Origin of the sequence: Chryseobacterium fluminis, from assembly GCF_026314945.1 — a bacterium.
GTDB classification, from domain to species: domain Bacteria; phylum Bacteroidota; class Bacteroidia; order Flavobacteriales; family Weeksellaceae; genus Chryseobacterium; species Chryseobacterium fluminis.
This window is the reverse complement of sequence record NZ_CP111121.1, coordinates 4,902,082-5,017,424: the sequence shown is the minus strand read 5'-3', so window position 1 is coordinate 5,017,424 and position 115,343 is coordinate 4,902,082. Positions and strand designations below refer to the sequence as shown.

Here is a 115,343-nt window from a genome sequence, read left to right as displayed (position 1 = left end):
TTCATCAGGCTCTCCTTCTTTACGTGAAGTGACGACATCATATGCACCGGAATTGATCTGGTTTTAGGATTAGATTTAAATTCTTCCATCACTTGCCACCCATCCTTTACAGGAAGCTGAATATCAAGTAAAATAGCATTTGGATGGTATTCCATTGCGGCTGACAGTGCCTGATCACCTCTTACTACCACTACGCCTTTATAGTTTTGCATTCTGGCAAATTTTAATAATGCCCTGGCAAAATTCGTATCATCCTCAACGATAAGAATTACTTTGTCATCTTTTGAAATACTGTTTCTGTCATCTTCCACATCTTCCGGTATTTCCAAATGATTGAAAAACGATGTCACATTACTTTCATCATAATTAATAGTATTTTTGATCTCTTCTACATTTTCTACAATAACATCGATTAGATCCTGATCCGAGTTCATGAGTAAACCGGTCTGACTTTCTTTTACACTTTCACTGATGGGAATGGTCAGGCTAAACTCACTTCCTTCATCGACTTTGCTTGTCAGATCTAAACGTCCTCCTAATAATTTGGCAATTTCGCGGCTGATCGACAATCCCAAACCAGTTCCGCCAAACTTGCGCTGCGTTGAACCGTCGGCCTGTTGGAATGCCTCAAAGATAATTTTCTGTTTGTCTTCCGGAATTCCGATTCCCGTGTCTTTTACAGAGAAAACAATAAAATCTTTATTTGCAGTATCTCTTCTAATGGCTAATGCAACGCTTCCTTGTTTTGTGAATTTTAAGGCATTGGACAGAAGATTCCTTAAGACCTGGTCCAAACGTAAACGGTCTGTTTCAAGATTTTTTTCCAGTGCATCCTCGATGCTGACATTGAATTTAATCCCTTTATTGTTAACCAACGGATCCATTAAATTTTTCAGATCTTTGACAACCTCACTGATCTGCACTGCTTCATATTCCAGAGACATCTTTCCTGATTCAATTTTAGCCAGATCTAAGATCTCGTCGATCAAGGTCAGTAAACTGCTTCCTGCACTCTGAATTACCTTTGCCGACTCGATCTGATCATCATTGAGGTTTTCTTCGGGATTTTCAGCCATCAGACGGGACAACAATAGGATTGAATTTAATGGTGTGCGCAATTCATGGGACATATTGGCCAGAAACTCGGATTTGTACTGTGTGCTCAGGGCCAGTTCCTCGGCCTTTCTCTGGATTTCAATATTACGCTCGGCAATAAGCTGATTTTTCTCTTCCAGTAATTTAGAACGCTCCTCCAATTCCGTATTGGTCTGCATTAGCTCTTCTTGCTGTACCCGCAATTCTTCCTCCGAAGCCTGAAGTTTTTGGGTCTGTGCCTCAAGTTCTGTATTGAGGTTCTCAAGCTCAGAGTGCTGAACCTGAAGTTCCTCTGATTGCGCCTGGGTCTCCTCCAAGAGGCGCTGCTCTTTTGCACGCCCTCTTGCCGCGCGCAAAGCGATGGCGATATTTCTTGAACATTCAACAAAATAATCAATCTTATCCTGATCAAAATGTTTGTTCGCACTGACCTCTATTACGCCAAAGGTGAGCCTATCCATTATGATTGGGATCAGTAGAATGGCGTGGACCTTTATTGTACTGCTCGCAAAGGTGGCTACAAAATCTTTGTGATCAAGATGGTTATAGGCTTTGGCTTGCTTCTGGACAAATGCCTGTCCGACCATTCCTTCCCCGGGATCGAAGGTCTGCTTCATATTTTTTTCAAGACCGGAATAGCTGCTTAGTCTTAATTTTCCGTCATCCATTAGATAGATCGCACCGTTGATGCAGTTGGCATAATCGATGAGTTGATTTAGCGAATCTGAGCTGAGCTCTTTTACAGATTTATTGCCCACCAGAGACTCATTTAACTTAACCAGGCCTGTTTGTATCCAATCACTTTTATTGATCTTATCAAAAGCAGCTTTAAGAGAATCGGTCATATGGTTTAAAGAATCAACAAGATCTCCAAGGTCTCCGTCGTATTCATCTGCAATTTTTTGACTATAGTCCCCATTGGAAACCCGACCTGCCACCTGCTGAATAACATTGACTCGTCTTGAAATCTCAAGATCTTTCGCTTTTAATTCTTTCTCTAATTTATCTCTACGGATCAGGTCATTACGCAGTTTGAAATAGAAAAACAGCGTAACGATGATGGCTGCCAAAGATGAAAAGACAATGAACAGGATGGTGGTAAGAGACGAGCTGTCAAGATCCTTGTTTCTTTTCTCAAGTCGTTTTTCTTCATATTGAACAAAATCTCTGACTATAGTTCTACAGTTGTCCATGTAGTTTTTACCCAACAACATTTCATTTTGGGTGATCAAAATGCCTTTGCGTCTCTTTTCAACAAAGATTTTTATGGTATTTATATCTTTATCAGCATTTTTTTGCAGTAAGTCTAATCTGTCATGTTGTTTATTATCATTTAAATTCACAGATTTTGCACGTACCAATGCTTTTGGATATTCTTGTAAGCTTCGATTGTAGGGCTCAAGGAAATTCTCTTTTCCTGTAAGCTGATACCCTCGATTACCTGTCTCTGCATCGATGAGCGCAATAAGAATATCTTTTACAGCGATCATTGATATGCGGCTCTTGGTCACACTTTCCCGATGCTCCATCTGGTTGCGGATGCTCAAATATGATGCGACTGAACTTGCAATTAATACAAGCAGGGAAAATCCAATTCCGAATTGAAGATTTCTTTTAGTTTTTTTCGGCATACAATTAATTTAACGGTAAGGTAAAATGTTGATTCTTCGTTTTCTTTACTCGCAACACCGATGGTTCCTTTATGTTGCTTAATGAGTTCCGAACAGATATATAGACCGATTCCTCCCTGTAACTCTCAGAAGACTCTTCAACACGATAAAATTTACGAAAAACATCAGTCTGTTTAAATTCAGGAATTCCAATTCCAAAATCGGTGACCCTTACTTTTACTTCGTTGTTTTCTATCCTCGTTCTAACAATCACCTGGTTGCTTTTAGGAGAATACTTCATGGCATTTGTCAATAAATTGATCAGTATTTGCTCTATACGTAAGGGATCAAAATAAATTAAGTGAGTGATATTGATAAAGTCGCAATTGATTCTGACGTTTGAATTATCGTAGGTCTGCATAATGGTATTAATCGTGCTGTTAATCAGTTCTTCCAGATCTTCCAGCTTTTTATTGATCTTAAGTTTTCCATTTTCGATTTTGGAAATATCCAAAAGGTCTGTGATTAAACTATTTAGTTTTTCGATCTGATCCAAAGCTTTTCCGACGAAATCTTTCTCACTATTGTGCGGATTTCCCCCTAGTTTACGAAAGACCAACTGCATATAGGCTTTGATTCTTGTCAGAGGCGTTTTCAGTTCGTGGCTGGCAATGCTCAGAAATTCATCTTTCTCCCGCTCTACCTTTTTCTGGTCATCAATGTCAGTGAAGGTCCCTACGCAGTTTTTTAAGGCACCGTTTTGATAGACTGGTGAAATCCTTAACAGATGATATCTGTAATCCTCTGTAATCCTATTTTTTATACGAACTTCCAGCTCTAGTGATTCTCCCTCTGCTTTGCATCGCTGAAATTCTTTATCAATATTCAGATCAGCTGTATGGGTCTTAGGAAACTTCTGAGCGGAATCAGAATATTCAAACCATTTGCTATTGACGAAATTGATCATATTATTCTCATCTAAAATAAATGCTATTTGTAACAGGGCTTTCAGCATCAGATGAAAATGATCGATCTCCGATTTCATCAAGAGTTGCGTTTCTTTTCTTCTTTTGACCTCTAATTCCAGATTTTGTTGTGTTATCTTCATCGCAAGGCTGGTTTTCTGAAGAAGGTAGAATATCTCAATCTTCAACATGAGGATCTCCGGATCGATAGGCTTTGTGACATAATCGATTCCCCCTGACCTGTATCCTTTGGTAATAAATCTTTTGTCTGCACTGACTGTTGACAAAAATAATATCGGAATTTCCTTGGTCTGGCTGTATCCCTCTAAAGTCTCCGCAATTTCAAATCCACTCATTCCCGGCATCTGAACATCCAAGATAATTAGTGAATAGTCGTTTTTTAGTGCTTTTTCCAAAGCAACTTCACCATTATTTGCAGTATCTATCTGGACACCTTTGGACTCCAGCAATTTCTTGAGAAAATAGATATTGTTTTCATTATCATCAACAATTAAGATCATAGAATACTCTTGACTTGTTAAAAGTTTAAATTTATATTAAGCTAGCAAAAATACTCACAAATTTTCAGAAGAAAATCATTTATTCAATCTGTTTCTTCCCAACACAGATATTTAACTGTATTACTCATTATGTTCTCATCAGTGGATTATCGACCAACCCTTTTTATTTGTCTGTTAGTATCAAACAGACGACCAGGCGGTCAGGTGATTCTTGAAAATCTCTACTTTTAAATGATCCTGGTTTTGGGAATAGGTCAATTATCAAATAAAAAAATCCCCTTAAATTAAGAAGATTTTCAAAATCGAATATTTATTATGAGGACGATATTCGCATTAAAACAATATTTCGTGATATGGTTATTTAATCTTTGCAATAATTATACCAAATACAAAGAGATTTATTTAATGTTTGAACAGTTCATAATGTGAAATTTTACTTACTTCATTTGAGCAATAAAAGTAGAATTATTTCCAATACAAAAAACTACCAAGTAGAATTCATCTAGATTTCAAAATATTAAGGGATAAAATAAGTTAATATTCTATCATAATTTTACTTATTATTGGCATTTTGATCCTTGAATTCCTGCAAAAACCTATTAGGGGTACAATTTTCAGATAAGTAATCCGAATAGTATACATAAATTGGTGATTTTTGCATATTGCTTTCTTTCGGCAGATAGATTTCGTAGTTATTATTTCTTAAAGTCATAATTATATAAGATTTACCCTTATAAGTTATTTCATAATCTGCTTTACCATTATAACTTTCAACTTTGGCTTTAAATATCTTCCCCGCCCAAGAATGATCGATATCATAAACAGCGATCAGTGCTTCATTGTTTTTTTCGGGGCCATATCGGGCCGTTGTTACAATAATACCTTCTTCGCCTTTAAATGTTTTGCACACTCTTCCCATTTCGACTTGAGCTTTTGCATTAAAACTTATTAAAAGCATAAGAAAAATAATGTTGATACTAAGTAAATTTTTCATGATTTTTTGTTTTAGTGGATTATCAGATGCAATATACTAATTATATTTAAAGAGTCAAGAACCATGGAAAACTTAAAGATAAATCTTCAACTTACATTCAACAGTGCAGGATTCATATTATTTGTTTTAAAATAAAAAATACTTAACTAGCTTACATTCCTATATTCTCCAGGATCATAAGAATATATTACAATACCAGCAGAAAAAAAATAATTCTCACATATTACCATAGTTTATAATACGTTTAATTTTTTTAAATAATGTCCTGATACAAGTCTGACTATTAAAACACCATTTGTTTATAGATTCAAATAAATCATTTCTTAAGTCTATAACTATAAAAGTAATATTCTTCAAATTCATCACTAATTTTTCAATAATTGCTAATCATTGTACCGTTCGATTAAATGTAATAATTTATTTTATTAAAATTTTTAGTTTTAAATATAGATTTAAATATGATCCAGATAAGACAGCCTGCAAGAATACCTACAAGCGCGCCACCAAGGATATCAAATGGATAATGCACACCATTGTAGATTCTACTGTAAGAAACTAGCAAAGCCCAAAAAAGTAAAATAATTTTGAGCCAATTATACCTTGCGGGTAGTAAGAAGAAAAGAAATGTTAAAAGTCCAAATGCATTGGCACTATGAGATGATACAAAACCATAATTTCCACCTGGACCAGCATCGCTTAAGTGGATAAATGGAACCAAGGCAGGTTCATGAGAAGGCCGCAACCGCTTAATCAAATTTTTCAGAAGCCCCGAGGCTGTTTGGTCACACAAAGTTATGGTAGCCGCAATTGCCAGCAGAATATAAATTGTAAATTTTTTATATAGTCTAATTAAAAAGATTAATAATATCGCATAAAAGGGAAACCAAAACAATTTATCACTCGCCCAAAACATTATGGTATCAAAGAAAGCATTATGTTTTCCATTGATCACTAAAAATAATTCTGTATCAATGCGATTCAAGTATTCAAGAGTTGATTTCATATGATGAAAGTTTTTATGCAATTTCTGAAATTGATTTCATTCTATGATAATTATATTTAATAGTATAATACCGGCTGTTTCTATTTAAATCCTGATAATATATTTATAGAATTTTAAAACTTTTTTTACCTTCCTTTTAAAAAGCATTTTATTTGATGCATCACTTATTTTCTTTAGACAGTATTCTGCTGACGCTCCTGATAACAATGCATATTCCTTGCTTATTATATTCATAATTTCATTATCAAGTGTGAACCTTGCGAAATTTTTAAGTCTTTTATTTATTTCAATATGATCATAAAAATTCATTCTGTTTAAATCAACAATGTAAAAACGATAGACTCCTTCCTCTTTTCTTATTAAAAAGTTTCCTGCAGAATTATCGATAAATTCAATACCGTTTTCATGTAAAGTATACATGAGTGCTGCATATCCTTTAATAATTTCTTCTCTGTCAGGAAAATCCTTATTGGTAAGAATTTCGTTCAACATCAAGGAATTTTCAAGTTGCTCACTCATATAGTAACTTGACGTCAGACCGATAATATCATGATTTTCGATGTAGGCTATCGGGGTTGGAGTATAAAATTTTTTATCTAACAGAAATAATGCGTACTCAAAAGACCTTCTTGCCTTAGATTTTCTATAAAATTTATAAACATGTCTGTTGATTATATTATGCTGTTTGAAGGATTTAAAGTTAATTAAACGGTCACCAATTTTAAAAACTTTAATTACATTCCTATGACCATCACCTATCATCGTTCCGCCATTCTTAAATTTTCTTATTGTAAGAATAATTTCTTCATAATACCGAGAAAATTCATTTGCAAAAAATACCTTCATCTTTAATTTATTAATCTTAATTATCTCTTTTCTAGAATCATGTGAATTAACTGCATCATTTTATCAGTATCAGTATGATTGGTATTTACGGAACAACTCTTTGCATTATATGGTGCGTACTCTTCTTCAGCACTCACAGAAAATAACCCAATTGTAGGAATTCCGGTTGCACTTGCTAAGTGCATCACCCCATTATCGGCTGCGATGAAAAGAGTGACATTTTTAAGAAAACCGCTCATTTCACGAATATCCCGGCTGTAAAAATGAGGAATTGTAAAATTAAGTTTTGATATATTTTCCACAGGTAAGAGCTCAATAATATTATATTCAGAAAAATTCTTTTTTAACTTATCATAAAACTCTTCCCACCATTCTTGAGAATAGCACTTTTCACCTGTAGCATTAGTAAAAAGACAAATTGTATCTTTGCTGTTTTGGACCAAATTCTTTAATTTATCCTTTCCAGCCGAGATCTCACTTTGATCCAAATTTAAATATAAGTCAGGAATCGTTGTTGTAATTTCGTCAAACCCCAGTTTTGATAAATAATCTCTCAGATTATATATCGAATTTTTGGCTAAATGCCTGTAGTCAGAATATTTCACATTTAATGCTTCATTAAAATCACCAAAAACTTTATGTTGGGAGCGCGCAAACAATGTTGATAATCTTCCTGACGAAGATCCTGTTGCTGAGTTAATAACAAGATCATATTTTCTGGTTTTTAATAAAGCCCAGCCCTTTAAATATTGAAATAAGTTACTGAAAGGTTTTTTAGGAAGCTGGATAATCCTATCGATATAAGTGTAGTTTTTAAAAATCGAAGGTGCTATATTACCTTTTACAAAAAGATCAATTTTACTATCCGGAAAAAGAGAATGAACCTCACAAATTAAAGGTGTGATAATTAATAGATTTCCTAAGCGGTGGTTAGGTCTGGTAATCAATACTTTTCTTACAATCAAATCTTTTTTATTGCCTGTTACCGGCTGTGATTTCCCGACATTTTTTGTAAGACGTTTCATTACAGACCTTCTAACGGCATTAATATCTTTTTTAGAAATTTTCATGTATATAAATTAATTTACCCAATTTAAAGAATAAATATAGGCTTTTAATCCAAATTAATTTGTTTTTTTGGATTACAAACATTATAATACATAACATTCTTTAATATCCCTCATTGATTTTTAACTAGGGAACTATTTTCATTAATATATACTTAATAAATTTCTCTACGCCAACTGGCTCGTTTTGAAATTTTAATTGCTGTTGCATAAGGCCCTGACTAAATGTCAATTCTAGCAAATTGTTTTTTAACACTAAGCGATATAAACCGTTGTTGTTTAAAATTTAGTAATTCTGTAGGCGAGCCAAAGTATAAAACTTTTTATTAAATAAAAAATTGCTTAATATTTAATGGAATCTTTGATTCCGCACAGAATTACATTGTTATCAGTATTTTTTATTTTCTTACCGAATCCATATTCCATTTCGCATTTAATTCCATCGCCATTTAAATGGAATCAAATATTATTCTTTTTTCGATTAACATATTTTTCTTGTAGAATTTTAGTTCAATCCTGATAATCAAAAAATTCCTTTTTTTTCATTAAAATCAAATTTAGTTTTCCAATATTTTTCTATTAGAACATATTATAAGTGTAGGTATTTTTCTTTTTATATAAGGATTAAATGTAGTTTCGCCACTACAATTTATATAGAACTAGTATATGATAAACAAATATTTCACCAGTATTCCATTTTTTAACATCTTATATTTAATATGGTCCTGATTATTTTTTTCTCCTGTGTAATTTCTATTCAATCCCTGATTATTTAGACCATTGAACGCAATTCTATTTTTATAGTAAATACTTTTTCTTGAGATTTTTATTGTAAAAGTATTTGCTGGAAGTGATAAAAAATATTCTATTATGCCGATATACCGAGTGAAACTTAAAAAGCCGCGTTTAGCAAATCAACAATCCAAATCTATTTTTTGATCATTCTTTGAAACTTGTTTCAATATATTACTACCTGAAGATATCACATATTCAGACCATGTGAATTTTTCACTTCGGCCATAACAAATGTACTGTGTGTACTTCCAATAGCATCTACACAACCTAATGTATTGAATACAAAGTCCTGATAGTGTTTCATATCTTTAGCCTGCACTTTTAAAAAGAAGTCATAATCACCCGAAATATTGTAGCATTCTACTATTTCATCAATTTTCAAAATTTGCTTTACAAAATCATTTCCAACAGATTTATCATGAATTTTTAATTTGATTTGACAAAGAACCGTAAAACCACGGTTAAGCTTCTCAGCATTGAGAATAGCAGCATATTTCTTTATATATCCTTCATTTTCCAGCCTTTTTACTCTCTCAAAAGCAGGAGATAAGGAAAGACTGATTTCTCTCGCGAGCTCTTTAACTGTTAATTTAGCATTGTTCTGTAACAGCTTAAGCAGCTTAAGATCTTTGTCATCAATATTTTCCACAGTATATTTTTCTTTAAAAAGTAAAACCCATCCAAATATACAGTAATTATTTCTGTATAGTGACAATATATAAAGTATTTTTTTTCTATTTAGTTAAACACTACCCTATTTTTATTCTTTATATTTATTTTTGTCCCAAAATATAATCTAAGTAACAACAGCAATGTTATCGATTATTTTAAGTTGTTAGTTCTTTATATACTTCATCAAACGGTAAAAGGTTTTACTTAAGGTAAATTAATAGGGAATCGTGTGGAAATCACGAGCTGTCGCGCAACTGTAAGTAACACACCAGAAGTTTCTGTCTTTATATATCCACTGCCAAAGCGGGAAGGATCACAGAAATTGTTACAAGTCAGGAGACCTGCCTTTACTAAATTGACAATGCTTTCGCGATCTGAAGTTTTTGGTCAGACAGATGATATATTTTTATAGTACAATTCTATGATCGGAGTTGTGCAATTTACATATGTCATTATTTTTCCGGAAATTTAATATTCGCAGGCAATACGAAGCATTCAAAGAGCTTTAAAATTAAGTTTAATTTAAAAAGCAAAAAATGCAAACACACATTCTGGGCTACCCGCGAATTGGCAGCAAAAGAGAACTCAAAAAAGCCTGTGAACAGTATTGGTCAGGCAAAATTCTTCTAGAGGAACTTCTTCAAACCGGAAGCAACCTCCGTAATCAAAACTGGAATATCCAAAAAGAAGCTGGAATTGATTTGATCCCATGTAACGATTTTTCTTATTATGATCATGTTCTGGATATGACTTTGACGGTTGGGGCTATTCCTATACGTTATCACGAAGTTATCATGAAGGAGAATAGTACGGAATTGGACCTTTACTTTGCAATGGCAAGAGGTTACCAAAAAGAAGGACTGGATATCACCGCCATGGAAATGACAAAGTGGTTTGATACGAATTACCATTATATTGTTCCGGAATTCATTAAAAATCAAAAATTCAGACTAAATTCAAATAAGATATTCAATGAATTTGCTGATGCAAAACAGGCAGGAATCATCGCTAAGCCAGTGATTATAGGGCCAATTTCCTATCTTCTTTTAGGTAAAGAAAAAGAGCCGGGATTTGATAAACTGGATCTGGCAGAAAATCTTCTACCTGTTTATATAGAAATTTTGGAAAAACTTCAGGAGCAGGAAGCTAAATGTATTCAGTTTGACGAACCGTTTTTAGTTTTGGATTTAACTGAAAAAACAAAAGAAAAATACAAATGGGTTTATGGTGAAATCAGAAAGAAATTCCCGAAGTTGAAATTCATTATTGCAACTTATTTTGACGGATTGAAAGATAATCTTTCTCTTGCTGTTTCACTTCCTGTAAATGTTCTGCACGTAGATTTAGTTAGAAACCCGAAGCAGTTGGATGAAATATTAAACACAATTCCTGAAACATTAGACCTTTCACTGGGAATTGTCGATGGAAGAAACATATGGAAAAGCGATTATGAAAAGTCACTGTATTACATCAAAAAGTGTATTGAAAAATTAGGTTCCGAAAGAGTTTTTATAGCGCCATCATGCTCTTTACTTCACTCCCCTTGTGATTTGGACTTTGAAACCAATCTAAATCCCGAAATTAAAAATTGGTTGGCTTTTGCTAAACAAAAAGTGGACGAAGTGGTAAAATTAAAGGAATTGGCAAATGAAAATCCCACCAATAAATCACTGATGGAATTTGCAGAAAATAAAGAATCCCTTTCCAGCAGAAAAATGTCTCCCTTAATTCATAATGAAGTAGTAAAGCAAAGGGTAAATGCAGTAACAGAGACAGATGCAAAAAGAAAAAATTCATTCAGACTCCGTAAAGCAGCACAGCAGAAAGTTTTACAACTACCATTATTTCCTACCACCACTATAGGTTCATTTCCGCAGACAACAGAGGTAAGAGCTTGGAGAGCCAAATTCAAAAAAGGAGAACTTACCGCACAACAATATGATGCCCTATTGAAAAAGGAAACCCAAAGAACGATCCGCTGGCAGGAGGAAATAGGAATTGACGTATTGGTTCATGGAGAATTTGAACGCAATGATATGGTTGAATATTTTGGAGAACAAATGGATGGATTTTTATTTAGCAAAAATGGGTGGGTACAAAGCTATGGAAGCCGCTGTGTAAAACCTCCTATTATTTTTGGAGATATATCACGCCCGAATCCAATGACAGTTTATTGGTCACACTATGCGCAGTCCCAGACAGAAAAGTGGGTCAAAGGAATGTTGACAGGTCCAGTAACTATTCTACAATGGTCTTTTGTCCGTAATGACCAACCTCGTTCTGAAACCTGTAAACAGATTGCTTTGGCTATTCGTGATGAAGTTGCAGACCTGGAAAAAGCAGGAATAAAAATCATTCAAATTGATGAACCAGCAATTCGTGAAGGTTTACCACTAAGAAAAAATGACTGGGAAAACTATTTGAAATGGGCGGTGGAGGCCTTCAAAATTTCATCGAGCGGAGTTGAAGATACCACCCAGATCCATACTCATATGTGCTATTCAGAATTTAACGATATTATTAAAAATATTGCTGATATGGATGCCGATGTAATTACTATAGAATGTTCCCGGTCACAAATGGAGCTACTCAATGCCTTTGCAGATTTCAAGTATCCGAATGAGATTGGTCCTGGGGTTTATGATATTCATTCACCAAGGATTCCATCAAAAGAAGAAATGATTGAACTCTTACAAAAGGCCAAAAGTGTAATTCCTGCTGATCAATTGTGGGTAAATCCTGATTGTGGATTAAAAACCAGGCATTGGGATGAAACAAAAAAAGCTTTAATTTCAATGGTGGCCGCAGCGAAAGAGTCAGCTGTTGTTTTTGAAAATAACTGATTAATTTATTACAAACCATTGATACGGGCGTTATGATATAACGCCTGTATCTGTCTTTATATGTCATTATAAGGAATATGCTCTAGTTCTCGTTTTATCAGATTTTTTTTAAAATCCAGATTTCTGTTTTCAACTAATATTTTTCAGATATCACACATAAGATTTTAAGGTAAAGTGCTTCCTGCAACAATTAAAGTGATATTGGAGGCCGTCATAAATCTATATGATGCCCACCGAATCCGGATAATACGTCAATTGCCAGCAATTCAGCCTGAATAGCTCCTGTAGAATTTATACAAATGTGTTTAATATTGGCTTTTAATTCGCAAAAAGCAAGATTATAACGGCAGCTTCCCCAATTCGGATTGCTGGAGGCTATATTTGCAGATCCTGTAACAGGAGTAATAGCTGCCCCCTAATCTACTGTGACATCACTTTAGCGAAGCCGGTAACAGCAATTACTGTCAATTCGGTATTGTCATAAATATTGCCTTTTATTCTTTTTCAATCCGGAATCATATCTACGGACGTCTGTCAGAACCATGACAACGGAGGATAAACATAAAATTATTGATCACTGAGTTCTGTACTTCCAAAAATTTTAGACAACAACTATAACCTCTTTGTAGAATGCACCCACTTCCCTGCATTACGAAACACTTATTATCTACTTGCTAATGGTATCAGCTCATCTACCCCTAAACCGCTGCCTTCACAAAAACTCCTTCAACAGTCTGGAATAAATCTGTACAAAAGATCAAAAATAAAAGTTAATGACCAGGTATCCTTTCCGAGATTTTTTCACTTAACTGTTATATAATTCAGAAACAGATTTCACAGAAAGATTGGATTTAATCACTTGATTCTTCTGGTAAAATATCAAATAATATAAAAAATAATTAAATATTACGTTTTCTTCAATATTTCCTTATATTTGATGTATATCACAATTAAATTGTTACGTTAACTACTCCCAGGAGATTACTATCATTAAACTAATTTTCAATGCCGAAAAAAACTATAAAAGATCTTCAGATGGGAGTAGTCCTTTCTTTAGTACTACTAATTGCGGGTTCTATAGCATCCTATATCAGCTTACAGAAACAGATGGATAATAGGGAAAGCCTTCTGAACAGCAAAGAATCTATAAGTTTAATAAAAGATGTTTTTAACACTTTGTTAGATGCTGAAACCGCAAGCCGGGGATTTCAGCTTACAGGTCAGGAAAGTTTTCTCGAGCCGTTCAATAAAAGTACAAAAAGATATCCCAGGTTTATTTCTAATATAAATTCGTTGAATCTTAAAGATAAAAATCAAATCAAGCTTCTAAACGAACTTATGCATACTTCTCAAATGATGATGGACCGAGATGTCTTGCTCATTGAGAAGCGTAGAAAGGGCATATTAATGACCCCAAAAGAACTTGAACATAATAAAGCCGATATGGACAAATGTCGTATGCTGGTTCAGGAATTTGTAAAATATGGGGAAATTCAGCTTGCTGTAAAAAATCAGGATCTAGACAGATCTTCTATGTGGACCGTTCTGTTTATTATTTTCTCTTTCATTGCAGCCATTGCCGTGATCGTTTTCTTTTATATAAAATTGAAATCAGATCTTATTCGGATACATAGATTAGAAAAAGATCTTGTATATACTAAAGAAATGCTGGAGCAGACAAATTCCGTAGCACAGGTTGGAGGCTGGGAAGCAAACATGAAGACTGGCAACCTCTTCTGGTCCCAGACTACCAGAGACATCCATAAAATAAAAAATAATTTCCAGCCTGATTTTGAAAATACAGTCGATTTCTATAAAAAAGAAAGCGGTGACAGAATGAAACATCTCTTCAATAGAGCCGTAACTGAAGGGATTTCTTTTGATGAAGAACTCCGGCTTGTGCGTGCTGACGGCGTTACGATCTGGGTAAGGGTGAAAGGGTTTCCTGAATTTGAAGATGGGGTCTGCACAAGGGTTTTCGGTATCATCCAAGATATTGATGCCTTCAAAAAAATGTTTCTGGAAGTTACCAGGAAGGAAGCCATGATGCAGTCCTTTGTAACCGACGTGCCTATTCCACTGGCCATGTTTGACAGAGATCTCGAGTATGTTTCTGTAAGCACCAAATGGAAAAAGGAATTCAATATGAATGATGTGGATCTTATTGGAAATAATCTGTTCATCATATCTCCTGATATTCCTGAAGAAAGAAAAGAGATTTATAATAATGCTCTTCTGGGAAAAACATATATAAATGAAGACTTTGCTTTGAAAGTGAGAGGTAAAGAAGAAATTCAACATTACGACCTTAGAGTTGGACCATGGTACCTCACAGAAGATGAAATAGGAGGTGTAATTATTTCTGCACAGAATATTACAAATGCCGTACATGTAAATGAGGAATTGAAAAATGCTAAGGAAACAGCAGATATGGCAAGCAAGGCAAAATCAGAGTTTCTGGCCAATATGAGCCATGAAATTCGAACTCCTTTGAATGGAGTCATAGGGTTTTCGGATCTACTCCTTAGGACTCCGCTGGATGAAATACAGATGCAATATCTGAAATATATCAATGAATCTGGGGAGAACCTGCTCAACATCATTAGCGATATATTGGATTTTTCTAAAATAGAATCCGGAAAAATGGAGCTTCTGATTGAAAAAAGCGACCTTTATGATATGCTGAACCAGGTTATTAATGCAATTCTCTATCAGTCACAGAAAAAAGATATTGAGCTTCTTCTGAATATTGAGCCGGGGCTTCCAAAAACGATTCTTATTGATGAATCAAGATTAAAACAAATCCTGATCAACCTTCTGGGTAATGCTGTGAAATTTACAGAAAAGGGGGAGATCGAACTGAAAGTGGAAAAGCTACATATGGATGAGAAAAATATTTCCCTGCGTTTCTCTGTAAGAGATACGGGAATAGGTATTCCTGTTGAAAAACAGAAGGATATTTTTAATGCTTTTACTCAGGAAAACAGTTCAATCAGTAAAAGATATGGCGGAACAGGTCTTGGCCTAACCATCTCAAACAATATCCTCATTTATATGGGAAGCCATCTATCTCTGACAAGCGCACCGGAAAAAGGTTCCGTATTTTTCTTTGATATTGAGATTCCTTACGAAATTTCTGAATTGAGGGATGATGATCTTATGACTGCCAAGAAAGCTCTGGTAGTTGATGATAATGAAAACAACAGGATTATTCTCCAGCATATGCTTGCCTATAAGAATATAGAATGCACACTGGCTGCCAATGGAATGGAAGCTCTGGAGATTCTGTTTAAAGGAGAGCTGTTTGATGTGATCCTGATGGATTATCACATGCCGGTAATGTCCGGATTGGAAACAATCAATAAAATCAGGGAGCTGTTTGACCAGCGAAAAGTCAATCCTCCTACTATGATACTGTCTTCTTCTTCGGAAGATTTAGATGTCATTGCGTCAATTCGTGAAAAAGAAAATGCACATTTGCTGTTAAAACCTATCAAATCCGATGATTTGTATAAGATTCTGAGAAGATTAGCTCAAAATACTGAATTAAAATTAAATCGTCATCGGTCTGAAAAGGATTCTTACTCATTTGCTCAGGAAATTCAGGTCCTTTTAGTGGATGATAATCCGGTAAATATGGTTCTCAATAATAAAATGATGAAATCCCTTGCTTCCGATGCACAATTAACAGAAGCTGTCAATGGCTTGGAAGCTTTGGGAGCGTGCCGTGAAAAACAATTTTCTATTATTCTTATGGATGTTCAGATGCCGGTAATGAACGGTATAGAAGCAACACAACAGATCCGTATGCTGCCTGGATACGAACTTACCCCCATCATAGGCGTTACTGCCGGAAATGTATTGGGCGAAAAAGAAAAATGCCTGGAATCCGGCATGACTGATTTCCTACCAAAACCTCTCAGGCAGACAGATCTTACGGAAATGCTTAAAAAACATATTGGCGTTAATGTTTAATAACAAAAATGTCGATACCGGTTATGCTCACGAGCAAGCAGAAATAAAGTTGGAAAATACATCGATATGGAATATGCTGCACGAACAGATTGGGAGTGATGACGATTTCTAAGAAGTATTTCTCAATCTGCTTATCCAGAAACTTGTGAAGGCAAAAAATATAGAAAAAGCTACTGAAAAAAAAATATTGTATAAATGAAAATCATTCCTCACAAACTAAAAGGTACAGCAGGGAGTGAAAAACTTTTTAAACTTTCGCAGTGTGCTCTGAAATTGGACAAAATGACGGAAAATGAAATGGACTTTGATTCGATAGATAATGAAATATACCCGGGAATAAAAATAGGATTAGAAATAGTTAAAATTTGAAGAAGCGTAATTATAAATTAATTACTTTATCTAAATACCTGATAAAGTAAACCGCGATAATTTTATATAGAGAGTTTGTTTAAAATTTTTACAGAAAGAGTGTTCATAAAATCCCTCTGAGAGCAGTCCAAAATAAAGACAAGGAAGCTACTTATGAGAAAAATCTACAGTTAAAAAACTTCTTCCTAATAGAGAGTTTAACTAATAAAAAATTATCCTATGGAAATTAAGTATTTAGGAGCTGTAATAGGAAAAGAATTGTTTATATTCGTTAACTGTTTGAAAAAACGGAAGTCTTCAATGCTATTATTACTATTTTTAAGAAAATGAATTTCAATATGATTGACGAATACTTAAAAGAGATACACATCGGCAGTCTCATAAAGCAGGCAGCGCTTGAGAAAGAGATAGATTTAGATAGAATATGTAATTTCATTAATTGTACCGAGACGGAAATTTATCAAGTGTATGAATCGGAAGATCTTTCTGCAAAAGTTCTACTAAAATGGAGCAAACTTTTGGAGTATGATTTCTTTCGCTTGTACACCCAACACCTTTTACTTTATTCTTCATTTCCCAGAAATAATGGACAGAGTGGAACAAGTAAATCAAAACTTCCTCAGTTTCGTAAAAATATGTATAGTAATGAAATCGTAATGTTTATACTTGAATTAATTCAAAATAAAGAAATGACGATTCCAGAAATCACTGAAAAATACAACATTTCCAGAACAACCATTTATAAGTGGATCGCAAAAAACAAGAAATTATAAATAGATATGGATTTAAAGAAGTTAATTACAAAGAGTTATATACAGATCTGATAAATAAGAAGTTTCCTGAAAAAATGGTATTATGCCAAAATATTTTAAAGAAAGAAAAATTATCAATTTTGGATGCCATTGAACTCCATAACTTATTATTTCCAAAACAATCACCGCAGGAAGAGCGCTTAAACCAAAAACGTAAGTCCTACATGAAAAATGATATACTGAAAATCCTGAAATATCAAAAATTACATAATTTGACCAACGTTCAAACAGCATTGAAATTTAAGCTTAGTCGCAACACTGTGACAAAATGGAAAAGGGCTTTTCCACTTTTTAAGTGATCAAGCAGGAATTATATATTTCTTAGGCAATATTGTTGATATTTTTATAAATCAATCTTAGCAATACCAGATTTAAGAATAAATATTTTATCTCAGCTGGTAATTAGAATAGGAATCAAGTTGAACTACCAAACACTGATGGCATGATTCAAGACTCTTAACAATATTTCTTTGCTATTTTATCTATCAAATTTTCAGAATCAATAATCAAGTACGAAATTCATCTCAGTCCTGCAATCAACTCTGATAAGATATTGCTGAACATTATTGGTACCAACTCACAAATATTCTTTAGAAACATTTCCGGTATTTTTAAAAAGACTTCAAAAAAATCAGCAAAATGTAATACTATGTAATTGATCAATAATCCAATAAGTTTCGCTGATATTAATATCATCTTTAAATAAAATATTACAAGAAATTTCATCTTTACAGAAATATGCATCAAATCATAAAAAAAAACATCTATTTGATTTATCTTCACCAAAATTCGTTATGATAAATTTTAATATAAAAGAAAAAAATCTTATTAGCGATGCATTAAAATATGCAAAAAAATCTCTCATGGAAAGTGATTCGGGACATGTGGAATTTTTGAACGATATTGAAGAAGAAATGCTTAAAATAAATATTTTACTTTCAAGAACACAGATTGATACCATAGTTTATTATCTGAATTATTTACCGCAGACAGAAATTTATAACAAAAATGACGTTTCAAATTTACAGTATAGATTAAATAGGCTGTCAGACTTGCCATAGGAATTATTAATTTCTTAATATCATAAGAAGAGAGAGTGTCAAAAATCCAGTACTTCTCCCTTGTAGATAAAACTGTTTACCATATGCTTCTGCATCCTTGTTAAGTAATTATAATGTGTTTCATCATGTTGAGAACTGTCTAATACATTATCATATTGAGCAACAACTCTTAAAATTAATCTACCATCTTCTAAAGCCTTCTGTAATAACTTGACCAGCTATCCTGTGAAAGCTAACTTACTCTGTCCAACCAAAACTTTGAACGCGTTGAGTGAGCAGCGTCAAGAAGTATTGTAGGACTATAGAAATTAAGTACTATATTTGCCAAACTATCTTTCGCCTAACTAATTTTCTTTCCGTCCCATTAGATATACTTATAAATAGAGGCTAACTTTTTCTTAAAAAGTTTTGTATTTGTTCTCATTTTCGATTTCCGGCATTTTTAATTTATCTTCTGCAAGTGTCACACTGAATTGGTTGTATTTTACAGCACTTTGATTTAATTTTATTCTAAGTATTTGGGCTTTTAGGACTACATTCGCGCTATTAGCCTTAGAGATGGTTGGTTATCACTGGTTTATCAGTAATCGACAATGTATTATTTGATTGAAAGTTCTGATTCATACACATTCCTAAAAGCATTGAGCAGATGCTGGAAGCTTCTGAATATCCGAAATATTCTGATCTTCTTTTGAAACTTCTCTCTAATTTTTATTTATTCCATGATTTCGATCTTTCACGAATGGTGATCCTCAATATTTACTGATTGCTGATAGATAGGTACAAATAATGAAAAGCATTTGCAACGGTATTCTAAACCATAAATAAGACAATCCACTGCCATCGAATGTGGCTTTTTGATAATCAACTTGCTTTATTGAAGCATTTATATTGGCAGGAAGTATTAATAATAGAAAGATGATGAGTAACCAAGCTGTTAATACCCTATAACTTGGCAAGTCCGATAGCAAAAATAATTTCTGCAACTCCTGTTAAATAAACAGTTTCTGTTTTAAATGGTATAAACTCAGGAAGCATCAATGACATTCCATTGGTAAATACAAAATGACCAGTTGCAGAAAATATCAACATTGCAGACATTGCTATTCGACCTGACAAGGCAAGCTCGTAGGTGCCACGAAATATTTTCACAACCAATACACAAACAGTAAATACAGTAAGCAAAACAATTAAGGGTTTCATCTTTTTTTCTACAAAGATCGTTCGATCATCAAAGCAAAACAATGAACCTAGGTTAAAAAATACGTCTGCGAATTCTGCTTAGTGCCTGTGGAGTAATGCCAATGTAAGAAGAAATATATTTCAACGGTATTTTTTTTATTAATTCAGGCTGTTCCGTCAACAGATTGAGATAGCGCTCTTCTGCCGTTTCATTCAGTAAAGAAAGCTCTCTTTTTGATTTTTTTAAAAACAGTTCTTCGCTTGCCTTTCGTCCTATGGCGTTGCCGATCTCAGTCTCTGTATAAATCTCTTGCAGATCTGCATAAGTTAGTTGCCAAAGTGTTGTTTTTGTTAAAGTTTCTATGCAGTAGGTTGATGGCCTTCTGGTCAAAAATGAAGTGTATCCACTTACAAAGTTGTTGTTGAAAGAAAAGGAAAAGGTAAGGTCATTGTCTGCTTTAGGAATGTAAAAACGTACAATCCCAACTTCAATAAATGAAAGGTAATTTTCGACCTGGCCTGTTCTTAGCATAATATGCCTTTTAGGAAAATCCTGTTTTGTAAGCTTTGAAGAAAAAATATGCCAATCCTGTTCAGTCAACTTAAATGTCTTGTCAAAATATTTTCGGATCTGTTCCATTTGTTCATTTTACAAACTATTGTATACCTGTTGCGAAGATAAAAAAATATCCTTTTCATTCTGCTTTTTAACGCCAATATATCCTGCTGATTATGCATTTAATACTTAAATATGATAATTTTAAAGGCAGTATAAATTTAAAGCATTGCATGGTAGCTAAAGTGATAAATATCAGTTGATTCACAATATGAGCTTATAGCGTTTTATCCATTTTTCATAAAAGCTCAAACACGTATCATCTTATTAAACGTCACTAATCATTGACAATCGCATTCTTTTTTTACTAAACCTAATGTGGCAAAAAGTCTATGGTTGTTTAACTTTTCCCAAAAGCATCTTAAAGTCGCTCAGAATTCTTTGTTGTTCGTTTTTTAAAGAGTTATGTTTATCCGAAGAAGAAGAACCTGTACTTCGCGTTTGAAGAAATAACTGTCCGTTTTCAAAATAGCTTCGGCTTTCAGTCACCTTGGATTTTTCGAAATCAAACGCCTCTGTGTCATTATTTTCCTTCATGGCTGCTATATCATAGTACATTGGTCGATTATATTGAAATGACTTTTCATAAACAAAACAAAGTTGTTTCTTCAATAAGAAGTATTCAGTAATCAACTGGAAAGTCTCACCATAATTTCGTGTTGTAATTTTCTCAAGATTTCCTTTTTGATAGTAAAATGAGGCTTCACCGCCCTCGGTCGTTTCCAGCAATTCTTCAACCTTAATTCCTGACCAATTTGTAATTGAGTTGATACGTCTGTAATTCTCCCTGATCACTTTTAATCGGGCTATATCCAAATCTGTTGCCTTAAACTCAGATCTTTGCCGTTTAGAACGGGCTTTTTGAGTATCTGTATACGGTGAATTCAGTCCACTTTCCTTCGAACTATTATTTTTTTCATTCTTCCCACAACTTAAGCCGGAAACCGAAAAAAAGAATACTAGTGTGTATCTTAATATGGTTCTCAAAATATTATGATTTAAACTTCAAATTATTAATACTTCCTTTATTTCCCTAGTAACTATCTAGCAAAATACTCGCCCATCTCACTTGCTGATGTAAAACTCTAAAGAATTTTAGAGGCTTCATTAAAAAAAATTGTCCCAGATATGCAGTATATCTAAAAAATAATCAGAATCATCAGGCTAAATTATAAAGATTGAATTCTAATAGTGGAATTTTTTGCCAATTATTTATTTTCTCGTTATCATTATACAAAAACGCTTATTATTAGCTGTAAATAATTTATTGCAGTTGTTTGGTGTATTCAAATCACAATCCCTGTTTGTCTTTTATTAAAATTTTGCCGGCCTTGGGATTTACTTTCAGTTTCCATAGCAAGCAATTTTATTAAAAGTAATTCCATTATCTCAATCGTATATAATATTATAATAATCGTTAAGTGAAGACGAAAGCTTGGGATAAAAAGCAAGATTAGGTCAATAGTTTTTTTGGCAATTCCAATGCAAATCTTTTATATATACCGTAAACCCCTGCTTTTAATTTACGGGCGAACAGAACTAATACGGATTATTGTGAAAAAGTTTAATAAATTCATCCGGCAGATAGTAAATCACAAAATCCTTGACCAAAGTCAAGGATTAAAAACTAATAACCATGAAAACTCAGATTAAAAATGAGTTGTAAATATATACGAGATAATATTAATAATAGTTTTAATTAAAATAAAAATATACTGATTTGTATCTTGAAAAGTACCAGGATGATAAGTCTATGATAATAAAATTTTCAGATATTCATTTTTTATTTTTGAATTTTATTTATCATTACGCTGTCAAACCTAGCTACTACCGCCATCAAATTCTGCGCATCATGAATCAATTTTCTGGTCCGTATCCTATAATCTTCTACAATATACCAGACTGAAATTGATTTGTAACAATACATTTATAAAACTTTAATAATCACTGTTTTATGAATTAAATAGTTCGGAAGGTTATTTTGACGTTCATACTCAGGAATTTAAATATTTACTAATTTTTTTAATGTGGTAAAGTTTAATTATGACGGTATTTATTTACGTTCTATGGCATAATAAGTCATATTTTTTTACATACTTTTGAAAAAAATATCTGTTAAAATTGCTATAATGAAAAAATATTTACTGGCTGCCGTTCTCCTTTCAGCACAATTTGTCAGCGCCCAAGTGGGGATAAATACAACTGCTCCAAGAGCTACTCTTGATGTAGCACCAAGAAATACAGACGGAACTACTGCTGAAGGAGTGATCGCTCCAAGACTTAGCGGAAACCAGCTTTCAGCCGCTGATTCGAAGTACACTTCTGCGCATGCAGGGGTTATTATATATGCCACCTCAGCGCCATCACCTCTTACAAATAAAACCTTGAATATTACTGCCCCTGGTTATTATTATTTTGATGGTAATATCTGGCATGGAATGGGTGCACAGAATACTACCACCACACTTAGCATAAGCTCTGTAATTGATCCAAATATTCTTGGGTATGTACCAAGCAATACTGCCACGGCCGGTAGTGATGCTCCAGCGACTCTTACGGTGAATGGAATTACAGCGATGCGCACAGGCGTTCTTACTTTTAATGGCCATAGTTATGCTGCTTACTCTGCTTCTGCAGCCGGTATTACGTGGTATAATGCTTACAACGCTGCCAAAAATATGGGCGGCTACCTTGCTACTTTTACTACAGATGCAGAATGGCAGCAAGTTGAAACCGCTCTTCTCAGTGCCTCTGCATATGATACACAGCAGGCATGGATAGGTTTTGCAAAGTTTTCCTGGTTTGCCGGAGTTGCGCTCACTCCTGACCCGGAAGAAAAATGGATTACAGGAGAACAGCCCTTGCATGATTACAGTGCCGGCGGTACCAGTGCCGTAAGGAAATCAAATTGGTTCAATACCGGGGAGCCCAATAATTCCGGTGGAACAGAAGGATTTGTCATTACCCTGCCCAAAAACAGTGGAACCCAGACCTACGGCGGATACACTTCTACTCATGCTTGGAACGACGTAGTAGCAAATACAGCAAGCACAACAGGATTTATCGTAGAATTCCAACAGTAACCAACTGACATGAAAAAACGTTTATTGCTACTGTCACATATAGCATGCAGCTTACCTGCGTACTCACAAATGGGTATTTCTACCATGAATGTTATTTCTACACTTGAAGTAGACGCCATTAAAACCGACGGAACAACAGCGGAAGGTATCGCGATGCCAAGACTAACCGGGGATCAGCTCAAGAATGCCGGATCAAAATATACTGTAGCACAGACCGGTACAATTGTGTACATTACTTTGATTCCTACTACTGCTGACACAAAAACAGCCAACATCACTTCTGCAGGATGTTACTATTTTGACGGCAGCATTTGGCGAAGTTTGGGTAAAGTAACCAATACGACTGTAATCAGCTATTCAACCTCGGTAGATTCCAATATTCTGGGTTATATTCCGGACAAGATAACAACAGCGTATTCAGCTCCTGCGACCATTACGGTAGGAAGCAACACTTATACAAAAGAGGGAGCCGTTAATTATGTCATAAATGGACATACATATGCTGCTTATTCCGGAACTGGAACTCTGAGTTGGTTTGATGCTTATACTGCCGCAAAAAACATAGGTGGTTATTTGGCTACATATACTACGGACGCTGAATGGCAATATATAGAAGAGAATTTGCTTACGAATCATGTGGTTTTCGATACCCAGAGGACGTGGATGGGATTTGTGAAATTTTCATGGCAAGCAGGCGTTGCTCTTACTCCAGATCCGGAAGAAAAATGGATTACCGGTGAACAGCCCTTACATGATTACAGTGCCGCAGGCCTCTCAGCTGTGAGGAAAATCAATTGGTTTTATACCAATGAACCTAATAATACGAATTCCGGTGAAGGATTTGTACATGCTTATGGAAAAAATGATAATGTTACTGTCACTAAAAATGGTTATACCTCTACACATCCCTGGAATGACCTACCTGCCAATAATGGTGGTGTAACCGGTTTTGTCGTTGAATTTCAGCAGTAGATATACAATACCTATTATCAAACGGAAAAAATAGAGGAGCTCTCACAATCCAATGATATATTTTGATAATTCTTACTTGAAGAGTATATTTGAAAGGATGCAGAAAAATAATAAAATGTCCGTTTCTACCAGTTGGAAACGGACTTTATTGTATTAAATGTAGCTTTAATCGATCTTAAAAATTAAGTTTTTAATCGAATGAATATAAAGTTAAATCCTAGATATTACAATAAAAATATATATTGAATTGATCTTGACTTATTAAAAAAATAGATTAGTTGTTTGCTATAAAAAAAGGGATTAGGAAATTAGTGCCGCTAAACAAAAAAAATCCTATCCCTTGTACCAAGTACTCAGCAAAGATACAATAGAATTAGAAATTGCACCTTATATTCCAATTGGAAAAAGAGGTTTCAAATCAAAAGCACCTATTTGTGAGATTGACCTACCCCCAATATATGGAACAGTCTAAAGTAGAGAAAGTTGTTTTTTCTGACTGTTATTGATGAATTCATTTGGCGTTAAATACCCTAGCGAACTATGAGGTCTGTAGCTGTTGTAATCCTCTCTCCAGGCATCCAATTTTTGCTGCGCATCTTCTAAGGAGAGAAACCAATTAACATTAAGACACTCATCCCGTAATGATCCGTTAAAACTCTCAATAAATGCATTGTCAGTATGTTTTCCCGGTCTGGAGAACTCCAGCTCTATTTTCTTTTCATAAGCCCATCGGTCTAATGCTTTACTAATAAACTCAGGGCCATTGTCAATCTTAATCCGCTTAGGAGAAGCCTCTTGTTCAAAGGTAACACTTTTTAATATCTCTGCAACATTTTCACCCTTGATGGAAATTCCACAGCGGATTTCTAAAGATCTTCGACTATAATTATCCACTAAAGTTAAAACCCTGAACTTCTTCCCGTCAAAAAGGGCATCACTCATAAAGTCCATGCTCCAGCATTCATGTAAAGTAGAGGCTTTACCATCGGTAGGCACTCGGGATCTTGATGATTTTATTCTTTTGTTTAGTTTTCGCCTCAGATTTAACCCTTCTTCACAATAAATTCTGTAAACACGTTTTTGATTATCTTTCCAGCCCTCACGTCTGAGTAAAACATGTAGACGCTCAATACCATAGCGAACACGAATGTTTGATAATTCTATCAGTCGCATTCGAAGCGCTGTATCATCCCTTCGGTGTGGGTGATAATAATAAACGCTGGAGTGTAAAAATATCAAGCGACAGCTTCGTCTCTGAGAAATTCTGTAATCATTTTGTATAACTCTCGCCAGTTCACGCTTCTTAAGCTGGCTTTAGAACTTTTTTTTCAGAACATCCTGAAGAATCTGCTTATCCAAACTTAAATCTGCTACCAACTTCTTGAGTTGACTATTTTCTTCCTCTAATTGGCGTAATCGGCGAAGTTCTGTAACACCTAAACCTCCGAATTTCTTTTTCCAATTGTAAAAAGTTGCCTCACTTATGCCCATTTTACGACAAACTTCTTCAACTTTTACTCCCGTTTCAGACTGTTTCAATGCAAAAATGATCTGACTTTCTGTAAATCTGCTTTTTTTCATTAGATTTTTCTTTATTTAAAATTAATTATTTCTCGAAAAATCTCCACTTTTAAGTGATCCTGTTTTTTGGGAATAGGTCAAACGCTATACTTGCTTGATGGTTTAAAATACTAAATCTTTACTTAGAATATATATCAATGGGCAGACCTTCTCAATAACAAACTAGATACACCATCGTTCAAACACATGACCATGGTGTTAAAATGCTGTTGTTGAATATCTTAATCACGGGCAATTCTCCAGGATAAATTAATATTAATTTTTATTTCTTATTTCAGATGTTTAGCGCTTGATCCGGATTTTGAAAACTTCTTCATAATCATGATTATAAACTTTATGGTATCCGCAATTTTGATGTCCGATCCATGAAAAATCCTATTATACATCTCATCCAAAGATCTAAAATAACTTCTTTTGAAACGATTAATTTGTTCTGAAAATAAAGCAAGATTCAATATATCATAGAACCTACGAAAGAATCATATGGTATTCTGGAGATTTTGGAAGCAATAAGTTTTCGGCTTCTGGGAACAGTCAAACTCTCTATTTAGTATATTTCCAAATTTCATTAGATTCTGTTATTATCGAAGATGAGTAGAGGTTCTTTTCAATCTTTATGCAAATATTTAACCTTTTTATAATAAATGTCCTTTCTAAGAAATTGGTCATCAAATGTTCTTGGAAAAGGATTACAAATCCACTTTTTGTGATAAGGAATGAGCATATGAAAGGTATTAAAACCTGCACCGGAAAATATTTTCTCTGCTTTATCCAACAGGGATTGAGACGGTTTTTGTTGATACAAAACCAAATCTTTAGGTTTGATATTTTCTTGCGAAATGACAGTGGCAGTCAAAATCACAACTTTCTGATTGGTTCTGTACATCTTCGCAAGCCTGTAAAGATGAAGCACTTCCGACAACGGCTGACTGTGAATAATAAGAAAGTAAGACGGTTCAATCGTTATAGAAATTTCTTCTGAAATATTTTCCTGATAATCTAGATATCGGATTCTTCCGTAGTGAAGTTGAGAAAGATTTACTCCCTCTTCCATTACGAAAATCTGATCAAAATAAAGAATATTAGGATTTTTTTCAAAATAACAATTTGATAAAATCCTAGATAACAATATCTTTTCTCCTTGAAAATGGATTAATGATGTTGATAATTCACCATAAAACCCGGTAGGAAAAACATCTACCATAAAAGTGTGGACATTATTTTCAGAAATTACATTTTCTATAAAAGACAAAAATTCTTCAGAAGAAAAAAACAAATCTTCTTTCTGCATTATATTCCATCCCAATTCCCAAAAATCTGAAAATTTCGCATTGGTCAGCAAAATACAGTTTTCCGGATTATACTTTTGACGTTTCAGAAAAGAGATCACCCTTTTAAGATGACCTAATCCTGAACCATATGCATAAATCAGTATCAATTTTTCTGATAAAGAAATTCAGTAAGAAGCAATATTCTTTGATCCATCGGAATCTGATCTATACTTAATATTCCCAATGCAAAACTATCAGACGTTTTAGAAATTTTGTAAGCAGGTTGTCCGTTTACAGAGATTTGATTGCCAGTAACTTTCATTGTATTAATAACTTTTCCGTCTTTAGAAACTTCGATCACGCCGTTGTTATTTTTGACTTCATAAGGATTCAGGTTCTCTTCGTTATCAGCAATTTTGATTTTGTCCGGATAGGTTTTTACTTTCCAGAGAAGTTTGGAACTGGCATCTCTCAGCTTGTATGTATCATCTTTCAGTTTCACTTCGTAGCGTTGTGTACCATTGCTGTAATATTTTCTTTTATCTTCTTTTTCTTTTGCAGTATAGGTTTCTGACCCCAACTGAACTTTCGGAGGATTTGCCGTAAAACCAGCGATTTCTTTTCCCTCTTTATTAGAAATAATATAGTCCGCAGAGTAGTTTCCGGCTTTGGTTTCTGTTTTTTCTGTAGTTGGAGAATTGCTGGTTTGAGCTTCCTTCTTGCAGGAATTTAAACTTAAAAAAGACACTAAAAACAGGATTGTAATTTTTTTCATAATGGGAATAGGTTTAAATAGTTTTGTATTTCTTTTTGTTCTGTAAAATCTTGATTAATAGTGTTGTAAATTTCGTTTTTCATTAATTCCTTTTGATCCTCAGATAGATGATGATAATGAATCAGAACATCCAGCAGTGCATTGGCTTCCAAAGGATGATATAAAAGCCCCGATTTTCTATGCATGATTACATCCGGAATCCCCCCAACTTCTGAAGCGATAATCAGTTTTTTTGACGCGCCGGCTTCTAATAACACATTAGGCATCCCGTCATACAAAGACGGGATACATACCACATCTGCCATCGCATAAAAACTGCGCATCTCATATTTGGAGGCAAACGGAAAGAGTTTAACATTTAAATCAAAATTATTGATAAAAAGTTTAACTTCTTCGGGCAGATCACCAATCATCCAGAGTTCGTATTCACTTTTGAAATGAAATTGATCAAAAGACTCGATGAAATGGCGGATTCCTTTCTTGAATTTAAGTTGTCCTGCAATGAGAATAACTTTTTTATCCGTTAAGACCTTCCTTCTTTCATCAACCTTCTTTTTCTCATTGTCATTAAGATTCCAGAAAACAACATCAATTCCGTTGGGCGTGTAAAACACTTTTTTAAAAGGGAAAAGTTTGGCCATTTTTTCCTGTTTCTCTGTACAGACAGACAATATCGCTTCCGAATGTTCCAGGGCATAGAGAAGTGAGTTTCTTTTCTTGGAAAATAAGCCTTCGTCAAAATCATTTCCCCGAATACAGGTGTACAGCGGTTTCTCAAAAAACTGACTGATGACAGGCGTCCACATCATCGGCAGATAGCCGCCAAAAGCAATAATGGCATCCACATCCAAAAACTCCTTTTTCTTTTCCAGGAATAATGTCGCCAGATTCAGCGTATATTCTTCTGTATCATAGATCCCAAGCGCGCTGTAGTTCCCACCCGTCTCCGTCTTTATCACATAAGGTTTCTGCCAGTTGGAAAAGTGTAAGACGTGGATTTCACAACCTTTCCTTTTCAGATTCCGGACAATTCTTCCGCAGGATTCTGCCATACCGCCTCTGGACGGCGGATAATTTTGGGTAACCAGCAACAGTTTCATAAAAATTTAACTGTCAAAAGGTGATGAATCGTCCGAGTGATCGGAAAAGTCGGTGAACAAAACCGTGTCAAACAAGGCGCCGTACTGGCTTACCATCGTTACCAGAAATGGATATTCTGTATGAAACCGGTTCATCATTTTTTTTCTCCATACAGGCCGATCCGGCGAGTATAATTCAATCTTGGAAGTCAGCCTTGGATCCAGAACGGCTTTACACGTCAAACAAAGTTTTTGGCTTTTATTATTTTCATTCTGAAGGAAGATATGATTTTTACATACTTTTTTGTTGCAGTTTGCGCATTGTTCTATGGCAACAGCAGGACAATCGTCCACCAGAAACAGACCTAATTTTTCCTGACAATTTATATTTTGATCCATACTCTCAGTTTTATTTTAAGGTAAAGCAGCCGTAGCATATATTAAAAAGATTTACCACTTCCAAAGAAAAATATTCTACGGAGAATAACGGCGTGGACTTGTATTGATAAGCACTGTAATCATCCGGATTTTCATCTTTTACATCAAACTTCCGACGTGCTTTCATATAATAAAATGACTCATCTTCTTTTATTTGGATATCAGCTTTATCAACATTGGTTTTTAGCTGATAAATAGATTTCGGAAGTTTCAACTTCAGAATAAAAGGATAGACAGATTTGTATTTCTCTTTCGTTTTTCTTTTCCCGCTGAGTCCTTTCTTCTTAATAATGCGTCTTCTCACTTTCTCCACAAAACTAAAGCTTATTTCTGCGCCATCTTTTAATGTACAATATCCTTTTCCGATTTCTTTTTCATAAAACTCCTCCTTACCGGAGATAAAACCTGGTGTTTCAAAGATAGCGTCCTCAGCTGATTTCAAATGTTCTACTCCTGCCAATGTTTCTTTGACATTCGCTGTAAATTGGATCGTTCCCAATTGTGGAAGCTCTTCTTCTATCAATGTAAACAAAGCGGAAAAGTAATCCGAGAAAAAGTCATAGCCATCTGTATAGTTCTTTTTGAACTCTCTTCGGTTTTTGGAATCCATTACCAAAACCACCACAAATAAAATGATATTCACGGCAATCCAGTATCCTGGAACCAGAAAGATCATTACGACAGCAATAATAAAATAGGAAATCCAAAGTGTGTTGGTTTTTTTCTTTCTCTTTTTTAGGGACAGCTCACGTTGTAAAACACACATTCTGAAAAACCGAATCCATTTCAGAGGTGTTTTTTTTGAACTGAAACCACGGTGCAGATGAGCTCTTTCAATAGGCGCCATATCTTCTGTCGTCAACTGGATATTATAATATTCTGCCATAGTTTTACATTAGATTTTGATATACTTTTTGTAACTTTTCATTGTGATGATGCCAGGTAAACTGCTGCTGGAATCTGTTGAATGCTTTTTCAGCTTTCGTACTTGCTGATTCCAGATTATCCAAAACAAAACGGATGCATCGGCTTAGATCCTGCTCATCTTCCGGCCAGAAAAAGTAGGCTTCGTCTTCTGTCAGCAATTCTTGGGTTACGGGCAGTTCTGATACAATAATGGGCGTTTTACAAGCCATAGATTCTATGATTTTGATAGGGCAACAGCCCTGGATCACATTTCTATCTCCAAATTTTAGTGGAACAATAGATGCTTTGGCGTGTTGGATGATGGCAAAAAGCTCTTCTTTTTCCAGTTCATATCTAAAAATAACCTGGTCCTGAATTCCAAGATTTTCAATTAATTTATGATAAGCTCTAGTTGCCTTTTCTTTTACTGAAGAGCAAATGACCAATTTAAGATGTTCGTAATCTCTCAGATAGCGGAAAGATTTCAGCAAGACGTCTAATCCCTGCCAAGGTTGCAACGCTCCGAAGTAAACAATATACTCTGCCGGAAGGTCAATCGGTTTTTCGGTTTGCGAAACTGCCTCCGCACCATTTGTAATAACCGAGATTTTGTCATTAGCAATAGAAAATTTTTCTATCAGATATTTTTTTGTGACTGCAGACGGGGTAACAATATGATCGCAGGCTTCAAGACAGGTTAATTCAATGTTCTGGATTTCAGCAATTAGAGAAGGCGTTAAAAGGGGGAATCTTACCGGCAATTCTATGGATGTCAGTGCATTGACTTCAAAAACCGTTTTAAGATGAGCTTGCTTTATCATTCCTAGTCCGCTCCAGATATCACGAAACTGCCCGATTCCTTTTTCATTGAAAAGTGCCGTACAACTGTAGACTTTTTCAGAAAAAAGCTGGGCTCTTTCGAGGTAATTCTGAGATTCGTTTTCGTAGAAAAAAGGATGAATTTCTACATCATCCGCAAGTTTGGGATCTATAGCAGAGTTACCTTGTAGACAAAATACATCTACTTTATCCGCAATTTCGGAGAGCGCCTGCAAACTGTGATCAATGTGCGTAGATGCACCCTTGCTGGTAGGGAAAGCATCAAAACTGGCATAATAGGATCTCATTATCAGAAGTTAGAACTTAACTTGGGCCACCTCGCGTTCGCTCACATTTTGAATTTCAAAAAATTCCGCTTTCTCAAATTTGAAGGTATTTGCAATCATGTTGGAAGGGAAAACCTCGATCGCAACATTATTTTCCTTTACTGTTCCGTTGTAATATCTTCTCGCCATTTCGATATCATCTTCAAGGGCGTTCAAATCCTGCTGAAGAGAGATGAAATTACTGTTGGCTTTCAAGTCCGGATAGTTTTCTGCCACCGCAAATAGATTCATCATTGCATTTTGCATCGTAGATTCCGCTACACCCTGTTCTTTTGCGCTTTGCGCTTTGCCGGAAAGATTTCTGGCTTCCACAACATTTTGCAAAACAGACGATTCGTGTGAAGCATAACCTTTCACCGTCTCTACAAGATTGGGAACCAAATCATTTCTCTTTTTCAGAAACACGTCTATAGAGCTCCACCCCTCCTGCACATTGACTCTTTTATTTACCAATCCGTTGTAAACCGAGATTGCCCAAATGATAGCAATAGCCAAAATGGCAACGATAATTCCGATTGTAATCATTATTTATTTTTTTACAAGTTAAAAAAAATACCAAAATGAAAAGAAAAATGTTGGAAATTCTTTTTAGTCTACAAGATTCATGATACAAAATGAGTTTAAGATATAAAAGTCTGAAATTATATGGTCTACAAAAGACAATCTTTAATTTTCCCACAAAAGCTGAACATTTAAGGAGATAGTTTTTAAATTTGGAGGACAATGAAAAAACAGTAAATTTTCAGAACGCCAGATTTAAAGATTCTTTCTAAACTAAAATCTATTAAAACAGTGAATGAGATTTGCCGGGAACACAGCATCAGCAAGCCAACATTTTACAATTTGAAATTTACAAGAAATATTCTAAATTAAAGAGTAATTATAAGAATGAACTTTTATATCATTTAAAACAAAAAAATGTTTTGGGGCGATTATGGAGATACGCTACTGATAGGTTCTGCATTTCCTGACAAAAATGATGAATCAAAAATCTTGATTGAAAGAACGGGACCATTTGTTCCGTTAATGTATTGTTGGTCAGAATAATTGTTGATTTCAAATACAATGAAAAAATATGAACAATCTGATTTCAATGATGGAAGATATGGTTAGCTGAGGTGCCAAAAACCAATATTTGAAATGGCTCTCTTACATTCCTGACTCATCGATCTTCCTGCCTGTCCTTTGCTGATATGAGATCAGCGTCACTTTATAATTTTGGTGGCTGGGCTATCTCTTCCTGAAGATTCCAATATGAAATCTCAAGTTCCTCTTCTATTTTAATTCAGGTAGATCAATAAAAGTTTCTTTCAATTTATTATCGATATGACTCTTATTATTTATTGCTGTTTTGGTCTGAAAAAATTCCGCTGACTGCTCTCCAGCCCCAGATCAGTATTTTTGATGCTGAATTAATTAGGGTATCTTTGAGTGTAAGATGGACAACCTGTCAGGAGCAATGTTCTGACTTATATTTATAAATTACAGACAATCATTATCATAAACGGCTTTCTCAGTTGCGGTGATTGCAGATAGTATTTTAGTAGTAATCAGTAATCCCTGTTGGTTGGTAATCTCGATGTCATTCGATCCTTTTATTGGACAGGCCGAATTTTGGCGTAGAAATGAGAGATTTAAATTGATCAATTGTATTCAGAATTATGATCAGTACCAGAATCTCTGGATACAGGTCGTAAGAAATATAGTTGCTGACTATAGTCGACTTTATATTTCAAAAGAATTAATCGCCAAACGGATTCTACATTAATTAAATTACCGTATAAATCAACCATAACATTATCTATTTTCACGGTATGTTCCTATCCTATCTTTTTTTTTCCAGTTTATATCAGATCTATATTTCCCTTATTACAAATTCGTAAGTATTTTAATTTATAGATCAACAATGGTCTATTCTACCGTAAATATATGTAGAGATTAGTTGTTATTTATCTGGACAGCTCGAAAATTTTCCTAAAGAATCATATCAGGAGCAATACATACATCTAATTTAAATAATATTCAATAATTTATGAATTTGGTACATTTTTTGATTCACTAAAACATATCAATACAACACAAATAATAGTAATTCAAATTTCGTTCAGCCATCTCATTTGAGATGGCTGTATGTTTTTTTATATTAAAACCCATTGAATCGGTGCAGAGGTAATTGCTTCAAATTCAATCACACTTTTTATACAATGTATTGAATTGATAATAAGGAAGTATGATATATATATGTATGATAATAATTTTTCATCTGGCCTGAATTATTCTATTAACTTTATTTGAGTTATTTCACCATAGCTTTTAACAATTTACTTTGTACGAAGTTGCAAATGAAGTCTCCGAAGTATAATCGATTAAAATAATCATAAATTTCAATTTCTCAATTATCGGATAAAAGCCGACATAGGAATGAGGGGCATCAGGAAGATGATTTTCAACATTAAATTTTCATTAGTACCTGCTGGAGAATTGACAATTACAGTAACTCGGCTGTACTTTTCCAAGATCGTTATACAGTTCTCTTGTATCATGAAATATTCCGTAATTTTCACAGATTTACTTTGATAGCGTGATCATGATTTAGTTAAATTAAAACTGTATTAAGTGCAAAATTGACACAAAAATCTACCAATTATTATATATATGGTATTTATTTTGTATAAATTACAATAGCCAAAAAAAATTATATTATCACGAAAAAAATTTTTACCCTTATCGGACTTGTCTTGATAATAGCATTTACAAATGCTCAGATCGTTATTAATGAAATCCACACAGGTGGTTATATTTTAGGTGCGGCCATGAAAAATGATTTATACAACTAAAAAACATAGGAACTGCTACTGCCTCCGTTAATAGGCGTAATATTACTAAATGGTTCTGCGAATGGCAGTTTTACACAATATTATTACATTCCATCAATAACACTCACTCCTGAGCAAACTTACTTAATTCAGCAAGGTGGTGAAGGTCTTGGTGGCCTTATTAATTTAATTAATCCAAATCTTATTGTTACTGTTGTTTTAGGATTCGATGGCTCGACTGACGTCGGAGTTGGATTAGGTCTTGCACTTACTTCAGGCAAAGTTGCTTTAGCGAGTAATGCAACAATGGTTATAGAACCTACGGCATCCAATGTTTTAGATTTCGTAGGATACGGACTTGCTGGTCAGCACGAAGGTTCAGGAACTGCTCCTCATATACCATTTTGAATTTAATCAGTAGGACGGATGAAGATACAAACAATAATTCAGTCGATTTTACATAAACCCCGCCCACCCCCAGTCATCATCAGGCTCATTGAATATAAATGATATCACACAGCTCTGTCTCTAGTAATTTCATAAAAAATTCGCTCGTAAAAAATAATGAAATTATTTTTCATACTGAGGTAAAAGATGTGAAAAATTTATACTCATTCAGGACAGCTTATAAGAACAAATTAATTTAGTAAGCAACAATGGCAAACTTGATATTACAGAACTGCAAAAAGGAATTGTATCGTGACAGGAGTTATCAACAATAAAATTATTTCTCAAAAGATTTTAAAAGATTAATCTTTGTATTGGCCTTACAAACGGCTTCCAGTGGTAGCTGCTTTTTATTGAATTAATGTAATGTATCAACTATAGTGACTACAGATATTGTATATATCAATCTTACATCTATATAAGTTTGTCTCTCTAGCATTATGCAGACGATCATTAAATAAATCTTAATAATAAAAGTAATTGTTTTAAATTACAATTCATTTTATTATCTTTGACATGAATAAAATTAATAGATAGTCAATATCTGTTAATAATTTTTTTTCATCATTTGTGTTTTTAATCTCCAGTTCAAAACTGGAGATTTTCTCTTTTTTAAATAAACATCAGTATACTCTTATTTATTACAACCCAAAACCTCATCAGGCTATGGAAATTAATTTGATTAATTAATATAGAAAACCTGTGAATACTTGAACTCCTTTGTAATCTTCCCCAAAAACTATTTCAAAATCTTCAGTTTTACTGAAAATTAAATTAATATCTTTGAATTATTAAAAAACAGTAATTATATTTCAAAAAAAATATGATTAATAATAAAAAATTCTCTTTGGATAATAAAAGATGTATTAAAATGTTTACTATCATTTTAACAATAGCTGTAGTTATAAATATTATGGATATACTAACTTAGCGTCCAGTAAAAATTAAGCATAAAACCTTAATTTAACTATGGAACGAGAGCGAAAAATATACGATCCAGCTTTTAAAATCAAAGCCGTTCAACTGAGCAATGAGCGAACTAATATCTCAGAACTCGCACAAGAACTCGGAATTGCTATCAAAATGTAGCTTAACTGATACTGGAATATCTATTTGCATATCCATAGGGATAAATTCCTTCGTTTAAAATTTTATTGAAATTTTAAGCACTACTTTTAGTGAGGCGTAAGGTTATTATGCCAAATGCATCGTTATTTGGCTCACTAATGTCAATCACATTACCTTCGAAATTCAATTCGTAGTCTAAAACTTTATTTTTGCTATTATATTCTTTCGTGCCAATTGATATTAAATAAACAACCATTGCAAAAAATACTAGGATTAGTATAAAAAACCTTAAATCTCGAGTATATTTATTTTTCAATTTGTAAGTAACAACTATATCGTCGATCTTTTAATATAAAAGCTTTGCAAGCATCTATTAATGATGATCATTTTTTGCGATTTTATACTATTTCCAGTTAATTAATCTTTTCGTTACCTAAGTTTTAACTTTAACTCCTTATTATAAGTAATAAAAAAATAATAGAAAAATTTATAAGTTTTCATAGAACGAGTTAAAGCAAATAAAGAAAAAAATAACTTATGGATACGACAGGTTATTATAACTGCATTAAAGTAATCTCAAACCTCTTTAAAAATTGACAATAAGAGGAAAAGTCCCAGATAAACAAAAAAAACACTTGAAATAATTTTCCTGCAATTATTTGAATGCACTGAGCCTATATTAATTTGTTTTACTATATTTATAATGAATTAATTACTATGTATTTATTCTTAGTAATAAATTATTTTTCATCATTTGTATTAAGCTCCAGTTTTGAGCTGGAGCTTTTATTTTCTAAATAACCAGGCATATTGTAAATAATGCTTACAAGAATATTAAGGAAGACTATCGTTAAATTTGTAGGTTTTTTCCAATTTATCCTGTTTTTTATAAAAAATCAAATAACTAAATCTTTTTATCGTAAGCTAACTTTAACTTATTTTTTGATAAAACGATATGTCTTCTCATTATTAATCGAAATGTAGTAGACTCCAACCAGCAATTCCTGTACGTTGAGTCTTACCTGCTTTTTCATCGGGTAATCGGTCAAGATAACTTTTCCAGAAACATCAGTAATTTGGACAGACATAATTTTTTGTTGAGCATTAATTGCTATAAAGTCAGTTACTGGATTAGGATACAACTTCAGCTGTTCAACTGTCAGTTCTGTCGTGGAAAGTGATAGCAGACTTTTAAAATACATTTTGTCTCCCGCTGGATTGGTGATGGTCAGAAAATAGATGCCCGCAGCTTCACCATAGTCATAGAAGTACTTCTGCATACTGTAATCAAGGAAAAAATCTAACATCATCTCATCATAATTATTAACAGCATCTGCATTGTCCCCAGAATAGACAAAAGGTACTTGTGAATAACTAAAGGTAAAAGCATTCTCGCCCGATGTAAAAGTGAGCAGGCAGTTGCCGGAATTATAATATCTGGGATTGAAACTGTATTTATCCAGTGAGCTAATATAGCTCAGGTTTGATGTTAGGACTGTTATCGGCGGGGGTGGCAACATTTCTACACCGGATTTTACGATTTTCTCCAGACGCCAGTCTTTATTCAACAGTTGCTGAGGATTGATAAGTTGGGAAAATAATAATGCATTAATAGTGATAAAGATAAGCGTGTAAATTTTTTTCATTTTTCTAAAATTTTTAAGTCAAATTAAACAATTAATGTGCCAGGTAATAACTGAAATATTGCTTATGATTATCCCGAAGAATCAGAGTTATTACACCAGGGGTTACTATTAAAATTAAATGCTATTCTGATGACTTAAAATATTTAAGCATTTCGAGATATTTCAGTAATTTAAAATCAACAAGAGTTGCTAACTTTGTTAGTACACAATTCTGATAATCTCTGTCTTATGAGTTTAAAAAGGTTAGAAAATTACATAAAAGTAGATTTTTTTCCATTCTTAAATTATTCATTAGCCATAATTTATTTGTATTTACATAGCATAAGTTTAAGGTATGAATTTTGAATCCGATTTTTTTTATGACATACAAATCTCTGGAGCAAACTATTAGGATCTGATCAGATAATTAGTTTTAACCCGGTTAATTTTTACAAGATGATATTTTCTGCAGGATTGGCAGCTTGACAACTCATAAAATCTATCTAATACGAGAATCGGCGCATCATGAAACTTCACAAAAATAATTACAAGTAGAATACTTATTCTGTTTATTTTATAGAAAATAATCTCAGCTGGATAGCTTCCCCGGATCCATGGTAAGCTATATCTAATTATGTTATTCGGGAACTAAGCTGCAAACTTTTTTAAATATTGTCTTGTGAGATTAATTTCAAAATCTATATGACATCCAACATTCATCTTCAGACCGAAATACCTAATTTAATTAGTTGTTCTCGATCTGCTAAAGTAACTTCATCAAAATCAATATCATATATAATCACGGTATCATGGTCACAATAAGTAGTTTTTATATTTTAGAAATATTTGTAATGCCTTAATTAAATTTTCCATGGTTTTTAGATTTTAGAAAGAGTCTACTTCAAGTTTTTTCCAATTACTTAGGAATTCATCACCATTTAATGATGAAAGATCCACAATGCCTCTCGTTGAATACTGCTTGCATTTGTCATATACTTCTCTACCTGTAGCAATATAAAAATCCGCAGGTGCCATCTCCATTAAGATTTACAAATATATTAGTGGCCCAAGTTAATTTTATCCTTCATTAATGGGCATTCTATATTTGTCCTTTTGAAAATAGCTTTAACTTGAATAAGAAATTGTTTTTTATCTTTTTCTGAAAGAATATCGATTGATTTTGCATTTCCCATTGCAATTCCTACACTAAATCCTCTTCAAAGCAGTTCTGCTGCTACAAAATATTCTCTTGAAAGACCAATACTATTTCTTTGAATTTCTGCCATAGTTATCGTTTTTTGAGATTATTTAAATTGCAATGAATGGTACAATTTTTGAAAAATATATTTAGAGCAAAAAATAACTTATTCAAATTTTAAGAAGCCATTTCGATTGAAGTGGCTTTTATAATTATTATTTTGTACTAATCAACGTTTACTTTTCATCTTTAATAATGGTAATATGAATATAATTAATGTAAAAGCAATTCCTGTAGTCATCGGTAAAGAAAAATCTGAATTGCAACACTGCCAAGGAGTGAAAATATTAAAAGTCATTGAATATATGATGTCTATTTCAAACCAGTCCTTTAGTTCAATGGATTTGAGCTATATTGCGACGGGTGATGAAGAATATTTAACAATTACGCATGTAAAAATAAGTAACTTTAAAGAATATATTAAATTTATGGAAGCTCTTAGCCAAAGTGAATATGGTAGGCTTATTAAAAATTAAACTCTATGTCTGACCCATAAAAAAAGCTACGTCTGGAGACCAGCCATCAAGACGGATTTTAGTTTTGATATATAATAATTCCTTAAGATTGCAGTGTAGGTATTTTCATATATTATTTTTTATTATTGCAGAAATAATTTTGTTAGCTTAACTGATTCTGGAATGTTATACGTATATCCACATTTAGTTATTCTTATTTGTAATATCTTATGATGGCCTAGATTTGGTTTATGGTTATAAAAATTCATAACTAAATAATGAAGTTTAAAATATTATACTAATAATAATCTTATCCGGATTCTTTTTTGTAATAAAAATTTTCCTTTCAGATTTTTTCGTAGATAATTGTGAAATTCAAAAATTAATCTCCGACTTGCTGATGCAAAGGCATTTTTTCCAATGAGCTCTGTCCAATACCTTCTGATTTTTTAACTACAGTCATTTGTCCGTTAATTTCAATTACAACTGCTTTAACGTCATTGATGTGTTCAATTCCTGAACTTCTGATGGCAGCAAAAATTTCCTCGCGTGTTACTGCCTCGCGAGACATAAATTTATCCAAAAATTGTCCATCATAGAAAAGCATTGTTGGAACTGAGTTGACAAGTTTCTCAATACCCCAGGATGATCGGGCGGTCCAGGCAAAAACATATTGCATGGCGATAATTAGAAAAAGCACTTCTACTCCTTCAAGAAGCGGAACCATGCCTAACATCATATAAGCTAAAGTAGAACCGAGTGCAACAGTAACAACAAAGTCAAATGCGTTAAGTTTAGCTAAAGTACGCTTTCCTGAAACTCTTACAAAAAGGAATAAAGTTACAAAGGCTGCTAATGTTGAGATTGCTACATGTCCTAAACTTTCCCAATCTTTGAAAAATAATTCTTCCATAAAAAAAATTAGACACTCTCCCAGAAAGTGTGTAAGTTAAAAGTTACGGCTTGGATTTATAATCCGAGCCTTTCTTCAAAAATAAGCATAAATTGGTGAGAACAATCCCACAATTTCGGATAGGCATTAATCATTTTTTTATAGCTTCTTTTAAAGCAAGGTAAACAGATTTCAAAACAGCATCACCAATAGGAAAAGACATTTTGTTTTTGGTGTATTTTCGAATTTTGGCGTTTAGATTTTCAACTAAATTGGGGTGTAAAATATTTTGCGGATTTCTAATTGAAAGTCAAAAAATACAGTCAATTCATCCCAATTATCCTCCATGATTTGATAGCGTATGATTATTTTTACTCCCATTTTTCTGCAAAATCCCCCAAAGTAGCTTCTGCTGCCTGTTTTGTGGGAGATGTATAAATCTGTTCTATATCGGCAGAAAACTCTTTTCTGTCCTTCCAAACCACACATATTTGCAGGCATTTCTGATTTGATGAACTATATAGATTTGCGTCTGAGCCTTAGAAAGAACACTGCGTATAGTTTGGGTAAATCCATTTAAATTATCCGTTGCTGTAATGAGTATACCTTCCACACCACGCGCTTTAAGATCCGTTAAAACATCCATCCAGAAACTCGAACTTTCGTTCTTGCCCAGCCACATCACGAGAACTTCTTTATTTCCTTCACGATTCAGACCTACCACTAAATAAATTGTTTTTTGAACTTAATTACTTTAAGCGTCTCACTTTTACGTAACGTTTTACTCCATTTACTCTCATAAAAATTACACAATCATTTTCATAAATAAAGACTTTAGGTGATTGTTCAATGTAAGAAACTTGAATATCTTCGATTTGTTGCCATATTGCACCTTCAACTGTTTTGTAAATACTATCTGCAGCCAACCATTAAAGTGCCCTTCAATTCTTTTTCATACGGGTTAAAATTAGCCTAAAGTTTGCTAAAATTATAATTATTGAACTGATAATAAAGAATGAAAATGGTAAAAGAAAGTAGATATCAATCCTTTTGAAATTCTCAGAATTTTCAGTTCCCGTTAATAATAAACCGGCAACGATTAAAGCAAAAAAACAAAATAGTTGGAGGTATCGTTCTTGAAATCCTCTGCATTTAATAAAAATAATAAATGTTAAGATAGTTAATACTGAAAATAAAAATCCGTCCCAATTTAATATAGATGAAAACACGGTTACACTTTCAATAAAGGAATATATATTTAGCGACAACATTATTAATATGTATGAAGTGTGTTGGTGAAGTCCCATTGTAAATAAAAAAGATAGGATAGATATTATTTTTAGAGCTTTCATAATTTGAATTTAAGGATATAACTTATTAGTCGGGAAAGTAGTATTTACAAGTGTCTCTTCAGCAAAAGAAAAGCTGAATATAACTTTGAAGATTTATCCCAAATGTAGAGATATTTTAATCTTGTATATTCTCATATAAAGCCTTGGTCCATCTTCTTACACCATCTAGAGAATCGATAGTTACATAAAAACGGATCGTAAGTATTCTACGATCCGTTTTTTTAACAATATGATTGATCTATTTAAAAGCAGATCTTAATTTATCAGCGGCAAAAAACTGCGCGTCCATAGCTTCAGGAACTATAATTGCCATACCAAAGAATTCATGCGTAACGCCTGCATAATTCTTACTCTCTACCTTTACACCTGCAGCAGATAATTTGGCGGCAAGCATTTTACCATCTTCATTTAAAGGATCAATTTCAGCAGTAATGATGGTTGTAGCAGGTAAACCTTTAAGATTAGCATTAATGAGTGAAATACGTGGATCTTTCGCTTCATCCATGTTATTGAGATAATGCTTTGTGAACCATTCCATCATGGGCTTATTCAATGGCTTCGAAGCAGCATACTGTTGATACGACTTTGTACTCATATCAGATTGAGCTATTGGATAAACCAATATCTGATGTAAAGGAACGATAATCTTTCTATCTCTTGCCATAATCGAAACATTAGCTGCAAGGTTACCACCGGCACTCTCCCCTACGACAGCAATTTTTTTCGGATTACCTTTTTTGCCTGCAATATTATTTAATACCCACTGATAAGCAGCAAAAGCATCATTATGTGCTGTAGGAAATTTATTTTCCGGAGCTAAACGATAGGCAACGGAAACAACAATAGCACCAGTCTTTTCTGAGAGTCCTTGTGCAGACGCGTTGTATACATCAAGGTCTGCTATTACAAATCCTCCACCGTGATAATAGACAATCACAGGAAATGGTCCATTGCCTGTTTTTGGTGTATAGATCCTAAGATGGATTTTTCCTCCTGCCACGTTTATATTAGTACCGGTGGTATCTACCTTAGGCGCTGGCATATTAATTTTGTTTTCTTTAACAATATCCATTACTGCATCCGTCGGTGTATGGTTCTTTCTCGCTTCTGCAGGGGTTAAGTTTTCAATTGGTTTATCGCCATAACTTGATAGTTTCTCTATTACTGCCAGCATTTCAGGTGTCATAGTTTTCCCCCAATTCGGTGCAGTTCCTACAGGCTTTACAAAAGATACTTTTGAAGAATCTGCGCCTGAAGAATCTGAGGTTTGTTTAGATTCGTTTTTGTTATTGCAAGATGCTGTGATTGTTAATGCACACATAGCAATAGACCATGTAAAAATTTTGTTTTTCATATTGAAATATTATGTAAGTGATTGCTATTTCAGTATTCTTAAATATTAATTCATAAAATTCAAGAATTAAAATAATTATATCATTCCCATCTAATTATATGCCATGTGGTTTATTACCTTATAAATATAAATCACCAACAGTTGGAACAGTTGAACCATTAACTATATTTTATGTCTATTACCGATATATCGCACGAATTTATTTTGATATCACTGGATATGCAAATAAAAATTCCAGTATCAGTTAAGCTACATTTTGTTTTGATTGTTAAATTCTTCTATTGTTTGGTAATTCAGAGTGCTGTGACGTCTTTTTTTATTGTACCAGACTTCGATGTATTCAAAGATTTCCAGTTTCATCTTTTCTTTTGTAATAAGCTTGTTTCCATAAATAAGTTCTGTTTTTAGCGATTTGAAAAAGCTCTCAGCTACCGCATTATCCCAGCAATTTCCTTTGCGACTCATACTTCTTGTTACTTCATAAAATTTCAAAGTATTTGTAAATTTCCTGCTCGCATACTGGATGCCCCGGTCAGAATGGAAAATTAATCCATCTGCTATTTTTCTATTTCCAACAGCCATTTTCCAAGCTGCAAGGCTTGTTTCTTCGGTGCTCATCCCATTACTCAAACTCCATCCGATTATTTTTTGGTCATATAAATCAATGACTGTTGTGAGGTATAAAAATCCTTCCTTGGTCTGAATATAAGTAATGTCTGAAACCCAAGCCTGCACAGGTTTCTCTGCAATGAAATTCCGGTTCAACAGGTTTTCTACTACTAAATAATTGTGTTTTAAATTGGTTGTCACTTTAAATTTCTTACTTAGCTTACTTCTCAAACCCAGCTCCTTCATATATTTTGCAACAGTGATTCGGGATATTTTATATCCTAATGAATTTAATTCAAACCTAATTCTGGGACTACGGTAGCGTTGTTTTGATGAAAAATAAATTGAAGTTATCTGCTCTTTTATTTTTTCTTTCAAAAGCAATTTCTTGCTAAAAGATCTGTTTTTCCATTTATAATAACCGCTGGAACTCAATTTTAAAACATAACACATCTTTTCAATCGGGAATATGGATTCATTATTTTTTATAAATTCATATTTCATCGACCGCTCTGGGAGAAGATGCCGATTGCTTTTTTTAATATATCACGTTCCAGTTCTGCATCCTTAAGCTTTTTCTCCAATTCGTGGATTTTTTCCTGTTCGGGTGTTAGTTTTAAATTCCCATTCCCCGGAAAGCTGCCTTGTCCAAATTCTTCGTACTCCTTACGCCATTTGTAGAGTAGTGTAACTGCGATTCCGAGTTCTCGTGCGAGTTCTGAGATATTAGTTCGCTCATTGCTTAGTTGAACGGCTTTGGTCTTAAGAGCTGGATCATAAATTTTTCGCTCTTTTTTCATACGTTAAAATTAAGGTTTTATGCTTAACTTCTACTGGACGCTAAGTTAGTATATCCAATCCTTATAATTTCATCACCATATAGTTTGGGCATCCACATGTCCAAGATAAGGATATCAGGGCAGTCTACTTTAATTTTTCCATAAGCTTTGTACTTTCATTTTCTTTGCTGACAGTATATTCTTCTAATTCAAACAGAAGAGCCAAGATATCTAGATTCCCTTGATCATCATGACAAATTAATATATTTATATTTTTCATTTTATTTCTGATATTCAATTGCTAAGCTTCTGCCCATCCAGTGGTAAACAAATGAACATGTAGCTTCTTTATTCTCGGAACTTTCTATCTCAATTATACCGCCATGAAGTTCAATAATCTCTTTACAACGATACAACTATTTTGGAAAGTTGATTTTTAACTGCTTTTTTAGGACTGCGCCAAAAATCATCCTGTGCTTTCCTTATGCGGGTACGGAATTTGAAGTTGTTAAAAAATACTGGCGGCAGCCTGTCATATTAAACTGTTGCCGGCTACATAATCAAAAAATAAATTATGAAAATATTAAACAATTTTTGGGGAATACTTAAAGGAACCTATAAAGACTGGAGTGCAAGGGATTTAGGAACAGAAGCAGCCAGCCTGGCATACAGCGCAATTTTTTCAATCCCGGGTCTTCTGATTATCGTGATCTGGATTACAGGGATTTTTTTCGGCGAGGAGGCCGTACGTGGCGAAATTACAAAACTCATAGGAAGCATGATGGGCAAAGATGTCGGAAAGAGCATGGAAGAGATGGTTATAGGAGGAATGGTAGATAAAAAGAACGTGGTCATGAAAATTATCGGGGTCGTTACATTGGTCTTTGGTGCCACCTCATTGTTTTTTCAGTTTCAGAAATCCCTCAATAAGCTGTGGGATGTGACGGCGGCTCCTAAAAAAGCGTGGGAAAAATACCTTCTCGATCGCGCAAATTCGCTGGGAATGATCGTTGTCATTGCATTTCTTCTGCTGATTACCCTGCTTTTAAGTTCTTTTATTGGCCTCGCCAATGATTGGGTTATCCGCCGTTTCGGCCTTGAAACCCTGATTTTTGTAAACATCATCAACATTGTGGTGGGCCTGCTAGTTACACTTTTCCTTTTTGCAGCCATGTTCAAAATCCTCCCGGATGTTGAGCTACAGTGGAAATCAGTCTGGGTAGGAGCAGTGGTAACAGCAGCACTTTTTACGCTGGGAAAATATATCCTGACATTTTATTTCGATAAGTTCAATCCCAGCTCGTCTTTCGGTACGGCAGGAACCATTATTTTACTGCTTCTCTGGATCAATTACAGCTTTCAGATTATCTTTTTCGGTGCAGAATCACCAAAGTATACACCAAAACAATGGGCCATAAACTTAAGCCTTCAAAACATGCAAGATGGAGCCCTCAGACTGTTGCGCAAGAAGATGCGAAAGAGGTAGTATCTGGTGCTGAACCCTTGTATAAAACAGAAAATACAACCGCGAACGATACAATGATTTAGTAATCCATTCGGATACCACAGTTTATGATCCAGCTCTTAAGACCAAAGCCGTTCAACTGAGCAATGAGCGAACCAATATATCAGAAGTCTAACGAGGACTAGGAATCGCTATCAAAATGTATGTTTTATTAGATCTATTAGACATCAACTTATAACTAATATGTTAATTTGTTTTATTATATTTATAATGAATTAATTACTATGTATTTATTCTTAGTAATAAATTATTTTTCATCATTTGTATTAAGCTTCAGCTTTCAGCTGGAGCTTTTATTTCCTAAATAATCAGGCATATTGTAAATAATGCTTACAAGAATACTAAGGAAGACTATCGCTTTATTCAATACTTCCAAGCAGAAGGCATCGTTCTGTTATATTATTAATTTATGATAATCAATTATTAACTCACCTTTTAATAATTTTCTTAACCAATAATCTCTTATTTCAAATTCTATTAAACAATCTTTATGATTAAATTTCACTCCGGTAGAGAAAGGTGCTATTTCTAAATAATCTCTACCATTTTCCGAATATCTAATCACTTCAGATGTTTGAATATTTAAGTTCTTAAAAACATGCAAAATTTCTTCATAACTATAACCATTATCATCAATAAATTCTTCAAATGTAAGTTTCATTTTATATAAATGGCACGAACTTGTAGTTTGATATAAACCAATATTTAAGGAAGATAATTTTATTAATTCTAATAGATCTTTAATGATAAAGCCAATCCTTTTTATTTCCATTATTATCATTTTTTGAGACTTAGTTTATCTTTTATCAGTAAAAAAAAGTATTGCCAAAGTGAAGGATATATTTCATTAAAATATAAAAGATTGAATATAGCAAAATTTTCAATAAAGCTAAAAGTTGATATTGAAAATTTTGCCGGCTAAGGGATTAGGATTAATAACTTCTATTTGCTTTTGCATGTTATAATAGACTATATTAAAATTAATTATTCAATAATACTTCTGAAGTAACCTCTGGAGTTCACTATCGAATCAGTTGGATTGAATTTTATTTGCAATTCGATTTTTCCAAAAATGCTATCTCCTTTTTTATATTGAGATTTATTTAATGTTAATTTTTGTTTTTTTAAAGTGTATCTCCCTGAATTGATAAAATCAAACATACTTTTATCATCAGTATAAAATTCTGCTGATGTGTAAGAGAAATTTCTGTATTTCAATACATCTATATTAATTCCTGAAAACCCATCACCACTTTTAAAAGTCAAAGAATAAATATTTTCAGATCTCAGACTTTTATTAATTTTTAAGTTGAAAGATACAGTGTCATCTTCTTTTTCAAAAATTTCAAAATCAGTTCGTATTTTTGCAGAGTCAAACATGAGAAAAGCTGGGTCAAAAACTTTGGAATTAAGATCATTGATTTCCCGTGATTTTCCAATATTTTCATCAATATCTATCTTATTCCATTTTGAAAAAAAATAGACAATTGCAAGAATTGAAACAGCTAAAATTATTAAAAATATATCTTTTAAATTTTTCCTCAATGTCTGTATGTTAAATTTTGATGTTATTATACGTGACATGTAAATTTACGCAATACGATAACAAAAAGTATATAAAAGTTTGTTTATATCCTAAATAATTGATGAGAGAATGAGGAGAAATATTCTTAAAGTTTTAATGAATTAAGTAGAACTTATATTTGTTTTAAAGATGTATATTTAATTCAAGTAACTTATCTGATAGTGGTTTACTGATCCTAAAATTTTTTGAAACTGTTTATTTGTTCTGACTAACATTAGTCTAAAGGCTTCGCAATATTATATTTGATGAATTTTTTGTGTGTTACTATTTCCCATTCAAATTTGAAATTCCTTCACATTAAAAATAAATTTTATCATTAACGATTTTCAATAAACCCTGCTCTTCAAGGGATTTGATACATGGCATTATTTGTTCGATATCAACATTTGTTAAATCGGCGATTTGCTTTAACTTCAGCCTAACCTCATAAGAGAATTTCTCCTGATCAACCTTCTCATATTTCAAGTTGTGAAATAGCTGCTGAATTTTGACTCTTGGACTATCTGTGATTGAAAAGGAGTCCATCAGCGGCTGAGAAAAAGATTCAGTCGAAAGATGTTTGATAATCTTTAACATCAAAACTTTATCATGTTCTATAATCTTATTAAAGCACTCTTTGGGCATCACAAGAATACGACAGTCTGTAAGTGCCAATGCATCATGAAGTAAAGGCATTTCAGCAAACATTGAGTAAAGACTTATTTGTTCGCCTTTTCTTATCAATTGAAAAGTCATACCTAAGGTATTTAATCCTGTGGAAAACAGTTTCACAACGCCATCAGTTATCTGATAATAATGATTTTGAAAGTTTCCATTGCTAAAAATATACGATCCTTTGCTGAAAGTCTTCTCGACAGCGCCATGAAATCTTAAATATTTATCATTAATCATCTTTCTCATCCTTTAACATATGATGAAGATAATTAATATTGACCATACTGCTTTATGATTGGCGTCATAAAAAACAAACCTCATGAAAATTACGTTAATTCTAAGGCAAAATGGATGTGGCGAGGTAAATCAGAAAGATGCCGGCCAAAGCAATTCCCTTACCGCATAATTTGGCAGTATTCATATCAACACCACCACTGCTGTCAGAGTAATCAACGTTGTGCTCACGTCTTTTAAAGTAAATGCATGTCGCCTGTATTGCTTGGATCTTAAACTCTAAACTGTAATTTTTTCTAATCTTTTCATACTCTTAAAGATAAAGAGAATTATCCCCTAACAAAGTTAGCAACTTCAATAAAATGTGATTCCAATTTGCAAAAGAATATTTAAAATTGTATAATACTCCAAACATCCAGCAAACTGCTATTTATACATTCACAATTTAGAAGTAATCAATTATTAGTATTAGCTCTTGATGATGAGAATTGTTATAGAGGATTTAATGAAAATGAACATTGCTGCAAGACTGAAATTTTTTCATAAAAAAACCATCAGATTGGACTGATGATCTTTTTTATTCAACTTATTTTATGCGCACACTTGATTATCCGATATGCATATATAAGGCTTTCCTTTTAAACAACATTTTCTATATCCTTCTTGAAGACAATTTTGAATACATGTTTCAACTCCTCCCTGAATTTCTCTTAATCCAGATCTCGTAATTTTTCGTAAATTTTCCATAATATTGATTATTAGTATTTTATAATAGAGTGAATTTAAACAAATAATTTGATTAATACAAGAATTCAAAATAAAAATCTCTGGAATTCTCAGAGTAAATAAATTTGAAATAATGAAATTGCTATGCTTTTATCTTGCGAATTAGACCGCTTAAAACCTTGTATGCCCTTTCCTGGGTAACTGTAAAAATTGCAATAATACTAACAACCGAGTTTCAATCCAAAGTGACCAGTATTTTTACATCAAATACATCTTTTTTTTAAAATAAATAGAAAGGCATTTAGACCATTTCAAAAACAGGATTAATTAAATTTAATTATTTACCCTGCAATTCTGGATGAGTTGAAGAATAAATTGTAATAAGTGAGAGTTTTATAGGGTTGATATCCCATTTTGGCTCATTAAAGTTGTTAATGACAAGACTTCTGTCATTAAGATCAAATTCCTGAATAAAACAATAATACATTAAACGGGAGACTGACATATTGACATTGCGGCCGTTTTTCCTTAGATTGACACTCAAATGGAGATTTTTACTTAAAGAATTTACTATTTTAAGAGGCATCATCTTTTCTTCTACAAAGATTTTACTCCTGCTGATATATGCCCAACCATTTATGCGCTTAACCCTCCCTCTATTAGAGATGATATACTGACCTTTAAAATCCGGTATTTCTTCCATTGCTCCCCTGGAAGATTGATAAGGGATAAATTTATACAGGCAGGGGGATGCATTGAATCGATATCAGGTTTGCCTAATTTTTCCCATAAGGAAAAATTAAGAATTTCTTTACTATGTAAAGTTTTATTTTTTTTGAACGTTAAAAAATCTTTTTTCTCAGGTATATAATCATCATGAAACCACCGGAAACCTCCTGCTGTAAAACTTCTTTTTTTCAACACAGACAGTATACCGCCTGCACTGGTTCCTATGGCTTTACTGGCAGCACTAATGCTTTTAAAATTAGAAAGTTGTTCACCATACACGGTATATTGATTAACAGCCCGCTTAACATGACTAGCCCTTTTTTCACGAAATTTCTTACGGTTTAATTCACTAATGGAAAGTAGTTCTAAATTATTATAGTTCAGATGAAGAGAATTAGTATCACCATAGGAAATAGCTATATGCTGATCATTCATATTAAATTTCTCAACAAAATAATAATAAACAAGGCGGGCAACCGACCTACGAAACTTCTTACCTTCAAGGGAAAATCCACAAAACACATGATAGAAAGTACGCTGAAGATAACCGTTAAAGTATTTTACAAAACTTAGTCTGATAATTCTTTCCCCATCCTTACGAAAGCCTCCATTGGCCATTGGAGTCAGCCGCTCCAGGCTTTTTACCCTTCCAAGATTAGAGATTGCATAGTTTTCAATATCCTGAATTACTTTCCATTCTTCACCCGGAAGATCATCCAGGTCAGTATTATATAGGATTTCTTTCACGTATTGGTCTTCCAATTCTAGAGGTAGTTGCATCAGTTGAGAATTTTTTTTGCGAAAATATCGTTCTTTGGGATAATTAGCGAAATAATTTCATTAGAAGCCAAAGTTACATCCCTGTTCAATAGACCTATTCATTCCCCAGGTTCCCACCACCTTTCTCTTTTCATACTTAGTAACAAAAGTCAGAAATATGATGATTACTGCGATTATTGCGAGAATATAAAGCTTCTTTTTTTCATAAATTATTTATTCTGTAATCGTTTTTTAAGATGAGTTATATCTATGGATAATGGTTTGGTTATTGCCGAAGGTGGACTTTTTAGCACTAAGCTTAAAAGAAATACCTCAGTTCTAATATAACAAAAGCTAAAGACAAAAACTTCGGCAATACCGTGTTGAACTAAACCTTAGGTATTGTCCGCTTTAGTATTTTAGTCTCAATTTAATTTTTAGACAGCCTATAAATAAATTTGGATATATTATTATCATTTTCGTATAATTGCATCGAACTAAAAACTATTATAACTATGAAAAACTACTTTTCGCTTCAATATGTGCTTTAACTATTTATTCTTGTGATAGAGATAATTCTGAAATCCAAGTTCAAAATGAGACAAAACTTAACAATAAATCTGATAAAGGAGGTGAAGCATCTAAAACTTGGGAAAAAGTTATCACACGTTATTACAGCAATAAATTGATGAAGCATTACTTTGGCTCACCTAATCACTTGCCGCCTGGATTTCCGTCGCTTGGATGGAGAGATGAAGGAACTGCGTTTATTTTGGCAGGAGAGTCTGGATTAGGTCATATAGATCCTCTTTATAGCATGACTCATCCAGGAAATGGAGATAATATTATAATTTTCGCCCATGACATTCCTGCGGTTGTGGCACAGGGCTATCAGCAAACGGAATTAATAGGATATGCTTATGGTTCCGATGCTACACCAGTTTATAGGTATTATAGACCTTCAAAACATGGACATTTGTATACAACTAATTGGAATGAATTAGGGGCAGGTGGTAACGGATGGGTATACGAAGGTATATTCTTCTATGCTAAATAAACCTAATTCATCATTCGTGTTAACCTCTCGCCTCTGAGAGGTTTTTATTTTTCACCTTGTGGGGTGCTTATCTCAACTGCTTTATCACATATTAATGAGTAAAATAAGATTTTACACCCGTTTTAGAATCTTTGAATATCTCGCTTTCCCATCTTATCCAAAAAGATCACATAATCGCACTTCTAAACCTATGTTCATGGGGATTAAAAGAACATCCTCACTTCAAAATGCTGCTGGTTTGTATCATCTCAAAGCGTAATATGATGAAATCTCTTCGACTATTGTAATTTTATGTTTCATATTATAAAATTGGATACATTTCATCTCAAACTAACAATTTGCATCGTTTTGTGAGATTTTTAATTACCATAAGAAATTATAGTTGTATCCACAGGTTATCGATCTATTTACTTCCAAGATTCCAACTTTGACTCCTTTTCATGTTTAGAAAAGAAAGCTAGCAATAGTATAAATATTTATACTATTGCTAAAATATAGAGCTTCCTTTTTCACAAATTGTCAATTTTAATCATTTTTAAAGGTTATAATTAATCTTTTGATATTTTATTAAAGAACTCCAGAAGAAGTCATCTGATTAATTTTTTTCTCTAAAAGATCAAGTTTTAAATTTAGGTCCCTGATTTTTAACTCCTGCTCATTAATAATTTTTTCCAGTTTTTCATTTTTTTTGTCTGATTCAGATAATTCCTGAATACTTCTGATAATCGGGGCAAAAAGATCATTATACCGTACCGAAAGAAAATCATTATCCGATCGTCCGTTATTGATAATGGCTGCGTTTTTGTAATTATTCTTACCCAGTATATTTTCAAGGTCCTGGGCAATCAGTCCCCATTCCATCCGCTTTTCGGGATCATTTTTTTTAATATATTCTACAGGTTCAAGCTGGTTGATGAAGTCTAACCCCAATGGTATCGGAGCTATTTTTTCTTTATATCTTCTGTCTGAGGCCACCGACATCGCTACCTGACCTTCAATCACCGTGACATTCTCATTACCGATTCTTACTTTATTGGAAATGTTGACCTTCGCTCCGTTCCCGATCGCAGTGGCATTGCTGATATTGGCAGCTGTAACATCGGCACTATTACCCAGCGCGGTATTATTGTTGCCATTTATATTATTGTAAAGGGCCAGATTACCTACGGCCACATTCCAGCTGCCTAAAGTATTGATGCGGGAAGCGTCATGGCCTATTGCCACGTTCCCTGATCCTGATGAGTTGTCTCTTCCGGCATCTGTACCTACAGCTACATTATCGTTACCATCAATATTGGCATACATAGAGGCAAACCCCAGGGCTACATTGCCATTTCCTGTGGTATTATTATACATGGCTTCTTTACCCATCCCTGTATTGCTGCCTCCGGTAATGGTAGATCTCATGGAATTGATTCCATAAGACGAGTTGTTGGTACCACTCGTATTGGAGTAGAGCGCAAAAGCGCCGGTTGCTGTATTGTCATTTCCGGTAGTATTGCTTCGCAGAGACTGGATGCCTACCGCACTGTTATTCTCTCCGGAGGTATTATTCTGCATGGATTCCTTGCCGACGGCCGTATTGGAGCTCCCGTTACCGCTAGCACTTAAAGTCCCTCGCCCGATGGCCGTATTGGCGCTGCCGGATACATTTCCGGTTAAAGCCTGGTATCCTATAGCCGTATTGGAATCGGTTGTGTTGTTTCTCAGAGCCTGATAGCCTACGGATACATTTCCGCCGGTAACAGCATTGGAATAGGAGGCTTCAAACCCGACTGCCGTATTTCCGGAAGCTGTTGTATTTTGGCTCAAAGCATTCCTTCCGACCGCCACATTTTCGCTTCCGGTAGTATTATTGGATAATGTGCTTGAACCGAAAGCAGCATTATTATTTCCCGTAATATTAGCATATAAGGCATTGTCGCCGATTCCTGCATTATTATTGCCGGTGTCACTATTGCCGGATCTGTATCCGAAGAAAGTCTGTATCGTACTTATTCTTCCGGACCGTTCGTTATTGATTCTGAAGTTCAGCGGAGTATTGTCAATGGTCCCTAAAAAGTTCGTACCGTCTACTGTGGAACTGTTGCCATTGATGAGCCAGACCGATCCGGAATTATTTAACGGAACCCAGGTTAACTGAGGGAAGTTCCAGTAGTAATATCCCGGAGAATTTGCACCGAATGGTGATCCCGCGGGTGTCGGTAAGCTTAAATACACCAACATGCTGTTTTGATCCGCCGTTGGATTAGTCACCGGAAACGAATTAATCCGGGGAATGAGCAGTCCGTCTGTATTGGCCGGCGTATTGCTGTTAATGACAGAGATGTCTAACGTAGCTTTTGGAACTACATTGTTAATTCCCACCTGAGCATTTGAGTATAAGGCCAACAACAAAAAGGCTGGTAATAAATATTTTTTCATATGTAATTATTATTATGATTTGTATCCGTAAAATTAACTAAAATTTTTATAGAAATATTAAAATCATACAACATATTAATCTGATATAAAGTCCTATAGAATTTTCTGGATCTATATGATAGACTTTCTTTTTTTGCTGTAATGCAATCTTAACAATATCACCATTCCTCCTAAACCTTTGCCTGCTTTCCATCCATATTGCAATTGGATATGCATACCTGAATTTAAGATTGGTTGAATAGTACGTAAAAAAAATATATACTTATATTTGATAATGAATAATATCACTGCACTTATACTATGTCTATCATGTGCCGCTGTGGCTTTTCTGGTCTTGGGTTTCAATTATTTTGCCTTGTATCAATTGTTTCCGATAGCTATTTTTTACATCTTTCAACTTACAGTTTTTAAGAACATAAAGCCATCTGATACTGCAGCATTTATCTGCTATATTCTCGCAATATTGATATTGTTGCTATTTCCGCTTATAGCACAAATTATGTGGTATTTTGACATTAGCAATCTGGCTTCAAAATCATCTACCAGCGGCTTACTTTTAGTTTGGCTCCCCATCTACGCAGTCCTTCCGGGCATCCTAATATGTTCGCTCGCCTGGATCATCATCAGCAGATTCAGAAAATAAATAGAGTATTTACAATTATACAACAATATCCGATAGATTTTAATTCCAAAGCAAAGGATAGTTACTCGAACATTTGACATTTTATAAACAATCGTTTTTTTGAGATTTGTTTAGATACGATTAATTTTTAAAAAACTACTCAAAAGGAAATTTCAAAATAAAATTACTTCCTTGTCGCTCTACACTCTTTACATTAATCGTTGCATCATGTCTGTTCATGATTTTTTTTACTGTAGCAAGCCCTACTCCACTGCCTTCAAATTCTGAAACGTTATTGGCGCGGCTGAAAAGTCCAAAAATTTTTGACTGCTGCTCCTCATTCATTCCAATTCCATTGTCTGTGATTTCATATACAATTTCATTATTTTGAGCATAACCTTTTACCGATACTTTAGGAGCTTCCGTTAAATGAGAATACTTAACTGCATTTTCAATCACATTTAGAAAAACCTGAAAGATTAGAACAGGATCCCCTTCAATATCCGGCGTTGAAAAAACATTCAGCTGGAGTTTTTCATTAATAGGATTAATGATAAGCTGCCCTTTGATTTCATCAATCAGTAATGTCATATCAATGGTCTGCTTCTTGATATACTGCTGCCCGACTTTGGAATATTCCAGAACCGTTGTAATCATCTGGTGAAGCCTGTCGGAATTATCTACGATTTTATCGGACATTCTCAGAATATCCATTTCTGATGTTTTTCTGCCGATTAACTCTGCAAAAGCTTTGATAGCCGTCAGAGGCGTTTTCAGATCGTGCGAAACCGTGTAGGCAAAAGTGTCTAGTTCCGCATAAGCATCCCTAAGCTTTTCATTGAGTATTCTTAACTCGGAAATTTTTCTTCCTATAGCAAAATTGATCTCGTCCCTAATCTCCAGCAGGGTCCTTTTCTCATTTTCCGACCAGTCTTCTGCTCTGCCCTGAACCTCCTGAGACCACTGCTCAAAAGAATTTCTGGGTGATATAAAAGGTTGGCCCGTTTTGTCATAATGGACAATTTTTGCAGGATCACCAGCCCACCGTACGGTGAGTGAAATTTCGGTTCTGAACAGGATCAAGCAATCTTTAAGGTCGGCAGTAAGACGACAAGCCAGAAGACCCGCAAAATTACTGCTACACATATCTATATTGGGAAAGTCTGATTTGCAGTCAGTTGAAACAATAACATCTTGCTGGCTATTTTCCAGAAACGCTCCGATTTTCATTATTCTATCATCATCAGGAACATTACCGGATGCATAAACTTTACCCTCAAAAATAAAAGCAATGCCTGAAGCTTTATAACATGGAAGGATCACATCGGCACTATCTTCTATAAAACTTTCTATCTTCGAACTGCTTAAGAGGTTACGTGTTACTTCCATCACTGCTACCTGGAGTTCCATACTTTCCTTCTGTATTTTTTCCTGGCTTCGCAGACCTACGCATGAACTTAGTACCTGCCCGATAAGCTTAGCGGTTTCTCGTTGTCTGTAATTGATGAACCGCGGTGTATAATTATGACATGCAATAAGCCCCCATAACTGATCATCAACGACAATGGATACACTGAAGCTGGAGCTTACGCCCATGTTTTTTAAGTAACGGATGTGAACAGGTGACACTGCTCTTAAGGTACTGTTGGTTAGATCAGCAGGGATATTCTCTATACCTGATATACTTATAGGAGTTTGATTTACATCTGCAATTAACCGGATAAGATTTTTGATATACAGCTCCCGTGCCTGCTTAGGAATATCCGATGCAGGATAATGCAGGCCAAGCCACGTGTCAAACATTTCTTCCTTTTCTTCCGCAACCACCTCACCATGCCCATCTTCATGGAATTTATAAATCATAATCCGGTCATACCCAATTATATTTTTTATTTGCGTCACCGTATTTGCTAAAATAGCATTGATATTTTTATCAGCAAGCATCTGGGACAAGCTAGCCCCAATCAAATTTTGAGGATCGGAATATAGATCTGATAATTCAGGCTCAAAATCCAGAATATAATTTTCCCCTGATAAAGAGATAACCATGTTATAATTTTGACCTTCAATCATCACTACATAAGGGTTCAGTGGTTTAAAATATCTTCCCTGCCATGATAATTTGATAAAATCATGTATAAAATTATCATTTTCGCCTTTATCAAAAAGGATGTTAATCGACAAAACAGGCATACCGCATAATTCCTGAGGCAAATGATCATGAAGCTGGTATAAATTATCGCTACAATAAATTATGTTAAGTTCAGGATTTAGAATTACAAGATAACCATGGGACTGGATAAATCCCGGAATATGGATAGGTTCTCTGCTGCACAGATCTAAAGCATCTTCATTCATTTTCGTTCAAAATATTGGAATTTGAGGTTTTTTGCTAAGTATGTCTTTAATTAAAATATATTCGGTTACAAAAATAGTATTCTCTATGAATAAATTGTCTCCTGAAAACAGTTATTGATTTTATTAATCGTCTAGAGATTTATTTTTATTTTAAAAGTAATCGTAAATGCTATTCAATAGTTAATATCGGTAGCGTAAAAATATTTTTAAAATCATATTGGTCTTATAACTAAAATAAATATTGTATCATATTTATCAATAAGGATATGAAAGAATCTCATTTGGTGTGAAAATTGATAAAAGTAAGTATGAAAAAGATACAAATAGTTGAAGATAATGAAGACATTAGAGATATTTTAGAAATTTTGCTGGTTTCTGAGAATTATGAGGTGATGTCTTTTGGATCTGTTGGGGAATTTGCCAGTCGGGATAATGCATTCAAACCAGATCTTTATTTATTTGATGTTATGCTGCCGGATGGATCGGGAATTGACCTCTGTCAGCAAATTAAGCAGGATATAAATACTGGTCAATTACCTGTAATTATGATGAGTGCTCATGCAAACTTAAGCAATATAAAAGCTACCTACCAGCCTGACGATTTTATATCTAAACCATTTGATATTAGTAATGTTGTGGGAAAAATTGAAAGTCTTCTTAATTAATTAAAATTACAACCTTAAAATTATCATTTATTGTTAAGTTACATATTATGATAAACAATAAACAGATTAAAATTATTTCGATTATATTGGGCTTGCTTCTTCTTATGGCAGGGGTTGTTTTAATAGTGAGTAAGCCTAATATATTTATTGCTTACCCTATTGCATTAATGGGAACGGGAGGCTATCTTTTTGCAGTGGGATCAGCATCCATTTTACTCACCAAGATGTATTATAATGATATATCAGTTGCATCTGCACAACGGAATAAATTTATACGGATGATAGAGATCTTCACCTATAGTATTATGGGTGTTATCATGCTCACCACTATTATTATCTGTTTTGCTTTATTGTGAGCGCATGAAAAAAAGGACGTTGATAATTTAGTGGCACGCAGTTATTAATCGTTTTTTTAGATTCATTTATATCTATTATTCGTATTTTGAAACTTTGCGGTAGTTGAGTAAATAGAGCCACAAAACTGCAATTTTTAACCTTCGTCTAACTATTGCACAAAACCTTTTCCAGTTTTTTTACTTCCAATATTGTTGACAATTTAATTGTAAAAGTTGTAGATCATTTATGAAGTGGAGATAATTATCTCTAATTTACTAATTTGAACAATTAATCAACTCAATACTGGTAGTTGTCATCTGGCTCGGTAAGGTCTTATAGGTTTTTAGAACAGTTATGTTTGTAAATATAATGCAAAGTCTCAAACTTTTACATTACTCTATCAATTCCAAGTTATTCAGTCACAGTTGTATTGGTTTGCTAGCGTCTTGGGTTAGAATCCATGAATTTCTTCCTGGCCTTCTGTATAGCCAGATCACTTTCGCTGATGCCCTTATACACCTGTAATCGTTTAGCTGGCAGATTTGAAATATTTATTGTGGCCTTACGTGCTATTGCAGTATCCTTTCCCAGCGATATAACCATAAGCTCTGCTTCTGCCAGATCTAAATTCTTTAATTGAAGTAACCCTTTATAATAGTCTAATATATTTTTTTTTAACATATCCGCATTCTGTACTCCACTCACATCCGCTTTTTCAATTTCATGAATTAATCCAGCTAGTTCTGTAGTCTGCTGTTTCCCGATAGAAAGTGCTATATCAGGTCTATTCCTTACTAAAGCTTCCAGACGTTTCTTTTCCTGGCCGTCTGAAATCAGTATACGTAAGCTTTTCTGCTCTGTAGAGTCAAGAAGTCTCTCAAAACTGCGGGCTTCTCCAGATTGACAAGATAAGAGTAAAGGGATTAAAAATGAGGAAATCAAGTATTTCATATGTAATTATATAGTAATCCATCTAAGTACAAATAGTAATCCATCTAAGTACAAGTAGTTTCAACACTCACTTTAAACTAAAACTATTCGATAGTTTATTTTGATCGTTTTGTGATATTTATTTTTGATTTTTAACTTAATACCTCTGGAAAAATCATTTTATTAAAATCACATTAATGTAAGTTCAAATATAATAAAAGAAGTTATTAGATATAGCACCTTATAGGAATTTCTCTCAATCGGATAGGCTTGATAAAACTCGGTGATTAGTTGACTGTACTATTCATTTTAATGGCTATGTCATCTTAATGATTTGAGAGCAATATCTAAATATCTTGCTCGTAAAAAAAGGATAATATCAAAATGGGCAATCAGATATTTTAGCAGGCAAAAAAAGCGAAACTTTGCTTGTATTTTATTAATTCTACTATTGTGCATTATAAATATTTCCCGTTACTTTGAAAAATTAAAAAAATATTAAATACCTATTAATCACAGTTTCTTAAAAACTATAAAAGCAGCAATTTACAAGGTAATTTTTATCCGCAAATTCAAATAACTGATACACATTAGCCGCCGTTAACAATAAATTTAGCACAGGTAAGAAAATTCCCTCCTAATTATCATTTCTGGCGGCACTAAAGATTTTTATGGATAGAGCCTTAGGTTACGAAAGAGAATCTTACCTGAAAAGAAGATTTACTGAGATGCAAATAGTGAAAATTTACGGATAAGAATAGTCAGACAACACATTTATAAGCAATACATTTGTCTTTTTTACAACAACTTAAATAATTTAATCTTAATACTTTAAAATTATGAGAAAAACAACTCTACTTTTTATCTGGAGTCTAATGATTTCCAGCTTCGCATCTGCACAAACGAGTACCGAGCAGTTTGAAACTGAATCTGTGGGTTCTACAAACTTTACGGATAACGGAGTTATTTTTAATACTCTTTCAACAGTAGCAACCTATAAGGTTAATGTTATACAAGCAGGTGGATGGAATGGTATAGCAGCGGACAACCGTTTTATTGATAATACCGGGACAGCGACGTCACAAAATGCTAATTCATCGCTGGCCATTAAAACCACATCAAACTTGTTTAAGGTAAACAGATTCTGGGCCTATTTGGGTGATGCCAACGGAAACCTGGGTAGTGCAGGAACAGTTACTATAACAGGAAGGCTATCAGGAGTTACTAAGTTTACCCAAACCAAAACCACGGGATTTACTGCATCCACAGGATCTACTAATGGGTATACTTTGATTGATATGACAAATCTAAATGGTCAAAACTATTCCAACATTGTAATTGATGAACTTAGAATTACCATAGGTGGAAATTTCAGGTATATGAAACTGGATGCATTTACCTGGGTAAAAGACAGCAGTATAGTACTGGCTGCTAATGATGTCAAAACTTTCAAAAAAGAAACAAGGATTTATCCTAATCCTACAAGCGGACCTATCACTATTAACACTATTGAAAATACAAGGTTTGAAATATATAGCCACGCCGGAGAGTTAGTGAAAACTTTCAATGCAGTTAAGGGGGCGAGCCAGGCAGATATTTCAGATCTCCCAAAAGGCATATACATTCTAAAATCAGCTTCAGAAGCTCACAAAATAATTAAAGAATAACTGATATTTATTATAAACTATCAGATATAAACATCTGTTTTTGCAAAGTAATAAAAGATATTGATTGCAAAGAGGAGAAGAAATCCCCTAAAAGCAGGGGATTTTATTTTTTTAAGAATAAAAAATATTTATGTTTTCTGAGATCTATTAGACATCAACTTATAACTAATATGTTAATTTGTTTTATTATATTTATGACGGAATTAAAGGACTATAAAATCCTTCACAATTGACAATTCAAATGTCATTATGTTGTCAAATTTACACAATTATAGATATAGAAAGGTCAGCATTGTCCTTTTCAGAAAATAGAAAAACTCCTTCCTATAGAAAGAGTTCTGCTTATAAAAAATCACTTACCAAAATAAGTTTTTAGGAGCCGCAATCTAGGAAAAATGTGGTATAAAGATAAATAATAGGGTGATTTAATACATGATTTCATCACTTTTACAAAATAATAGCAAGAATATGTCTTCATGTTATTAAATGAAATAAAATCCTTTCCATTATAGAAAGGATTTAACGCACTTGTAAATAAAACGATTATATGAAATCTATCTAAAATTAAAGACGAAACTCTAGATATATTATGATTTGGATCATAAAGCGCTAAATCAAAAATTTTAACTCAAGTTTAGCTTATACGGAAGAAAAAACTCTTTAAATTTTCAATTAAAGAGCTTCAAACATGTATACCAGTTAGATACATGTAAAATTAATATCGTTTTTGAGATTTATTTCATATTATTTGTGATGGTAATTAACTATTGCTGTAAGAGTTTGTGAGTATGTTTTGCTCTCTTCATAACACAGGTAACTGTTTCATAATATAGGTTATAGCATTTTTTACTGGTTATAAGTATAGGTGATATTATCATAGAGAATACCATCTTTGTTATAATATTTTGAAACAATTTTTTCTGGAAGATTATTTTTTATTATATAGTATCTCAAAATTTGTAGTAAGCCCTAGATCTGGCGATTGTTTACGCTGAAAGAGCTTATAATGGGTCATATTATTTTTACCGGTCATAAATTCATCATATGATTCCAAAATATACGGCATAATTTTATCGTAACCCATAATATTCAAGTATGGGTTATTATTCTTATCATAAGTATATGATGTTAAAACTTCCCATTTCTACAGATTCACCTTTACCTGTAGCAATATAAAAATCTGGAGATACCATTTGATCTGCATTAAGATTTACAAATATATAATAGTGATTTAAATTAATTTTATCCTTCATCAATGGCCATCCTATATTCTTCCTTTTGTAAATAGCTTTAACTTGAATAATAAATTGTTTATTATCTCTTTCTGCAAGAATATCGATTGATTTTGCATTTCCCATTGTAATTCCTACACTAAATCCTCTTCTAAGGAATTCTGCTGCTACAAAATATTCTCCTGAAAGACCTGTGCTACTTCTTTGAATTTCTGCCATAGTTATCGTTTTATTATATTTTCAATTTATTATTTTCCATTCTTTGCTCTCGCTTCTTTTTATTCTTAAAGATTTAAAGTTTTTAAAAATCTGTAGATTTTTTTATGGAATGATAGAGGTTCAGTAAATATTTTGAAATACGAGTAAGTGACTGTAATAATTATTCAACAATTGTAGAAAAAAAATATTTAAGATTTTTTTTGAAGCAGAAGATGAATTTAAATTAGTATCTAGAAGAATTATCGTTTTTTGAGACTTGTCAATAATTAAAAATTAAAGTCTTGATATTTTTAAATTATAATTTGTTAGTTGTAAATCGTCAGCAAAAAGTGGACATTAGACATTAAAAATTTAAGGAGTGTTTTCATAAAAAGAGTAATTTTAATTATGGCAACACCGAAAAAGAAACCGACCGAGAAATTCGTAAAAGATATTCGGCAGAACACCCGCAGAATATTCACTGCAGAGCAAAAGATTTTAATCGTGATGGAAGGTCTTCGAGCGGAGACTTCCGTAGCCGAACTTTGCAGGAACCATAATATTGCACAGTCGCAGTTTTATGCCTGGAACAAGGAGTTTATGGAAGCAGGAAAGAAGCGCTTAAATGGAGATGTCGCTCGCGAGGCTACGAGTGATGAAGTATCAGATCTGAAGAAGGAAAATGCACGTTTGAAAGAGATCGTAGCTGATCTGGTCGTTCGCTATGACATTGTAAAAAAAAGTTTAGACAGGCTGGATTAATCGATAAATACAGGAAATATATGAGATTATCGGCAGCTGAGAAATACGAGATCATTCAAACGGTAACCACAAGTGAACTCGGCGTGAAACGAACCTTGGAAAGTTTTGGAATTGCTAGAAGCAGCTTTTACAAATGGTATCAAAGCTACTTGGAAAACGGCTATGATGGCTTGGAAACTACGAAAAGAACAAACCATAGGCAATGGAACAGCATTCCTGAAAGACAGAAAGATCTGGTAGTAGAGATCGCTTTGGAACACACCGAATTATCTGCAAGGGAACTGGCCTACAAAATTACCGATGAGCAAAGTGTTTTTATTTCAGAATCTAGTGTTTACCGGATTTTGAAGCAAAGAGACTTAATCCCGGCACCGAATCATTTTCTTCTTTCGGCAGCAAATGAGTTCAAAGACAAAACGGAATTTGTGCATCAAATGTGGCAGACAGATTTTACTTATTTCAAGATCATAGGCTGGGGATGGTACTATCTGAGCACGATCTTGGACGATTACAGCCGCTACATCATTCACTGGGAGCTATGCGACTCAATGAAAGCCGAAGATGTGAAACGAACGGTGGACACAGCCATTAAAAAAGCAAAATTAAAGACCAAAGCCAAACCGAAACTGCTCTCGGACAACGGTTCCTGCTACGTCTCCAATGAGTTGAAAAGCTATCTGAAAGACGATTTAAGGATGAAACAGGTTCACGGAAAACCAATGCATCCGCAGACCCAGGGCAAGATTGAACGTTATCACAGAACGATGAAAAATGTAGTGAAACTAAATCATTTTTATCATCCCGAGGAACTCATCCAGGCACTGGAGAAGTTTGTAGAAAACTACAATAACAAGCGCTATCACGAGTCGATAAATAACCTCACTCCAGCAGATGTGTACTTCGGAAGATCAGAACAGATTTTGGAAAAAAGAAAGCAAACAAAAGCGGAATCCATCCGAAAAAGAAGACAAATATATAACCAACAAAAATTAGTAAGTTTATAAATCGAAAATCCTCCTTAAGGATTTAAACTAAAATGTCTAAGTTGGTTTGAAGACGTACAATTATATGTTTGTTACTGAAATGAATAAATCCTGATGTCTCATTATATACACTCTCTATCCATGGAAATTCTGCTGCAGCCTTTTCCTTAAGATATACATCAGTCATTTTTCTTCCATCTCTATCTTTAATATTTCTAACGGAAACGCCTCCCCAAACATCTTTGGCAAAATCATGTGGACTTTCTACTAACCACGAAGCTGAAAGTCTTAAATAATTGTCAAGATGTGGTCTAACCAAATGCAGGGCGCCAATAAAGTTTGCACACCTAAGTAAAGTGTCAAAGCCATAAATGAGAGAAAGGCTCCTATTTAAAATTCCTGCAACAAAGTAGTCTAGTGGATATATGCCTTTACCACTTGTCATCATACACTCACTTAGTTTTTGAAATTTCTTTTCAAAATATTGAAGTTTTAACATATACTCCTCTAGACAGTTTATAAGTATCTTTTCATCATCCGTATCTGGAATAGAAAGTATCTTTTCATTTAAATATGTCCAATATGCTCTAGAAGATAATGTAATTACATGACAATCATTTCCTACAAACCATCCTACTTCCCCTGAATCTTCATGTATTATCAATGAACCGACTCTACAATTATTAATTAAATCTTCAGTAGGTTCTTTAGCAAGTAAAACGGGTTCTTCTACTTCAGGTCGAAGCCCATCATTTATACTGTTCCAATTAATTGACATTTTACAATTTAATTTTGATATATAGTTTTCAAAAATATATTCTTACTACGCAATCTATTGGCGTATCTTATTATTTTTTAATTGCCATTTTCTTTATTTCTTCATCCGTATGATTATCCAGAATTTTAGCATACCTATAAAAAGTTGCTCTTGTCAATCCAAACGGTTTATAAATTTCTTCCGGACTTTTAGTGATATCCTTATATATATTACGTAAAAGTAAAAGTTTTGAAATTGTTTCCTTAGTATAGCCCTTCGGTCTACCACCCAATCTACCTCTTGCTCTGGCAGATTGTAAACCGGCATTGGTTCTCTCCCGGATTAGCTCGCGCTCATATTCAGATAAGGATGCCATTATATTTAAAAAGAGTCTACCGTTCACGGTGGAAGTATCCACTCCATCGGTTATACCTTTTATGATAATACCTTTATCACTTAAACTTAAAACCAAATCAATGATATTTTTTAAGCTTCTTCCTAATCGGTCCAGTCTCCATACATAAAGTTCATCACCTTCTCTAAACTGTTCGATCATCTTATCAAGCTCCGGACGATTTTTTGTTGTACCGGAAATTTTCTCCATGTAAGTTTTTTCGCAGCCAGCTTTTTCAAGCGCTTCAATCTGTAAATTTAAATTTTGGTCTTTGGTTGAAACCCGGGCATATCCTATTTTCATAATTTGTTACATTAAACTCATATCTTGTAAATTTATGAAACTTTGTTTACTGATACGACATTTTGAGAAAATATTCTGAAAAAATAAAGTGATCAATCCGATCACTTTAAAAATCTCACAAAACGACCGAAATTTCCAATAATAAATTTTTAAAAAAGAGAATCAACATCTAGATTTGAAATTTGCTAAATTCTTTCCAAATCTTCAATTAATGTTTTGACATATTTTCAGTTATTGGTACAAGACTGCAGCAGAAAATTAAACACTCGATATTCCAACCTTAATTTTTACAGGTTTAAGAATTAAATTGTATTAAACAAAATGCTGTAATAATTTTTTTGATAAAATTGAGGGATAAAATATCTGCTTAATTTGACTTAATCTTATTAAATCGTCGATAGAAGTATTTGAAGATACGCTCGTCAAGATCCCTTGAAAGGAATAGTTCTACACTTTTAAAAACAATTATTTAATTTAACCTGAGTTCGGGATAAGGAAATGAAATAAAATTTGTATGAAAAAGTAATAATTCGTATATTTAAGTTATTGATGTTCAAATGTTTAAACGAATTATTACTTATGATTTTGAAAGACCAAATTACAAATATTTTTGTACAAATTGATGATTTTTGTAAAGAGTTTGCTGCTCAAATTAAAAAAATGAAAAAACAGGCCCTTGGGGATAGCAAGAAAAGAAGAAACAGAACATCCAGAATGTCTGATTCTGAAATTATCACCATCATGATAGGATTTCACTTAGGTGCCCACAAAACATTTAAGCATTATTACAAAGAAATAGTTTGTGGGTATTGGAAAGATTTATTTCCCACCAGTCTTTCATACAATCGGTTTATTGAACTTCAGCAAAGAAACTTTGTGGTTTTGGCCTTGTTTCTGAAAGAAAAATGTTTGGGAAAATGCACCGGAATAAGTTTTATGGATAGTACAGCTCTGAGAGTTTGCAGAAATCAAAGAATACACAATCATAAAGTTTTCAAAGGTTTGGCAGAACGTGGAAAATCTTCAATGGGTTGGTTTTATGGCTTTAAGCTTCATTTGGTTTGTAATGAAAAAGGAGAACTCTTATCCTTCTATTTAACAAAAGGAAATGTAGATGACCGAAATCCAAAACATATAAAAAAAATGACTCAGCAGCTGTTTGGAAAATTATTTGCAGATAAAGGATATCTTTCAAAAGCTCTATGGGAAATGCTTTTCGCTGATGGCATTCAGCTTTTTACCAAACTCCGAAAAAATATGAAAAATCATATTATGAAGATGGAAGACAAAATTTTATTAAAAAAAAGAGCAATAATTGAGACTATAAATGATGAACTTAAAAATCATTGCCAGATAGAACATACCAGACATAGAAGTGTGAACAATTTTATAATCAATATTTTGGGAGGATTAACCGCATATTGCTTCTTCCCTAAAAAACCCCTCACTAAACCTCAATAAAGTAAATGACGGCCAATTGTTTTTACAATTCGCTTAAACCGAACTCAGGTTAATTTAGTATTTGAGCGAGGCCGTCTCACTACTCGTGAAAACGGCATTTTTTATGAAATTTTCCTGTATCTCTGTACGAAAAAGGTTTTTGTTTAAGTGATTCTCAACCTACATCGTTTAGTTGTGAAACACCTTCATCATTTTCTTCTTGAAGTTTACTTCGTAGGCTCAACATATCCTGACTCACTTTCTTATCCAAAATCTTAGCATACTGTTGTGTAGTTTTTATATTGGTATGACCTAGCATTTTGCTGACACTTTCAATAGGAACACCATTTGATAAAGTTACAGTAGTAGCGAATGTGTGCCTAGCGACATGAAACGTCAAATCTTTATTTATTCCACAGACACTCGCAATTTCTTTCAGATACGAATTCATTTTTTGATTACTGAGAACGGGAAACAAGACATTTGAATTTACACATTCTGGGTGGTCTTCATATTTTAAAATCAATTCCTGTGCTAAAGGTAATAATGGAACTCTGGTTGAGGTATCTGTCTTTTGACGATGAGTAAAAATCCATTGATCACCATCAATGCCGACATTGATGTTAGATTTAGACAATTGTTTGACATCCACATAAGCCAGGCCAGTGTAACAGCTGAAAAGAAAAATATCCCGAACTTGGGTCAATCGTTCTGATGTAAATTCTTTTTCATAGATCATCCGAATTTCTTCTTTGGTAAGATATGGGCGCTCCACAGCCTTTATTTTTGCCTTATAGCCCAGAAAGGGATCTTTGGAGATCCATCCGTGGGCCATACACAACCGAATGATCTTCTTGAAATTCTTGAGATACTTCACAGCAGTATTGTTCCCGCACTTTCTTACACTGCGCAGCCAGAAGTCATAATCGCTGACGAAACCGTGATCAATTTCCGTAATGTCAATATCAGAAGTTTTGTATTTCCAATTGATGAATTCCTGCGTATGTTTTAAAGATGTTTTATAACGCTCCAATGTCCCGGGAGCAAAATCCTGACCGACCAGTGCTTCCACTTTGTCATTATGTTCTTGAAAGATGGGGATAAGCATCCTTTTCTTAATATCCGTTCCAAGCAGTTTAGATTTTAAACTCTCTGTTGTTACAAAGTTTTCTTCTTTCAGCATCAAGTAGTGGAAATCGTAAACTTTCTGTTCCAAAGTTTTAAGATAGAGATTTAGTGTTTTAGCTTCTTGCGTATTCCCCAATGCCTTGTGTGCTTTAACATTCCATTTCTTCGGATCGATATACCTTTTGGCAGCAATATCTGTTGCCTTGCCGTCTATCGTAATTCGTAGGTAGATGGGAGCGGTTCCGTTTGTTCTGATTTTATTCTTTTTTATAAAGAATAGCAGATTGAATGTTTTGTTCATAGTGTGATAACTTTAATTGATTAATAATTTACCTTTTGTTACCACTTTTTGCAAGATGTACAATCGTTAGACTGCCTATTGGTCGGGTTTTCCTTGATTTTTCGTGACCCATTTTTGTGATTTTTTAAGTGGGACATGAAATAGGACATATAAATCGTGACCTATTTTGGTTTTTTTTGACACCTGCTCTCAAACAAAAAACGCTGTAAACATCGATATTTACAGCGTTTAAGCTTATTTTGGTTTCTAACCTAGCGGAGAGTGAGGGATTCGAACCCCCGGACCTGTTACAGTCAACAGTTTTCAAGACTGCCGCAATCGACCACTCTGCCAACTCTCCTTAAACCCCGATGTTATCGTTGTTTTCAGTGGTGCAAATATAGAAATATTTCTATTTCCGGCAAAATTATTTTCGAATTATTTTAGTGCTGATTTTTACGGTTAACTGTAAAAAACTAAAGATCAGTGTTAATCATTTTAATTCCGTAAAAAATAACAACAATTTAATGATCATTATGGTTAAGATTAAGTTCATTATTTCTAAAGTTGTTTAAACTTATTCAGGAAAAAAGAGTTCCGAGAAAATTAGCAATTTTGGATTGCAATGTAAAACACTAACAATCTGGAAATCATCAGCAAAGAAAAAATAGAGAAATGGATTTTACCATTTAAGAAGAGGGAAAAGAAAATTTTCTACGAAGTTTGACTTGGTAAAATAATTCAGATCATTATAAAATGGCTGAAAATCGGTTGCCAGTGGCGGAAACTTCGTTAAAGGACTATTTCGGGGAAGAAAATACCGCAGAATTAAGTGTGCTTCAGAAGAAAATCAAAAGATTTTTAACAAGACTTCAGTGTACTTCTTCTGCGCAAAGTATTACTTAAATTAACTTAAGTGCTTAGAAATCTGTGATTTCAGACAACCACACGAAAGGATTCGTGCGGTAGCGGTGAAGGGATTCGTGGGGTAGCAGTGAGGTAGCGGTGTGTGGTACTTACTGCCTCTCACTTAAGTATACTTTAGAAAGTTTAAAAAAATACCGCAGAATTAAGTTCACATCAGGTGAAAATCAAAGATTTTCAAAAAACTTACGTGTACTTCTTTAGCGTAAAGTATATTACTTTAATTAACTTAAGTGTTTAAAATATTTCGGATCTACTTTTTGATAATAGAAGCTTAAACAGCTTTTCTAAATAGCATGGCGCATTCAGAGGACAATCGTTAACAAATCTTTAAACTAAGCTTAATCTTCATTTCAGGTCATTTCCTACACAAGCATTTAATTTTGCAGGAATTTAAATCTAATAAGAAAAGTGAAGAAAATTTTTACGTCTGTTTTGTTTTGTGCATCCATTTATTTTTATGCTCAGACCGGTACCGTTTCCGGAAATATCAATGATGATTCCCGGATTGCATTACCCGGAGCCAAAATTACCCTGATGCCCGGAAATATCTATACCACCTCTGATGATCACGGAAATTTTGTTTTCCTGAATGTACCGGCAGGAAAGTACACGATGAAAATTGACTATATCGGATATGGAAGTAATGAATACCAGGTTGCCGTAGAATCCGATAAAAATACCAGACAGAATATTCTTTTTGCCAGAAAAGAAACGACCATTCAGGAGGTCGTTGTTGCAGGTCCGGCTTTAAAAAACCAGGCAAGAGCTTTGAATAAACAGAAGAGCAATGCCAATATTACCAATGTTATATCGTCTGATCAGATCGGCCGTTTTCCTGATGCCAATATCGGTGACGCGCTTAAACGGGTTCCCGGAATTACCATCCAAAACGATCAGGGTGAAGCCCGAAATCTTATTATCAGGGGATTGGCACCCAATCTGAATTCAGTTACTTTAAATGGTGATAGAATTCCTTCTGCTGAAGGGGACAACCGGAATGTCCAGATGGACCTGATTCCTTCGGATATGATCTCAACCATTGAAGTTAACAAAACGCTGACCCCGGATATGGATGCTGATGCTATTGGCGGATCCGTCAATCTGATTACAAGAGCGTCGCCGAACGGACAGCGAATTTCTGCAACATTAGCCGGAGGCTACAATCCGATCCGTGAAAAGGGAAATTATACGGCTGGACTGGTCTATGGAAACCGTTTTTTAAATAAAAAACTGGGTGCCGTTTTCAGTTTTTCTTATAACAACAATAATTTCGGCTCTGATAATATCGAGCCGACCTGGAGCGTAGCGAAAGATGCCGCTCAGACTGCTTACGTCAGCAAAATGGGAATCCGGTATTATAATGAGCACCGCATCCGGCACAGCTTTGATCTTAATCTGGATTATGAGTTCAATCCGAAAAACAAAATCTACGCTTCTGCCATGTATAATTTCAGAAACGATAAAGAAAACCGTTATGCTTTAGGATATAAAATAAAACCTGTTTACAACGATGACGGAACACAGATCACAGATTGGGAAGGCAGCATGACAAGGCAGAATAAAGGCGGCGATTTCAATAATGATAATACGCGTCTGGAAAGACAAAAAGTTCAGAATTACGCACTAAGAGGCGAACATCTGCTGGGTTCCAAGATCGACCTCGACTGGGCAATGAACTATGCAACCGCAAGTGAGAAAAAGCCTCATGAAAGATATATTGAATTTGAGAGTGATGATTTAAATTTCGCCACCGACTTCACTAACCCCAAAAAGCCAATGGTTTCTACCATAGGTAACGACAATTTGGGAAACTATCAGTTAAGTGATCTTTCAGATTCTAATAATTTTACTCAGGAAAAAGAATTTGGGGGAAAAGTCAACGTACGCTTTCCGTTTTCAGTCATCCGGGATCAGAAAGGGAGGATTCGCACGGGTGCGAGAATACGCCTTAAAACAAAAGAAAGGGAAAATGATTATTTCGCCTTTGAGCCGGTTAATGATATGGGAAGCCTCGTATCTGTTCCGACAACGTATTTTGACGGCCACCATTTCCAGCCCGGAAATTATGTCCCCGGAACTTTTGCAAGTGCCTCTTATCTGGGAGGATTGGATTTATACAATCCGAATCTGTTTGATTCAGAATCTAAACCTGAGGAATTTCTATCGGGCAATTACAGTGCAAAAGAACATATTTATGCCGGATATATCCGCTGGGACCAGGATTTCAGTGCTAAACTGTCGATGATCGCAGGAGCCCGTATTGAAACTACAAAAATTGATTATACCGGAAATTATGTGATGGATGAAGAGGATCTCGTAGGAAAAATCAACAATACCAATACCTACACCAATATCCTTCCGAATATCTCATTTAAATATATTCCTGTTCAGAACCTGGTCCTTAGAGCAGCCTTTACGACGGCTTTGGCCCGTCCGAATTACTATGCGCTGGTTCCTTATCTCAATGTTATTTCTGCAGATGAGATCGTTTCCGCCGGAAATCCTGACCTTAAGGCTACGTATGCTTACAATTTCGATTTTATGGCGGAAAAATATTTCAAATCGGTAGGGATCCTTTCCGGAGGATTGTTTTATAAAAATTTAAAAGATTTTATTTATACCTATTCCAGGAGAAATTACTCCACCGCAGATTTTGCCAATGATTTTGCAGGACAGGCCAACCCGATTCCTAACGGAGAAAACAATTGGAGGTTTACCCAACAACGGAATGGAGATCATGTAAACATTTACGGTTTTGAGGTTGCTTTGCAGAGACAGCTGGATTTTATTCCGGGAGCATTCTGGAAAGGCCTGGGTGTTTATGTAAATTACACTTATACGAAGTCCAAAGCAAAAGGAATCACCAATGAAGACGGGATTGAAAGAACCGATGTAGGGCTCCCGGGTACCGCTCCGCATATGTTCAACGGATCGCTTTCATGGGAAAACAAACGCTTTTCGGCACGGGTATCCATGAATTATGCAGCACGATATATTGATGAACTGGGAGGAAATGCCTTTGAAGACCGGTATTACGATAATCAGCTGTTTCTTGATGCCAATGCTTCTTATAAAATTACCGGTCAGCTGAGAATTTTCGCTGAAGCTAATAATTTGACCAATCAGCCGTTGAGATATTATCAGGGTATCGAAAACAGAACTGCTCAGGCAGAATACTACAGACCTAGATTTACGATGGGCTTAAAATTTGATTTTTAATAAAAATTATTGAAGCAAGTCATCCATTAATACACCTTCCAATCAGAAAAGATTGGAAAAAAGAGAAATAATTTTAAAGTCAATGAAAAAGTCAAATACGATCATCACCTTATCCATTTTGCCATTCTTGGTGAATTGTGCAGGGCAAGGCCAATTAGGAATAAAATTACAGCCAACTACCGTTACAGAAACTGTTTTACATGATACGGATGATCCTGCTCTCTGGATCGATCCGGAGGACGCTTCAAAAAGCATCATTATCGGAACAGACAAGGATACCGACGGCGGATTGTATGCTTTCGATCTGGATGGAAAGATCATTAATAAAGTATTAGGCTTAAAACGTCCGAACAATGTTGATATCGAATATGGTTTTACCTTAAATGGTAAAAAAATCGATATTGCGGCAGTCACCGAAAGAGAAACCAATAAAGTAAAATTATACACTCTTCCTGACCTGAAAGAAGTGGGTGAATTTTCGGTTTTCGATGGGGAGGCAGAGCGCGGACCGATGGGAATTTCGATGTACAGAAATCCTGATACCGGAGAAATCTACGCTGTTGTCGGCAGAAAATCAGGCCCTGCTGACGGCTATCTGTGGCAATATAAGTTAACCGAAAAAGAGGGTAAAATTTCCGGAGAAGTGGTTAGGAAATTTGGAAAGTACAGCGGATTAAAAGAGATCGAAAGCATCGCTGTAGATGATGAGATGGGCTATATCTATTATTCAGACGAACAGTTTGGAGTCCATCAATACTTTGCAGATCCGGCAAAAGGAAATGAAGAAATTGCCGTTTTCGGAAAAGGTGATTTTAAATCTGATGTAGAAGGAATTTCGATCTATCCGACGTCTGCAAGTACAGGATATATATTAGTTTCAAATCAACAGAAAGATACCTTTAACATTTACGCACGCGAAAATCCCGCCAAAGGGTTAATCGCTGAAATTCCTGTTTCAACGAGTGAAAGTGACGGCTCCGAAGTAACAAATGTAAATTTAGGTCCGAAATTTCCGAAAGGCGTATTTGTAGCGATGAGCAACGGAAGAGTTTTCCACTTATATGACTGGCGCATTATTGAAGAAAAAATTAAAGCCCATATGAAATAACAGGACAGGTAAATTATTAATCCGGTTACGGACTTACAAAAGTCAACATCGCATCATTAGGCGTTACATCAGACCTGAACCTCCCGAAGAACCAGAAGACCGGTCAAATGCATAAACTACACCAAGCCGTCTTCAAGGTTTAATTAATAAAAAAGTTTCGGGCAAATCAAAGATTTGCCCGAAAATTATGATATCTCATTTTTATCTGATGATTTTATTTTAACCAACATAAAGGCCAGCCCGAGGCCGAGCCCTGCCAGCATTGCCAATTTTGTTTTCCGGGAAGGAACAGGAAGAATGGTTTCCCCATAAATCCGGTGAGGATCAGAAGAAGGAAGCAATATATTTCCTGAATCGGAAGGCGCATTTTTAACCTTCATAAGCAACCTCATCGCCGCAGAAGCAGTATTAATAATGGGTTTCGGAAATAATCCGTACATACTTTTCAGAAGCAACGAAGTGAAATCCGGGAACATATCTTTTTGCGGATTCTTTGCCAGTTCAACCATTTTGGCGGCCGTATCTCTGGGATCTGCTGCAAAAGGAGGAATTTTAAAATCCAACCCTGAATATTTTGCGGAATGCATGTTCCCTGTCGATCTTTGAATCTGGGGATAAATATTACAGATATGAACCTCCGGAAAATCTGAGATTTCACCGTGAAGACACTCCATCATCCCCCGGATTCCGAATTTGGTAGACGAATATACCGCACTGTACGGGGCCGGCATAAAACCGCCGATTGAAATATTATTAATTAAAATACCTTCATTCTGTTTTTTAAAAATAGGCAGTACGCTATAAGCGCCGTGCATATAACCGAAAAGATTGGTCTTGATTACCTGCTCATTCAGCTCCATCGGGATTTCTTCAAATTTACCGCTTGCCATTACTCCGGCATTATTGATCCAGATATCAATTCTTCCGTTAAACTCCAACGCTTTATTCGCAAGATTCTGAACGTCCGAGGCAATTGATACATCAGTCGGCACAGCCATGGCAGCCACTTCCAGGTCTCTGCATAACCTGACGGTCTCCTCCAGAGCCTCTTTTCCGCGGGCAGCAACAACAATATTGCATCCTTCGAGTGCGAAAGCTTCAGCCACAGCCCTTCCTACTCCACTGCTTCCTCCGGTAATGACGACTGTTTTTCCTTTCAGGCTTTTCTGTAAATGATCTTCTGATTTCATTTTGTAATTGTTTTGTTTAATACACAAATTCCACCTATTATTATGCCATTAAACATAAAAATACCATCAATTGCGACCTGAACTTAAATTACTAAAGAATATTTTACCACAAAATTTTAATGGAACAGGATGTCGTTTAAATCCAGGTTCTTTATAATTTTACTACCTGATAATTAAAACATGAAAATTAAAATTACGGCATCTTTAATGATGATTTTTTTATTCGGTACTATTTCAGCTCAGGAAATAAAAAAATATCTTTACAAAGGAAAGATTGACAAATACCCTGTAACCTTATATCTTGTTGAAGAAATTTCAGGATGTCCCACTACCCATTACACCGGAATGTATAAGTATGATCAGGTAAGCAAATGGCTGTACCTCGACATTTCGGATGATGAAGAAAATAAACTGGTGATGGTAGAGGGCGGTATTACCGGAATAATCAGCGTTATAAGAAACGGTGAAAGCCTCACCGGCTTCTGGATATCACAGGACGGCAATAAAAAACTGAAGGTCAATCTTCAGAAAGTTCCTGCTAACAGCAAGACGTTACAGCCTTTCGAAGAAAAATACGATCAGGTAAATTATGAGATGAATGACTGCTAACAAAGAAGATGTATCACAACTAAACGATGTGGGTTGGGAATCGTTTAAACGAAGATCCTTATCGTATCGGGATACAGGAAAATTTTATAAAAAAGGCCGTTTTCACGAGTTGTGAGACGGCCTCTAAATGGTAAAGATTGATAATGGAATAAAAAATTTAATGATTAAAAAAAAATAAAAGGAGGCTGTCTTTTGGAGATAGCCGCTATGAGTTTTTATAGAGCGTTACACTGCAGTACGCTTAAATATATTATTCGTATGAATTATTCTTCTTATTTTTTTATTATTTTTCTTGTTTCCGCGTTTCCTGCTTTATATTTAATTTTCAAAGTATAATGACCTGCGGGATAAGAAGCCAGACTTGCGGGACTTTTAAGATACGCAGAAAGTAACCGACCTGTTGCATTATATACCTCAATAGAAATGATCGGATTTTTAGCGTTTTCTACATAAACCAGATCTTCTGCTGGATTCGGAAAAACTAATGTTTTTTTGTTTAGGGTTTCATCATTTACGGATAGAAATAATTCACTGAGTTTATGGGGTTCAGGGTTACCATCCGCACTATAGGACGTATAAACAGCATTATCCTCAACAGGGGCCGCATCGATCATCTCCAGAGCTGCAGGAACAGACAGGACCACATTACCCGGGATCACTGTTTTCCATTCCTGATCAGTAGGGTTGAAAATATTAATCCCGCTGTAGGTAGCTCCCATCAGATAATTTTTATAGGTAATAAATTTTGAGGCATCAGAATGGTCTGCGGGTGCCGGAATTATGCTCCATTGTACCCCGTCCCAAATATCGTAATTGGAAGTTATGAGTTTTTGTCCCCAGCGATAGGCTGTTCTTATATAGGAGCTGCCAGGTTGTTGCGCTCCCCCTAAAGAGAACCATTGTGTACCGTTAAATTTTGCTATATTATTACATTGAATAGGGTCGCCGAGAGGGGATCTGACATGAGTAAAATGACCAAAAACATATAACTCATCGTTAAAAACCTCAAATCCCATATAATTGTTACCTCCATAAGGACGCCCCGGCACAGATACCCAGTTTCCTCCAGTCAGTTTAGCAACCATACCCTCACCGTCGGCAACATTTCCGATTCCGTAGATCTCTCCCTGAAATTCAATAATATCATTCAGCCCGCCTACAGCAGGAAATGCAGTTATGGGCTGCCACAAACTGCCATTATATTTTGCAATATTGGTAGTTATACCGTTAATGATAAAACTTTGTCCTGCGACATACATATCCTGTCCGATATTTTTTATTTTTTTGATGACACCGTTAGCGCTTATTTCGGGAACCTGAGTATAACCGGAACCCGTAAGTTTCGCCAATTTAATCCAGCCGCCGACATATAATGTTCCGTTATATATATTCATCGAATACAGATCTGATGCAAAATGGCTGGCACCACTTGATATATTGGTAAAACCGAACTGGAAATTCTGGGCGAAGGATTGAATAAAGCCCAATAAAGTAAGCATTATTATTTTTTTTCTCATGTTTTTATATTTTAAATTGAATTATGATGATCTGGATGGACCAGCAGTACGGAATAGCCTGTCTTTCTCTAAAAAGATTGAAGTCGATGTCCGCTGTCCGAATTCTGTCGATACTGTTTAAGATTTATTTTTTTACGAATTTGGATGTGACAGTTTTTCCGTCATCTGTCTCTATGCTGGTAAAATACATTCCAGGGGATAACGTACTGATATCAATTTTAGTTTTTGGACGTATATTTTCTATCACTTTTCTTCCACTAGCAGCATAAATTTGTATTTTTTTCAGATTCCTTTTTGTTATCAGTTCCAATACGGTACTTTCTGCGTTCACCCACATCCGGATTCTATCTTCTTTCTTTTGCTGGTCCGAGACAGCCAGATTTCCTGCAATAAGTATAATATTATCTAAAAATAAAGCCTGGTGGTTTGCAGTTGCCAAAATTTAAAGGCAATGTACTGGTAGGAAGATGCCGGTACATTGAGTGTTGTCACAGTAGGTGTACTGGTGTCTATGGGTATAGGATTTCCCAATGAAGTAAAACCTGACAGATCAGAAGGACTTGCAACCAGTCCTATTTCGAGACTTCCCGATCCCGGGGTCCCTCCTATTCGTAGTGTCGTTACAGTAATGGTCTGGTTACCGGACGGCGCGGTAATCTGGGGACTTATTAAATAAAAAGGGGTATTTGCCGAAAACAGCGAATAAGCCTGGATATACTTATTGCCACTTCCTGTCTCCTTCACAGAAAGCAGAGGGGCTGATCCTCCGCTTGAAACGATGTATTTATTCCAACCATTTTGAGGTAATGAATTTCCGCCTGTTGTTGTAAATGTATCAAAATTTTCACTGAAAGATGATAGCTGAGCCTTAATTATAATATTCACAATAAATAAGGTTAATAAAATTAATTTTCCATTCATAAGTATGTTATTTATTGTCGATAAAATTATAAAATTTATTTTTAATTATTCTAAATAAAATAAATATATTTGTGAAAATTTTATTGTAACGGAAGACGGCTTGGCGTAAATGCAGACATCAGTTACAGCGTTTTCCGGTATCTACACAGGGAAATCATTTTCCTGATCATCACAGGATAACGTAGGCAACTTCAACCTTAAGAATAGTTGGTCGAGCACGATTTTAATATGACCATCAAGGGAATGATAATAACGGTTATTTCACCTGTTTAATGTCAAAAAATTAAAATACATCAGCATGATCAGAGTTTCAGGGGTGTAACATGTATGAATACTGCAGCGGGTGTTAAGGAAGCGACGACCCGTCATTAGAAATAATTTTTTAAAAGCGTCTTTATCAAACAGTCAAAGTCATAAATCACTTAAATCTCGGCTTACATTCATGAAAAGTATTATTATTTTTTTCTTCATTTTTTCAATTACCTGTGCGCAGGAAGGGAAATTCGATACATTCAATTACAGGTGTACTGACGGTAAAATCCGGCCTTACATTGTGTATACTCCAAAAAACTTCCCCGTAAATAAAAAAAAACCGCTGATCGTTTTTCTTCATGGCTCAGTTTCGAGTCCGCAACTAAAAAAAGACCCGCTGGATTATATAAAAAAATCAAAATGGGTCGGTCTGGCTGATCGGGGCGGCTTTTTTCTGCTTTTCTGTTACGGACAACAGGGAGCCACCTGGTTTGATGAGGTCGGACAGGATATGATATTTAAAGAAATCGAAGTGACAAAAGAGGAATTTAATATCGATGCTGACAAAGTATTCCTGAGTGGTTTCTCAGACGGGGGCTCAGGGGTTTTATACACTGCCATGACCAATCCGTTTCTCTTCGCTGGTTTTATTGCCATGAACGGAAGCTTACCTGTGGCCGCAAAATTGGGTAAAAACGGAATATTTCCCCAGAACAGCAATAATATTCCCATTTATGTGATTAACACTACCGAAGATCCGCTTTACCCCATTAATCAGATGACACCGGTGACCGGGTATCTGAAACAATTTAACCGTAATATTATTTACAAAACCCCAAAAGGCGGACATGAGATGGCTTATTTTGATGGCGAAAAAGACAGTCTCCTGACCTTTATCCGTAAAAACAGCCGCATCTCTCCTTTTAATGCATCTGTAGAAACAGCGGTACCAGCCCGGTTTTCCTTTATTTCTATTACAAAAATCGATACAGAGTCCTCATCACAGGAATGGCATAAAAAATACAGCCTGAAAATTTTTAATGATAAAGCAGATTTCGGAATATCATATGACTATTCATTTAAAGGAAAAGGACTTAAAGTCAGCTCTATAAAAAATGACAGTACAACAGCCGGAAAAATGGGAATAAAGAAAGGTGATGTCATTTTACAAATGGAAGATGACATCATAAAAAATGCCTATGATCCTTTTTTCTATCTTATAAAGAAGAAAGCCGGTGACAGCACTTATGTGAAAATACTAAGAGAAAACAAAGCATTGATTCTTTCCGGAAAATTTAATCCAGGATATTATTATGAAGTTTTTCCGCAAGATCTTAAGATGGGAAAAATTGTCATCGTAACCAAAAACAGGGAAATGACGATTAAGACCTCCCGGGTCTCTGAACTTACCCTCGATTTTAATTCCCTTAAAAAGCAAAGGATAAAGTTGGTGAAAATTAATGAAAAATATTTATCCACGAAACTAAAAGGTGTCCAAAAAGTAGAAATCCAGGATCAATCTGTAACCGCAACTCCTTTTTAAGAAAGCATTAAAACTGACACAAATATGAAATCCACAAAAATGATAAACGCCGGAAACAAATCCTGTCATCGCCGTACAATTGTAAAACCCAATTTTTCATTTTTAATAGTGCTGTTAATATCTGTATATTCTTTTCCTCAGAATAAACAGCAGATACCCCGGCGCATACTGCCGAAGGAGAATGCTACAGCTGAGAGTATGAAAGCCGGAGCATTTATTGATGTAAACGTAAGTTCTTATGCTCCCTCTTCGTATGCTCCTCCTCAACTTGTCAACGATATTCTGATTAAAGGGGGAACGCATTGTTCAGCTCCTAACGTAACGAATGTAAAAGTGAGCCCCGGCCATACTGCGACCGATGACAACAGGTTTTGGGGTTACTTTCATAAAGCAGCTACCAATTTCCCATTCCGGGATGGCCTGGTCCTGACTACGGGGTTTGCCAGACAGGCTGGAAATTCCGTTATATCTTCGCCCCTGGAAGCAAAGATCTCTTTGCAGGGGGATGCAGATCTGGCAGCTGCCACCAATACAAATATTGCCGAACACTATGATGCCGTAGCCCTTGAATTCGACTTCGTTCCTTATTCTAACAAAATAAAATTCAATTACTTATTTGCCTCTGAAGAATATACAGGCATTTACCCCTGTAGCTATTCCGACGCTTTTGCCATACTTATAAAACCGGTCGCGGGCGGGCCTTATGTAAATGTTGCGGTACTTCCGGGGGGAGCCGGCCCTATCAGTGTAACCAATATTCATCCTGCAAACTTTGCCTGTGCTGCTTCTAACGAATCCTATTTTGCGGGGTATAACACTGCTAATGTAGAAACAAACTTTAAAGGCCGAACGATCCCTTTAACGGCATTAGCGGATGTAACTCCCGGTGTTGCTTATCATTTTAAAATGGTTTTATGCGATTATAAGGATCAAAAGCTAGACACTGCTGTTTTCTTAGAAGGAGGATCTTTTGATATAGGGGTTAAAATTGTAGATGGGGCAAATATGATCCTACCCGACACTATTTACTTGTGTGACCATCAGCCACAAATATTAAAAGCATCGGTCGCCCCAACGTCCGGAATGACATTTCAGTGGTTTAAAGACGGAATCCCTGTTTCCGGTGCTACCAATATAGCTTATACTGCAACAGTACCCGGAATATATGAGGTTAAAGTGTCTGTCCCGGGAAATCAATGCCCGGGATCAGCTAAGATCACTATAATAGGAGGTTTATCCCCTACTGTACAGAATGCTGTACTCAAGATGTGTACCACTACAGATGCTGCTACATTTAATTTAAATACTGCAATTTCCATGATCAGTACAACTGTCGGTGCCGTATTTCGTTTTTATGAGAATCAGGCAGATGCTGTCGCACAGAATAATAATCATATCACCAACCTGACAAATTATAACGGAACAGACGGGCAGATCTTATATGTACTTGTGTCCAACGGAGCTTTCTGCAGCAAGATCGCAACTCTAACTTTAAAAAAAGAGGAAACACCGACAGCACTGCTTACCGCTTCCAGGCTAAAAATATGCGCGGGTGAATCTGTATTGGTAACAGCTTCCGGTGGAGCCACCTATCTGTGGAGTGATTCTACGGGTACCACTTCAGGGATAAGAACGGTAAATCCTACCCAGACTACCACCTATTCTGTACATGCCATCGGTGCCCAGGGATGTAAGTCTCCTGTGCCGGCACGCCTTACCATTGAGGTGGTTCCTGCTATCGTTTCAACGTTAAAAGGCGGGCCTATTTGTGACAGAGATATGATAACCCTGGATGCAGGTTCAGGACCGGAATATACCTATCAGTGGAGTTCCGGTGAAACCACTCAAACCATTACAACCGCCATTCCGGGAGAATATTCGGTAAAGATCAGTAACGGAGTATGTTCAGAAGAATTTAAGGCACAGGTTATTAGAGCTACAATTCCTGAAATTAAGAAAGCAGATTATAACGAAAACGGAACGATGATGCTTAAGGCAGACAATCCTAGCAACAGTACTCTGGAATATTCGATAGACAACGGAATGACCTGGCAGTCTTCAAATATATTCCATAATGTTCCACGAAATAAAATCATCCCGATCCGAATACGGGTGAAAAATACAAGCTGCGTCAGCTTCCTGGAATATTTCACCTTCATCATGCAAAACGTCATTACTCCTAATGGAGATCATCTAAACGATATTATTGATTTCAGAGGACTCAATAAGTATGAAAATTTCAGTGCCAGTATTTTTGACCGATACGGAAAAGAAGTCTATAAAGCTGAAAAAACAAAACCGTACTGGGACGGCTACTTTCAGGGCAAGCGTTTACCCACTGCTTCCTACTGGTATCAGGTAGCTTTTGAAAGCCCTGTCGGTAAAGAAAAGATCGTAAAAACCGGATGGATCTTACTGAAAAACTTTGAATAATTTATTAAACCTGTTTAAACAAAAATATTATGAAGGTTTATACCCTTTGGCTATTTATTCTTTTAGCATCATCACATTTTTTTCATTCCCAGGATATCAAGCCCAGAGATCCGCAAAAGAAAAAACTTTCTTCCCTATCTCTGAAAGCAGGAGCCTTTATTGATGTAAACGATGCCGGCTATAACGAATCCGGCTTTGATATTACCCAGCTGGTGAGAGATGTTTTGCTGTCCCCTTCCGTAAATAATTCCTGCGGCACCCCCAATGTTTTTAATGTGCAGATAAGCCCTAATACTGCAGTAGCAGATTCTACCAGAGCATGGGGATATTTTCACCGAGCTGCTACCGCCTTCCCTTTTAAAGATGGGATTGTATTATCTACAGGATACGTAAAAAAGGCGGGAAATTCTGCTATAAATAATCATCTACATGATGATATTGGATCCGGGAGTGATCCTGATCTTTTCACAGCAACCAACCCTCAAAGGGGGCTAATAAATGCCGTTGTTTTGGAATTTGACTTTATACCCTATTCAACTCAGGTTAAATTTAACTATTTATTAGCTTCTGAAGAATATGTTGGCGATTATCCCTGCAGTTATTCGGATGCCTTTGCTTTGCTTATAAAGCCTGCTGCAGGAGGTCCTTATGTAAATGTTGCTGTCCTTCCGGGAGGAGCCGGGCCGGTAAGTGTAACCAATATTCACCCTGAAATAACTGCAGTAACTATAAGTCAGGGAGCGTGCTCAGCTATCAACCAACAGTATTTTGCAGGATATAATACGGCTAATATTGAAACGAATTTTAACGGCCGGACGGTTCCTCTCACCGCAATAGCCAGCGTAGTGCCCGGACAGGTCTATCATTTTAAAATGGCATTGGCAGATTCTGGAGACACATCATATGATACTGCCGTATTTTTAGACGGAAGATCCTTTGATATTGGTGCTCAGATATTGGATCAGTTTGGAAATGTTCTGCCCCCGGATCTTAATATATGTGACCAGAGTTCTCAGGTGCTGCAGGCATCAGTAAATGATCCTAATTTTGCTTACCAATGGTATCATAACAATGCTCCTATTCCCAATGCAACCACCAATACTATTACGGCAACAGATCCGGGTACTTATACTATTGAAGTAACGGTTCCGGGAAACCCGTGTAAAGGGAAAGCTACAGTACAGATTCATGGAGGAATAACTCCGGTCGCTCATGATACCACATTACTGCTCTGTACTACACCGGATCGTACCACTTTCGATTTGAGTACCATTACGTCTGCCATAAGCCAGACGCCCGGAGCAATCTTTAGATTCTACGAAAATCAGGCTGATGCCATAGCACAGAATAACAATAACATCCAGAATATTCTGGACTATAACGGCAACGACGGGCAAATACTCTACGTGGTCGTCTCAAATGGGTTCTGTTATAAGACCGTTCAGCTTACATTACAGAAAGAAGCAACTCCTACTGCCAGAATAAAAGCATCAAAAATAAAAATATGTCCGGGAGAATCGGTGACGTTTACCGCTGAAGGTGGGTATTCATACCTGTGGAACAATTTTACGGGAACAGGAAACATACAGACGGTCACTTTGTACCAGACCACAACTTTTACAGTATATGCGCTTGGACCAAAAGGATGTAAGTCCGTGAACCCTGCAACCATACGGATTGAAGTTGTACCCGCCATCTCCTCCCCGCTAAAAGATATTGAAATGTGTATCGGAGATAAAGTAACGCTTGATGCCGGCGAAGGAGAAGGCTTTAAATTCCTCTGGAGCACAGGAGCAACCACACAAAAAATTGAGACAGACCAGTGGGGAATCTATTCCGTAGAAATCGATAACGGTGTCTGTAAAAAAGTATTCCAGGCGAAAGTAATGGGAGCGGTCATCCCCTTTATAACTGCTCTGGACTATGACGGTATGAAAAAGACGATAACGGTTACTGCACAAAATCCGGTCATGAATATGATCTCCGCAACTTTAGAATATTCCATTGATCAGGGAATCAGCTGGCAGACTTCCAATATATTTACAAATCTTTCAGATAACACCAATTACGTCGTATCGGTAAGAAGAGCAGGAACACACTGCATGGGATCACTTGATTTCTTCACCCTGCAGATCAACAATGTTATTACTCCTAATAGTGATGGCATCAACGATGTCCTGAATCTTTCATCGCTTGTAAACTTTACAGACTTTACAGGTTCTGTTTACGACAGATATGGTACGGAAATGTTCAGGTTTTCAAAGGAACGCCCTGTCTGGGACGGAACTATAAGCGGCAGAAAACTTCCCACAGCCACCTATTGGTATCAGTTCAGTTTTAAATATCCGAAATCGAAAACTAAGATCAAAAGATCAGGATGGATTTTGCTTAAGAATAGGTAAAACCTTTGTATTACTCATCCGGAAAAGCAGAATAACAAAAAAGTCTCATGGATATATCCAACCCTGCTGAAATTTCTGTTTATATTTATACCTGTTTTCTATACTCAATTAAAAATTAGATGAGGCCGTCTCGCAACTCGTGTAAACGGCCTTTTTCATGAAGTTTTCCTGTATCCCTATACGAGAAAGATTTCGTTTGAACGATTCTCAACCCACATCGTTTAGTTGTAATACATCTTCATTTAGTGATAATATATCTCATAAGCACAACCATCACAATTTTGAAGCTGCGGAAGAATCCAGAAACCAAAACACCTTTTTCTCATCTGAATTGATCAGCCGTCCGGGATATTGACAGGCTGAACCTGATTTGTCCTCCAGCACATGAAAAACAGCTTCAGATTTTTCCTTTCCGAAAACCAAAAATGCGATATGTCTTGCCTTATTAATTAATGGAGCGGTCATTGTAATGCGAAATATTTCAACCTCAGCAACAAAAACTGATTTTATCGTGGCCTCCTTCTCTTCCAATACGGGAGTATCAGGAAATAGCGAAGCGGTATGTGAATTATCACCGAGTCCCAGAAGAATAAAATCAAACTCAACCGGTTTTCCTGAAAAATGTTTTGTAACAGCATTCCAGTATTTCTGAGCCGATTCCTCCGGTGTACCTGAAGTATCAACTTCGAAAATGTTCGTTTTTTTAATTTTCAGTGGGTTAAACAGCGCCTGTTCAGCCATTAGAGAGTTTCTTCTGCCATCATCTGCGGGTACGAATCTTTCATCACCGAAGAAAAAACAGACTTTGTCCCAATTGATCTTGTGTTTAAATCTTTCGGAGGCCAGCAGTTCGTATAGCTTCTGTGGTGAACTTCCGCCGGAAAGTACGAAGTTAAATTGTCCCCGTTCCCCGATGGCTTTTTCCGAAGCCTCGCATATCATTTCCGCCAACTGGTCCAATAAGTCGTCAACCTCTTTAAATATCTTTAAATCCGTCATTGTTTGCTCTTGTTTTTGTGTGGTAAATTGATCCAATGAAATCCATCTTTTGCAATGAGTGCTTCTGCATTTTCAGGACCCCAGGAATTGGCAGGGTAATTGGGAAAATTGGTCATTTTATTATTCTCCCAGTAATCAAGGATCGGCATGACAACCTCCCAGGCTGCCTCTACCTGATCTGCACGCATGAATAAAGTCTGATCTCCTGAAATCACATCCAATAAAAGCGTTTCGTAGGCTTCCGGTGAATCTGTTTTGGTTTTTCCTGAATAATCGAAGGTCATATTTACCGTATTCAGGGTCATTTCAAGACCCGGCGTTTTACTTTCAAGCTGAAACCTGATCGCCATATCGGGCTGGATACTGATGATGAGCCTGTTTGCTTTCGGAAGATTTCTTTCGTCATTGCTGAAAATGTTATGCGGGACTTCCCGGAACTGTACAATGATATGCGAAGCCGATTCGAAAAGTCTTTTGCCGGTGCGCAGGTAAAAGGGTACTCCCTGCCAGCGCCAGTTATCAATATGAAATTTCATGGCCGCATAGGTTTCCGTATTAGAATCTGCAGAAACATCTGATTCCTCACGGTAGCCGGAAACTTCTTTTCCCTCTACCCAGCCGGAACCATACTGGCCTCTCACTGCAATATTATCTATCATTCCGGGTGCGATTTTCCGTATCGCCTTCAGCACCTCAACTTTCCGGTCACGCACAAGATCAGCGTCAAAATTTACAGGAGGTTCCATCGCAACAATGCATAATAACTGCAGCAGGTGATTCTGGATCATATCCCGCAGGATCCCGGCATTGTCGAAATAACTTCCCCGGTTTTCCACACCGATCTGTTCTGTTACAGAAATCTGGACATGCTCAATATAAGTCCGGTTCCATAAAGGCTCCATAATCGTATTGGCAAAACGGAATGCCATTACATTCTGAACGACCTCTTTTCCTAAATAATGATCTATCCTGTAAATCTGCTGCTCATTAAAAATAGTCAGCAGATTAGCATTTAAAGCTTTTGCGGATTCGAGATCCCTGCCAAACGGTTTCTCAATAATGATACGCGTTCTGTCTTTATCATTTTCCAGTTTGCTTTTGGAAATATTTTCGGCGATGGTACAGAACAGATCAGGAGATACGGCACAGTAGTACAATACTGAAGCATTCTGCTTCCATTCTTCCTGTAATGTTTTTATTTTTGAGTAAAATTCATTGTAAGAATCCACATTGTTAATATCCGCTGCCTGATATGAGATATGTGAAGAAAACTCAGCCCATTCCTCCTCTTTAGCTTTACCTTTTCTGGAAAATTCATTGATTCCCTCCAACAGGGAATCACGGTATTTCTCATCACTGAATTTCGTTCTGGAAGTTCCTATTATGGCAAATTTTTCAGGAAGACGTTTTTCAAGAAACAGATTATACAGGGCAGGGATGATCTTTCTCTTGGTGAGATCTCCGTTGGCCCCGAAAATAATTAAAACAGTGGGATGTATTGTTATATCTGACGTGCGTGGCATAGTTAAATTTTAAAATATTGTTAAACTGATTATTCCTTAATATTTTCCATGACCCATTTGGTATGAAATACGCCTTCCTTGGCTTTCAGTTCGTAGGTATGGGATCCGAAATAATCTCGTTGTGCCTGAATAAGGTTAGTCGGCATATTTTCGCAGCGGAAATCATCAAAATAAGTTAAGGATGCGGAAAACGCAGGAGTCGCGATACCGTGCAGGACAGCATCTGAAACCACCGTCCGGATGCCGGTAATGCTTCTCTTGAGATCTTCAGAAACCGATTTGTCGAGGAGCAGATGCTGCAACTTAGGATCCTGATTGAAAGCAGCATAAATATCCTCCAGAAATTCGGATCTTATGATGCATCCTCCGCGCCATATTTTGGCAATAAGGTCTAAGTTTAGGTCATATTTAAATTCTTCATTCGCCTGATACAGCAAGTGCATGCCCTGGGCATACGCTGAAACCATGGCAAAATAAAAGGCCTCTTCAAGCTGGTCACAATAGTCGGCACCACGGTCCTCATACTTCATTTCGGTCTCATCAGGATACATTTCTGACGCCTGTACTCTCAGCGATTTTAATGTAGAAAGATCTCTCATGGAAACTGCAATATCGATGACGGGTGTGGGAAGGTGCAAATCCATGGCTGCCTGGGAGGTCCATTTTCCGGTACCCTTTGCCTTGGCTTCATCCCGAATATTATCAAGCAGAAAGTCATTTTCACCCTCATTTTTGAAGGCAAAGATATCGGTTGTAATTTCCAGCAGATAAGATTTCAGACGACCCTGGTTCCATTTCTTATATACCTCATGGATCTGTCCGTTATCCATTCCAAGCCCCTTTTTCATGATCTCATAGGATTCGGAGATTAACTGCATGATGGCATACTCAATACCATTGTGTACCATTTTCACAAAGTGTCCTGCCGAACGGTTTCCCATGAAAGCTACGGTAGGTTCGTTATTAACCTGGGCAGCAATTTTTTCCAGAACAGGTTTTATCATTTCGTAGGCTTCTTTATCTCCTCCCGGCATCATACTCGGACCGCGGCGGGCTCCTTCTTCTCCTCCTGATACCCCCATTCCCACAAAATGAAGACCTTTGCCTTCCAATTCCTGATATCTTCTTTCGGTATCCGTATAATGCGAGTTTCCACCATCGATAATAATGTCACCTTTATCCAGAACACCCAGCAATTCATCTATAACATGATCTACGATCTCACCGGCAGGTACCAGCATCATAACGATCCTCGGCCTTGCAAGACTGTCTGTAAATTTTTTCAAGTCTGAAAATCCTTCAATATTTTCATTATCCAAAGCATTAAGGGCATTTACTTTTTCAGGGCTGTTGTCGTATCCTGCACAAGGGTAGCCGTGGTCTGCGATATTTTGTAAAAGGTTGGAGCCCATGGTTCCCAAACCGATCATGCCGAATGCATTTTTATTTTCTTGTTTCATAATAATATCTTCCTGTAAATTTTGCATTATCTTTTTTATTTATTTCAATGTTTGATGTATACGCTTAGTCTTCTATACTAAATCATTGAGAAATACTTAGAATATCGAAAGCCTGAAAATTCCTGTTGGGATTGTCCGGATAATTCATTGCTATTATATTCGTTAATGATTTCAAATTCTTTTATTTTTTTTCTACCTTTTCCTGCTTTAAAATTAAATTTAGAACAGGTCTTGAATTATTTCTATTATATGCCATTTTCCAGGGCCTGGATTTTCCCAAGCCGTCGCAAATGTCTTTCAGCACCGATAAACCGGGCATTTAAAAAAGCTGAAACCAGTTCTTCTGCAGCTGCATGTCCTGTTACACGTCCTCCGAGACAGAGTAAGTTCATATCATCATCCTCCACGCCCTGGTGTGCTGAAAAATGATCTGAAACAAGGGCTGCACGGATGCCGGAAATCTTATTAGCCGCAATACAGGCACCCACACCGCTGCCACAAATTGCTATTCCCCGCCAAACGTCTCCCGAAGCAACAGCCTTTGCCAAGGGAATGACATAATCGGGAAAGTCATCGCTGTTATCGAGTTCTGTGGCACCGTAATCCACGGGTTCCAACTGTTTTTCCATCAGAAAAGATTTTATTCTCTCTTTAAGTTCAAACCCTCCATGATCTGCACAGATTCCTACTTTTCTCATTGCTACAAGCATTTTCCTTTTGTTTTTAATTAAGCTGATTTTTTATGAAAGTTGCTATACTAAGTTCGTGAAAAATCCTGTTACTTTTTCAAAATTAGAGCTTTTGCTGTTTTTATCACATTTTCTACCGTAAAACCATATTCTTTCATGATTTCTTCAGCCGGTGCAGACTCACCAAACCTATCGATTCCAATAACCTCTCCATCGTCAGTCGTATATTTCATCCAGCCAACCGGTGAACCCGCTTCCACAGCTAATCTTTTTCGAATACTTCGCGGTAGCACCCGTTCTTTGTATTCATTACTTTGTTTATCAAATAGATTCCAGGAAGGCATGCTGACCACCCGTGCGTTAATATGGTCTTTCTCCAGCTCCTCCTGTGCTTTTAAAATTAAATGAACTTCCGATCCGCTGGCGATAAGAATGACATCAGGTGTTCCTTCAGAATCTGAAAGAATGTACGCCCCTTTTTCAAGATCTTTCGCTGTTGTATATTTATTCTGATCGATGACCGGAATTTCCTGCCGGGTCAATGCAAGTGCTACCGGTCCGTCTGTATGCTGAATCGCTACCCGCCAGGCCTGTGCCGTTTCATTGGCATCTGCCGGCCGGATAACAGTCATATTGGGAACGGTCCGCAATCCGATGAGTTGCTCTACCGGCTGGTGGGTTGTTCCGTCTTCACCGAGACCGATGCTGTCATGGGTAAAAACCATGATTGGACGTATTTTCATCATCGCAGCGAGTCGCAGCGGCGGACGCATATAGTCTGAGAATATTAAAAATGTGGCGCCATAAGGAATGAGATAATTACTTAGAGCCATCCCGTTAAGGACAGCACCCATGGCATGTTCACGGATTCCATAGTGGAAGTTACGCCCATCCCGCTGCTTAACGGCAAAGGACGGATAACCGTCCAGCATTGTATTGGTAGAAGGGGACAGATCTGCTGAACCGCCGATCAGCTGAGGCAGGTCTTCCGCAATGGCATTTAAGGTCTGACCCGAAGCCTTACGGGTTGCGATGGGTTTACCGGTTTCAAAAACGGGCAGTTTATCTTGCCAATCTTTTGGCAACTGACCGGAAATAACGGCTTCATATTCTTCGGCAAGGTCAGGATATGTTTTTTTATAATTTTCATACAGCTTGTTCCACTGCTTTTCATTTTCCGAAGAATCTCTGCCTGCTTTATGGTAAAAATCCAAAACATCGGGAGGGACGTTAAAGTCTTTTTCCTGATCGAATCCAAAATTCTTTTTAACCAGGCGAACCTCATCTATTCCCAGAGGCGAGCCATGGGCAGCCGCAGAATCGCGCTTGTTGGGACTTCCGTAACCAATTTGGCTGTGGACTTTTATGAGCGACGGACGCCCGGTTTCCTCCTGCGCATTCCTGATCGCAGCAGATAATGCTTCCAGATCATTGATATCCTGCACCTCCTGCACATGCCATCCATACGCCTGAAACCTTTTGGATACCTCTTCATCAAAAGCGAGATCAGTCGCTCCTTCTATCGTAATATGGTTGCTGTCATAAAAATAAATCATATTTCCCAATCCCAGGTGTCCTGCAAGTGATGCGGCTTCGGCAGAAACCCCTTCCATAAGGTCACCATCACTGCAAATGGCATAAATTTTATAATCGAAAATATTAAAATCCGGACGATTATACCGTTCAGCCATATACTGCTGGGCAATGGCCATTCCTACACCATTGGCAAATCCCTGTCCAAGAGGACCTGTTGTCACTTCTATTCCGGGCGTCAGCCGATACTCCGGATGCCCGGCAGTAATGCTGTGCAATTGCCTGAATTTTTTGATATCGTCAAGGGTAATTCGATATCCGGTCAGATACAGATAACTGTACTGCAGCATGCACGCATGTCCACAGGATAGTACAAACCGGTCACGATTGGCCCAGTCCGGATTTTCAGGATTGTAATTCATAACTCCCGACCATAAAATATGCCCAAGCGGAGCTAAGGCCATAGGCGTGCCGGGATGTCCGGAGTTTGCTTTCTGTACGGCATCAGCGGCTAAAATCCTTACCGTATCAATGCATTTCTGAATTAAATTTTTATTTTCCATTTTCTATTCTTACTGGGTTGTATTATAAACTACCGGCTAAACCTTTTACATAATTTCAAAAGGAGACAATATTTATCAATTCAATATTTATTTACGTACAATTTTAAAAACTGACGGACATTTCCTGCTAATACTTTTTACTGAAATCACCGCTTGTTATCTGGTTCAAAAGGAGTTGAAAGATCTTTTAATGATGTTTTTAACAGTAATCCTTTTATGGTAGCTTTTACATCAAAACTGTGACCATTTAAAAAAAAACCAGCGTTAATTTATTAGAATATTATTAAAATTAATCGTACAATAGGACCAGTTATTTTATCGTTATTACAATCTATGCTCAGTACATTTTTCAACTGCCGGCATTCCTGGTCTGATTACGAATTGCACATCCGAGGTATACTCTATTTTTAGATTGAAAATAATAATTACAACAGGGTATAACAATGGTTAACAATTAAAAATAAATTTAAAATTATAAACCGAACAGTTTAAAATGCTATATTTGCAGCATAATGGCAAGAAAGAAAGAATTTGAATACGAAGAAAAGCTAGATGTGGCTATGAATCTCTTTTGGGAGCAGGGATATCATGTAACATCGCTCAGTGATCTCGAGAATCATATGAAGATCAACAGAAGCAGCATTTATCCCACTTATGGTGACAAAAAAGAACTTTTACTGAAATGTCTCGATAAATATCAGAAGTCTAAGCTGACAGAATATCAATCTTTTCTCACAACCAGCAGTGAAAATGCCTTGGAAGATCTCGTGAAAATACTGGACATGTCCGTACAACAGAGCATCCGCGATCATAAAGTATGCCTGGCTGTAAGAATGATCTTTGAAATTGCGATGGTGGACCAGGAGATTAATGCCATGCTGGCTGAAAATGAGAAGAAAATTGAAAAGGTTTATCTGGCCATTTTGCAGCGCGGTATAGAGCAAAGACTGATTAAAAAGGAACTGGATATAAAAACGGCTGCCTCATTTTTTTCAAGTTCTTCTACTACTCTACTCAAAAATTTTGTCCTTTATAATAACAAAGCACAAGTTGATGCAATGATCAGTCTATGGATCCAAATGATCAGATGACAGATCAGTCATTATTAAATAGCGTAATCTGTCAGAAGCTCTTCTCCGGTTACGAATCTATATTTTTTTATCCTATTTTAAACCGTTCAGTTTATTATGAAAACAAACTTAAATAAAAGGGCAGCCTACATCGGATGTCTGGGTGTTGTCGGAATTATCAGCACCGAATTCGGAGTTATTGGTATTTTGCCCCAAATTGCTCAGTATTATCATATTAACATCGCAACAGCCGGATACCTTCTGAGTATTTTTGCTTTATTCATCGCTGTCACAGGACCATTTACGGTGTTACTTGCTTCCAGGTTCGATAAGAAAACGATCATGCTCTCTGCCATGGGATTATTTTTAATTTCAAATGTATTTTCGATCTTCAGTCCGCCTTTTCTAATCTTAATGATCCTCAGGATATTGCCTACTTTTCTGCACCCCGCTTTTTTCTCGATGGCCATCGCCGCAGCGGTAAAAGGAACATCACAAAAGGAACAAATGAAACTCACAGCTGTCATCATCGGGGGAATTGCCTTGGCCCAGGTAACAGTAATTCCCTTAAGCACGTTTATCGCCAGCTTCTATTCCTGGCAGTCGACCTATATCATCCAGGGATTCATAATCCTGCTCACGATCCTTATTATTATCAGGTATCTTCCGCCTATGCCCAATGAGCAGCCTGCGTCTTTTAAAAGTCAGCTTTCTATACTTACCCGGTCCAGGTTTATTTCAGGTACGCTTCTGAATCTGTTTTTGATCACGGCCTGGTTTTGTTCCTACAGCTACTTTGCAGATTACCTCAGCAAAGAAAAAAATATGAGCGAAAGGGAAATAAGTATTTTGTTGCTGGTATTCGGTGCCATGGGTGTCGTTTCCAATTATGCTGCCGGTAAGCTTTTAGGAAAGAACATGTTCCGGACCGCTTTATTATTCACGGCAGGCTTATTTATCGTTCCTTTCGCATTTCAGTATACCGGTGATTCATTTTTACAGGTTATCCTGGTGACCGGTCTCTGGGGAATTATGTACGGACCGTGTTTTCTGATCGGTGTCGGTTATATGATCTCAGCTGCACCCCATGCTAAGGAATTTGCCAACAGCCTTCAGACTTCATTTGGAAATCTTGGAGTTTCATTAGGAACATCGGTGGGCGGTTTTTTTATCTACCGGTATGGGATCTCGGTTACCCCCTGGGTAGGGATTATATTTGGGATTATGGCTGTTATAGTGATCATCTGGCGTATGTATATGGATAAACATTACCACAAAAAAGAATAGGAAATTAAGTGGTGATGACTAACATAGTATGTTGGACACTTCAGTTTTTCTGCCAAAAATAGGTGGTCATCCTGCTTTGAGCAAGCACTCTGGAATTTTTGTAATATTACTTTCCCTTACAAATATTCCATATTATGATTAACAGAAAATCTATTTGTACAGATAATGCCAAAATGCTGCAATTGCCAAAATAGATAAAATAAGTACTGGAGCAAATAAGCCCTTATCTTCATATTTATTATTCATACAATAAAGGATTTGGATCAATAGTAGTTATCTTTGCTAATGTAATGTGTCGTAGACATATAGCCAGACTTATAACAAGTCAAGTGATATATCCTGCTTATGTCTTTATATCATCTTTAAATATTTTTACAAGATTTTATTTAATTGAATAATCCATTGTATTGATCTAACATTGTAAACTTTATCTTTTAGTTGTAACCGATATCCTGAGATGATTATTATAGCTCATTAATCTACATATATTCATTTATCCAAAACTTAGTGATTTTGAAAAGATTATAAGTTTTATATTTTTTCGCTATATGAATATATAAGATTATATCAGTCGTTATAAATGCGATACCAATTGCCAGATTAATGATAATATCATCCATAATAATTCGATTTTAATTAGCTCCAAGCCCAATCAGGAATATTTGAACCTGAACCTCCATGCTGAAGTAATCAATTTCTATAAGCCAGTGTTAATCCTGCTCTGAATGGACCGAAAAACCACCTTCTGTTTTTTTCATTTCGGTTGTACTTAATTCCTGTACATTTAATTTCGATAAATTAATATTTATTTAATTTTAAAAACATTGTGCACCTATGTTTTTACTTTGGCTAATGTATATCATGATATATTTAAATCCAAATATTATGACTGAGAAATGCAAAAGGTATACTCTTTCATGGTTTTTTATGATTTGTTAGCGTAAATTATTCATAATCATAAGGGTAATAAGTAATTATTTTCCTTCGGACAATTCCATACTTCAGGCTGAATTTATATCTATTGGATTTAGAACTGTTAATAAAAATTATAAAATATTCACATCGGTAAGTGTAACTCTAACATTTAAATTAACTTCCATCTGTGAACTATTCCGAACCGTTAGGATACGTTAGACTTTATAACACAAGTACCAAGACTTCGGACGAATCTTTTAATGCTAAAATCCTATTTTTCATCAGTTAAAAGATGCCCGATATTGGAGAGGCGATAAATTCATCTTAATTTTGAATAATTTATTGAATGATTGAGAACGTTCGAAACCAAGATGATAGGCAATCTCTGAAACGCTCAGATTGGTCGAGCTAAGATATTCCTTTGCTTTTTCGATCAGTATCGAGTGGATGTGCTGTTGCGCACCCATACCGGTGAGCGAGCGCAGGGCATCGCTTAGATAATTCGGAGTCAGATGAAGTTGCCCGGCCAGATACTCTACTGTCAGGATACCTTTTTGCAGACCTTTTTCCGTATCAAAATACGTGTGAATAATCTGTTCTGTTTTGGTCAGTAAATCATTATTTACAGCTTTTCGCGTTATAAACTGCCTTTCGTAAAAGCGCATGCAATAGTTCAGTAACAGTTCAATCTGAGATAGAATCACACTTTGCGTATGATGATCGACATGCTGGTATTCTTCTTCTATTTTATCGAAAATGCCAATCACGTTATGCTCTTCTCTTTCTGAAAGATGCAAAGCTTCATTGACTGCATAGGAAAAGAAGCTGTAATTTCTGATGTTTTCCTTTAACGGATGGCCTGCTAAAAAATCAGGATGAAACGTAAGCACGTAACCGGTTCCCATTGTTTCATTATACATATCGGTCGGTGCGGCCTCAACCGATTGAATCTGATTGGGAGCGGTAAAAGTCATTGTACCATTATCGAAATCATAATAATTCTGTCCGTATTTTATTTTCGACTGGATATTATTTTTAAACGATATGGTATAAAAAGAGGTGGTAAATTTTTGCCATACCTCTGAACTAACAGCGTGCAGTTCCGACACGTTTACCACACTTACCAAAGGATGGAGAGGCGGCGCAACAGATAATAACCGGTGAAACTCGGAGAGGGATTTTATATTATGCATTATTTTTCAGATTTTAAAACTAAACTCAGACTTTATCATTTTTGTTTGAAGTATATATAACCCAACAGGATAAGCGCTGCACATTCTATCAACAGCCACCACAATTGCCTTGTGAAAAATCCGTCCAGAACGAAACCTGTCAACCGTGCAATGATGATACCTGCAGTTAAGCCAAAAAGCAGTCCTGATACAATTAGTCTCCAGGATGTCCAGTCCGTGAAAAATATTAAAAACAGTCCAAATCCAATCAAAGCACCCCATTTTACTCTTTTCTCTATCATCTGATAACCATCTATTGGAGTAGGCAATTTGCTGAATAAATCGGGTTTGAAGGTTAAACTAAAACCTATAATCAATATAATGACACCTAAAATTTTCAATACAAAATTCATAGCACAATCAAATTTTATTAACTGCCATCCCTAAAATTGCTGACACTTTCATCTGTCAGGGTTATAAAATCCAGTTTTCCTTCGCTCCGGTCTCCTAATGGTGCCTGTATTCCAAATCCAACTTTTACGGTAGAAGGAAGATCTAAACCAAAACACCGTACAAACCTCCATTTGTTACCGTTAACAGAATAATGGAGTCCCCAAAAATCACCTTTACGCGTTATTCGCAACCAACATTTATTTGAAGCTAGTGATTCACCATTCGCATCGTCGGACCAATTGTCTGTAATTACTGAGACAACATTGTAGGTGGTATCCACTCCGAGTTCAACCGCTAATTTTATCCATCGGGTTTCAGTTTCTCTTACCATCAAAAAAGCTGCATCGTAGGCTGAATTTCCTTTTGTCTCAACTTCTGCTTTGATGGTAAAATCGCCATTCTTCTCGATGTAAAAAAAAGCAGCTTCATCTTTGATATATTCTTTGTACTTACAAATAAAATCAGTCTTTGGATTTGCTTTAAGAAGAACCCCGGTATCTGTATGCGTAATATTACAGGCATTCAGACTGTTATCGAAAATGGTTTTCATATCTATTTTTTTAAAGTTCTTAACTTTGATATATGTTTCTTGCCTGTTAAAGAGGTTGCTGATTGACTGATCAGAAAAATTGTTTTCTGATCTCTTTTCTGAATTCCTCAGAACCTATTTTAAGCCGTCTCTCATACATCGATATTGTGTCTTCACCTGCAAAGTAACGAATTTGGTCCTTACCGTCAGTAGCGGCTTCATAAACAATTTCAGCAACCTGTTTGGCCGGTATGGCATTATTCATCATCTCGGTGCTGGCACCGAATAACTTATCCTCCAGATTTTGATAGGCCGGATGTAAACTTTTTGCAAGTGAGCGGTCTAAAAAATCTGTGGCCGTAGCTCCGGGTGCAATTGTTTTGATACCGATATTATGCAGACTGAGTTCAAAAGACATACTTTCTGACCAGCCTTCTATTCCGAATTTTGCAGCATGATAAATAGAATGCAAAGGAAATCCAAAGAATCCTCCCATGGATGTTGTGCTGATGAACAGACCTTTCTTATTTTCTCTAAAATTAGGTACAAATGCCTGGGTAACCCTTATTACTCCTAAAAGATTGGTATTCAGCTGCTGTACGATCTGATCATCGGTACAGGCTTCCAATGATCCCATCAATCCGTAACCTGCGTTGTTAAAAACCACGTCGATATCGTGTAACGAAATCGCTTTGGCAGCAATCTCTTTGATCTGCTCCAAGTCGGTAACGTCTAGTGGTAAAAGCGTAACATTTTCTAATGTTGCTAATTCTGTATCCTTTTCAGGTTTCCGCATCGTAGCAATAACGTTCCAGCCTTTTGACTGAAATAATTGGGCAGTAGCTTTACCTAGTCCTGAAGATGCTCCGGTAATGAAAATCGTTTTTTGCATTATTTCTTATTTTTTGTTTACTATGCAAAATTCGCCAACTTCCAACAAACAAATGTTTCCATTTCACGGCTGGTTGTTTCCAAATTTTTATTATCAGATCAACCAGATAGCATTACAAAAACTTAATTCCGTGCTGTATATTCTTACGGAAAATGACTTATTCTACCGACGAACCTCTTCTGATTTGAGAACAGATGACATGCAAATGATGCATATAATGTTTATACCTACTGTTTTGGTCTACCAAGCAACAATCTCTACAAATATCCGGGCTTGTGACCGAAAGATCGCGGATATTCAGAACCTAATTCATAAGCTGTTTCTGAAATTGATAATCAGAAGCAGATCATTTTTCTTTTGCTTTTTCAATAATTTTATTCCGGATGCGTTGTTGTGCAATTTTGTCCGGTTCAGGAATTGCCATCAAAAAAGTTCAGCCCTATATAACCAATGCAGAAAATTCCAGTCTGCTATTTCCTAATTTCTTTTGCATCATTGTTTTTAATACTGACCTTGGTCCGTTACAAAACTGCAAATTGTAGTTTTATAAAAATGAGCCTGATTGACGTGTTTAGTCAGATTTTACCTATCCTCTAACCAAAATCTGATATGAACCAATCGTCAACCAACTTTATATTAAAATAAATTTTAATTAATTAATGTTTTACGATAATTAATTATATATTTGCATTAACAAATTTATTGATCATCTTATGAATCAGAGTAAAAACATTTCACAGATCCTGTTTTACCTTTGTACCTTATTATCTGCGGGCTATCTTACCACATTTCTCTATTCGGTATTTTGCCTGTTGACAGGTTTTGCTGTTATTCCCTATAAAAAAGATCATTATCTGCATATTAATTATCCGCTTACCGGGAAGCCTTTTCTGAACATCGAAAATAACTTTCCCTATATCATCCTGTCTTTTTTATTGGTTCTATTAACCTATGGAATCTTTTTCTGGTTGTCAGCAAAAGTGTTCAGGGTTTTCTTTCAGTCAAAATTATTTACAGAAGGAAACATCATTCACCTTAAAAGATTTTATATCTATAACATTTTCTTTCCTTTACCGCTGGTCATTATAGCAACCTTCTTTGTGGAAGTGGAAAGTTTTATCTGGGGACTGGTCTTTATTCATTTCATGCTGGGAATTTTCTGTTATTTCCTTGCTAATATTTTTAAACAGGGATTACATTTACAAAACGAACAAGATCTATTTATATAAAAATGCCAATTATCATCAACTTAGACGTCATGCTTGCCAAACGAAAAATGCAAAGTAAAGAATTGGCAGAGAAGCTGGGCATCAGCACGGTCAACCTTTCTGTACTCAAAACGGGAAAGGCAAAGGGTGTTCGTTTCGATACGCTGGAAGCCATCTGCAAAGCTTTGGAATGTCAGCCTGGAGATATTCTTGAGTATAAAGAAGAATAAGTAATATATCAAAAAGCTTTTTTGACCTTTAGTTATTAAGCTTTACCAATGACAGTTTTACGCACAATTTGAAAAGCAACGGTAACGTTGCCAGGATTTCTATGACCTAAATCAATCCTATGAACATTTTAACAATTAACAATCTTAGCCTCATCTACAAAAATGGTTTTCAGGCCATTAAGGATATTTCCTTGAACATAGAAAACGGTATATTCGGTTTATTGGGACCCAATGGAGCCGGAAAATCATCATTAATGAAAATCATAGTGGGACTGCAGAAACCAACTTCAGGAAAGATTATGTTCAACGGTATGGATGTTTCTGAAAATCCTGATCATATCAAACAGAATCTCGGATTTCTGCCTCAGGATTTCGGCGTTTATCCCAGAGTATCTGCATACGATCTCTTGCAGCATATCGCTATTTTGAAAGGAATTACAGACAGTTCCGAACGGAAAAGCCAGATTTTGAACCTGTTGGAAAAAATTAATCTTTCTGATTTCAAAAATAAGGAAGTCCATACCTTTTCCGGCGGAATGCGGCAGCGTTTCGGTATTGCCCAGGCATTGCTGGGAAATCCTAAGATCATTATTGTTGACGAACCGACCGCAGGTTTAGACCCCGAAGAACGAAACCGGTTTAATTCTTTACTTAACGAAATCAGCAATGATGTGATCGTAATCCTTTCTACGCATTTGGTTGAGGATGTCCGGAATCTGTGTTCAGAAGTAGCCATTATTAACAACGGAAGGCTCCTCACAAAGGGAAATCCAAACAAACTGATCGCCGGGCTGGAAAATAAAATCTGGTCGAGACCCATCCAAAATGATCAGTTGGAACATTTCCAGTCCAATTACAGGATCATCAGCCAGCAACTGATCGAAAGAGAATTATATATCACTGCTTTCTCGGAACGGTCGCTTCCCGATTTTACGTCAGTACATCCATTGTTGGAACACGTCTATTTCAACACGCTTAGCCAAAACTCATAGTTATGAATGTTTTATTTTTATTTGAGGTCAAACGTACAATCCAGCGTTGGCCTGCATATCTTATTGCCTTAATTCTACTGTCGATCGGCATTTTCTGTGGAAACCAGTTCAATCTGACAGTCGGAGAAGGAATTTATTTAAATTCACCTTACACCATTGGTTTTATGACCGGGTTATTGAGTTTGGTCATCATCTTTTTTGCCATCATTTTTGCCCTCCAGGTGCTTTTTAAAGATTGGGATTCAAAATTTGATATTCTCATTTTTTCGTATCCGTTTTCAAAACGAACGTATTTATACGGGAAGTTCCTTATATTTTTCCTGCAGACTTTTATCAGTTTCATATTTTTGATGATCGGATTTGTAATCGGACAGAACCTAAGAACGGGAAGTGAAATTCAAACCTGTTTTCATTGTTGGCATTACCTCTATCCCCTTCTGATTTTCGGAGGTATTAATTGTTTTTTTGTGTGCAGTTTTTTATTTTGCCTCTCGTTCAGCACGAAGAAAAAGCTTTTGGTCGTGGTAGGTGGCCTGTTTCTTTATGTTCTTTATATGATCATCCTGATATTTTCCAATTCTCCGTTTGTGACAGGAAGTTTACCGCAATCACTGGAAACACAGCAATTATCGGCCTTGATCGATCCATTTGGTATTTCATCCTATTTTTTTGAAGCAAGAACATTAACATTTCAACAAAAGAATGAATTGACTGTACCATTTTCTGGATACTTACTGATGAACAGAATCGTTTTTATGATTATTCCGATCGTCTTTTTGGTATTAACTTACAGGATATTTTCATTTTCTCCGCTTTCCGAAAAGAAAAATAAAGGTAAAAGCAAAAACCAGGTGCCGAGTATTTCTTTTACTAAAAATTCAGAACCTTTTACAACCACGAGATCTTCTTTTGGATTTATTTCTGATATAAAATCCGTCTTATCTTTTGCAAAGACCGACCTTATTTATCTTTTTAAAAGTATTACGATTGTAGCCGTTTCAATATTGCTCTTATTTTTTGTAGGAATGGAAATGTACGCTGAAATAGAAAAGGGAATTCGTCTTCCCCAGCAATATGCAAGCTCAGGATTGATGTCTACCGCCATTTCGGAAAATTTTCATCTGCTGGGAATGCTGATTGCCAGTTATTTTATTAATGATATGTATTGGAGAAGCCATTCATCAGGATTTTTACTGATCGAGAAAAGCACCTGTTTTTCTAAAAACAAACTGAACGGACATTTTCTTTCCAGCAGTATGTTATTTTTCTTTCTTACTGCCATTTTAATTGCAGAAGGATTGATATTTCAGTTTGTTTACAATTATTTTCACATCGATTGGAATGCGTATTTGGGAACAGTTCTTTTTAACACCTTTCCGCTGATCCTTTTCTCAACCTTTATTCTGTTGATCAATGACAATATAAAAAATCGATTTATAGCGCTGGGAGTTTCTGTGTTTGCAGGCTTTACACTCGCCGGCCCGCTTTCAAAAAAGATCATCTCCAATCCATTATTGGGAATATTTTCGGATTATAAGGGCGTTTACAGTGACTTTAACGGATATGGAACTTATGCCTTAGCTTTTGCAGAAAGATTGTTATTCGGATTAAGTATGATTGCTTGTTTTTGGCTGATCAATAATTGTCTCAAAACAAAAAAATGGGATACCCGACAACTCATTTTCACCGTCATTATATTATCTGTTGGTTTTTTTGCCGGGAATATTTTTATGGAAGGCCATATTCCTCAAAATGAGGACGAAAAAATGATGCAATCAGTCCAATACGAACAGAATTATAAGCACTATAAAAATCTTGCACAACCGACGGTTACAGATGTGATCACTGAAATACACCTTTATCCATCTGAAAGTTCTTACATGATAAATGGAGCCTATCAACTGATCAATCAAACTGACAGACCCATAGAAAAGGTCCTGATTAATTTCAATCCCGGTCTCCAAATAGAATCAGCGAATTTCACCACAGATTCTGAAGTAAAAAAAATCGATCAGCAAGTGACTGAAATTAATTTAAAACAACCTTTAAAGCCGGGAGAAAAAGCCAGTTTAGATTTTAAATTTTTTTATCATTGGTCAGCTGTGAATGGTCACGATTCTTTCAATTCTATTATAGAAGATGGATCCTTTTTAAGGATCAGCCGATATTATCCTGCTTTTGGATATCAGGTAGGTCGTGAAATTGAAGATGAAGAAAAACGAACAGAATTTAAGCTGGGAAAACAATCGGAATTAAAAAAATTAGAAACTCCTGGAGTATTCAAAAAAGATTTCATTAATCTGGATATGACCGTTTCCACAGAAAAAGACCAAACTGCTGTAGGAACCGGAGATTTAATTCACCATTACCGTAAAGATAACAGGAACTATTTTCATTACAAATCAAATGGAATTCCGTTTCGTTTTGCGGTTTCTTCTGCCCGATATCGGTTAAAAAGCATCGTTTATAAAGGGATAACGTTCAATATTTTCTATAACAAAAAACATCCGGAGAACGTAGATCATTTACTTGAAAATGCAAAAATTACGTTGGATTACTGTACACAAAATTTTAGAAAATATCCATTCAAAACCATCAGTTTTGCGGAAGTTTCTTCTTTTACAAAAGGTTTCGCGGCTACCGCTTATCCATCATCTATTTTTATGACGGAAGATGTTCTTTTCCACGCCAATATTCATGCTGATCAAAATCAGGATGTCATCAATGAGCTTGCCGGACACGAACTTTCGCATCTCTGGTGGGGAAACAGCCAGATCGATCCCGATAACAGAGAAGGTGCAACAATGTTAACTGAAACCTTAGCTATGTATACCGAAATGATGCTTTACAAAAAGATGCACGGTAAAGAAAAAATGCTGGAAAAATTAAAGGCGCATCAGCAGATCTTTGATAATGAAAAAGGCTTATCTGAGAATCAGCCACTCTATAAAGTGAGCGGTGAGAATACTCATATTTCTTATTCAAAAGGTGCTGTTGTTATGGTAAAAGTAAGCGAACTGATTGGAGAGGACAAGGTAAACAAAGCCCTTAAAAATTTCCTTTTACATAATCAATATCCTAAAAAACCTACAAGTTTGGATCTGCTGAAAGAGTTTTATAAGGTAGCTCCTAATGAAGAGGTCAGGAAAAAAGTGGACAATTTATTCAGATCGACATAGCATTTAAATGTATATCCAAATATTTTCAGTAAAAGATGATATTGACAATTGTCACAAAAAATTAGGGGTCATATGACTTTGTACAAGAAGCCCCTTTTTTACCAATTTTGTTCAGGCAATCAATAATAATTGCCAATCAATAAAGAATAAAAAATAGATACTACAATCCATAAACTTTGCGAATAGAATTCAGTTCTTCATCAGGTATATCAATCCAGGTCCGCAGATATTTTTCAAAAATTTCAGACATAATGATGCATTTTTTCCGGAATCTATATACATCAGCTGCGTATAGATTTTCTATAGATCAATCTCTGATGATATTCTTTTTTTATGATTAACTCCCCAATTGCCCAGCATAGATACCAACTCTTTTAATGTTTCTGCATAGTCAGTGGGTATATATTCCACCAGGACAGGGAAACTTTCTGAATCAACAGTTCTTTTTACCAGACCGTTGAGTTCCAATATCTTCAGCTCGTTTGACAGGACTCTGGGAGAAATTCCTTTAACAGAGCGCTGAATCTCATTAAATCTATGATAGCCACTTACCAAAGCAACGATAATTCTAAGCTTCCATTTTCCTCCCAGTACATAGATCGCATCTTCAACTGCCGAAAGACGGTCTGCACATTCAACTTTTGTAAAAGTCTGCGTTTTATTATTTTCCTTCATGACTATCCTTAATATTACTACTATCGTTTTGTATACTACTAATAAAATAATAGTAAATATAAAATAAATTTGTGAAATAAAATTATTTAAAAATGAAGCAACTGCTACACATCATGTCCAGTCCAAAAACTAAAAATTCTGCGAGCCGAAAATTGGGACAGATTGTGATTGAAAAGATTAAAGAAAAATATCCTGATTCAAAGATTACAGCGTATGATCTTGCAGAGAATAAGACAACACATTTGGATGAAGACCGTATAGAAGCATTTTTTACACCTGTAGAAATTCAGACGGAAGAGCAAAAGCATTCTTTAGTAGAGTCAGACCAGGCGATTCAGGATCTACTGAAATCAGATATTCTTGTGATTGAAGCCCCAATGTATAACTGGAATATTCCCAGTACGTTAAAGGCCTACTTTGATCAGATTGCACGGGCGCAGATCACTTTTCAATATGTTGGTGAAGGGGCATTACCGAAAGGCTTAATAAAAGATAAAAAAGCAATCATCGTTACTTCATCCGGCGGGATCTATTCTGAGGGTGAGCTGCTACCGTATGATTTCACAACAAATTATGTCCGTTTCTTTCTGAATCTTTTAGGTATAGAGATTGTAAATATTTTTCGTGTAGAAGGACAAGCCATTTTTGGATTTGAAAATGCTCTGCTAAAAGCTATTGAAAAAGTTGTTATAGATGATCAGTTATAATTTATTAGTTTAAGCTATTTTTGAGAAACATACAATCCTCCTCTACTATCGTAATATATCATTACTGCAAAATAAAAAAATCCCCAATAATTTGGGGATAAAGCTAATAACCATGAAATCTTTATAAAGTAATTCCTCTGCAAAATAATGGCAACCAAAAACATTTGAATTTGATCAATGGTGTTATCCTATTTTTCAAAAGAATAAATATTTTACAGTCGAAGATTAAATACCTGGACCTCCGTAAAAACTAAATCAGCTTCAGAAGTTCCTCGGCTACCTTCTCAGAAGAAGCAGGATTTTGTCCTGTAACCAACCTTCCGTCAACTACTGCATAGGGAGCCCAGTCTTCGACTTTGGTATATAACCCGCCATTCTTTTTCAGAGTATCTTCCACTAAAAAAGGGACAATGTCGGTCAGCTGCACCGCGTCTTCTTCGGTATTTGTAAATCCCGTGACATGCTTGTCCTTAACCAGATATTCACCGTCTATCTTCACGTCCTTTAACACGCCGGGTGCGTGGCACACAAATGCGACAGGCTTGCCGTTGCTATAAAAATCAACGATAAGTTGTTGTGATACTTTATCTTCAGCCAGATCCCACAACGGGCCGTGGCCGCCAGGATAAAATACGGCATCGAAATCTTCACTTCTGACTTCGGATAGTGTATGGGTATTTTTTAATTTTTCCTTTAAAACCTCATCATTGTCCATTCTGCGTGTAGCATCCGTTTGAGATGAGGGATCTTCACTTTTTGGATCAATCGGCGGTTGACCGCCCTTAGGAGATGCGAGTGTTATTTCCACATTCTGATCAGATAATGCGTAATAAGGAGCTGCTAATTCTTCAGTCCAGAATCCGGTTTTTAAACCTGTATTTCCTAATTCATCGTGACTCGTCAGTACGAATAAAACTTTTTTGCTCATTTTTATATTTATTTAATTGTTTACTACAAATTTGGAATTTATCTGTGTTTAAACACAGGATCTAAATCACTATTTTAGTGTGATACGGATCACACTTTTTTGATACACAGACAAATGAAAACCATTTTAATGTCATAGGATTTCTTTATTGTGAAAGACGCTAAGATCTTGCTAGTGAAAATCTTATAAATGCAATCTAAACTGAAAAGACCTGACCGGTCATACCATACAAATTTTAGTCCATCCTCAGAGATTTCCATGATGACCTATCCTTCGGCTAAAGCCAATTGGTATTGGGATTACGTAGTAAGATTTTAAAATCGCAGTACGAAATAGATATATTAATTATGTAAAAGCTTCAGGTTGTAGCTTCGAGAGGTAAAAGACAAAGCGTTCAGATTAGCTCCACTTCTTGCATAGTTGCCAACCTTTATTCATGATCCCAGATTACAGCTTCGAGGAGTAAAAGACAAAGCATTTTTCGGATCAGTATAAAAAGTTGGGGAGAAAAATTAATAAATGTAATTTTACCAGATGTCATCTGAGAAAGAATTATTAAAATTACTGTTACCGGAATATCTGGTTGAATACTTTGATATTACCCATTTTGAAGAAAAAGAAGGATTGCTTCATCTTTATTTTGAGGAAAAAAATACTGTTCCCAAAGAGCTTTCCTCTTTGCATCTACAATCCAAAGGCTTTCATGAAGAAATCACGGTTAATGACTTTCCTCTCCGTGGAAAACCTGTAAAACTTCACATCAGACGAAGAAGATGGACCGATATAAAATCTGGTAAGATCCTGCAGAGAGACTGGAATCTCATTGCCGTTGGAACCCGCATGACAAAGGACTTTGCGGAGTTCTTAAAAAAAATCAGCCGATACTAAAGCCCTTCCCTTAGAAACCATCGGTGAGATGTATGGGGTACAGGGAAAGACATTCCGCAGGCAATACAAAAAATCATTAAGCGGGTTCAAAGACTGGCTCCAAAAGCCCCATGCGGAAGATTGGATTCTTTATCCGGAAAATTGCTCCTCTTCTCTGTCTCTGGATGAAGTTGCTCTTTCCCAGGGAGAATTATACACGGTTCTTACTTCCAAAAAAGCAAAAGGCAGGAAAGGCAGTATTGTTGCCATTATCAAAGGTACACAGAGTGAAGAGGTCATTGAGCAGCTTCTGAAAATAAACAGGAAGCTTCGCAAAAATGTAAAGGAAATTACCCTTGATATGGCCGGGTCTATGAAGCTTATTGCCAAACGCTGTTTCCCTGATGCTATTAAGGTCATAGACCGGTTCCATGTTCAGAAGCTCGCCACTGAAGCCCTTCAGGAATTAAGGATCAACTACCGTTGGGAAGCTATAGAATGGGAAAATAGCCTGCTCGATGAAGCAAAGAAAAACAGGGAGCCTATTGAGATAGAAACGTTTGAAAACGGTGATACCCGCAAACAGCTTCTGGCAAGAAGCAGGTATTTACTCTACAAAAGCAGGGAAAAGTGGACGCCTTCTCAAATGCAGAGAGCTGAAATTTTATTTACAGAATATCCTGATTTAAAGAAGGCATATGGGTTATCGGATGGATTAAGAAAGATTTACAATCAGAATATTCCCAAATCTATTGCCATGACAAAGTTAGCGCATTGGTTCAGGGATGTTGAAACATCAGGTTTTAAATCATTCTCAGTTTTAAGAAAAACAATAATGAATCATTACAGCGGCATCTTAAACTTTTTCGACAGAAGAAGTACCAACGCTTCGGCAGAATCTTTTAATGCTAAAATTAAAAACTTCAGATTACAGCTTCGGGGAGTAAAAGACAAAGCATTTTTCCTGTTCAGACTCTCTCAACTTTTTGCATAGTCCCCAACTTTTGTTCATGATCCCATTTTTCCTGTTCAGACTCGCTCAACTTTTTGCATAGTCCCCAACTTTTGTTCATGATCCATGATCCGATCCATGATCTTTTTTTAATATAAGCACAAAAACAAAAAACGCTGTAAACATTGATGTTTACAGCGTTTTAGCTTATTTTGGTTTCTAACCTGGCGGAGAGTGAGGGATTCGAACCCCCGGACCTGTTACAGTCAACAGTTTTCAAGACTGCCGCAATCGACCACTCTGCCAACTCTCCTTAAACCCCGATGTTATCGTTGTTTTCAGTGGTGCAAATATATAATGTTTTTCAATTCTGACAAAACATTTCTAAAATAAATTTTAATAAACTGAATAAGCAACTAAAAATCAGCGTTATTAATTTCACTAAATACTGATGAATCATAAAAGCTGAGGATTAGAATAAAAAAAACGCATCCCACAGGATGCGCCTTCTATTTTTATTTAAAATAATCTAACGTAATTCTGCCAGGTATTTCTCGGCATCCATCGCCGCCATACAACCGCTTCCTGCTGCTGTTATCGCCTGTCTGTAGATATGATCCTGAACATCACCTGCTGCGAAAACTCCCGGAAGATTTGTTCTTGCAGATCCTTTTTCAGTTTCGATATATCCGTTTTCATCCAGGTCAATTTGCCCTACAAAAATATCGGTATTCGGTTTATGGCCGATCGCGATGAAGATTCCGTGAACATCGACCGTAGATTTTTCCTGAGTCTGGTTATTGATCACCACTGCTCTTTCCACTAAGTTGTTTTCCCCTTCTATACCGATCAGCTCATGATGAAATTTCACTTCAATATTAGGGGTATTCCGAACCCTGTGAATCATTGCTTTCGAAGCTCTGAATTCATCTTTTCGTACCAACATGGTTACTTTATTCACCAGTTTTGCCAGGTAGGTTGCTTCTTCCGCAGCCGTGTCCCCTGCTCCTACTACCACGACATCTTTTCCTCTGTAGAAAAATCCGTCACAAGTAGCACAGGCAGAAACTCCGCCTCCGTTATATTTCTTTTCGTCATCAAGACCTAAATACTTTGCTGTAGCTCCGGTAGAAATAATTACTGTTCTGGCCAGAATTTCCTTACTTCCGGCATATAATTTATGAATGCCGCCTATTTCTTTAGAAAATTCCGCTCTGGTGATCATTTCATAATGCACTTTGGTATCGAATCTTTCTGCCTGCTTTTGCAAATCCATCATCATTTCAGGACCTGTAATTCCTGCAGGATATCCCGGAAAGTTATCGACTTCAGTAGTGGTAGTCAATTGTCCGCCCGGCTCCAATCCTGTGTATAACTCAGGTTTTAAGTCTGCTCTTGCAGCATAAATTGCTGCTGTGAAACCAGAAGGTCCGGATCCAACGATCACACAATCTAAAATGTTTTGCTCCATAATTTGCTTTTCAAAAGATTTAAAAATTTACGACTGCTAATTTCGTCATTTTTAACACGTAATTAAAGTTATTTTAATGATACTTGTCAATATCAACTATGTCAATTGTCAATGATAATTTTAAAATTAATAGATAAAATCTTTTACTAAACTTTCATCTTAATTTTATCTACGTTAATGATTTTATACACCAGTTCCTTAATCAGTTCAGCTTCACCCATATTGACAGCGCCAAGGCCTTTCCCTTTCATATCGAATTCCCTTAATATCGAAATGACCCTTGTAGCATGCTTCAAAGGATAAAGTCTGGCAGATTCTGCATAATCTTTTATAAAATAGGGATTGACTCCCATCTGGGAGGCGATTACCTGGGGTGGCTGGCCCATCATGGTATTGTAGATGATAACGTTTGAGAAATAGTTGTAAAGACTGGCCAACAACATCACAAACGGATTGTTTTTAGGATTTTTCCCCATAAAATGAGCAATTTTGAAAGCAGCATTGCTGTTTTTTGTTCCTAATGCCTTCTGCAGTTCGAATACGTTATATTCTTTACTGATTCCGATATGGTTTTCCACCATGCTGCCGTCCAGAATTTCTCCTTCTTTAAGGATAATTTTCAGTTTATTAAGTTCGTTAGCGATCCTGGAAAGGTCGTTTCCAAGATATTCGGCCAGCAAATGAGAAATATTGGGAGCTGTTTTTATTTTTAAAGAAATACATTCGTCTGCAATCCATTTCGGAAGATGCGCTTCTCTTACGGGTTCACTTAAAAATAGAGCGTTGGCCTTATCCAGTGATTTGGTAACCTTTTTCCGGCTGTCCAGTTTTTTATGTTTATGGGCAAATACCAAAACCGTAGAGGCTACAGGATTCTGAATATAGGTTTCTAAAGCAGTATTTTCACTTTCTGCCAATCTTAAATCCTGTGCTTCCTTCACGATGATCACCTGTTTGTCTCCCATCATCGGGAACTGCCTCGCTAAAGAAAGAATTTCGTGGTAGGTGGTATCTTTTCCATACACGACGGTCTGGTTAAAAGCTTTTTCATCTTCATTCAAAAAATCGTGTTCAAGAGCTTTTACAGCAAGATCGATAAAGTAAGGTTCTTCTCCATGGAAAAAATAAATCGGTAAAACTTCTTTATTTTTAATATTTTTGAGGATTAAATCTAATTCTTTCATCTTATAAATGGAACTTCCCAAACTGAATTTTCAGGAAACTTTTGATTTTAAATTCAAGAAAGACAAAGATAAGTTTTTTATTTATGATTTAGTTCGTAAAACTTACCTTTTGCTGACCCCGGAGGAATGGGTGCGCCAGCATTGGATTCAATATTATCTTACCGTAAAGTGCTACTCGGCTTCTGCATTAATTACAGAAAAAAAAATTGTCCTGAACGGTTTAACCAAACGGATCGACCTGTTGATCACAGAGAAAACAGAGCCCGTTGTTCTGATCGAATGCAAAGCACCGCATATTAAATTAACAGAAAAAACCTTTGAGCAGACGGCGAGGTATAATTCCGTGATCGGGGCAAAAGAGATTATTTTAACAAATGGTTTGCAGCATATCAATGCGTACTATGAAAATGAGCAGTACCAGTTTTATAAACCTTAAATTATACTGCTGTATTCATAACGATTATAAGTTATTTTTATTAATTTAGATACCGGATTTATCGTTCACAGCGAACAGATTGATGATCAAAAAGACGGTTGAGACGCGATATAGCATTTCACGGTCAGATCCTTTAAAATAAACTTACATGACTTCGGGATGGAAAGGCTTGTTTATAGGTCAGAAACCCTAGCCCCGATTGAAGAGGAAATCCTTTTTTTGTAAAAAAAAGATTGGAACGGAAAGCGGGAAGAAGCTCCTTATAATAACTTAAATTACAAAATATATGATACGTACAATAGTATTATCTGCATTTTTTATGGCGTCGGGATCATTGTTCAGTCAGAAGCTTAAGTCGGTTTCTTACCAGGACGGTGACCAAAAGCTTAATGGTCTGTTAACTTCCAATGCGGGAAAAAAACTTCCGGGAGTTTTAATTTTGCCGGCGTGGAAAGGTATTGATGACGAAGCGAAAACCGCTGCTGCCGAACTTGAAAAACAGGGCTACATTGCTTTTGTTGCAGACATCTACGGCGAAGGAAATATTCCTTCTGATAATGCAGCGGCAGGTAAAGCGGCAGGCTATTACAAACAGAACTTTGAAGCGTACCAGAAGAGGATTTCTCTTGCCCTGGAACAGCTTAAGAAAAATGGTGCCGTTTCTGATAAAATCGCAGTAATCGGGTATTGTTTCGGAGGAACCGGTGCACTGGAATCTGCGCGTGGAAGTCTTCCTGTAGTGGGAGTAGTTTCCATTCACGGCAGCATTGGGAAAGATCAGGCGAGAAAAAACGGAGCTATTTCTACCAAAATCTTAGTTGAAAATCCCGCGGATGACCAGAGCGTAACACCGGAGGATTACCATAATCTGATCAAAGAGATGAATGAAGGAAATGCAGACTGGCAAATTATTACTTACGCGCATTCCAAACATACGTTTACAGATCCAAAATCACCGGATTATAATGCTGTGATGGCTAAAAGGGCCTGGAATCATACGCTGATGTTTCTGAAGGAAATTTTGAAATAAATTTTTGAATTAACGTGGATGCTTCGACAGGCTCAGCATGACATTTCTAATACTGAAATCTTATTTGAAAGTTCATTTTCAGCGATGTCATGCTGAGCTCGTCGAAGCATCTTTATAAAATATTGTGTAGATTCTTCAATTAGCTTCGGTGCTTCCAAAATGACAAAAATGCTATTTCAGTATATTTCAATTAGAGTAATTTTATTACAACGGCAACCCACCCATATTCAGTTTCGCTGTCTTTCAGTTTGATTTTTGTTTTGTTGCCACAACTCTCGCAGTTACTTTCATCAAGTTCATTTTCCTTTGCATGATAACGACAATGGTAACAACCCCAATTTGTTAATTTTGAATCATCGTCCATACTCCAAGTAAAAGAGTCATTTTTACATTTTGGACAAATTTGGGTTGCTATTATTAATTTCCTTCTTCTCTATTCACCAAATCCATCGAGAACGCAGGAAGACAAATGGCAACATATTCGCAAGATTCAGAGAACGGATTGCTGTAACGCACCCGGGCACCTTTTTCTACCAAAATACTTTGCCCCTTTTCCAAAATCACAACTTCTCCATCAATTTCAAATTGTTTTTTACCTGAAATGATCAGGGTATATTCATCAAACTGAGGGGTCTGGTGCGGCTCACTCCACCCCGGAGGGGCAACCATATGAGCGATTGAGATATCGGAATTACGGGTAGAGTTTCCCCAATGCTCTTCGATCAGCTTTCCGTCTGTGGTGGGAACAATGAATGGAGATTTCTGAATTTTATATTTTTTCATTTCAGGAAGGTTTATTTTTTGATTTCATAAACAAAATTGGTTCTCGTAGGCTCGCCAAAGTAGGCTACTTCCTCTTCTGCCACTTTTTGTCCGCCCAATCTTTCCAGTGCAGTCTGGGATCGGAAATTTTCTTTCCCGATATGGAAATGCACTTTATCCACAAACTGAAAAATGTAGTCGAGCATAAGTTTTTTAATCTGAGGATTGATTCCTTTGCCCCAGGATTTTTTTCCATAGAAAGTATATCCTATAAAAATACGGTTTCCGCTTTCATCATAGTCATAAAAACGGGTGCTTCCCAATACATCCCCGGTTGATTTTTCGACAATCTTAAAAGCGCCTTTGCTTTCCATAGCGCCTTTAAAAAAGTTTTTAAAAACTTCCTGCTGATAACGGTCTTTATTGGGATGCTGTTCCCAAACTTCAGGATCGGAGGCCACTGCATATAAAGATTCAAAATCCCCTTGCTGTAAGGGGATCAATTGATATTCTTCATTTTCCAGAACAGGTTGAACAGAAAAATTCATTTTCAGTATATTTTATTCAGAATAAGATGTACGATGCCTATGTTTTAGCTTTTTGCTTTCGCAGCATCAGACTCTATTTTTTTAATTTCTTTCAGTTTATCGGCAATCTTCGTCACCGCTTCCGGACTTGAAGGTTTTAAAGCGATCTCTGCCTGAGCCATATCCCATTTAATGACAAGATTCCCGGTGTTTTCGCCGGTTGGATTTAAAGTAATTTCAAACCATTCCTGTTTGTCTGCCAGCTTATTAACAGGCACTGTAACATCCACTACATCCTGCTTCGGATCGTACGTATACGCACCCCACTGCTGGAAATCTTTGTTTAAGATCACTTTCCATTCTTTTTCTGTCGGAACAATAAATAATCCGTACGTTCCTGCAGGCACCACTTTTCCGCCGAAGTTCACAGACTGTCCGAACGTAATTTTTGTAGATGAGTTAGCACCCGCTCTCCAAACCTGTCCGTAAGGAACCAGTTCCCCAAAGATTTTACGCCCCTTTACTCCCGGTCTTCCGTAATCTACAGAAATTTTAGACATCGAGAACTGCTGTTCTACTTTCTGACGCGGGCTCGCTGCCGGTACAGAATAATCCTGGGCAAAACTGAAGGCTGAAGCTGATAGGCAAAGTGCAAATAGTAACTTTTTCACGTGTAATTTTTGTTTAAAATTACGAAATCAAAATAAAACAGCCTTCTCCAATTCCAATAATTTTTGTTTTCTCCAGATGCCCCCTGCATAACCTACCAGTTCACCATTCGAACCGATGACCCGGTGGCAGGGAATTAAAATGGCCATCTTATTGATCCCATTGGCTGTCCCGACAGCACGGATTGCTTTCGGATTTCCTAAAAATTCGGACTGCTGTCTGTAAGTCCGTGTTTCCCCTATCGGGATTTCTCTTAATAACTGCCAGGTTTTTTTCTGAAATTCTGTTCCCGTAATATATAAAGGAACATCAAATTTTTCTCTTCTGCCTTCAAAGTATTCTTTTAATTCCTCTTCAAGCTGTCCGAAATGTCTGTTTTCTCCCTGTATGATCTCCGCATTCAGAGCTGTGGATAAGGACCTGAACTGTTTGTCCATATTCTTCCGGTCTGTAAATTCAAGCAGGCAGATTCCCTCTTCTACGGCACAGGCGTACATGGTTCCGAGAGGCGTCTCTATTCTTTTAAGGTCAATAACTGTCTGTATTTTACTGTTTTTGGGCGAAGCTCCAAGGACATTTTTAAATCGTTCATTAAAACCGCTTAAACTTTCATATCCTGAATCTAAAGCCGTTTCCAATATGCTTTCGCCCTTTTTTATCTTCTTAAAAGCTGCACTCATCCGGAATTCTCTCTGAAATGCCTGAAACGTCATGCCATGATTTTTCAGGAACCAACGGCGAAGGGTTACGGGTTCTATATTTCTTTCTGAAAGATCTGCATCTTTTATTTTCAGCGACAGATCCTCGGCCAGCTCCGATAATAGTTTCTGAATATAGGGAGGCGTTTCGTTCAGTTTTTCCAGAGGTTTACATACTTTACAGGCTCTGTACCCTTTATCAAGTGCTTCCTGTACGCTAAGAAAAAATTCTACGTTTTCTCTCTTCGGCTTTCTGGCCGTACAAGTCGGGCGGCAAAATATTCCGGTGGTTTTTACAGCCATCCAGTAGGTTCCTTCAAATGAAGAATCCTTATCCAAAGATGCCTGATACATTCTGTCTGCTGTCAGTTTCATGATGATACAAAAATGGGTGAAAAGTTGTTCTTCTCTATAATTTCCCGTCCTTTTTCCTCTAATTTTTTATACATATATTCATTCGCAAAATTACCGGAAGAAATTCTTTTAACTCCCAATTTTTTCAATGTACTGAAATCCGGCAATTCGGGCATAGCCATTACGTTAACCGGAAGTTTCGTTGCTTTGACGATGGTTTTAATATCTTCTTCAGCCGTAATGCAGGGAACAAAAACACCATCAATTCCTGTTTTTTCAAATAATTTTATTCTTTCAAGAGTCTCTTTTACAGGATCTTTTACTCCTAATAAAAACGGATCAGTTCTCAGGTTGATAAAAATATCCACCGCTTTTTCGTTTATTTTCAGCATGACCGCTGACAGCTTTTCATAAAAAACCTCTTTATCTGCCATATTTCTAACTCCATTGGCCATGATGCTGTCTTCAATATTAATTCCCACCCCCCGATTCTGCAAGCTTCAGAATATTGGAAGCAATGTCATCAGCATTAGTTCCATAACCTCCTTCAAGGTCTACAGTCAGGGGTATTGATACTGATTTTAAAATCCGATCAATCATATAAAAATATTCATCAAATGTCATATTTTCACCATCTTCATATCCTAAACTGTGGGCAACAGCCGAACTGGAAGTTGCCACGGCCTGATATCCCAGTTTCTCATAGATCCCGGCACTCTGCGGATTCCATACGTTGCCCAGTAATAACGGGTCGGCATTTTTATGGAGTTCTCTGAAAAGCTTACTATTTGTCATTCTTTTTTTTACAAAACTAATATTTATAGCCTTCTGTATACAACCGAAAAATGGACAAGTATTTTTGCTTTATCTAAGTTTCCGATATTTTCCATTTATTACTTAATATTATTTATTTAAAAATACAATGATCTTTAACTAGCAAGCGATTCTTCAATTACTAACATGCTAAAAAATAGGTAATTACCTATTTATAAATACCTTAAACTTACAAAAAAACCCCGTAAGATACTTACGAGGTTTAAAAATATTTTAATCCGGAAATTACATCGTCTCCATCTTGAAGCTCATGCTTTCGATAACTTTCAGGATAGCTTCAACAGTATCCATCGAGGTTAAACAAGGAACACCGTTTTCCACACTCATTCTTCTG

Annotated in this window: 90 protein-coding genes, 2 tRNA genes, 3 pseudogenes and 1 riboswitch (2 of these 96 only partly in view); of the genes and pseudogenes, 34 read left to right on the top strand and 61 right to left on the bottom strand. The window is 35.8% G+C overall.

Features of this window, described 5'->3' with window-relative positions:
• The 7 genes from ODZ84_RS22815 to ODZ84_RS22785 all read right to left on the bottom strand — a co-directional run.
• Positions 1-2,726: the 5' portion of a response regulator gene (locus tag ODZ84_RS22815; protein WP_266174841.1), read on the bottom strand. Its footprint begins 898 nt before the window's first position; only the first 2,726 of its 3,624 coding nucleotides appear in the window; the start codon lies at positions 2,724-2,726; its stop codon lies beyond the left edge, outside the window.
• A 4-nt stretch (positions 2,727-2,730) separates the two neighbouring features.
• On the bottom strand, positions 2,731-4,191 hold the full coding sequence (locus ODZ84_RS22810) for a hybrid sensor histidine kinase/response regulator (protein ID WP_266174840.1): 1,461 nt from the start codon (positions 4,189-4,191) through the stop codon (positions 2,731-2,733).
• A 553-nt stretch (positions 4,192-4,744) separates the two neighbouring features.
• Entirely contained in the window at positions 4,745-5,185 is a 441-nt protein-coding gene (locus ODZ84_RS22805; protein ID WP_266174838.1) for a hypothetical protein, read from the bottom strand.
• Between the two features lie 403 nt (positions 5,186-5,588).
• On the bottom strand, positions 5,589-6,188 hold the full coding sequence (locus ODZ84_RS22800) for a phosphatase PAP2 family protein (protein ID WP_266174836.1): 600 nt from the start codon (positions 6,186-6,188) through the stop codon (positions 5,589-5,591).
• 84 nt (positions 6,189-6,272) lie between these two features.
• Entirely contained in the window at positions 6,273-7,034 is a 762-nt protein-coding gene (locus ODZ84_RS22795) for a lipopolysaccharide kinase InaA family protein (RefSeq protein ID WP_266174835.1), read from the bottom strand.
• A 20-nt stretch (positions 7,035-7,054) separates the two neighbouring features.
• Positions 7,055-8,104 (bottom strand): glycosyltransferase family 9 protein, encoded by a 1,050-nt coding sequence (locus ODZ84_RS22790; RefSeq protein WP_266174834.1) that lies wholly within the window; start codon positions 8,102-8,104, stop codon positions 7,055-7,057.
• 979 nt (positions 8,105-9,083) lie between these two features.
• Complete coding sequence (locus ODZ84_RS22785; protein WP_266174833.1) at positions 9,084-9,545, bottom strand: Lrp/AsnC family transcriptional regulator; 462 nt, start codon at positions 9,543-9,545, stop codon at positions 9,084-9,086.
• A gap of 201 nt (positions 9,546-9,746) precedes the next feature.
• Positions 9,747-9,931: riboswitch (cobalamin riboswitch) on the top strand.
• 173 nt (positions 9,932-10,104) lie between these two features.
• Here ODZ84_RS22785 and metE point away from each other — a divergent pair.
• From metE to ODZ84_RS22755, 6 genes are all read left to right on the top strand, one after another.
• Positions 10,105-12,411 (top strand): 5-methyltetrahydropteroyltriglutamate--homocysteine S-methyltransferase, encoded by a 2,307-nt coding sequence (gene metE, locus ODZ84_RS22780; protein WP_266174832.1) that lies wholly within the window; start codon positions 10,105-10,107, stop codon positions 12,409-12,411.
• A gap of 1,005 nt (positions 12,412-13,416) precedes the next feature.
• Entirely contained in the window at positions 13,417-16,386 is a 2,970-nt protein-coding gene (locus ODZ84_RS22775; protein WP_266174830.1) for a response regulator, read from the top strand.
• Between the two features lie 195 nt (positions 16,387-16,581).
• Positions 16,582-16,755, top strand: a complete 174-nt coding sequence (locus ODZ84_RS22770) for a hypothetical protein (protein WP_266174829.1) — start codon at positions 16,582-16,584, stop codon at positions 16,753-16,755.
• A 338-nt stretch (positions 16,756-17,093) separates the two neighbouring features.
• The gene (locus ODZ84_RS22765) at positions 17,094-17,528 is read left to right on the top strand and encodes a helix-turn-helix transcriptional regulator (RefSeq protein WP_266174827.1); all 435 of its coding nucleotides are present in this window, start codon (positions 17,094-17,096) and stop codon (positions 17,526-17,528) included.
• Positions 17,501-17,866, top strand: a complete 366-nt coding sequence (locus ODZ84_RS22760; protein WP_266174825.1) for a helix-turn-helix domain-containing protein — start codon at positions 17,501-17,503, stop codon at positions 17,864-17,866. Before ODZ84_RS22765 ends, ODZ84_RS22760 begins: the two co-directional genes overlap by 28 nt.
• Positions 17,867-18,361: 495 nt before the next feature.
• A complete protein-coding gene (locus ODZ84_RS22755) occupies positions 18,362-18,628 on the top strand; it encodes a hypothetical protein (protein ID WP_266174824.1) in 267 nt (88 codons plus the stop codon).
• 945 nt (positions 18,629-19,573) lie between these two features.
• Here ODZ84_RS22755 and ODZ84_RS23335 read toward each other — a convergent pair.
• The 3 genes from ODZ84_RS23335 to ODZ84_RS22740 all read right to left on the bottom strand — a co-directional run bounded on the left by ODZ84_RS23335 (position 19,574) and on the right by ODZ84_RS22740 (position 21,413).
• Positions 19,574-19,831 carry a DoxX family protein gene (locus ODZ84_RS23335; RefSeq protein ID WP_323136821.1) on the bottom strand — a complete coding sequence of 86 codons (258 nt, stop codon included), beginning with the start codon at positions 19,829-19,831 and terminating at the stop codon, positions 19,574-19,576.
• Positions 19,832-19,883: 52 nt separating this feature from the next.
• Entirely contained in the window at positions 19,884-20,450 is a 567-nt protein-coding gene (locus tag ODZ84_RS22745) for a Crp/Fnr family transcriptional regulator (protein WP_266174823.1), read from the bottom strand.
• 306 nt (positions 20,451-20,756) lie between these two features.
• The gene (locus ODZ84_RS22740) at positions 20,757-21,413 is read right to left on the bottom strand and encodes a hypothetical protein (protein WP_266174821.1); all 657 of its coding nucleotides are present in this window, start codon (positions 21,411-21,413) and stop codon (positions 20,757-20,759) included.
• Between the two features lie 1,142 nt (positions 21,414-22,555).
• On the opposite strand from ODZ84_RS22740, the gene ODZ84_RS22735 reads away from it, so the two are divergent.
• On the top strand, positions 22,556-23,509 hold the full coding sequence (locus ODZ84_RS22735; RefSeq protein WP_266174820.1) for a C-type lectin domain-containing protein: 954 nt from the start codon (positions 22,556-22,558) through the stop codon (positions 23,507-23,509).
• A 9-nt stretch (positions 23,510-23,518) separates the two neighbouring features.
• Positions 23,519-24,481 carry a C-type lectin-like domain-containing protein gene (locus ODZ84_RS22730; RefSeq protein WP_266174818.1) on the top strand — a complete coding sequence of 321 codons (963 nt, stop codon included), beginning with the start codon at positions 23,519-23,521 and terminating at the stop codon, positions 24,479-24,481.
• A gap of 468 nt (positions 24,482-24,949) precedes the next feature.
• On the opposite strand, the pseudogene ODZ84_RS22725 reads toward ODZ84_RS22730, so the two are convergent.
• From ODZ84_RS22725 to ODZ84_RS22680, 10 genes and pseudogenes are all read right to left on the bottom strand, one after another.
• Positions 24,950-26,062 (bottom strand): annotated as a pseudogene (locus ODZ84_RS22725) (IS3 family transposase).
• A 607-nt stretch (positions 26,063-26,669) separates the two neighbouring features.
• Entirely contained in the window at positions 26,670-27,500 is an 831-nt protein-coding gene (locus ODZ84_RS22720; RefSeq protein ID WP_266174817.1) for a hypothetical protein, read from the bottom strand.
• Positions 27,497-28,108 (bottom strand): hypothetical protein, encoded by a 612-nt coding sequence (locus ODZ84_RS22715; RefSeq protein WP_266174816.1) that lies wholly within the window; start codon positions 28,106-28,108, stop codon positions 27,497-27,499. The genes ODZ84_RS22720 and ODZ84_RS22715 overlap by 4 nt, the downstream gene beginning before the upstream one ends.
• Positions 28,105-29,208, bottom strand: coding sequence for a glycosyltransferase family 4 protein (locus ODZ84_RS22710; protein WP_266174814.1), 1,104 nt, complete (start codon positions 29,206-29,208; stop codon positions 28,105-28,107). Before ODZ84_RS22710 ends, ODZ84_RS22715 begins: the two co-directional genes overlap by 4 nt.
• A gap of 6 nt (positions 29,209-29,214) precedes the next feature.
• Positions 29,215-29,586 (bottom strand): hypothetical protein, encoded by a 372-nt coding sequence (locus ODZ84_RS22705; RefSeq protein ID WP_266174813.1) that lies wholly within the window; start codon positions 29,584-29,586, stop codon positions 29,215-29,217.
• A 10-nt stretch (positions 29,587-29,596) separates the two neighbouring features.
• Positions 29,597-30,511, bottom strand: coding sequence for a hypothetical protein (locus ODZ84_RS22700; RefSeq protein WP_266174812.1), 915 nt, complete (start codon positions 30,509-30,511; stop codon positions 29,597-29,599).
• 4 nt (positions 30,512-30,515) lie between these two features.
• Complete coding sequence (locus tag ODZ84_RS22695; protein WP_266174810.1) at positions 30,516-31,658, bottom strand: glycosyltransferase family 4 protein; 1,143 nt, start codon at positions 31,656-31,658, stop codon at positions 30,516-30,518.
• Between the two features lie 9 nt (positions 31,659-31,667).
• A complete protein-coding gene (locus ODZ84_RS22690; RefSeq protein ID WP_266174808.1) occupies positions 31,668-32,222 on the bottom strand; it encodes a LemA family protein in 555 nt (184 codons plus the stop codon).
• Between the two features lie 4,741 nt (positions 32,223-36,963).
• Positions 36,964-37,674, bottom strand: coding sequence for a T9SS type A sorting domain-containing protein (locus ODZ84_RS22685; RefSeq protein ID WP_266174805.1), 711 nt, complete (start codon positions 37,672-37,674; stop codon positions 36,964-36,966).
• Positions 37,675-38,538: 864 nt separating this feature from the next.
• Positions 38,539-38,688 (bottom strand): hypothetical protein, encoded by a 150-nt coding sequence (locus tag ODZ84_RS22680; protein WP_266174803.1) that lies wholly within the window; start codon positions 38,686-38,688, stop codon positions 38,539-38,541.
• Between the two features lie 426 nt (positions 38,689-39,114).
• Here ODZ84_RS22680 and ODZ84_RS22675 point away from each other — a divergent pair, with 426 nt between their 5' ends.
• Positions 39,115-39,387, top strand: coding sequence for a hypothetical protein (locus tag ODZ84_RS22675; protein WP_266174802.1), 273 nt, complete (start codon positions 39,115-39,117; stop codon positions 39,385-39,387).
• 361 nt (positions 39,388-39,748) lie between these two features.
• Here ODZ84_RS22675 and ODZ84_RS22670 read toward each other — a convergent pair whose 3' ends face one another.
• The 5 genes and pseudogenes from ODZ84_RS22670 to ODZ84_RS22650 form a co-directional block, all read right to left on the bottom strand.
• Positions 39,749-40,279: a DUF421 domain-containing protein gene (locus tag ODZ84_RS22670; protein ID WP_266174800.1), complete on the bottom strand. Its 531-nt coding sequence runs from the start codon at positions 40,277-40,279 to the stop codon at positions 39,749-39,751.
• 56 nt (positions 40,280-40,335) lie between these two features.
• A pseudogene (locus ODZ84_RS23775) lies at positions 40,336-41,003 on the bottom strand (IS256 family transposase); the annotation flags it as partial.
• A gap of 845 nt (positions 41,004-41,848) precedes the next feature.
• Complete coding sequence (locus tag ODZ84_RS22660) at positions 41,849-42,964, bottom strand: alpha/beta hydrolase (protein ID WP_266174799.1); 1,116 nt, start codon at positions 42,962-42,964, stop codon at positions 41,849-41,851.
• A 249-nt stretch (positions 42,965-43,213) separates the two neighbouring features.
• A protein-coding gene (locus ODZ84_RS22655) for an IS3 family transposase (RefSeq protein ID WP_266174797.1) occupies positions 43,214-44,373 on the bottom strand; the annotation gives its coding sequence in 2 pieces (ribosomal slippage) (positions 43,214-44,106 and positions 44,106-44,373; 1,161 coding nt in all).
• Between the two features lie 124 nt (positions 44,374-44,497).
• Positions 44,498-44,632, bottom strand: a complete 135-nt coding sequence (locus ODZ84_RS22650; protein ID WP_266174796.1) for a hypothetical protein — start codon at positions 44,630-44,632, stop codon at positions 44,498-44,500.
• 294 nt (positions 44,633-44,926) lie between these two features.
• Here ODZ84_RS22650 and ODZ84_RS22645 point away from each other — a divergent pair, with 294 nt between their 5' ends.
• Entirely contained in the window at positions 44,927-45,838 is a 912-nt protein-coding gene (locus tag ODZ84_RS22645; RefSeq protein WP_266174795.1) for a YihY/virulence factor BrkB family protein, read from the top strand.
• A 433-nt stretch (positions 45,839-46,271) separates the two neighbouring features.
• On the opposite strand, the gene ODZ84_RS22640 is transcribed toward ODZ84_RS22645, so the two are convergent.
• The 4 genes from ODZ84_RS22640 to ODZ84_RS22625 all read right to left on the bottom strand — a co-directional run bounded on the left by ODZ84_RS22640 (position 46,272) and on the right by ODZ84_RS22625 (position 50,585).
• Entirely contained in the window at positions 46,272-46,649 is a 378-nt protein-coding gene (locus ODZ84_RS22640; RefSeq protein ID WP_266174793.1) for a hypothetical protein, read from the bottom strand.
• A 212-nt stretch (positions 46,650-46,861) separates the two neighbouring features.
• Entirely contained in the window at positions 46,862-47,422 is a 561-nt protein-coding gene (locus ODZ84_RS22635) for a hypothetical protein (protein ID WP_266174790.1), read from the bottom strand.
• Positions 47,423-47,759: 337 nt separating this feature from the next.
• Entirely contained in the window at positions 47,760-48,362 is a 603-nt protein-coding gene (locus ODZ84_RS22630; RefSeq protein ID WP_266174789.1) for a Crp/Fnr family transcriptional regulator, read from the bottom strand.
• Between the two features lie 1,350 nt (positions 48,363-49,712).
• Positions 49,713-50,585, bottom strand: a complete 873-nt coding sequence (locus ODZ84_RS22625) for an NUMOD4 domain-containing protein (protein WP_266174788.1) — start codon at positions 50,583-50,585, stop codon at positions 49,713-49,715.
• 466 nt (positions 50,586-51,051) lie between these two features.
• Here ODZ84_RS22625 and ODZ84_RS22620 point away from each other — a divergent pair, with 466 nt between their 5' ends.
• On the top strand, positions 51,052-51,621 hold the full coding sequence (locus ODZ84_RS22620; protein WP_266174787.1) for a hypothetical protein: 570 nt from the start codon (positions 51,052-51,054) through the stop codon (positions 51,619-51,621).
• A gap of 567 nt (positions 51,622-52,188) precedes the next feature.
• Here ODZ84_RS22620 and ODZ84_RS22615 read toward each other — a convergent pair.
• On the bottom strand, positions 52,189-54,045 hold the full coding sequence (locus ODZ84_RS22615; protein ID WP_266174785.1) for a tail fiber domain-containing protein: 1,857 nt from the start codon (positions 54,043-54,045) through the stop codon (positions 52,189-52,191).
• 778 nt (positions 54,046-54,823) lie between these two features.
• On the bottom strand, positions 54,824-57,025 hold the full coding sequence (locus tag ODZ84_RS22610) for an ATP-binding protein (protein ID WP_266174784.1): 2,202 nt from the start codon (positions 57,023-57,025) through the stop codon (positions 54,824-54,826).
• Positions 57,026-57,333: 308 nt separating this feature from the next.
• On the opposite strand from ODZ84_RS22610, the gene ODZ84_RS22605 reads away from it, so the two are divergent.
• Together ODZ84_RS22605 and ODZ84_RS22600 are read left to right on the top strand one after the other, a co-directional pair.
• Complete coding sequence (locus ODZ84_RS22605) at positions 57,334-57,690, top strand: response regulator transcription factor (RefSeq protein WP_266174783.1); 357 nt, start codon at positions 57,334-57,336, stop codon at positions 57,688-57,690.
• Positions 57,691-57,737: 47 nt separating this feature from the next.
• Positions 57,738-58,046 (top strand): hypothetical protein, encoded by a 309-nt coding sequence (locus ODZ84_RS22600; protein WP_266174782.1) that lies wholly within the window; start codon positions 57,738-57,740, stop codon positions 58,044-58,046.
• 418 nt (positions 58,047-58,464) lie between these two features.
• On the opposite strand, the gene ODZ84_RS22595 is transcribed toward ODZ84_RS22600, so the two are convergent.
• A complete protein-coding gene (locus ODZ84_RS22595) occupies positions 58,465-58,977 on the bottom strand; it encodes a hypothetical protein (RefSeq protein ID WP_266174780.1) in 513 nt (170 codons plus the stop codon).
• An 818-nt stretch (positions 58,978-59,795) separates the two neighbouring features.
• Between ODZ84_RS22595 and ODZ84_RS22590 the strand changes: the two genes are divergently transcribed.
• Positions 59,796-60,623, top strand: coding sequence for a T9SS type A sorting domain-containing protein (locus ODZ84_RS22590; protein ID WP_266174779.1), 828 nt, complete (start codon positions 59,796-59,798; stop codon positions 60,621-60,623).
• Between the two features lie 1,112 nt (positions 60,624-61,735).
• On the opposite strand, the gene ODZ84_RS22585 is transcribed toward ODZ84_RS22590, so the two are convergent.
• The gene (locus ODZ84_RS22585; protein ID WP_266174777.1) at positions 61,736-62,074 is read right to left on the bottom strand and encodes a hypothetical protein; all 339 of its coding nucleotides are present in this window, start codon (positions 62,072-62,074) and stop codon (positions 61,736-61,738) included.
• A 387-nt stretch (positions 62,075-62,461) separates the two neighbouring features.
• Here ODZ84_RS22585 and ODZ84_RS22580 point away from each other — a divergent pair.
• A protein-coding gene (locus ODZ84_RS22580) for an IS3 family transposase (RefSeq protein ID WP_408612347.1) occupies positions 62,462-63,819 on the top strand; the annotation gives its coding sequence in 2 pieces (ribosomal slippage) (positions 62,462-62,797 and positions 62,800-63,819; 1,356 coding nt in all).
• A gap of 22 nt (positions 63,820-63,841) precedes the next feature.
• Here the strand turns inward: ODZ84_RS22580 and ODZ84_RS22575 are convergent.
• Together ODZ84_RS22575 and ODZ84_RS22570 are read right to left on the bottom strand one after the other, a co-directional pair.
• Complete coding sequence (locus tag ODZ84_RS22575) at positions 63,842-64,576, bottom strand: hypothetical protein (RefSeq protein WP_266174775.1); 735 nt, start codon at positions 64,574-64,576, stop codon at positions 63,842-63,844.
• A gap of 70 nt (positions 64,577-64,646) precedes the next feature.
• Positions 64,647-65,252, bottom strand: coding sequence for a recombinase family protein (locus ODZ84_RS22570; RefSeq protein ID WP_266174774.1), 606 nt, complete (start codon positions 65,250-65,252; stop codon positions 64,647-64,649).
• A 579-nt stretch (positions 65,253-65,831) separates the two neighbouring features.
• Between ODZ84_RS22570 and ODZ84_RS22565 the strand changes: the two genes are divergently transcribed.
• Complete coding sequence (locus tag ODZ84_RS22565; RefSeq protein WP_266177429.1) at positions 65,832-66,713, top strand: IS982 family transposase; 882 nt, start codon at positions 65,832-65,834, stop codon at positions 66,711-66,713.
• Positions 66,714-66,867: 154 nt separating this feature from the next.
• Here the strand turns inward: ODZ84_RS22565 and ODZ84_RS22560 are convergent, their stop codons facing one another.
• Complete coding sequence (locus ODZ84_RS22560; protein WP_266174772.1) at positions 66,868-68,121, bottom strand: site-specific integrase; 1,254 nt, start codon at positions 68,119-68,121, stop codon at positions 66,868-66,870.
• Positions 68,122-68,376: 255 nt separating this feature from the next.
• Positions 68,377-68,461, bottom strand: a tRNA-Ser gene (locus ODZ84_RS22555).
• Between the two features lie 395 nt (positions 68,462-68,856).
• Here ODZ84_RS22555 and ODZ84_RS22550 point away from each other — a divergent pair.
• The 3 genes from ODZ84_RS22550 (at position 68,857) to ODZ84_RS22540 (ending at position 73,354) form a co-directional block, all read left to right on the top strand.
• Entirely contained in the window at positions 68,857-69,006 is a 150-nt protein-coding gene (locus ODZ84_RS22550) for a hypothetical protein (RefSeq protein ID WP_266174771.1), read from the top strand.
• 429 nt (positions 69,007-69,435) lie between these two features.
• On the top strand, positions 69,436-72,246 hold the full coding sequence (locus tag ODZ84_RS22545) for a TonB-dependent receptor (RefSeq protein WP_266174770.1): 2,811 nt from the start codon (positions 69,436-69,438) through the stop codon (positions 72,244-72,246).
• Positions 72,247-72,328: 82 nt separating this feature from the next.
• Positions 72,329-73,354 (top strand): phytase, encoded by a 1,026-nt coding sequence (locus tag ODZ84_RS22540; RefSeq protein WP_266174769.1) that lies wholly within the window; start codon positions 72,329-72,331, stop codon positions 73,352-73,354.
• Positions 73,355-73,539: 185 nt separating this feature from the next.
• Here the strand turns inward: ODZ84_RS22540 and ODZ84_RS22535 are convergent, their stop codons facing one another.
• Positions 73,540-74,544: an SDR family oxidoreductase gene (locus ODZ84_RS22535; RefSeq protein ID WP_266174768.1), complete on the bottom strand. Its 1,005-nt coding sequence runs from the start codon at positions 74,542-74,544 to the stop codon at positions 73,540-73,542.
• Between the two features lie 180 nt (positions 74,545-74,724).
• On the opposite strand from ODZ84_RS22535, the gene ODZ84_RS22530 reads away from it, so the two are divergent.
• The gene (locus ODZ84_RS22530; RefSeq protein WP_266174767.1) at positions 74,725-75,153 is read left to right on the top strand and encodes a hypothetical protein; all 429 of its coding nucleotides are present in this window, start codon (positions 74,725-74,727) and stop codon (positions 75,151-75,153) included.
• Between the two features lie 272 nt (positions 75,154-75,425).
• On the opposite strand, the gene ODZ84_RS22525 is transcribed toward ODZ84_RS22530, so the two are convergent.
• The 3 genes from ODZ84_RS22525 to ODZ84_RS22515 all read right to left on the bottom strand — a co-directional run bounded on the left by ODZ84_RS22525 (position 75,426) and on the right by ODZ84_RS22515 (position 77,591).
• A complete protein-coding gene (locus ODZ84_RS22525) occupies positions 75,426-76,670 on the bottom strand; it encodes a T9SS type A sorting domain-containing protein (protein WP_266174766.1) in 1,245 nt (414 codons plus the stop codon).
• Positions 76,671-76,794: 124 nt separating this feature from the next.
• Positions 76,795-77,109 (bottom strand): T9SS type A sorting domain-containing protein, encoded by a 315-nt coding sequence (locus ODZ84_RS22520; RefSeq protein ID WP_266174764.1) that lies wholly within the window; start codon positions 77,107-77,109, stop codon positions 76,795-76,797.
• Positions 77,076-77,591, bottom strand: a complete 516-nt coding sequence (locus tag ODZ84_RS22515) for a hypothetical protein (protein ID WP_266174763.1) — start codon at positions 77,589-77,591, stop codon at positions 77,076-77,078. Before ODZ84_RS22515 ends, ODZ84_RS22520 begins: the two co-directional genes overlap by 34 nt.
• 442 nt (positions 77,592-78,033) lie before the next feature.
• Here ODZ84_RS22515 and ODZ84_RS22510 point away from each other — a divergent pair, with 442 nt between their 5' ends.
• The 3 genes from ODZ84_RS22510 to ODZ84_RS22500 are packed head-to-tail and all read left to right on the top strand — an operon-like array spanning position 78,034 to position 84,221.
• Positions 78,034-79,386, top strand: coding sequence for a phospholipase (locus tag ODZ84_RS22510; RefSeq protein ID WP_266174762.1), 1,353 nt, complete (start codon positions 78,034-78,036; stop codon positions 79,384-79,386).
• 24 nt (positions 79,387-79,410) lie between these two features.
• Positions 79,411-81,819, top strand: coding sequence for a choice-of-anchor L domain-containing protein (locus ODZ84_RS22505; RefSeq protein WP_266174761.1), 2,409 nt, complete (start codon positions 79,411-79,413; stop codon positions 81,817-81,819).
• A gap of 29 nt (positions 81,820-81,848) precedes the next feature.
• Positions 81,849-84,221: a choice-of-anchor L domain-containing protein gene (locus tag ODZ84_RS22500; protein WP_266174760.1), complete on the top strand. Its 2,373-nt coding sequence runs from the start codon at positions 81,849-81,851 to the stop codon at positions 84,219-84,221.
• 273 nt (positions 84,222-84,494) lie between these two features.
• Here the strand turns inward: ODZ84_RS22500 and pgl are convergent, their stop codons facing one another.
• The 5 genes from pgl to tkt form a co-directional block, all read right to left on the bottom strand.
• On the bottom strand, positions 84,495-85,220 hold the full coding sequence (gene pgl, locus ODZ84_RS22495; RefSeq protein ID WP_266174759.1) for a 6-phosphogluconolactonase: 726 nt from the start codon (positions 85,218-85,220) through the stop codon (positions 84,495-84,497).
• A complete protein-coding gene (gene zwf, locus ODZ84_RS22490) occupies positions 85,217-86,743 on the bottom strand; it encodes a glucose-6-phosphate dehydrogenase (RefSeq protein ID WP_266174758.1) in 1,527 nt (508 codons plus the stop codon). The genes pgl and zwf overlap by 4 nt, the downstream gene beginning before the upstream one ends.
• A 29-nt stretch (positions 86,744-86,772) precedes the next feature.
• Positions 86,773-88,230: an NADP-dependent phosphogluconate dehydrogenase gene (gene gndA, locus ODZ84_RS22485; protein ID WP_266174757.1), complete on the bottom strand. Its 1,458-nt coding sequence runs from the start codon at positions 88,228-88,230 to the stop codon at positions 86,773-86,775.
• A gap of 218 nt (positions 88,231-88,448) precedes the next feature.
• Positions 88,449-88,901, bottom strand: coding sequence for an RpiB/LacA/LacB family sugar-phosphate isomerase (locus ODZ84_RS22480; protein WP_266174756.1), 453 nt, complete (start codon positions 88,899-88,901; stop codon positions 88,449-88,451).
• A gap of 80 nt (positions 88,902-88,981) precedes the next feature.
• A complete protein-coding gene (gene tkt / locus ODZ84_RS22475) occupies positions 88,982-90,988 on the bottom strand; it encodes a transketolase (protein ID WP_266174755.1) in 2,007 nt (668 codons plus the stop codon).
• Between the two features lie 512 nt (positions 90,989-91,500).
• Here tkt and ODZ84_RS22470 point away from each other — a divergent pair.
• On the top strand, positions 91,501-92,079 hold the full coding sequence (locus ODZ84_RS22470) for a TetR/AcrR family transcriptional regulator (RefSeq protein ID WP_266174754.1): 579 nt from the start codon (positions 91,501-91,503) through the stop codon (positions 92,077-92,079).
• Positions 92,080-92,175: 96 nt separating this feature from the next.
• Complete coding sequence (locus tag ODZ84_RS22465) at positions 92,176-93,345, top strand: MFS transporter (protein WP_266174752.1); 1,170 nt, start codon at positions 92,176-92,178, stop codon at positions 93,343-93,345.
• A 1,196-nt stretch (positions 93,346-94,541) separates the two neighbouring features.
• Here the strand turns inward: ODZ84_RS22465 and ODZ84_RS22460 are convergent.
• The 4 genes from ODZ84_RS22460 to ODZ84_RS22445 all read right to left on the bottom strand — a co-directional run bounded on the left by ODZ84_RS22460 (position 94,542) and on the right by ODZ84_RS22445 (position 97,306).
• Positions 94,542-95,453, bottom strand: a complete 912-nt coding sequence (locus tag ODZ84_RS22460) for a helix-turn-helix domain-containing protein (RefSeq protein ID WP_266174751.1) — start codon at positions 95,451-95,453, stop codon at positions 94,542-94,544.
• 35 nt (positions 95,454-95,488) lie between these two features.
• A complete protein-coding gene (locus tag ODZ84_RS22455; protein WP_266174750.1) occupies positions 95,489-95,845 on the bottom strand; it encodes a hypothetical protein in 357 nt (118 codons plus the stop codon).
• A gap of 17 nt (positions 95,846-95,862) precedes the next feature.
• Positions 95,863-96,435, bottom strand: a complete 573-nt coding sequence (locus ODZ84_RS22450; RefSeq protein WP_266174749.1) for a DUF1349 domain-containing protein — start codon at positions 96,433-96,435, stop codon at positions 95,863-95,865.
• 70 nt (positions 96,436-96,505) lie between these two features.
• Positions 96,506-97,306 carry an SDR family oxidoreductase gene (locus tag ODZ84_RS22445; RefSeq protein ID WP_266174748.1) on the bottom strand — a complete coding sequence of 267 codons (801 nt, stop codon included), beginning with the start codon at positions 97,304-97,306 and terminating at the stop codon, positions 96,506-96,508.
• A gap of 713 nt (positions 97,307-98,019) precedes the next feature.
• Here ODZ84_RS22445 and ODZ84_RS22440 point away from each other — a divergent pair.
• The 4 genes from ODZ84_RS22440 (at position 98,020) to ODZ84_RS22425 (ending at position 102,915) form a co-directional block, all read left to right on the top strand.
• Complete coding sequence (locus tag ODZ84_RS22440; RefSeq protein WP_266174747.1) at positions 98,020-98,535, top strand: DUF2975 domain-containing protein; 516 nt, start codon at positions 98,020-98,022, stop codon at positions 98,533-98,535.
• A gap of 2 nt (positions 98,536-98,537) precedes the next feature.
• Positions 98,538-98,744, top strand: a complete 207-nt coding sequence (locus tag ODZ84_RS22435; RefSeq protein WP_034966009.1) for a helix-turn-helix domain-containing protein — start codon at positions 98,538-98,540, stop codon at positions 98,742-98,744.
• Between the two features lie 119 nt (positions 98,745-98,863).
• Positions 98,864-99,736: an ABC transporter ATP-binding protein gene (locus ODZ84_RS22430; protein WP_266174745.1), complete on the top strand. Its 873-nt coding sequence runs from the start codon at positions 98,864-98,866 to the stop codon at positions 99,734-99,736.
• 2 nt (positions 99,737-99,738) lie between these two features.
• Positions 99,739-102,915, top strand: a complete 3,177-nt coding sequence (locus ODZ84_RS22425) for an ABC transporter permease/M1 family aminopeptidase (RefSeq protein ID WP_266174742.1) — start codon at positions 99,739-99,741, stop codon at positions 102,913-102,915.
• 300 nt (positions 102,916-103,215) lie between these two features.
• Here ODZ84_RS22425 and ODZ84_RS22420 read toward each other — a convergent pair whose 3' ends face one another.
• Entirely contained in the window at positions 103,216-103,590 is a 375-nt protein-coding gene (locus ODZ84_RS22420; protein WP_266174741.1) for a winged helix-turn-helix transcriptional regulator, read from the bottom strand.
• A 92-nt stretch (positions 103,591-103,682) separates the two neighbouring features.
• Between ODZ84_RS22420 and ODZ84_RS22415 the strand changes: the two genes are divergently transcribed.
• Positions 103,683-104,297 carry an FMN-dependent NADH-azoreductase gene (locus ODZ84_RS22415; protein WP_266174740.1) on the top strand — a complete coding sequence of 205 codons (615 nt, stop codon included), beginning with the start codon at positions 103,683-103,685 and terminating at the stop codon, positions 104,295-104,297.
• Positions 104,298-104,547: 250 nt separating this feature from the next.
• On the opposite strand, the gene ODZ84_RS22410 is transcribed toward ODZ84_RS22415, so the two are convergent.
• Positions 104,548-105,225: a type 1 glutamine amidotransferase domain-containing protein gene (locus tag ODZ84_RS22410; protein ID WP_266174739.1), complete on the bottom strand. Its 678-nt coding sequence runs from the start codon at positions 105,223-105,225 to the stop codon at positions 104,548-104,550.
• Between the two features lie 534 nt (positions 105,226-105,759).
• Here ODZ84_RS22410 and ODZ84_RS22405 point away from each other — a divergent pair.
• Both ODZ84_RS22405 and ODZ84_RS22400 read left to right on the top strand, forming a co-directional pair.
• Complete coding sequence (locus ODZ84_RS22405) at positions 105,760-106,113, top strand: ISAon1 family transposase N-terminal region protein (protein WP_266172843.1); 354 nt, start codon at positions 105,760-105,762, stop codon at positions 106,111-106,113.
• A 28-nt stretch (positions 106,114-106,141) separates the two neighbouring features.
• Positions 106,142-107,086: an ISAon1 family transposase gene (locus ODZ84_RS22400; protein ID WP_266172842.1), complete on the top strand. Its 945-nt coding sequence runs from the start codon at positions 106,142-106,144 to the stop codon at positions 107,084-107,086.
• Between the two features lie 183 nt (positions 107,087-107,269).
• Here ODZ84_RS22400 and ODZ84_RS22395 read toward each other — a convergent pair.
• The 3 genes from ODZ84_RS22395 to holA form a co-directional block, all read right to left on the bottom strand.
• Positions 107,270-107,357, bottom strand: a tRNA-Ser gene (locus tag ODZ84_RS22395).
• Positions 107,358-107,573: 216 nt separating this feature from the next.
• Positions 107,574-108,515: a thioredoxin-disulfide reductase gene (gene trxB / locus ODZ84_RS22390; protein WP_266174736.1), complete on the bottom strand. Its 942-nt coding sequence runs from the start codon at positions 108,513-108,515 to the stop codon at positions 107,574-107,576.
• A 146-nt stretch (positions 108,516-108,661) separates the two neighbouring features.
• Positions 108,662-109,699 carry a DNA polymerase III subunit delta gene (holA, locus tag ODZ84_RS22385; protein ID WP_266174735.1) on the bottom strand — a complete coding sequence of 346 codons (1,038 nt, stop codon included), beginning with the start codon at positions 109,697-109,699 and terminating at the stop codon, positions 108,662-108,664.
• 7 nt (positions 109,700-109,706) lie between these two features.
• On the opposite strand from holA, the gene ODZ84_RS22380 reads away from it, so the two are divergent.
• Positions 109,707-110,135, top strand: a complete 429-nt coding sequence (locus ODZ84_RS22380; RefSeq protein ID WP_266174734.1) for a type I restriction enzyme HsdR N-terminal domain-containing protein — start codon at positions 109,707-109,709, stop codon at positions 110,133-110,135.
• 286 nt (positions 110,136-110,421) lie between these two features.
• The gene (locus ODZ84_RS22375; RefSeq protein ID WP_266174733.1) at positions 110,422-111,165 is read left to right on the top strand and encodes a dienelactone hydrolase family protein; all 744 of its coding nucleotides are present in this window, start codon (positions 110,422-110,424) and stop codon (positions 111,163-111,165) included.
• 417 nt (positions 111,166-111,582) lie between these two features.
• Here the strand turns inward: ODZ84_RS22375 and ODZ84_RS22370 are convergent, their stop codons facing one another.
• From ODZ84_RS22370 to carB, 6 genes and pseudogenes are all read right to left on the bottom strand, one after another.
• Positions 111,583-111,948, bottom strand: coding sequence for a cupin domain-containing protein (locus tag ODZ84_RS22370; protein WP_266174732.1), 366 nt, complete (start codon positions 111,946-111,948; stop codon positions 111,583-111,585).
• An 11-nt stretch (positions 111,949-111,959) separates the two neighbouring features.
• Positions 111,960-112,475 (bottom strand): GNAT family N-acetyltransferase, encoded by a 516-nt coding sequence (locus tag ODZ84_RS22365; protein WP_266174730.1) that lies wholly within the window; start codon positions 112,473-112,475, stop codon positions 111,960-111,962.
• Between the two features lie 44 nt (positions 112,476-112,519).
• A complete protein-coding gene (locus ODZ84_RS22360) occupies positions 112,520-113,125 on the bottom strand; it encodes a DUF2911 domain-containing protein (RefSeq protein ID WP_266174728.1) in 606 nt (201 codons plus the stop codon).
• A gap of 27 nt (positions 113,126-113,152) precedes the next feature.
• Positions 113,153-114,196 carry a bifunctional transcriptional activator/DNA repair enzyme AdaA gene (locus ODZ84_RS22355; RefSeq protein WP_266174726.1) on the bottom strand — a complete coding sequence of 348 codons (1,044 nt, stop codon included), beginning with the start codon at positions 114,194-114,196 and terminating at the stop codon, positions 113,153-113,155.
• Positions 114,193-114,970: pseudogene (locus tag ODZ84_RS22350) on the bottom strand (isocitrate lyase/PEP mutase family protein). The gene ODZ84_RS22355 and the pseudogene ODZ84_RS22350 overlap by 4 nt, the downstream one beginning before the upstream one ends.
• A gap of 264 nt (positions 114,971-115,234) precedes the next feature.
• Positions 115,235-115,343, bottom strand: partial view of a carbamoyl-phosphate synthase large subunit gene (gene carB, locus ODZ84_RS22345; protein ID WP_266174725.1) — the 3' end only. Its footprint extends 3,071 nt past the window's final position; 109 of the gene's 3,180 nt are visible here — the last part of the coding sequence; its start codon lies off the right edge, out of view; its stop codon occupies positions 115,235-115,237.

Bases quoted from the DNA above. Each gene is read 5' to 3' on its own strand.
- ODZ84_RS22810 (WP_266174840.1), bottom strand. From the start codon at position 4,191: ATGATCTTAATTGTTGATGATAATGAAAACAATATCTATTTTCTCAAG.
- ODZ84_RS22805 (WP_266174838.1), bottom strand. From the start codon at position 5,185: ATGAAAAATTTACTTAGTATCAACATTATTTTTCTTATGCTTTTAATA.
- ODZ84_RS22800 (WP_266174836.1), bottom strand. From the start codon at position 6,188: ATGAAATCAACTCTTGAATACTTGAATCGCATTGATACAGAATTATTT.
- ODZ84_RS22795 (WP_266174835.1), bottom strand. From the start codon at position 7,034: ATGAAGGTATTTTTTGCAAATGAATTTTCTCGGTATTATGAAGAAATT.
- ODZ84_RS22790 (WP_266174834.1), bottom strand. From the start codon at position 8,104: ATGAAAATTTCTAAAAAAGATATTAATGCCGTTAGAAGGTCTGTAATG.
- metE (WP_266174832.1), top strand. From the start codon at position 10,105: ATGCAAACACACATTCTGGGCTACCCGCGAATTGGCAGCAAAAGAGAA.
- ODZ84_RS22775 (WP_266174830.1), top strand. From the start codon at position 13,417: ATGCCGAAAAAAACTATAAAAGATCTTCAGATGGGAGTAGTCCTTTCT.
- ODZ84_RS22770 (WP_266174829.1), top strand. From the start codon at position 16,582: ATGAAAATCATTCCTCACAAACTAAAAGGTACAGCAGGGAGTGAAAAA.
- ODZ84_RS22765 (WP_266174827.1), top strand. From the start codon at position 17,094: ATGATTGACGAATACTTAAAAGAGATACACATCGGCAGTCTCATAAAG.
- ODZ84_RS22755 (WP_266174824.1), top strand. From the start codon at position 18,362: ATGATAAATTTTAATATAAAAGAAAAAAATCTTATTAGCGATGCATTA.
- ODZ84_RS23335 (WP_323136821.1), bottom strand. From the start codon at position 19,831: ATGAAACCCTTAATTGTTTTGCTTACTGTATTTACTGTTTGTGTATTG.
- ODZ84_RS22745 (WP_266174823.1), bottom strand. From the start codon at position 20,450: ATGGAACAGATCCGAAAATATTTTGACAAGACATTTAAGTTGACTGAA.
- ODZ84_RS22735 (WP_266174820.1), top strand. From the start codon at position 22,556: ATGAAAAAATATTTACTGGCTGCCGTTCTCCTTTCAGCACAATTTGTC.
- ODZ84_RS22730 (WP_266174818.1), top strand. From the start codon at position 23,519: ATGAAAAAACGTTTATTGCTACTGTCACATATAGCATGCAGCTTACCT.
- ODZ84_RS22715 (WP_266174816.1), bottom strand. From the start codon at position 28,108: ATGAAAAAAATTACAATCCTGTTTTTAGTGTCTTTTTTAAGTTTAAAT.
- ODZ84_RS22710 (WP_266174814.1), bottom strand. From the start codon at position 29,208: ATGAAACTGTTGCTGGTTACCCAAAATTATCCGCCGTCCAGAGGCGGT.
- ODZ84_RS22705 (WP_266174813.1), bottom strand. From the start codon at position 29,586: ATGGATCAAAATATAAATTGTCAGGAAAAATTAGGTCTGTTTCTGGTG.
- ODZ84_RS22700 (WP_266174812.1), bottom strand. From the start codon at position 30,511: ATGGCAGAATATTATAATATCCAGTTGACGACAGAAGATATGGCGCCT.
- ODZ84_RS22695 (WP_266174810.1), bottom strand. From the start codon at position 31,658: ATGAGATCCTATTATGCCAGTTTTGATGCTTTCCCTACCAGCAAGGGT.
- ODZ84_RS22690 (WP_266174808.1), bottom strand. From the start codon at position 32,222: ATGATTACAATCGGAATTATCGTTGCCATTTTGGCTATTGCTATCATT.
- ODZ84_RS22685 (WP_266174805.1), bottom strand. From the start codon at position 37,674: ATGAAAAAAATTTACACGCTTATCTTTATCACTATTAATGCATTATTA.
- ODZ84_RS22680 (WP_266174803.1), bottom strand. From the start codon at position 38,688: ATGGCACCTGCGGATTTTTATATTGCTACAGGTAGAGAAGTATATGAC.
- ODZ84_RS22675 (WP_266174802.1), top strand. From the start codon at position 39,115: ATGAATATAATTAATGTAAAAGCAATTCCTGTAGTCATCGGTAAAGAA.
- ODZ84_RS22670 (WP_266174800.1), bottom strand. From the start codon at position 40,279: ATGGAAGAATTATTTTTCAAAGATTGGGAAAGTTTAGGACATGTAGCA.
- ODZ84_RS22660 (WP_266174799.1), bottom strand. From the start codon at position 42,964: ATGAAAAACAAAATTTTTACATGGTCTATTGCTATGTGTGCATTAACA.
- ODZ84_RS22650 (WP_266174796.1), bottom strand. From the start codon at position 44,632: ATGAAAAATATAAATATATTAATTTGTCATGATGATCAAGGGAATCTA.
- ODZ84_RS22645 (WP_266174795.1), top strand. From the start codon at position 44,927: ATGAAAATATTAAACAATTTTTGGGGAATACTTAAAGGAACCTATAAA.
- ODZ84_RS22640 (WP_266174793.1), bottom strand. From the start codon at position 46,649: ATGGAAATAAAAAGGATTGGCTTTATCATTAAAGATCTATTAGAATTA.
- ODZ84_RS22630 (WP_266174789.1), bottom strand. From the start codon at position 48,362: ATGAGAAAGATGATTAATGATAAATATTTAAGATTTCATGGCGCTGTC.
- ODZ84_RS22625 (WP_266174788.1), bottom strand. From the start codon at position 50,585: ATGCAACTACCTCTAGAATTGGAAGACCAATACGTGAAAGAAATCCTA.
- ODZ84_RS22615 (WP_266174785.1), bottom strand. From the start codon at position 54,045: ATGAAAAAATATTTATTACCAGCCTTTTTGTTGTTGGCCTTATACTCA.
- ODZ84_RS22610 (WP_266174784.1), bottom strand. From the start codon at position 57,025: ATGAATGAAGATGCTTTAGATCTGTGCAGCAGAGAACCTATCCATATT.
- ODZ84_RS22605 (WP_266174783.1), top strand. From the start codon at position 57,334: ATGAAAAAGATACAAATAGTTGAAGATAATGAAGACATTAGAGATATT.
- ODZ84_RS22600 (WP_266174782.1), top strand. From the start codon at position 57,738: ATGATAAACAATAAACAGATTAAAATTATTTCGATTATATTGGGCTTG.
- ODZ84_RS22595 (WP_266174780.1), bottom strand. From the start codon at position 58,977: ATGAAATACTTGATTTCCTCATTTTTAATCCCTTTACTCTTATCTTGT.
- ODZ84_RS22590 (WP_266174779.1), top strand. From the start codon at position 59,796: ATGAGAAAAACAACTCTACTTTTTATCTGGAGTCTAATGATTTCCAGC.
- ODZ84_RS22585 (WP_266174777.1), bottom strand. From the start codon at position 62,074: ATGGCAGAAATTCAAAGAAGTAGCACAGGTCTTTCAGGAGAATATTTT.
- ODZ84_RS22575 (WP_266174775.1), bottom strand. From the start codon at position 64,576: ATGTCAATTAATTGGAACAGTATAAATGATGGGCTTCGACCTGAAGTA.
- ODZ84_RS22570 (WP_266174774.1), bottom strand. From the start codon at position 65,252: ATGAAAATAGGATATGCCCGGGTTTCAACCAAAGACCAAAATTTAAAT.
- ODZ84_RS22565 (WP_266177429.1), top strand. From the start codon at position 65,832: ATGATTTTGAAAGACCAAATTACAAATATTTTTGTACAAATTGATGAT.
- ODZ84_RS22560 (WP_266174772.1), bottom strand. From the start codon at position 68,121: ATGAACAAAACATTCAATCTGCTATTCTTTATAAAAAAGAATAAAATC.
- ODZ84_RS22550 (WP_266174771.1), top strand. From the start codon at position 68,857: ATGGCTGAAAATCGGTTGCCAGTGGCGGAAACTTCGTTAAAGGACTAT.
- ODZ84_RS22540 (WP_266174769.1), top strand. From the start codon at position 72,329: ATGAAAAAGTCAAATACGATCATCACCTTATCCATTTTGCCATTCTTG.
- ODZ84_RS22535 (WP_266174768.1), bottom strand. From the start codon at position 74,544: ATGAAATCAGAAGATCATTTACAGAAAAGCCTGAAAGGAAAAACAGTC.
- ODZ84_RS22530 (WP_266174767.1), top strand. From the start codon at position 74,725: ATGAAAATTAAAATTACGGCATCTTTAATGATGATTTTTTTATTCGGT.
- ODZ84_RS22525 (WP_266174766.1), bottom strand. From the start codon at position 76,670: ATGAGAAAAAAAATAATAATGCTTACTTTATTGGGCTTTATTCAATCC.
- ODZ84_RS22515 (WP_266174763.1), bottom strand. From the start codon at position 77,591: ATGAATGGAAAATTAATTTTATTAACCTTATTTATTGTGAATATTATA.
- ODZ84_RS22510 (WP_266174762.1), top strand. From the start codon at position 78,034: ATGAAAAGTATTATTATTTTTTTCTTCATTTTTTCAATTACCTGTGCG.
- ODZ84_RS22505 (WP_266174761.1), top strand. From the start codon at position 79,411: ATGAAATCCACAAAAATGATAAACGCCGGAAACAAATCCTGTCATCGC.
- ODZ84_RS22500 (WP_266174760.1), top strand. From the start codon at position 81,849: ATGAAGGTTTATACCCTTTGGCTATTTATTCTTTTAGCATCATCACAT.
- pgl (WP_266174759.1), bottom strand. From the start codon at position 85,220: ATGACGGATTTAAAGATATTTAAAGAGGTTGACGACTTATTGGACCAG.
- zwf (WP_266174758.1), bottom strand. From the start codon at position 86,743: ATGCCACGCACGTCAGATATAACAATACATCCCACTGTTTTAATTATT.
- gndA (WP_266174757.1), bottom strand. From the start codon at position 88,230: ATGCAAAATTTACAGGAAGATATTATTATGAAACAAGAAAATAAAAAT.
- ODZ84_RS22480 (WP_266174756.1), bottom strand. From the start codon at position 88,901: ATGAGAAAAGTAGGAATCTGTGCAGATCATGGAGGGTTTGAACTTAAA.
- tkt (WP_266174755.1), bottom strand. From the start codon at position 90,988: ATGGAAAATAAAAATTTAATTCAGAAATGCATTGATACGGTAAGGATT.
- ODZ84_RS22470 (WP_266174754.1), top strand. From the start codon at position 91,501: ATGGCAAGAAAGAAAGAATTTGAATACGAAGAAAAGCTAGATGTGGCT.
- ODZ84_RS22465 (WP_266174752.1), top strand. From the start codon at position 92,176: ATGAAAACAAACTTAAATAAAAGGGCAGCCTACATCGGATGTCTGGGT.
- ODZ84_RS22460 (WP_266174751.1), bottom strand. From the start codon at position 95,453: ATGCATAATATAAAATCCCTCTCCGAGTTTCACCGGTTATTATCTGTT.
- ODZ84_RS22455 (WP_266174750.1), bottom strand. From the start codon at position 95,845: ATGAATTTTGTATTGAAAATTTTAGGTGTCATTATATTGATTATAGGT.
- ODZ84_RS22450 (WP_266174749.1), bottom strand. From the start codon at position 96,435: ATGAAAACCATTTTCGATAACAGTCTGAATGCCTGTAATATTACGCAT.
- ODZ84_RS22445 (WP_266174748.1), bottom strand. From the start codon at position 97,306: ATGCAAAAAACGATTTTCATTACCGGAGCATCTTCAGGACTAGGTAAA.
- ODZ84_RS22440 (WP_266174747.1), top strand. From the start codon at position 98,020: ATGAATCAGAGTAAAAACATTTCACAGATCCTGTTTTACCTTTGTACC.
- ODZ84_RS22435 (WP_034966009.1), top strand. From the start codon at position 98,538: ATGCCAATTATCATCAACTTAGACGTCATGCTTGCCAAACGAAAAATG.
- ODZ84_RS22430 (WP_266174745.1), top strand. From the start codon at position 98,864: ATGAACATTTTAACAATTAACAATCTTAGCCTCATCTACAAAAATGGT.
- ODZ84_RS22425 (WP_266174742.1), top strand. From the start codon at position 99,739: ATGAATGTTTTATTTTTATTTGAGGTCAAACGTACAATCCAGCGTTGG.
- ODZ84_RS22420 (WP_266174741.1), bottom strand. From the start codon at position 103,590: ATGAAGGAAAATAATAAAACGCAGACTTTTACAAAAGTTGAATGTGCA.
- ODZ84_RS22415 (WP_266174740.1), top strand. From the start codon at position 103,683: ATGAAGCAACTGCTACACATCATGTCCAGTCCAAAAACTAAAAATTCT.
- ODZ84_RS22410 (WP_266174739.1), bottom strand. From the start codon at position 105,225: ATGAGCAAAAAAGTTTTATTCGTACTGACGAGTCACGATGAATTAGGA.
- ODZ84_RS22405 (WP_266172843.1), top strand. From the start codon at position 105,760: ATGTCATCTGAGAAAGAATTATTAAAATTACTGTTACCGGAATATCTG.
- ODZ84_RS22400 (WP_266172842.1), top strand. From the start codon at position 106,142: ATGTATGGGGTACAGGGAAAGACATTCCGCAGGCAATACAAAAAATCA.
- trxB (WP_266174736.1), bottom strand. From the start codon at position 108,515: ATGGAGCAAAACATTTTAGATTGTGTGATCGTTGGATCCGGACCTTCT.
- holA (WP_266174735.1), bottom strand. From the start codon at position 109,699: ATGAAAGAATTAGATTTAATCCTCAAAAATATTAAAAATAAAGAAGTT.
- ODZ84_RS22380 (WP_266174734.1), top strand. From the start codon at position 109,707: ATGGAACTTCCCAAACTGAATTTTCAGGAAACTTTTGATTTTAAATTC.
- ODZ84_RS22375 (WP_266174733.1), top strand. From the start codon at position 110,422: ATGATACGTACAATAGTATTATCTGCATTTTTTATGGCGTCGGGATCA.
- ODZ84_RS22370 (WP_266174732.1), bottom strand. From the start codon at position 111,948: ATGAAAAAATATAAAATTCAGAAATCTCCATTCATTGTTCCCACCACA.
- ODZ84_RS22365 (WP_266174730.1), bottom strand. From the start codon at position 112,475: ATGAATTTTTCTGTTCAACCTGTTCTGGAAAATGAAGAATATCAATTG.
- ODZ84_RS22355 (WP_266174726.1), bottom strand. From the start codon at position 114,196: ATGAAACTGACAGCAGACAGAATGTATCAGGCATCTTTGGATAAGGAT.